At 59.9% G+C, this 114110-nt stretch carries 111 protein-coding genes, 2 tRNA genes, 4 pseudogenes and 1 riboswitch (2 of these 118 running past the window's edge); of the genes and pseudogenes, 54 read left to right on the top strand and 63 right to left on the bottom strand.

What is annotated here, in order from left to right; translation table 11 throughout:
* The 4 genes from KBX14_RS03330 to KBX14_RS03315 form a co-directional block, all read left to right on the top strand.
* Positions 1–204, top strand: the final stretch of a protein-coding gene (locus KBX14_RS03330; RefSeq protein ID WP_070479495.1) for a LutB/LldF family L-lactate oxidation iron-sulfur protein. The gene continues 1326 nt to the left of window position 1, outside the view; 204 of the gene's 1530 nt are visible here — the last part of the coding sequence; its start codon lies beyond the left edge, outside the window; its stop codon occupies positions 202–204.
* Between the two features lie 2 nt (positions 205–206).
* Entirely contained in the window at positions 207–851 is a 645-nt protein-coding gene (locus tag KBX14_RS03325; RefSeq protein ID WP_070479493.1) for an LUD domain-containing protein, read from the top strand.
* 78 nt (positions 852–929) lie between these two features.
* The gene (locus KBX14_RS03320) at positions 930–2507 is read left to right on the top strand and encodes an alpha/beta fold hydrolase (RefSeq protein WP_256041835.1); all 1578 of its coding nucleotides are present in this window, start codon (positions 930–932) and stop codon (positions 2505–2507) included.
* 85 nt (positions 2508–2592) lie between these two features.
* Positions 2593–2666, top strand: a tRNA-Arg gene (locus KBX14_RS03315).
* Between the two features lie 111 nt (positions 2667–2777).
* On the opposite strand, the gene KBX14_RS03310 is transcribed toward KBX14_RS03315, so the two are convergent.
* The 6 genes from KBX14_RS03310 to KBX14_RS03285 are packed head-to-tail and all read right to left on the bottom strand — an operon-like array spanning position 2778 to position 11380.
* Positions 2778–3011, bottom strand: a complete 234-nt coding sequence (locus KBX14_RS03310; protein ID WP_070362646.1) for a PspC domain-containing protein — start codon at positions 3009–3011, stop codon at positions 2778–2780.
* A 23-nt stretch (positions 3012–3034) separates the two neighbouring features.
* Entirely contained in the window at positions 3035–3508 is a 474-nt protein-coding gene (locus KBX14_RS03305; protein ID WP_070362647.1) for a MarR family winged helix-turn-helix transcriptional regulator, read from the bottom strand.
* A gap of 44 nt (positions 3509–3552) precedes the next feature.
* The gene (locus KBX14_RS03300) at positions 3553–6189 is read right to left on the bottom strand and encodes an AAA family ATPase (protein ID WP_256041834.1); all 2637 of its coding nucleotides are present in this window, start codon (positions 6187–6189) and stop codon (positions 3553–3555) included.
* Positions 6190–7395 carry an exonuclease SbcCD subunit D gene (locus KBX14_RS03295; RefSeq protein ID WP_256041833.1) on the bottom strand — a complete coding sequence of 402 codons (1206 nt, stop codon included), beginning with the start codon at positions 7393–7395 and terminating at the stop codon, positions 6190–6192.
* The gene (locus KBX14_RS03290; protein WP_256041832.1) at positions 7395–8258 is read right to left on the bottom strand and encodes a hypothetical protein; all 864 of its coding nucleotides are present in this window, start codon (positions 8256–8258) and stop codon (positions 7395–7397) included. The genes KBX14_RS03295 and KBX14_RS03290 overlap by 1 nt, the downstream gene beginning before the upstream one ends.
* Positions 8255–11380, bottom strand: a complete 3126-nt coding sequence (locus KBX14_RS03285; RefSeq protein WP_256041831.1) for a DEAD/DEAH box helicase — start codon at positions 11378–11380, stop codon at positions 8255–8257. The genes KBX14_RS03290 and KBX14_RS03285 overlap by 4 nt, the downstream gene beginning before the upstream one ends.
* A gap of 105 nt (positions 11381–11485) precedes the next feature.
* Here KBX14_RS03285 and putP point away from each other — a divergent pair, with 105 nt between their 5' ends.
* Genes putP through KBX14_RS03270 form a run of 3 tightly spaced genes read left to right on the top strand, consistent with a single transcriptional unit; the run spans position 11486 to position 14226 of the window.
* A complete protein-coding gene (putP, locus tag KBX14_RS03280) occupies positions 11486–13072 on the top strand; it encodes a sodium/proline symporter PutP (protein ID WP_256041830.1) in 1587 nt (528 codons plus the stop codon).
* 2 nt (positions 13073–13074) lie between these two features.
* Complete coding sequence (locus KBX14_RS03275) at positions 13075–13710, top strand: HNH endonuclease family protein (protein ID WP_070362652.1); 636 nt, start codon at positions 13075–13077, stop codon at positions 13708–13710.
* 30 nt (positions 13711–13740) lie between these two features.
* A complete protein-coding gene (locus KBX14_RS03270) occupies positions 13741–14226 on the top strand; it encodes a DUF2269 family protein (protein WP_070362653.1) in 486 nt (161 codons plus the stop codon).
* 3 nt (positions 14227–14229) lie between these two features.
* On the opposite strand, the gene KBX14_RS03265 is transcribed toward KBX14_RS03270, so the two are convergent.
* The 5 genes from KBX14_RS03265 to KBX14_RS03245 all read right to left on the bottom strand — a co-directional run bounded on the left by KBX14_RS03265 (position 14230) and on the right by KBX14_RS03245 (position 20034).
* Positions 14230–15132: a trypsin-like serine protease gene (locus tag KBX14_RS03265; protein WP_256041829.1), complete on the bottom strand. Its 903-nt coding sequence runs from the start codon at positions 15130–15132 to the stop codon at positions 14230–14232.
* Between the two features lie 39 nt (positions 15133–15171).
* A complete protein-coding gene (locus KBX14_RS03260; protein WP_256041828.1) occupies positions 15172–15990 on the bottom strand; it encodes a trypsin-like serine protease in 819 nt (272 codons plus the stop codon).
* A gap of 89 nt (positions 15991–16079) precedes the next feature.
* Positions 16080–18215, bottom strand: a complete 2136-nt coding sequence (locus KBX14_RS03255; protein WP_070976269.1) for a DEAD/DEAH box helicase — start codon at positions 18213–18215, stop codon at positions 16080–16082.
* Positions 18212–19354 carry a HAMP domain-containing sensor histidine kinase gene (locus tag KBX14_RS03250; RefSeq protein ID WP_256041827.1) on the bottom strand — a complete coding sequence of 381 codons (1143 nt, stop codon included), beginning with the start codon at positions 19352–19354 and terminating at the stop codon, positions 18212–18214. Before KBX14_RS03250 ends, KBX14_RS03255 begins: the two co-directional genes overlap by 4 nt.
* Positions 19351–20034, bottom strand: a complete 684-nt coding sequence (locus KBX14_RS03245; protein ID WP_070362658.1) for a response regulator transcription factor — start codon at positions 20032–20034, stop codon at positions 19351–19353. Before KBX14_RS03245 ends, KBX14_RS03250 begins: the two co-directional genes overlap by 4 nt.
* A gap of 113 nt (positions 20035–20147) precedes the next feature.
* On the opposite strand from KBX14_RS03245, the gene KBX14_RS03240 reads away from it, so the two are divergent.
* The 6 genes from KBX14_RS03240 (at position 20148) to KBX14_RS03215 (ending at position 26689) form a co-directional block, all read left to right on the top strand.
* Positions 20148–21119, top strand: a complete 972-nt coding sequence (locus tag KBX14_RS03240) for a hypothetical protein (RefSeq protein ID WP_256041826.1) — start codon at positions 20148–20150, stop codon at positions 21117–21119.
* Between the two features lie 15 nt (positions 21120–21134).
* Positions 21135–22019 carry a trypsin-like serine protease gene (locus KBX14_RS03235; protein ID WP_252931047.1) on the top strand — a complete coding sequence of 295 codons (885 nt, stop codon included), beginning with the start codon at positions 21135–21137 and terminating at the stop codon, positions 22017–22019.
* Positions 22020–22103: 84 nt separating this feature from the next.
* Positions 22104–23486: an amino acid permease gene (locus KBX14_RS03230; protein ID WP_252931048.1), complete on the top strand. Its 1383-nt coding sequence runs from the start codon at positions 22104–22106 to the stop codon at positions 23484–23486.
* Between the two features lie 88 nt (positions 23487–23574).
* A complete protein-coding gene (locus tag KBX14_RS03225; RefSeq protein ID WP_070362661.1) occupies positions 23575–24624 on the top strand; it encodes a DNA cytosine methyltransferase in 1050 nt (349 codons plus the stop codon).
* A 9-nt stretch (positions 24625–24633) separates the two neighbouring features.
* Positions 24634–25548 carry a NaeI family type II restriction endonuclease gene (locus tag KBX14_RS03220; protein ID WP_256041825.1) on the top strand — a complete coding sequence of 305 codons (915 nt, stop codon included), beginning with the start codon at positions 24634–24636 and terminating at the stop codon, positions 25546–25548.
* 142 nt (positions 25549–25690) lie between these two features.
* Complete coding sequence (locus KBX14_RS03215; protein WP_070362663.1) at positions 25691–26689, top strand: L-lactate dehydrogenase; 999 nt, start codon at positions 25691–25693, stop codon at positions 26687–26689.
* Between the two features lie 61 nt (positions 26690–26750).
* Here the strand turns inward: KBX14_RS03215 and KBX14_RS03210 are convergent, their stop codons facing one another.
* On the bottom strand, positions 26751–27563 hold the full coding sequence (locus tag KBX14_RS03210; protein WP_252931050.1) for a nucleoside hydrolase: 813 nt from the start codon (positions 27561–27563) through the stop codon (positions 26751–26753).
* A 9-nt stretch (positions 27564–27572) separates the two neighbouring features.
* The gene (locus KBX14_RS03205; RefSeq protein WP_252931051.1) at positions 27573–28781 is read right to left on the bottom strand and encodes an MFS transporter; all 1209 of its coding nucleotides are present in this window, start codon (positions 28779–28781) and stop codon (positions 27573–27575) included.
* Positions 28782–28905: 124 nt separating this feature from the next.
* Here KBX14_RS03205 and KBX14_RS03200 point away from each other — a divergent pair, with 124 nt between their 5' ends.
* Positions 28906–29367 (top strand): hypothetical protein, encoded by a 462-nt coding sequence (locus KBX14_RS03200; RefSeq protein ID WP_070362666.1) that lies wholly within the window; start codon positions 28906–28908, stop codon positions 29365–29367.
* Positions 29368–29375: 8 nt separating this feature from the next.
* Here the strand turns inward: KBX14_RS03200 and KBX14_RS03195 are convergent, their stop codons facing one another.
* A complete protein-coding gene (locus tag KBX14_RS03195) occupies positions 29376–29975 on the bottom strand; it encodes a hypothetical protein (RefSeq protein WP_256007811.1) in 600 nt (199 codons plus the stop codon).
* Positions 29976–30029: 54 nt separating this feature from the next.
* Entirely contained in the window at positions 30030–31595 is a 1566-nt protein-coding gene (locus tag KBX14_RS03190) for a carboxylesterase/lipase family protein (RefSeq protein WP_256041824.1), read from the bottom strand.
* A gap of 102 nt (positions 31596–31697) precedes the next feature.
* Here KBX14_RS03190 and KBX14_RS03185 point away from each other — a divergent pair, with 102 nt between their 5' ends.
* Together KBX14_RS03185 and KBX14_RS03180 are read left to right on the top strand one after the other, a co-directional pair.
* Complete coding sequence (locus KBX14_RS03185; protein ID WP_256041823.1) at positions 31698–32597, top strand: hypothetical protein; 900 nt, start codon at positions 31698–31700, stop codon at positions 32595–32597.
* A 560-nt stretch (positions 32598–33157) separates the two neighbouring features.
* The gene (locus tag KBX14_RS03180) at positions 33158–36871 is read left to right on the top strand and encodes a multifunctional oxoglutarate decarboxylase/oxoglutarate dehydrogenase thiamine pyrophosphate-binding subunit/dihydrolipoyllysine-residue succinyltransferase subunit (protein ID WP_256041822.1); all 3714 of its coding nucleotides are present in this window, start codon (positions 33158–33160) and stop codon (positions 36869–36871) included.
* Positions 36872–36955: 84 nt separating this feature from the next.
* Here the strand turns inward: KBX14_RS03180 and KBX14_RS03175 are convergent, their stop codons facing one another.
* Positions 36956–37696: a hypothetical protein gene (locus KBX14_RS03175; RefSeq protein ID WP_141742279.1), complete on the bottom strand. Its 741-nt coding sequence runs from the start codon at positions 37694–37696 to the stop codon at positions 36956–36958.
* 53 nt (positions 37697–37749) lie between these two features.
* Positions 37750–38301 carry a general stress protein gene (locus tag KBX14_RS03170; protein WP_070976252.1) on the bottom strand — a complete coding sequence of 184 codons (552 nt, stop codon included), beginning with the start codon at positions 38299–38301 and terminating at the stop codon, positions 37750–37752.
* Positions 38302–38361: 60 nt separating this feature from the next.
* On the opposite strand from KBX14_RS03170, the gene KBX14_RS03165 reads away from it, so the two are divergent.
* A complete protein-coding gene (locus KBX14_RS03165; RefSeq protein ID WP_256041821.1) occupies positions 38362–39510 on the top strand; it encodes an Mrp/NBP35 family ATP-binding protein in 1149 nt (382 codons plus the stop codon).
* An 11-nt stretch (positions 39511–39521) separates the two neighbouring features.
* On the opposite strand, the gene tatB is transcribed toward KBX14_RS03165, so the two are convergent.
* Genes tatB through sigE form a run of 3 tightly spaced genes read right to left on the bottom strand, consistent with a single transcriptional unit; the run spans position 39522 to position 40962 of the window.
* A complete protein-coding gene (gene tatB, locus KBX14_RS03160; RefSeq protein WP_070479449.1) occupies positions 39522–39941 on the bottom strand; it encodes a Sec-independent protein translocase protein TatB in 420 nt (139 codons plus the stop codon).
* 10 nt (positions 39942–39951) lie between these two features.
* Positions 39952–40293, bottom strand: coding sequence for a zf-HC2 domain-containing protein (locus KBX14_RS11185; RefSeq protein ID WP_070362675.1), 342 nt, complete (start codon positions 40291–40293; stop codon positions 39952–39954).
* A 45-nt stretch (positions 40294–40338) separates the two neighbouring features.
* A complete protein-coding gene (gene sigE, locus KBX14_RS03150) occupies positions 40339–40962 on the bottom strand; it encodes an RNA polymerase sigma factor SigE (protein WP_070362676.1) in 624 nt (207 codons plus the stop codon).
* A 102-nt stretch (positions 40963–41064) separates the two neighbouring features.
* Between sigE and KBX14_RS03145 the strand changes: the two genes are divergently transcribed.
* Positions 41065–41757 (top strand): O-methyltransferase, encoded by a 693-nt coding sequence (locus KBX14_RS03145; RefSeq protein WP_070363543.1) that lies wholly within the window; start codon positions 41065–41067, stop codon positions 41755–41757.
* A gap of 72 nt (positions 41758–41829) precedes the next feature.
* On the opposite strand, the gene glgC is transcribed toward KBX14_RS03145, so the two are convergent.
* A complete protein-coding gene (glgC, locus tag KBX14_RS03140) occupies positions 41830–43053 on the bottom strand; it encodes a glucose-1-phosphate adenylyltransferase (RefSeq protein WP_070479448.1) in 1224 nt (407 codons plus the stop codon).
* Between the two features lie 121 nt (positions 43054–43174).
* Between glgC and glgA the strand changes: the two genes are divergently transcribed.
* Together glgA and KBX14_RS03130 are read left to right on the top strand one after the other, a co-directional pair.
* Positions 43175–44332: a glycogen synthase gene (gene glgA, locus KBX14_RS03135; protein WP_070362678.1), complete on the top strand. Its 1158-nt coding sequence runs from the start codon at positions 43175–43177 to the stop codon at positions 44330–44332.
* A gap of 24 nt (positions 44333–44356) precedes the next feature.
* On the top strand, positions 44357–45745 hold the full coding sequence (locus KBX14_RS03130) for a GH32 C-terminal domain-containing protein (protein ID WP_256041820.1): 1389 nt from the start codon (positions 44357–44359) through the stop codon (positions 45743–45745).
* A gap of 21 nt (positions 45746–45766) precedes the next feature.
* Here KBX14_RS03130 and KBX14_RS03125 read toward each other — a convergent pair whose 3' ends face one another.
* Genes KBX14_RS03125 through KBX14_RS03100 form a run of 6 tightly spaced genes read right to left on the bottom strand, consistent with a single transcriptional unit; the run spans position 45767 to position 49584 of the window.
* Positions 45767–46630, bottom strand: a complete 864-nt coding sequence (locus tag KBX14_RS03125; protein ID WP_070362680.1) for a methyltransferase domain-containing protein — start codon at positions 46628–46630, stop codon at positions 45767–45769.
* A 32-nt stretch (positions 46631–46662) separates the two neighbouring features.
* A complete protein-coding gene (locus KBX14_RS03120; protein ID WP_070362681.1) occupies positions 46663–46830 on the bottom strand; it encodes a DUF3117 domain-containing protein in 168 nt (55 codons plus the stop codon).
* Positions 46802–47158 (bottom strand): hypothetical protein, encoded by a 357-nt coding sequence (locus KBX14_RS03115; RefSeq protein WP_070362682.1) that lies wholly within the window; start codon positions 47156–47158, stop codon positions 46802–46804. Before KBX14_RS03115 ends, KBX14_RS03120 begins: the two co-directional genes overlap by 29 nt.
* Positions 47159–47167: 9 nt before the next feature.
* Positions 47168–47941: a glucosyl-3-phosphoglycerate synthase gene (locus tag KBX14_RS03110; RefSeq protein ID WP_070479444.1), complete on the bottom strand. Its 774-nt coding sequence runs from the start codon at positions 47939–47941 to the stop codon at positions 47168–47170.
* Positions 47941–48777: a dihydropteroate synthase gene (gene folP / locus KBX14_RS03105; protein WP_256041819.1), complete on the bottom strand. Its 837-nt coding sequence runs from the start codon at positions 48775–48777 to the stop codon at positions 47941–47943. Before folP ends, KBX14_RS03110 begins: the two co-directional genes overlap by 1 nt.
* A gap of 3 nt (positions 48778–48780) precedes the next feature.
* Positions 48781–49584 (bottom strand): TIGR00730 family Rossman fold protein, encoded by an 804-nt coding sequence (locus KBX14_RS03100; protein ID WP_070362685.1) that lies wholly within the window; start codon positions 49582–49584, stop codon positions 48781–48783.
* 114 nt (positions 49585–49698) lie between these two features.
* Here KBX14_RS03100 and KBX14_RS03095 point away from each other — a divergent pair, with 114 nt between their 5' ends.
* The 3 genes from KBX14_RS03095 to KBX14_RS03085 all read left to right on the top strand — a co-directional run bounded on the left by KBX14_RS03095 (position 49699) and on the right by KBX14_RS03085 (position 53528).
* Positions 49699–50637, top strand: coding sequence for a succinyltransferase (locus KBX14_RS03095; RefSeq protein ID WP_256041818.1), 939 nt, complete (start codon positions 49699–49701; stop codon positions 50635–50637).
* A gap of 93 nt (positions 50638–50730) precedes the next feature.
* Positions 50731–52161, top strand: a complete 1431-nt coding sequence (locus KBX14_RS03090; RefSeq protein ID WP_256000418.1) for an amino acid permease — start codon at positions 50731–50733, stop codon at positions 52159–52161.
* Positions 52158–53528, top strand: coding sequence for an amino acid permease (locus tag KBX14_RS03085; RefSeq protein WP_252931067.1), 1371 nt, complete (start codon positions 52158–52160; stop codon positions 53526–53528). The genes KBX14_RS03090 and KBX14_RS03085 overlap by 4 nt, the downstream gene beginning before the upstream one ends.
* A 13-nt stretch (positions 53529–53541) precedes the next feature.
* On the opposite strand, the gene KBX14_RS03080 is transcribed toward KBX14_RS03085, so the two are convergent.
* The 7 genes from KBX14_RS03080 to typA are packed head-to-tail and all read right to left on the bottom strand — an operon-like array spanning position 53542 to position 60421.
* Positions 53542–54078 (bottom strand): GtrA family protein, encoded by a 537-nt coding sequence (locus KBX14_RS03080; RefSeq protein WP_256041853.1) that lies wholly within the window; start codon positions 54076–54078, stop codon positions 53542–53544.
* Between the two features lie 30 nt (positions 54079–54108).
* Positions 54109–55215, bottom strand: coding sequence for a succinyldiaminopimelate transaminase (gene dapC, locus KBX14_RS03075; protein WP_256041817.1), 1107 nt, complete (start codon positions 55213–55215; stop codon positions 54109–54111).
* 6 nt (positions 55216–55221) lie between these two features.
* Positions 55222–55548 carry a ferredoxin gene (gene fdxA, locus KBX14_RS03070; protein ID WP_070362691.1) on the bottom strand — a complete coding sequence of 109 codons (327 nt, stop codon included), beginning with the start codon at positions 55546–55548 and terminating at the stop codon, positions 55222–55224.
* Between the two features lie 13 nt (positions 55549–55561).
* Entirely contained in the window at positions 55562–55939 is a 378-nt protein-coding gene (locus KBX14_RS03065) for a hypothetical protein (RefSeq protein ID WP_256000416.1), read from the bottom strand.
* Positions 55936–56811, bottom strand: a complete 876-nt coding sequence (gene mshB / locus KBX14_RS03060) for an N-acetyl-1-D-myo-inositol-2-amino-2-deoxy-alpha-D-glucopyranoside deacetylase (protein WP_305083150.1) — start codon at positions 56809–56811, stop codon at positions 55936–55938. Before mshB ends, KBX14_RS03065 begins: the two co-directional genes overlap by 4 nt.
* A complete protein-coding gene (locus tag KBX14_RS03055) occupies positions 56795–58474 on the bottom strand; it encodes an ABC transporter family substrate-binding protein (RefSeq protein ID WP_070479431.1) in 1680 nt (559 codons plus the stop codon). The genes mshB and KBX14_RS03055 overlap by 17 nt, the downstream gene beginning before the upstream one ends.
* Positions 58475–58504: 30 nt before the next feature.
* Positions 58505–60421: a translational GTPase TypA gene (gene typA, locus KBX14_RS03050; protein ID WP_070362695.1), complete on the bottom strand. Its 1917-nt coding sequence runs from the start codon at positions 60419–60421 to the stop codon at positions 58505–58507.
* A gap of 181 nt (positions 60422–60602) precedes the next feature.
* Here typA and KBX14_RS03045 point away from each other — a divergent pair, with 181 nt between their 5' ends.
* Together KBX14_RS03045 and KBX14_RS03040 are read left to right on the top strand one after the other, a co-directional pair.
* Entirely contained in the window at positions 60603–61292 is a 690-nt protein-coding gene (locus KBX14_RS03045; protein WP_256041816.1) for a hypothetical protein, read from the top strand.
* A 7-nt stretch (positions 61293–61299) separates the two neighbouring features.
* Positions 61300–61836, top strand: a complete 537-nt coding sequence (locus KBX14_RS03040) for a DUF402 domain-containing protein (protein ID WP_070362697.1) — start codon at positions 61300–61302, stop codon at positions 61834–61836.
* Here the strand turns inward: KBX14_RS03040 and KBX14_RS03035 are convergent.
* From KBX14_RS03035 to KBX14_RS03000, 8 genes are all read right to left on the bottom strand, one after another.
* The gene (locus KBX14_RS03035) at positions 61833–62312 is read right to left on the bottom strand and encodes a (d)CMP kinase (RefSeq protein ID WP_256041815.1); all 480 of its coding nucleotides are present in this window, start codon (positions 62310–62312) and stop codon (positions 61833–61835) included. The two genes, KBX14_RS03040 and KBX14_RS03035, sit on opposite strands and share 4 nt — an antisense overlap.
* Positions 62313–62315: 3 nt before the next feature.
* Complete coding sequence (locus KBX14_RS03030; protein WP_070362699.1) at positions 62316–63077, bottom strand: energy-coupling factor transporter transmembrane protein EcfT; 762 nt, start codon at positions 63075–63077, stop codon at positions 62316–62318.
* Positions 63074–64432 carry an ABC transporter ATP-binding protein gene (locus KBX14_RS03025; protein WP_071573334.1) on the bottom strand — a complete coding sequence of 453 codons (1359 nt, stop codon included), beginning with the start codon at positions 64430–64432 and terminating at the stop codon, positions 63074–63076. Before KBX14_RS03025 ends, KBX14_RS03030 begins: the two co-directional genes overlap by 4 nt.
* A gap of 5 nt (positions 64433–64437) precedes the next feature.
* The gene (locus KBX14_RS03020; RefSeq protein WP_070362701.1) at positions 64438–65037 is read right to left on the bottom strand and encodes an ECF transporter S component; all 600 of its coding nucleotides are present in this window, start codon (positions 65035–65037) and stop codon (positions 64438–64440) included.
* Positions 65033–65148: riboswitch (TPP riboswitch) on the bottom strand. It overlaps the preceding gene by 5 nt.
* Positions 65149–65245: 97 nt before the next feature.
* Positions 65246–66925, bottom strand: coding sequence for an ABC transporter ATP-binding protein (locus KBX14_RS03015; RefSeq protein ID WP_256041814.1), 1680 nt, complete (start codon positions 66923–66925; stop codon positions 65246–65248).
* A complete protein-coding gene (locus tag KBX14_RS03010; protein WP_083290976.1) occupies positions 66922–67887 on the bottom strand; it encodes an ABC transporter permease in 966 nt (321 codons plus the stop codon). The genes KBX14_RS03015 and KBX14_RS03010 overlap by 4 nt, the downstream gene beginning before the upstream one ends.
* Complete coding sequence (locus KBX14_RS03005; protein WP_070362704.1) at positions 67880–68806, bottom strand: ABC transporter permease; 927 nt, start codon at positions 68804–68806, stop codon at positions 67880–67882. Before KBX14_RS03005 ends, KBX14_RS03010 begins: the two co-directional genes overlap by 8 nt.
* Before the next feature lie 118 nt (positions 68807–68924).
* Positions 68925–70532 (bottom strand): ABC transporter substrate-binding protein, encoded by a 1608-nt coding sequence (locus KBX14_RS03000; RefSeq protein ID WP_070362705.1) that lies wholly within the window; start codon positions 70530–70532, stop codon positions 68925–68927.
* Between the two features lie 268 nt (positions 70533–70800).
* On the opposite strand from KBX14_RS03000, the gene KBX14_RS02995 reads away from it, so the two are divergent.
* Genes KBX14_RS02995 through KBX14_RS02980 form a run of 4 tightly spaced genes read left to right on the top strand, consistent with a single transcriptional unit; the run spans position 70801 to position 74136 of the window.
* Positions 70801–71709 carry a DUF808 domain-containing protein gene (locus KBX14_RS02995; RefSeq protein ID WP_070362706.1) on the top strand — a complete coding sequence of 303 codons (909 nt, stop codon included), beginning with the start codon at positions 70801–70803 and terminating at the stop codon, positions 71707–71709.
* Between the two features lie 12 nt (positions 71710–71721).
* A complete protein-coding gene (locus tag KBX14_RS02990; RefSeq protein ID WP_256041813.1) occupies positions 71722–72609 on the top strand; it encodes a DMT family transporter in 888 nt (295 codons plus the stop codon).
* Positions 72610–72647: 38 nt separating this feature from the next.
* Positions 72648–73661, top strand: coding sequence for a hypothetical protein (locus KBX14_RS02985; RefSeq protein WP_256041812.1), 1014 nt, complete (start codon positions 72648–72650; stop codon positions 73659–73661).
* A gap of 49 nt (positions 73662–73710) precedes the next feature.
* On the top strand, positions 73711–74136 hold the full coding sequence (locus KBX14_RS02980; protein WP_070479414.1) for a cupin domain-containing protein: 426 nt from the start codon (positions 73711–73713) through the stop codon (positions 74134–74136).
* Between the two features lie 18 nt (positions 74137–74154).
* Here KBX14_RS02980 and selB read toward each other — a convergent pair whose 3' ends face one another.
* The 3 genes from selB to KBX14_RS02965 form a co-directional block, all read right to left on the bottom strand.
* Positions 74155–75927 carry a selenocysteine-specific translation elongation factor gene (gene selB / locus KBX14_RS02975; RefSeq protein WP_256041811.1) on the bottom strand — a complete coding sequence of 591 codons (1773 nt, stop codon included), beginning with the start codon at positions 75925–75927 and terminating at the stop codon, positions 74155–74157.
* A gap of 7 nt (positions 75928–75934) precedes the next feature.
* Complete coding sequence (selA, locus tag KBX14_RS02970; RefSeq protein ID WP_256041810.1) at positions 75935–77224, bottom strand: L-seryl-tRNA(Sec) selenium transferase; 1290 nt, start codon at positions 77222–77224, stop codon at positions 75935–75937.
* Between the two features lie 29 nt (positions 77225–77253).
* A tRNA-Sec gene (locus KBX14_RS02965) sits at positions 77254–77348 on the bottom strand.
* 24 nt (positions 77349–77372) lie between these two features.
* Here KBX14_RS02965 and selD point away from each other — a divergent pair.
* Positions 77373–78362 (top strand): selenide, water dikinase SelD, encoded by a 990-nt coding sequence (selD, locus tag KBX14_RS02960; protein ID WP_071573327.1) that lies wholly within the window; start codon positions 77373–77375, stop codon positions 78360–78362.
* A gap of 85 nt (positions 78363–78447) precedes the next feature.
* On the opposite strand, the gene nrfD is transcribed toward selD, so the two are convergent.
* Genes nrfD through fdnG form a run of 3 tightly spaced genes read right to left on the bottom strand, consistent with a single transcriptional unit; the run spans position 78448 to position 83820 of the window.
* Positions 78448–79542 carry an NrfD/PsrC family molybdoenzyme membrane anchor subunit gene (nrfD, locus tag KBX14_RS02955; protein ID WP_070362713.1) on the bottom strand — a complete coding sequence of 365 codons (1095 nt, stop codon included), beginning with the start codon at positions 79540–79542 and terminating at the stop codon, positions 78448–78450.
* The gene (locus tag KBX14_RS02950; protein ID WP_070362714.1) at positions 79543–80541 is read right to left on the bottom strand and encodes a 4Fe-4S dicluster domain-containing protein; all 999 of its coding nucleotides are present in this window, start codon (positions 80539–80541) and stop codon (positions 79543–79545) included.
* Positions 80542–80550: 9 nt separating this feature from the next.
* The gene (gene fdnG / locus KBX14_RS02945; RefSeq protein WP_256041809.1) at positions 80551–83820 is read right to left on the bottom strand and encodes a formate dehydrogenase-N subunit alpha; all 3270 of its coding nucleotides are present in this window, start codon (positions 83818–83820) and stop codon (positions 80551–80553) included.
* Between the two features lie 154 nt (positions 83821–83974).
* Between fdnG and KBX14_RS02940 the strand changes: the two genes are divergently transcribed.
* On the top strand, positions 83975–84472 hold the full coding sequence (locus KBX14_RS02940) for a ferritin (RefSeq protein ID WP_070362717.1): 498 nt from the start codon (positions 83975–83977) through the stop codon (positions 84470–84472).
* Between the two features lie 279 nt (positions 84473–84751).
* Complete coding sequence (locus KBX14_RS02935) at positions 84752–85984, top strand: DUF4185 domain-containing protein (RefSeq protein ID WP_256041808.1); 1233 nt, start codon at positions 84752–84754, stop codon at positions 85982–85984.
* Here KBX14_RS02935 and KBX14_RS02930 read toward each other — a convergent pair.
* Positions 85981–86934: a Dyp-type peroxidase gene (locus KBX14_RS02930; RefSeq protein WP_256021197.1), complete on the bottom strand. Its 954-nt coding sequence runs from the start codon at positions 86932–86934 to the stop codon at positions 85981–85983. The genes KBX14_RS02935 and KBX14_RS02930 overlap by 4 nt on opposite strands.
* Positions 86935–86996: 62 nt before the next feature.
* On the opposite strand from KBX14_RS02930, the gene KBX14_RS02925 reads away from it, so the two are divergent.
* Positions 86997–88439 carry a DHA2 family efflux MFS transporter permease subunit gene (locus tag KBX14_RS02925; protein ID WP_256041807.1) on the top strand — a complete coding sequence of 481 codons (1443 nt, stop codon included), beginning with the start codon at positions 86997–86999 and terminating at the stop codon, positions 88437–88439.
* On the opposite strand, the gene KBX14_RS02920 is transcribed toward KBX14_RS02925, so the two are convergent.
* Positions 88436–88855 (bottom strand): GNAT family N-acetyltransferase, encoded by a 420-nt coding sequence (locus KBX14_RS02920; RefSeq protein ID WP_070479400.1) that lies wholly within the window; start codon positions 88853–88855, stop codon positions 88436–88438. The genes KBX14_RS02925 and KBX14_RS02920 overlap by 4 nt on opposite strands.
* Positions 88856–88892: 37 nt before the next feature.
* Here KBX14_RS02920 and KBX14_RS02915 point away from each other — a divergent pair, with 37 nt between their 5' ends.
* Positions 88893–89690: a spermidine synthase gene (locus KBX14_RS02915; protein WP_070479398.1), complete on the top strand. Its 798-nt coding sequence runs from the start codon at positions 88893–88895 to the stop codon at positions 89688–89690.
* Positions 89691–89813: 123 nt separating this feature from the next.
* The gene (locus tag KBX14_RS02910; protein WP_256041806.1) at positions 89814–90845 is read left to right on the top strand and encodes an FUSC family protein; all 1032 of its coding nucleotides are present in this window, start codon (positions 89814–89816) and stop codon (positions 90843–90845) included.
* A 3-nt stretch (positions 90846–90848) separates the two neighbouring features.
* Here KBX14_RS02910 and KBX14_RS02905 read toward each other — a convergent pair.
* Positions 90849–91346: pseudogene (locus KBX14_RS02905) on the bottom strand (2'-5' RNA ligase family protein).
* A 6-nt stretch (positions 91347–91352) separates the two neighbouring features.
* On the bottom strand, positions 91353–91694 hold the full coding sequence (locus KBX14_RS02900) for a hypothetical protein (protein ID WP_143110584.1): 342 nt from the start codon (positions 91692–91694) through the stop codon (positions 91353–91355).
* A gap of 146 nt (positions 91695–91840) precedes the next feature.
* Between KBX14_RS02900 and KBX14_RS02895 the strand changes: the two genes are divergently transcribed.
* The 4 genes from KBX14_RS02895 to KBX14_RS02880 all read left to right on the top strand — a co-directional run bounded on the left by KBX14_RS02895 (position 91841) and on the right by KBX14_RS02880 (position 96326).
* Complete coding sequence (locus tag KBX14_RS02895) at positions 91841–93331, top strand: HNH endonuclease signature motif containing protein (RefSeq protein WP_256041805.1); 1491 nt, start codon at positions 91841–91843, stop codon at positions 93329–93331.
* 10 nt (positions 93332–93341) lie between these two features.
* A complete protein-coding gene (locus tag KBX14_RS02890; RefSeq protein ID WP_256041804.1) occupies positions 93342–93890 on the top strand; it encodes a DUF488 family protein in 549 nt (182 codons plus the stop codon).
* Between the two features lie 187 nt (positions 93891–94077).
* Entirely contained in the window at positions 94078–94437 is a 360-nt protein-coding gene (locus KBX14_RS02885; protein WP_046646453.1) for a helix-turn-helix transcriptional regulator, read from the top strand.
* A complete protein-coding gene (locus KBX14_RS02880) occupies positions 94434–96326 on the top strand; it encodes a cation-translocating P-type ATPase (protein ID WP_256041803.1) in 1893 nt (630 codons plus the stop codon). The genes KBX14_RS02885 and KBX14_RS02880 overlap by 4 nt, the downstream gene beginning before the upstream one ends.
* Before the next feature lie 78 nt (positions 96327–96404).
* Here the strand turns inward: KBX14_RS02880 and KBX14_RS02875 are convergent, their stop codons facing one another.
* Positions 96405–97385, bottom strand: a complete 981-nt coding sequence (locus KBX14_RS02875) for an NAD(P)-binding domain-containing protein (protein ID WP_256041802.1) — start codon at positions 97383–97385, stop codon at positions 96405–96407.
* A 409-nt stretch (positions 97386–97794) separates the two neighbouring features.
* On the opposite strand from KBX14_RS02875, the gene KBX14_RS02870 reads away from it, so the two are divergent.
* On the top strand, positions 97795–98055 hold the full coding sequence (locus KBX14_RS02870) for a putative glycolipid-binding domain-containing protein (protein ID WP_370687052.1): 261 nt from the start codon (positions 97795–97797) through the stop codon (positions 98053–98055).
* A gap of 70 nt (positions 98056–98125) precedes the next feature.
* Positions 98126–98569 carry an alternative ribosome rescue aminoacyl-tRNA hydrolase ArfB gene (arfB, locus tag KBX14_RS02865; protein ID WP_070829487.1) on the top strand — a complete coding sequence of 148 codons (444 nt, stop codon included), beginning with the start codon at positions 98126–98128 and terminating at the stop codon, positions 98567–98569.
* A gap of 54 nt (positions 98570–98623) precedes the next feature.
* Here the strand turns inward: arfB and KBX14_RS02860 are convergent, their stop codons facing one another.
* Positions 98624–98884 (bottom strand): HigA family addiction module antitoxin, encoded by a 261-nt coding sequence (locus tag KBX14_RS02860; protein WP_070976454.1) that lies wholly within the window; start codon positions 98882–98884, stop codon positions 98624–98626.
* Between the two features lie 34 nt (positions 98885–98918).
* Positions 98919–99200, bottom strand: coding sequence for a type II toxin-antitoxin system RelE/ParE family toxin (locus KBX14_RS02855; RefSeq protein WP_256041800.1), 282 nt, complete (start codon positions 99198–99200; stop codon positions 98919–98921).
* A gap of 121 nt (positions 99201–99321) precedes the next feature.
* Here KBX14_RS02855 and KBX14_RS11180 point away from each other — a divergent pair.
* Positions 99322–99567, top strand: a pseudogene (locus KBX14_RS11180) (alkane 1-monooxygenase); the annotation flags it as partial.
* Positions 99568–99613: 46 nt separating this feature from the next.
* Here KBX14_RS11180 and KBX14_RS02845 read toward each other — a convergent pair.
* Positions 99614–100003 (bottom strand): heavy metal-responsive transcriptional regulator, encoded by a 390-nt coding sequence (locus tag KBX14_RS02845; protein ID WP_005290994.1) that lies wholly within the window; start codon positions 100001–100003, stop codon positions 99614–99616.
* A 98-nt stretch (positions 100004–100101) separates the two neighbouring features.
* Between KBX14_RS02845 and merA the strand changes: the two genes are divergently transcribed.
* The 4 genes and pseudogenes from merA to KBX14_RS02825 all read left to right on the top strand — a co-directional run bounded on the left by merA (position 100102) and on the right by KBX14_RS02825 (position 102938).
* Positions 100102–101523: a mercury(II) reductase gene (merA, locus tag KBX14_RS02840; protein ID WP_070452615.1), complete on the top strand. Its 1422-nt coding sequence runs from the start codon at positions 100102–100104 to the stop codon at positions 101521–101523.
* Positions 101520–101870 carry a hypothetical protein gene (locus tag KBX14_RS02835; protein ID WP_005293255.1) on the top strand — a complete coding sequence of 117 codons (351 nt, stop codon included), beginning with the start codon at positions 101520–101522 and terminating at the stop codon, positions 101868–101870. The genes merA and KBX14_RS02835 overlap by 4 nt, the downstream gene beginning before the upstream one ends.
* A gap of 192 nt (positions 101871–102062) precedes the next feature.
* A pseudogene (locus KBX14_RS02830) lies at positions 102063–102452 on the top strand (peptide chain release factor I).
* A 168-nt stretch (positions 102453–102620) separates the two neighbouring features.
* The gene (locus tag KBX14_RS02825) at positions 102621–102938 is read left to right on the top strand and encodes a hypothetical protein (protein ID WP_070484391.1); all 318 of its coding nucleotides are present in this window, start codon (positions 102621–102623) and stop codon (positions 102936–102938) included.
* On the opposite strand, the gene KBX14_RS02820 is transcribed toward KBX14_RS02825, so the two are convergent.
* Positions 102935–104581, bottom strand: coding sequence for a cytochrome c biogenesis protein CcdA (locus KBX14_RS02820; protein ID WP_070484384.1), 1647 nt, complete (start codon positions 104579–104581; stop codon positions 102935–102937). The genes KBX14_RS02825 and KBX14_RS02820 overlap by 4 nt on opposite strands.
* A gap of 158 nt (positions 104582–104739) precedes the next feature.
* On the opposite strand from KBX14_RS02820, the gene KBX14_RS02815 reads away from it, so the two are divergent.
* The 3 genes from KBX14_RS02815 to KBX14_RS02805 are packed head-to-tail and all read left to right on the top strand — an operon-like array spanning position 104740 to position 106091.
* The gene (locus KBX14_RS02815) at positions 104740–104922 is read left to right on the top strand and encodes a hypothetical protein (protein ID WP_070484380.1); all 183 of its coding nucleotides are present in this window, start codon (positions 104740–104742) and stop codon (positions 104920–104922) included.
* Between the two features lie 30 nt (positions 104923–104952).
* A complete protein-coding gene (locus KBX14_RS02810) occupies positions 104953–105501 on the top strand; it encodes a sigma-70 family RNA polymerase sigma factor (protein ID WP_070484377.1) in 549 nt (182 codons plus the stop codon).
* The gene (locus KBX14_RS02805) at positions 105501–106091 is read left to right on the top strand and encodes an anti-sigma factor (protein ID WP_256041798.1); all 591 of its coding nucleotides are present in this window, start codon (positions 105501–105503) and stop codon (positions 106089–106091) included. The genes KBX14_RS02810 and KBX14_RS02805 overlap by 1 nt, the downstream gene beginning before the upstream one ends.
* 55 nt (positions 106092–106146) lie before the next feature.
* On the opposite strand, the gene KBX14_RS11280 is transcribed toward KBX14_RS02805, so the two are convergent.
* From KBX14_RS11280 to ychF, 4 genes and pseudogenes are all read right to left on the bottom strand, one after another.
* Positions 106147–106317 carry a hypothetical protein gene (locus KBX14_RS11280; RefSeq protein WP_218079174.1) on the bottom strand — a complete coding sequence of 57 codons (171 nt, stop codon included), beginning with the start codon at positions 106315–106317 and terminating at the stop codon, positions 106147–106149.
* Positions 106318–106498: 181 nt separating this feature from the next.
* Positions 106499–106657: pseudogene (locus tag KBX14_RS11275) on the bottom strand (recombinase family protein); the annotation flags it as partial.
* Positions 106658–106756: 99 nt separating this feature from the next.
* Entirely contained in the window at positions 106757–106897 is a 141-nt protein-coding gene (locus tag KBX14_RS11270; RefSeq protein ID WP_257000612.1) for a recombinase family protein, read from the bottom strand.
* 20 nt (positions 106898–106917) lie between these two features.
* Positions 106918–108006: a redox-regulated ATPase YchF gene (gene ychF, locus KBX14_RS02790; RefSeq protein ID WP_256041797.1), complete on the bottom strand. Its 1089-nt coding sequence runs from the start codon at positions 108004–108006 to the stop codon at positions 106918–106920.
* Positions 108007–108107: 101 nt separating this feature from the next.
* On the opposite strand from ychF, the gene KBX14_RS02785 reads away from it, so the two are divergent.
* Genes KBX14_RS02785 through KBX14_RS02775 form a run of 3 tightly spaced genes read left to right on the top strand, consistent with a single transcriptional unit; the run spans position 108108 to position 111259 of the window.
* Entirely contained in the window at positions 108108–109457 is a 1350-nt protein-coding gene (locus KBX14_RS02785; protein ID WP_256041796.1) for an AI-2E family transporter, read from the top strand.
* A 32-nt stretch (positions 109458–109489) separates the two neighbouring features.
* Positions 109490–110542, top strand: a complete 1053-nt coding sequence (locus KBX14_RS02780; RefSeq protein ID WP_070976198.1) for a DNA recombination protein RmuC — start codon at positions 109490–109492, stop codon at positions 110540–110542.
* Positions 110543–110599: 57 nt separating this feature from the next.
* Positions 110600–111259 (top strand): DUF6542 domain-containing protein, encoded by a 660-nt coding sequence (locus KBX14_RS02775; RefSeq protein ID WP_252931093.1) that lies wholly within the window; start codon positions 110600–110602, stop codon positions 111257–111259.
* An 18-nt stretch (positions 111260–111277) separates the two neighbouring features.
* Here the strand turns inward: KBX14_RS02775 and KBX14_RS02770 are convergent, their stop codons facing one another.
* Entirely contained in the window at positions 111278–112237 is a 960-nt protein-coding gene (locus KBX14_RS02770; protein ID WP_252931094.1) for a 4-hydroxy-3-methylbut-2-enyl diphosphate reductase, read from the bottom strand.
* A gap of 112 nt (positions 112238–112349) precedes the next feature.
* Here KBX14_RS02770 and xseA point away from each other — a divergent pair, with 112 nt between their 5' ends.
* On the top strand, positions 112350–113612 hold the full coding sequence (gene xseA / locus KBX14_RS02765; protein ID WP_256041795.1) for an exodeoxyribonuclease VII large subunit: 1263 nt from the start codon (positions 112350–112352) through the stop codon (positions 113610–113612).
* 46 nt (positions 113613–113658) lie between these two features.
* The gene (locus KBX14_RS02760; RefSeq protein WP_070362751.1) at positions 113659–113931 is read left to right on the top strand and encodes an exodeoxyribonuclease VII small subunit; all 273 of its coding nucleotides are present in this window, start codon (positions 113659–113661) and stop codon (positions 113929–113931) included.
* Between the two features lie 16 nt (positions 113932–113947).
* On the opposite strand, the gene KBX14_RS02755 is transcribed toward KBX14_RS02760, so the two are convergent.
* On the bottom strand, positions 113948–114110 hold the end of the coding sequence (locus tag KBX14_RS02755; protein ID WP_070362752.1) for a DUF4245 domain-containing protein. Its footprint extends 410 nt past the window's final position; only the last 163 of its 573 coding nucleotides appear in the window; its start codon lies off the right edge, out of view; it ends in the stop codon at positions 113948–113950.

The raw sequence follows: 114110 nt of genomic DNA, 5'->3' as shown, positions 1-114110 counted from the left end.
GTAGCGCTGGGTCGCGTACTTGGCGGTTTCAAGGGCGAGATTTCCTCGATGCCCGGTTTCGTTGCTGGCTGGACCGACTACCGCGACGTAGCAGTTCCGCCGAAGAAGTCGTTCCGCCAGTGGTGGAATACGGACGAGGCGAAGGACCTCCTCGCTGAGGCCCGTCGCGAAGGCATCCCAGCTAATGTCAGGAAGGATGGCTAACAATGTCAAGCACCCGAAATGAAAGCGCGAAGCGCGAGATTCTTGACCGCATCCGCACTGCACAGAAGCTCTCCCATACCCCAGAGCACGTCGAACCTGTGCGCGAGTACCGCACCACCAGCGACCACACTCCCGAGCAGCTGCGCGAGATTCTCATCGATCGTCTCCTGGACTACAAGGCCACAGTTGTAGAGACAACGGAGGAGACCCTTGCCGCAGACATCGCCGATATTCTGGCGAAGCGCGAGGCAACCGAGATTGTTTACGCCCCGGGTCTCGACACCGCGCTGTTCGAAGAGTTTGCTGGCAGCGCCCGCCCAGACGACCCATCGAGCGATCCGCGTGAGCTCGGCACTATCGGTGCCGCAGTAACGGATTCCCACGTCACTTCAGCACAGACCGGTTCGATCGTGCTCGAAGCTGGCGAGCTGTGCGGCCGCCGTGCACTGTCACTGGTCCCCGATCGCCATGTGGTCATCGTCCGTCCAGAGTCAGTGGTCTACGGCGTGCCGGAAATGATCGCTCGCATCGATCCGGAAAAACCCGCTACCATGATTTCTGGTGGTTCAGCGACCTCAGATATCGAGCTTGTTCGTGTCGAGGGCGTCCACGGGCCCCGCGACCTGATCGTGATGGTTGTGAAGTAGAAACACACCGTCGACATTCCCTACCGATCAGCGCATCGGTAGGGATTTGTCTTTTCGCACCCCAACGGAAGGAATGCAATGCGCACCACAGCTTCAGTAATTGCGGCGCTCGGACTGCTTGGCATGGCCGTCGTAACGCCTGCTACTGCGCAGCCAGCACCGGCTGTGCAGTGGACCAAATGCCCGAAAGAAGTCAAAGATTCAACAGCGCAGTGCGGACACATCGACGTCCCCATGCGCTACAACCAGCCGAACGGCAAAAAGATTCAAATTGGATTCGTACGAGTCCCAGCGAAAACCCAAGCGCGCCGAGGCGCACTGTTTACCAACCCCGGTGGCCCAGGTGGCGACGCCTACGCTTACGCAGCCGGCAACATTCTTGATTTCCCGAAAGAACTCAACAACGAGTGGGACATCATCGGTGTGCAACCCCGTGGCCTGCCCGGCTCGACTGCACTTGAGTGCGCAATTCCCGATGTGAACGATCCTGGCCAGATAGCCAAGCTCACTGCTGACAGTCTCTTCAACGCAGGAGGTTTCAACCGTTCGGCCTGCCAAGGCGACAAGCCTGGCTACCCCGAAACCATCACCACGGAGAACACCGCGCGCGATTGGGAGGAAGTTCGACGCGCGCTGGGCTACCAGCAGATTTCCATCCTCGGTGTCTCCTACGGCACGTACCTTGGTTCCGTATACGCGACGCTATTCCCCCAGCACACCGACAAGGTTGTGCTTGACTCCGCAATGGATCCAACCCGTTCCTGGAACGGCATTGCCGCCGACCAACAAGCAGCGTACGAGAAGGCGCTCAACGAATACTTCGCGTGGGTAGCACTCAACGACACCAAGTATCACATGGGCAACACTCCCCTGAAGGCGTACCAGTACTGGTCGCGCAAGGTAAGCGCGCAAGCGGGAACTAATCCCACCGTCACTCCCCCGCCTGCACGCGTTGGCGATCTGCCAGCGGGCCTGGAGTTCGCCGGGCAGGCTGGCGCGGACGCCATGACAGCAGTCGGGAAAACCCGTGTCGAAGGTGAAGGCGTCATCAGCCGCATGCTGAACCCTGGTGCTGTACAAGCTAAGTCGCCGCTCCTGCAGGAGACCCGCGCTATGCTTCCAACCCCAAAGATGTGGGACTACCTGGCACGGTCCACAAACGGCACCCTGACCGCTGAAGAATCGAAGCAGCCGTCCAAGGAAGAGATTCAGCAGGCGGTGGATCAGATGATGGCGGTCGAGCAGCTGCAGGCTGCCCAGTGGTGCAATGAGAACGTTGTCCCCGGCGACCCAACGCTGCTCCCCTCATTTGCATGGTCACAGCTCACGGGAGACCCGTTTACGTTCTTCAACGCTTCACGCGGCTCAGGGTGGTACTGCAACGGCGCCGGCGCAGTCACCGGAATCGCGCCACTCAACGGGGCGGCATTAAAGACTCGCCCATTGCAGCTGTCCGCGACCCGTGACCCCCAGACGCCGTACTCAGGCCACGGACAACTCGCCCGCAGAATGGGAACCCAGGTAGTCACGATTCACGGCCCGGGCCACGCGCACTTCGGCACCGGCAATAAAGTTGTCGACGCCACCGTCATCAACTACCTGCGCACCGGCAAGGCCGATCGCACTGATGCACCAGGCTACTGGGAGGCCCAATAGCAGCTACTTTCCGCAGTCTTAGGCCAGTTATGTGCCCAGCATATCTGGTGCTAAGATTGCGTCATTGCTTGTGAATAAGCAGTGAGTCTCCGTAGCTCAGCGGATGAGAGCATCGGTTTCCGGTACCGAAGGTCGCAGGTTCGAATCCTGTCGGGGACACAATTTTTCAACCCCCGCTACCTGGTGAAATTCCTGGTAGCGGGGGTTTGTTGGTTTTGACTGATTTTACCTGAAATCGTCTCCCCTACGCTTTCAGAACGCAATTTCGTGCTAAAACTCCGGGGGAATCACAATCCAGGCCACTATATACAGGATGAACAAAGGCACAAACGCCGTGCAGAGCCCAATCAACACCGTGCCGATTCGTACAATCGCAGGGTCGAGTCCAAAGTACTCCGCGATGCCGCCACAGACCCCGCCGATGTATTTGTCCACCATGGAACGCTGTAGCCGCTTCGGTGCCGGGTTCGGTTGGTAGTGAGGTTGGTTCGTCGGATAAGACATGGCGCCTCGCTTTCCTAGAGTCGTTACTTGTTATGCCCAGGGCCGGTTTGCGCACCGAGTACACCCTGAAAAAATCTGGTCAAAGCTGGGATGTCGGCGTCATCAAGGTGGTCGAACACCAGGCGTCGCACGCTTTCAACGTGGCCCGGGGCTGCAGCCTCGAGTCGCTGTAGACCGTCCTCGGTGAGCGCTACCAAGACGCCACGGGCGTCTCCCGGGCTCTTCTGCTTTGATACCAAACCGCGCTTCTCCATGCGGGTGACCTGGTGCGATGTTCGGGATCGGTCCCACTCCAGTGCACCGCATAAGTCACGCAAGCGCATCGTGTACCCATCCACTTCTGAAAGGCTGACCAGCACAGAGAACTCCGAAGTCGACAAGTTTGAGTCTGCCTGGAGTGTGTCGTCGAGCGCGCGCGAAATTTTGCGCGCAGTGGCAAGCATGAGCCGCCACAGGTCTTGCTCGGCGTCGCTGAGCCAGTGGGGTGCGTCAGACATGCACCCCACTGTAGTAGATCAACCAAACAGTTTCATAGCATTAATTAATTGGTTTTTAGCTGCTCAATCTCGTATCGGTTGCTACTGGCAACGCCGTCGTACCGGTTGGGGTAACACGTCAGCACAATCACTTGAGCATGCTTGCCCACCCTGTTAAACAGCGCGTTCATCAGTTGCAGCCGGTGGGGGTCCGTCGCGCCGAGTGCATCGTCTATCACCACAGGTACCGGTGCTGTTCCATCACGGGCGACAAGCTCCGCAATGGCAAAACGGGTCAGCAAGGCGAGCTGCTCCTGTGCGCCACCAGAAAGCTCCTCGATCGGCAGGGACACACCAGCAACGTTGCGGCGGGTGATTTGCAGTTGGTCGTCGAGCTCGAATTCCACATCTCTGCCAAACAGCGCCCCCGCGTAGCCCTCCAGCGCAGCAGCGAACGGCGCCGCGTAGCGCGCATTCGCCTCTTCACGGTAGCGCTGTAGCGTGTCATACAAGAGCTTGGTTGCCTCAGCACGGCGGGTGGTACGGCGGTACTCAGACTCAGCTGCGTCCAACATCGCTTCGGCTCGGTCGACCTTTTCCGCAATACCAGTCGCCATTTCAAAAAAGCTTTTCAGCTCGGCAACGCGTCTATCGGCGGCATTGTAGCGGTCCTGCAAGTTCACGACGCGGGTTTGCGCGCTTTCGAGCAGCGCCTGTGCCATGTCCACGTTGGCCTCGTTTGCCGCCGTGGTGACCTCTTCAAGTTTTGTGCGCGCAGCGCGCAGTCCAGCCTCAGCAGTTGCTTGTGCCTCGCCCAAGTCTTCCGACGTTGTATGTTCCTGTTCTGTTCGCAACTCTTCATCGGCGATACGTACTGCTTCCTCGTGCGTTGCGAGTTTGGTCTCCAGTACAAGCAGTGCCTGGCGGGCCTTTCGCTCCCGGTGCGGCTCCAGCGCAGCCACCGCCACTTCCGCGTCATGCTGGGCATTCTGTAAAGCAGCCTCTGCAGCAGCGGCCTCGTGCTCAGCAGCATCGAGTTCCTTTAAAGCTACGTCTTCCCCCAAGGCCTCAGCGTGCTCTGCGTGTAGTTTCTGCAGCTTTAGGTGACGCTCCTGCAACGCTGACAAGTCCCTGCCTGCGAGGATGTCTTCCCTGCGTCGCTTGGATTCCTCCACGCGTTGAGCAAACGTCCGATGCTCATCACGCTTCGCTCGCGCCTCCGTAACGTCAGCACAACCAAGCTCCGCGAGTAGCTCCTCAAGCGCGCGCTCCGCATCTTCCACCGCGCTGTACTGGTTCGCGCCGCTGGCGCCAGCACTGTAGGTCAGATGAAACTCACCGAATTCAAAGGTGGTGGCGTCGAAAAGCTCGATAGTGCGCTCGCCTTTGACGTGTGTGGGGGCGTCGTCGTGCACGAAGGTGGCGTCATCGGCACGCACGGTCAGTTTCGCGGTCGAGGCTGCACGGATGGTGCGCTGTACCTTTACTTCACTCGCAGCTTCTTCCACTCGAGTCACATCGGCGTCGGTGACGGGACGACTAGGGGCCTCAGCAACGAGTTTTTGATACTCGGCTTGCGCACCGTCAACCTGGTCAAGCACTGCCTGCAGATCTGAGAGTTCCTGTTGGCACAGCGAGTACTCACGCAGAGCGCTGGCACGGCGTGCCTCCTCGCGTGCATTCGTCAGTGCAGCTTGACGCCGCTCCACGGTTTCGGTGAGTGTCGCAATGGTAGCTTCCTCTTCATCACTGGCTTGCTGGGCGGCGCCCTTCTCCTGCTCGAGCGCTGCCTGCTGCTCACCCAACAGTGCGACGCGCTGCTCCAACTTCTTCCTGTTTTCCACATCCTGCGCTGCGCGCTGTGCCGTGAGCTCTGCGTATTTCACAGCTGCTTGCGCAGCCTGAAGTTTTGCGGCAACCTCTTCGGCGCGCTTCGCCTCGGCTTGACTGGACTCAAGATCTCGCTGTGCTTCCGGCAGCTCATCCTGGATCTGCTGCATTTGCTGCTGCAAGCGCTCAACTTCTACGACTTCATTGTCAAACTTCCGCTTTTCCTGCAACAGCGATTCGTACTGTTGCTGCGCTTCTTCTGCTGCTTTCCGGAGCTTGTCGTATTCGCCACGCGGGCGACCTGTGGGTGTGAAGTACGCTGTGTATTCGTCGCTGATGCGCTGCATGAGCGCAGTGTCATCGTAGGCGGCTTCCTCTGCGCTACGTCCAGCGTCCCCGTCAAGGGTCCTCACAACACTTGGGATGCCAGCTGCGCTGATCCCTGCTGCGAACTGCCCCTGGCGCAGGAAGAGCGTCGAGGCGAGCTCCTGGTCAAGGTTTTCCGCGAGGATCCGCGCAAGCTCGTCGTCAGCCTCGCGGCCGGTGTATTGGCGCAGCTGCGGTCTGGTGATGTTGAGCTCCGAGTACTTCCCCTTCCCCCACTGTTTGGCAATGGTGAAGCTGTAATCGCCAACCGTCGCCTCAAGCCGTACCGCAGGCGAAACGTCCCTCCCGATCGGGGTGAGCACGCCAATCTTCTTCCCGCCGGCAGTGTGGCGTTCGTTGAGCACTGTCGTCAGCGCGTCAAGGATGGTGGATTTGCCTGCTTCGTTATTGCCATGGATCACGATCACACCGGTATCTGGCAGGTCACGGAGCTCTAACCGCTGAATACCACGGAAGTTTTCAATGGTGATCGAATGGATGCGCATTTAGTTCACTTCCTTGGAGAATCGGAACAGAAGGTTCACAGCGTCACGTGCTGTCGCAGAGCCTTTAGCATCGTCATGCGCGGATGCCTGGGAAATCAGGTCCCGCATCGCCTCGGCCGCGTACCCGCTCAGCGGAAGGTTTTCGAGCTCTTCATCGCTGGGCGCCAGGTGCAGGCTCATGAGCCGTTCACGCTCATACAACGCAGCGAACACCGGCTCAAGCCGCCCGATCGCCTGCTCAAAGGTCGCCATCGCCGCAAGGCCAAGCGTGCCGCGGACGGAATACTTCACCACAGTGCGGTCCTTGTGCTCGTAGCGTTCAAGCTGCTCCACTATCCTTTCGACGTCACCTTCGTCACTGACCTCCCAGTCCAATGCCTCAAATGTCCACGCTCCCGTCTCAACCGGCTCGACGTTTACAACGCAATCTTCCGTGGAGGACTTCGTAATCTCGACGACGAGCGTGTTACCGGAATCAACCTCGCCGCCGCCACCAGGGCCACCGATAGCAAAGTCGTGGAAATCAGTGGTTTCCGGGCTGCCCGAGAACCACACGCGCCCACTCGTGCCGAGTGACTGCGTAGAGTGCGTATCCCCCAACGCGACGTAATCGATCACCCCCGAGGCCAGCTTCTCCTCCAGCAAATCCAGATCGATGAGCGCTTCCGCCTGTTCTTTGCCGTAGCCATCCACTTGGCCGTGGCCGACAAGCACGCGAATTCTATCCGTTGGTTCCAAATCGCGCGCGGCGCGAGCGCATAAGTCCTCAGAGGCGTATCGGGCTTTGAGAGGCGCGCCGACAAGCTCAACGCCCGGGACGACCTCTACGGGATCGAAGGAATCGAGCACGTGCACATTCTCAAGGTCATCGGTGGCGTAGAAAATGGAGTCCGCCACCAGCGGGTCATGATTACCCGGGAGCAAGTACACCGGCACTGGCAGGCGCTTCAGCACCTCGAGCGCTCGTCCAAGCGTCTCCCGCTCGAGCGCGTTGTGCTCAAACACATCGCCGGCGATCACAATACAGTCTGCATCATGCTCCGTGGCTACTTGGCCGAGGCGTTCAACGGCGCGCAAGCGGGCGTCGTCAAACCTCGATTGGGCTTCGGAGCGCAGAAACTTCCGAGTCATGCCAAGCTGCAGGTCAGAGGAGTGGATAAATCGAAACGTGTTCACATACTCACTACTACCAAACGGCTCGGACATTAGTCTTCAGTTTCAGTCAGAGCATAGAACAGATCTTCGATATCGGAGACCGCTCGTAGCTGGTCGATGTTGGTAAAGGAAATCGTCTGCATCGCCTTGTGCAACATCGTGATGTCAGAATCTTCGATCATCGGAGCGACTTTCGGGGTAGGCAAATCAGGTAGCGCGCCGCCTTCCCAAAAGTCCGGCTGCGGGCGCGGTGCAGACACCGTGACTTCGCCCGGCGCGTCAGGCTGCGCTGCCTCGTGCTGCACAGTCGGTGGCGCCATGCCGGTCAGTCGCGCAATCGAACTATCCCGGAGTTGGAGAATGAATTCGTGGTGTTCGCTCATGCGCTGTGCTGCCTGATACCCCACTGCGACGATGTGTTTGCAGGCTACGGCGGGGTCGGGGCAGCTACAGTGCAGCCGAAACTCCTCAGGACCGTTGGCAATCAAGGTGTCCAACGCCTCATCGGTGTAGACGCCATTGCGCGCTTTCATCAATGCGGCGGAGTCGTGCGCAATGTCGGACAGCAGCCCGCCTATGTCAGCGGCAGTGCGACGTGGCAGTTCGATCACAGTGTGGAACGGTTCGATTTGTGACCCCGTCACAACCGCATCAATCCCGCCCAACCGGGGATAGAGCTCGGCAACGTGGCCGCCGTTGGCGTACGCAATGCCCCGCTTGATGCGACCAGCATCGCTGTATCGCACGACTGCTTCCCAGATCCTGCGGCCTGCGGCATTCCACGTCGCAGGCACATCTTTGTACCGCGATCGAGTCTCAGAAGCTTGCTTCGCCTGCTTCTGTTCCGGGGAGCGCCGACGTGCGCCGAAGTTTGCATAAATAACGTTGTCTTCGCGTGGTCGCTGGGTGCTCATAGGTTGCGCTCGCCTCCGTTTCCTCGGTAGCTCATCAGCTGTGCCAGATCGTCAGCGTCGAGTTCCGTAATCCAGCCTTCGCCCTCGCCAATCACCGCACCTGCCAGGTGCATCTTGCCATCCAAGATGTCTTGGATCGATTCCTCCATGGTTCCGCGCGTAATCATCTTGTACACCGTGACGTCTTTCTTCTGGCCAATGCGGAACGCGCGGTCCGTCGCCTGGTTTTCCACGGCGGGATTCCACCAACGGTCAAGGTGGATCACCATCGATGCAGCAGTCAGGTTGAGTCCGGTACCACCTGCTTTAAGACTCAGCAGCATCGCGCGCGGCCCGTCCGGCTCCTGGAAGTGCGCAACCATAGCATCGCGCGCGCTCTTTCCTACCCCACCGTGGAGAAACGGGATGAGCTCACCGAGGTAGTCGCTCAGGTAGGGCCGCAGGATGTCACCAAACGCTTTGTACTGGGTAAAGATCAACACTCGTTGGTCGGTTCGCACTGCCTCATTGAGCAGCTCCACAAGGCGGGCGACCTTACCGGACCTGTGGTGGCCGTCGGCAAGTACTGGTGATCCATCGCCCAGGAAGTGAGCCGGGTGGTTGCAGATCTGCTTGATGCGAGTGATCGTGGCAAGCACGAGACCTTTACGCGCCATACCCTTGCGTTCCTGCAGTTCGCGCTGCATGCGGTCAACGAGTGCCGTGTAGAGCGCCGCTTGCTCCGCAGTCATGTCCACTGTCAGTACATGCTCAGCCTTGTCCGGCAGGTCATCGATGATCGCGGTGTCCGTCTTCAGCCTGCGCAGGATAAACGGCGCGGTGAGGCGCTGCAGGCGCTCCCCCATCTCGTCGGCGAGGCCCTCGTCCCGGCGCGACTCAATTGCCCGTGCGAAGTGGTTGCGGAAGAAGGACTGCGAGCCGAGGATGCCGGGGTTCACAAAGTCGAGGAGACTGCGCAGCTCGGAGAGCTTGTTTTCAATCGGGGTGCCTGTCAGCGCGATACGGTGGCGAGCTGGCAGCGCTCGCACGCTTTTCGACGCCCTCGTCCCCGCATTCTTAATCACCTGAGCTTCGTCGAGCACCACATGGTCCCATTCGATCAAAGACAAGTCGATCACATCGCGCGATGCGATCCCATAGGAGGTGATGGTGACGTCATGCTTCTTGAGAGCCTCACGCAGTTCCTCTCCTTTGTACCGGGCACTGCCGTGGTGGACATATATAGAAAGGTGCGGCACGAACTTCGCGGCTTCGCGTGCCCAGTTGCCCACCACGGAGGTCGGCGCAACAACGAGGGTTGGTCCGGTGCGCTGCCCGCGTTCCTCTTCGACGGCAAGCAGGGTGAGCAGCTGGAGCGTCTTACCGAGCCCCATGTCATCGGCAAGCACGGCACCTAGGTGGTTGCGGGACATGTAGTAGAGCCAATCCACGCCACGACGCTGGTACTCGCGGAGCTCAGCATGCACAGTTCTTGGGATGTCGACGCGCTCCGGCGCCGGGCGGTCCATTCCGCCGACCAGAGACGTAAACCAACGGGAACCAGTGAACTCAAGCGGCGAGTCTGGCCCACTCTCCAGCGCAAGCTGACGCAGCTCCTCCGCGGTTACCGCACCGTGTTCCTCTGACGCTTCGAGTTTCTGGTACTCCTCCTCGAGCTGGTCGGCGCGGGCAGCGAGCGCTTCGGCGTCATCTGCTCCCGCATCAGCTGCGAGCTGCGCAGTCGTCCGGGCTTCTTCTGCTTCACGCTTGGCCCGCGCAAGCGCCGTCCCGTGGAGTTTCTCCATGTACCGCTTCGTGCGCTCGAGGTGCCGTGTATCGGCGAGCACCCACTCGCCACGCAACTTGATCAGCCCAGACTTCGACTCGACGAGCCGCTGCATTTCGTCATCCGTCAGTTCAGTGCCGCCGATGCTGACGCGCCAGTCGTAATTGACCAGCTGGCCGAAGCCAAGCCGGGTCACCGCTGTTGCGTCGTACGGGTTCTTCGCTTCCGAAAGGTGCAGCTTCGATGTTGTCTCTGCAGTTGTCCAGGCGCGTGGCAGCATCACCGCGTAGTTCGCAAGCCGAAGCTTGCTCACCTCAGTCTCCACGAATTGCACAATCTCTTCCGCGGACAGGTACACGTCCCAGTCGCCATCGAGCGCAGAGCCCGGCGTTGTCGCGGCACGCCGGTGCGTCGATGGATCAATCAGGTCGGAGACCCTGATGGCGTCGCGAAGCACGGAGTGGAGCTGCTGCACCGTATAGGCGTCATACTCCGACAGCCGGATGGGCCGCGGCGACTCGTCCCCGGAGCGCACGTTCACCCGAATCGGCCACTGCGTGAGCGCCTCATCGCCCCCATCTTCTGCGTCTGCGGGCTGCTCCACGATGAACACCAGTTGGAAATTCGTCGCAGTGATTGAGCCGTTCCACTGGCTCATCTGTCGCGAAAACGCGCTAGAGCCTCGCCGTAGCGGCGTCCCGTTAAGCAGCGACTGTACAAAATCGTGCCACGGAAACGGGCGCTCACCACGCAGCATAGGGGAGTTACGCAGCTGGGCAGACGCGATCCAGTGCACAAATGTGCGCGAGCAGTCTTCGTCGAGCCGTCGGTTGTTCTCCGTAAGTACTCCCGGCGCAGCCGCAATCATATCCGCGAGCCAACCGCGTTCCTCCACCCCGGTGCCGAGCTGCCACTGCGCGAACCACTGAAAGTCCTGAGACGGCACGTGAATCGATACCCTGCCAGCCTGTACAAACCGCTCAAGCCCGAGAAACATCTGGATGAGCCACAAAAGATCCGGGGCTACCGACGCCCGCTGTTGCTCCGTGAGCCCTTCCGGTGCCGGAACGTCTGGGTCCAGGAGGAAGGACATTGCTCGTAGAAACTGTACTGCCTCATCGGGGGCGAATGCTGCCGTCGGCACCCGGAGCCGCAATAGTTTGCCTTTCGGCGTGCGCAACATGACCTTGCCGCGGTGGCGGAACTTGACCCCTTCGAGCAGTGTGTGGACTGGTTCGGGGAAGGTCCCCTTCGGCACTTCGTCGAGTGTGATGATTTTATGGCCAGCCACCTGCTCGACCCAGACCTGCAAGCCAGAATCTGGCAGCCACAGCCCGTGAAGAAGGAATTTTGGCAAGCCCACCCTTATACCATCCTTGATTTCGCTACATCGACTACGGTTCTAACGGTAATCTTTAAAACTCTACTCGCTTATTTTTTCTATTGCTTTAGGGAGGCAAACATGGCCGATAGCTTCTGGCTTGTCCTTGCCATTGTGTTGTATTTCGGTGTCATGGTTGCCATCGGGTTTTATTCGTGGATCCAGACGAGCAAGTATGACGACTACGTTCTTGGCGACCGTGGACTGCACCCATTCGTAGCAGGCCTATCCGCGGGCGCATCAGATATGTCGGGCTGGCTGCTGATGGGGCTGCCGGGCGCATTGTTCGTTTCCGGCATGAGCGAGCTGTGGATCGTTATTGGACTCTTGGTCGGGTCGTGGGCGAACTGGAAGTTTGTCGCACCACGCCTCCGCGCTTATACGGAAGTGTCAAATAACTCGATTACCTTGCCGTCCTTCTTCGAGAACCGCACCCGCGACTCCTCACACGTCCTGCGGTTTGTCGCGGCCGTGATCATTATTTTCTTCTTCACGTTCTACGTTTCGTCAGGCATGGTCTCGGGTGGCCGTTACTTCGAATCCACTTTCCACGGTGACTACCTCACAGGCGTACTCATCGTCGGTTCGATTACTGTGCTGTACACGTTCATCGGCGGCTTCCTCGCTGTGAGCTATACCGACGTTGTCCAAGGGGTCTTGATGTTCTTGGCGCTGGTCACGGTGCCACTGATGGCACTGATCTCGCTCGATACCCCCTCTGATATCTTCTCGTTCGCTTCCCACAACGCCTACGGCCCGTGGGAGGCCGGCAACCCGGACTACTTCAACATGATCGCCGGTGTCTCGTTGGCAACCATCATCGGCAACTTGGCGTGGGGCTTCGGCTACCTGGGACAGCCACATATTGTTACCCGCTTCATGGCGCTGCGCTCCCCGGCTGAGGCAGCCAGCGCACGCCGGACCGGAATCAGCTGGGTCACCATCTGCTTTGCAGGTGCGGTGTTCACCGCGCTCGTATCGACGGTCTTCTTCGCCGAAACACCGCACAGTGTCACTGACCAAAGCGGCTTCGAAACCATCTTCTTGGACCTGGCCCGCATCCTCTTCCACCCACTCATTGCAGGTATCGTCCTTACAGCGGTGCTCGCGGCGATTATGTCCACAATGTCCTCCCAACTATTGATCACCTCCTCCGCGCTTATTGAGGACATCTATCGGGCCGTGGCGAAGCAGCGTCCGAGCCAGACGGCGCTGCTGGTGCTCTCGCGCACGATGGTGGTCTTGGTTGCAGCGGTCGCGATGGTACTGGCAATCAACCCATCGGACACGATCCTGGGCCTGGTCGCGTTCGCGTGGGCAGGCTTCGGCGCAAGCTTCGGTCCCGTTGTAATTGCATCGTTGTACTGGCGTCGTCTCACTGCCCCGGGCGCCATCGCTGGCATGATCGTCGGTGCAATCACGGTATTCGTGTGGGGCTCCTCCGACACGCTGTCCGGCATCATCTACGAAATCGTTCCGGGTATCGCATTCGCGACGATCGCGCTTGTCGCTGTCTCCTTGCTGACCAAGCCGAAGCAGGGCGTCGAAGACGAGTTTGACCATGCTCTTGCAGTGACAAACTTTGCGCTCACCACTCCGGACGCAACGTTCGCTGACGCGCTCAAGGCGACTGCGGGAACCGAAGGGGCCTCCCACGCGTCTAACTAGACGTGCGTGTTTACCTCACTCTGTTACTTATCCTGACCATCGCGTACGCCCCGTTTCCAACGGGGTTTTCGCGTATCGACGCCCCCACGACCCGCCAACGCGTTACTATCATCGGCTACGAGCGGGACAACTTCGGACCAGGCTGGCAGCGCCATGCCACCGGATGTACGACTCGCGAGCATGCCATGGCGTACGCGTTTGAGCAGCCTAATTGCAACGTTCCCCACCGGCAGTGGGAGCCGGTTGACGCTATCGATCCGTACACCCGCGAACGCATCAGACCTAAGGATGTGGAGCTCGACCACCTCTTCCCCCTCTCCGCAGCATGGGACATGGGTGCTTTCGCCTGGAGCGACGAGCAGCGACTCCGGTTCGCGAATGACCCCCACAACCTCATCGTGACCTCGAGCAAGGCGAACCAACAAAAGTCAGACATGCTTCCGAGCGAGTGGATGCCTCCATCGATCCCGCAGCAATGCGCATACGCACGGCAGCTGGCACGCGTTGCAAACATGTACGACCTGCGCGTAACCACCAATGACCTTCGCACAATGCGCCGTGCATGCAAGGGATGGCGAGGCGTCGCCGCCCACCTCATTGGAATTGGTATGTTCCCTACCACCAATTCGCCTAGGTGATGGTGGACGTATCAAGTACAGTGGTTGCCTATGACTACTCTGTTAACTTTCCTTCACGTCGCAGCCGCCATCTTGCTGCTGGGCCCGATCGTCGTATCCACCTCGATGTTCCCGCGCCAGGCCGCCGAAGCACAGGCGGGCGATGCGGCCGCTGCCGGTCGCGCGTCGATCCTGTACCGCATCTCGCGCACTTACGGCATCGCGTCATCACTCGTTCCGCTGCTCGGTGTCGCCATCCTCTTCGGCGACTGGGCTGCGTACAAGACGAACTACTTCCTGCACACCTCTATCGTGTTGGCAGTCATCGCCTGGGCACTGCTGCTTTTCGTGGTCATCCCGACCCAGCGCAAGATGGTCGGTACACTCGGTGAGCTGGAGCCAGCCGAGGCCGACCCAGCCGATGTCACCGCGAACTTTGAAAAGTCGAAAGCTAAGGCTTCCGCGTTCGCTGGTGTCTTTAACCTTTTGTGGTTCATCGTGTTGGTGCTGATGTTCTTGCCAGCACCAACTATGTAGTCACTAAAACTTTATCGACGACGCCAGGCTAAGCAACGCCAACACGATCGGAACAACGATCGCGGCAATCTCACCCGGTGTCATATCGCTGGAGCTTTCGGATTTCGACGAGGAGTCCCGCTCCGAGCTCTTGTCGGAGGACAGCAGCCGGTCGTAGAGACCGGCTTCATTTATGCCAGCAGCTCCAAAAACCAGGTCCGACGCCTCGGACTGACTCACCCTCTTCCCCTCAACAATCGGGGCGGCCCACAGCCAATCCTTTCCGTTAATCTTGATGCCATTTATGCTGGCGAAACCTGCGTTGCCGAATGCTGGGCCGGCTGACAAGACCCCTGCAAACTTCTTTGTCCCGTCCTGTTCCTCGACCCAAATCGGTCCACCGGAGTCGCCTGACTGGGGTGAGCCCACCGTCGCAGAAAATCCTCCCCCACCACGCGCAGCGCGATGGAACTTCCCACAGGTAACGTCGTTCGTGCCCGTGTGGGATGTTTCCCCGTGGAAGCACGTCTTCACGCCCCGCTTGATCGAAGTGATGTCGGCCTTTGCGTCACCGGAGTAGATGTTTTCGCCCATCGTGACGCCCCGGTCCCACTCGATCCAGGCAAAGTCATTCGAAAATGAATGATCGTATCCAGGTGAGAGATGCAGCGTCCCGATGCTCTCCGTAGTGGGACGATCAGTTTTCCTGTCGTATAACGCGATACGAGCCCCATCGTGTCCACAGTGCGCAGCGGTGTAACTGACACCAGCTTCATGATCGTTAAATCCCAGCGTGCACAGACCACTACCGGTATAGATAGCATCGCCCTGGGTCGGCTGGATTGGTGCCGCGGTAGCGCTTGGCACGAGGACTGCAGTCGAGCATGCTGCGACGGCCAGCGAAGATATGAATTTCCTTGTCAACATACTTCTATACTGGCACAGTTCTGCAGGAATGCTAATGAGCTAGCTGTAATTCACTACGCCTGGTAGGAACCCTGCGAGTGCACTGAACCCGTCAGTCACAGCGCCACGAACCGCATCAGCAGCCGGGCCAACGGCCGAGCCCGAAGCCGGCATCATGAGGTTCTGCGCATACAGGCCCAACAAGCGTGACTCAGCGACGCGAGGCCCATCAGTAGCGTGCACGCCAACGACCAGGTCGCGCGAGCCCAGCAGCGGTACCTTTTGTGCAACCCACTGCGAAGAAACAACGCCAACAAATCCGCGGCCCGGAATCCACAGCGGGCCACCGGAGTCGCCGGGACGGGTCATCGGCGCTTCGACGAAGAACGTATTTCCTTCTGCTCCGCCGAAGCGACCACACGTGGGGGCGCCCGTCGGCCGGTTCGATGTTTGCCCGAAGTAGCACACGCGCTCACCGACGGCGATAGTGTTTGGGTTTACCCACGCGTCACCGGAGAACCGGTTGCCGCCGATCTGCACCGGCGCGTCCCACTGGATAGCGGCCCAGTCATTGCCAAGGCGGCCATCGTACGCCTTCGAACGATACAGGGTGCCGAGCTGTGGCGAAGCAACCCTCGCGTTGTGGTCGACGATGCGCACACGCGCACCGTCCGGTCCACAGTGCGCCGCAACCAGGCTTCGCCTGCGAGACGGTTCATTGAATCCGACGGTGCAGTAACCGCCGCCTTCAACCATCACGGCTCCGCCCTGCTCTACTCGCTGCAGGTTCTGTGCCTGCGCAGTCGGCAAGTTCGTTACGACGCCCGCTCCGAGTACAAGCGCCCATCCCAGCGTGAGCAAACGGCGATTCAACTTCATGCCTGTGCAGTCTACTGCACAACCAAGCTATGAAAAACGCACCCGCCGAGTAGTCATTACTCAGCAGGTGCGCTCAGGTTCAAGGGCGCTTAGTCCCAGTTGCGGTCATGCCCGCGGCCACCGCGGCGATCGTCGCGGTCGTAACCGCCACGTCCCCGCCCGCGGCCACCGCGGCGATCATCGCGGTCGTAACCGCCACGCCCGCGCCCGCGGCCACCGCGGCGATCATCGCGGTCGTATCCACCGCGCCCGCGCCCGCCGCGTCCGCGCGGAGGTGCACCGTGATCACGCTGAATATTGATCAGCTGACCGGAAATACGGGTATCCGTCAAACGATCAAGGACCGCGCTGTCCAGGTTCTTCGGCAGCTCAACCAGGGTGAAGTCCCCACCGATAGTGATGCGACCAAAGTCCTTGGAGCTCAAGCCCCCCTCGTTGGCGAGCGCACCAACGATTGCACCCGGGCGAACATGCTGGCGCTTGCCAACATCCAGGCGGTAGGTGTCGAAGTTCTCCGAATCGTGGTCGAAGCGGCTGCGGCCTCCACGACGGTCATCACGGTCACGCCCGCGGCCACGGCGGTCGTCGCGATCCCACCGATCACGGTCCCGCCGATCGCGGCGGTCCTTCGGCGGCTCCTTCATCAGGAACTCGTCACCCGCCAAAGCCTGCGTTGCCAAAGCGGCGGCGATGTCGTCCATCGGCACGTTGTTGGCAGCGGAGTATTCGCGGACCATGGACCTAAACACCTGCACCTCGCTCGCCTCGAGCGACTCGGTGATGGAGTCCATAAACTTCGTCTTGCGGCTCTCGTTGACCTCGTCGACCGTCGGCAGATCCATCTCTTCGATGGTCGCGTTGGTTACGCGCTCAATGGAGCGCAGCATGCGACGCTCACGCGGAGTGACAAAGAGGATCGCCTCACCTGTACGGCCTGCACGCCCGGTGCGACCAATGCGGTGCACGTATGACTCGGTGTCATTCGGGATGTCGTAGTTCAGCACGTGGCTGATGCGCTCAACGTCCAGGCCACGAGCAGCGACATCGGTAGCGACCAGGATGTCAAGGCGGCCGTCGCGAAGCTGATCAACGGTACGCTCACGCTGCTGCTGAGCGATGTCGCCGTTGATCGCAGCTGCGGAGAACCCGCGGGCACGCAACTTCTCAGCCAGCTCCTCAGTCTCCTGCTTCGTACGCACGAAGACAATCATTGCCTCAAACTCAGTGACTTCAAGGATTCGGGTGATCGCATCGAGCTTGTTGCGGTGCGCCGTGAACAGGTAACGCTGGGTGATGTTCGTATTGGTGCGCGTCTTCGACTTCACCGTGACTTCAGTCGGGTTGTCGAGGTACTGCTTCGAGATACGGCGAATAGCGTTCGGCATCGTCGCAGAGAACAGCGCAACCTGCTTCTCTTCCGGTGTGTCCTCCAAGATGCGTTCCACGTCTTCCTGGAAGCCCATGTTCAGCATCTCGTCTGCTTCATCGAGGACAAGGAAGCGCAGGTTGGAAATGTCCAACGAGCCCTTCTCCAAGTGATCGATGACGCGGCCCGGAGTACCCACGATAATCTGGGCACCGCGGCGCAGACCGGACAACTGGATACCGTATGCCTGGCCACCGTAAATCGGAAGCACGGAGATCCCGCCAAGGTGGTCTGCAAACGACTGGAAAGAGTCTGATACCTGCAGCGCAAGCTCACGTGTTGGCGCGAGGATCAGTGCCTGCGGGTAGCGCTCCTTGCGGTTGATCCGCGAAAGGATCGGCAGCGCGAACGCGGCCGTCTTACCGGTACCCGTTTGCGCAAGGCCGACAACGTCGCGGCCTTCCATCAACAGTGGAATGGTTTCAGCCTGAATCGCGGATGGCTGCTCAAAGCCAACCTTCTTCACGGCATCCACGACTTCTTCAGGCAGATTCAGGTTCTCGAACCCGTTCACTGGCTCTTCAGCGGTCTCGTCTGCCTCTGTGGCCTCGTCCGCCTCGCTCCCAGCGAGGTCCGCCACGTCGCCACCGACGACGTCGGCAAGGCTCAAAATCTGCTCAGTCTCATTAGTTTCGGCATTGGCTGCGTCTTGCGCAGCGCCGGTTTCCTCAGAAACTCCCGCATCCCTGGTGTCCTCACGTGCAGCATCTGCTGCGACATCCTGCGGGTTTTCCTGATTTTCCGACACATTCATATCCGGCTCTTTCTCGCCGCCGGTGGCGTTTTCGGAAGTGATCATTGTTTCCCCACAGTACGCCACCCTGCAGTGATTTTCCTATTCGCCACTGGCAATGTCATCCGCGCCACGAGTCCGCCACCAACTTCAGCGCTTCGCGCCTCGAGCTCCAACTCCCCGTGGTGCGCACGCGCAATCGTATCAACCAGCGCTAGCCCTAGTCCGTGCCCCGGACGCGCCCCAGCAACGCGCGCATTCGCCCTGCTAAATGGCTCTACGAGCTGGCTGACTGTGGCAGGGTCCAACACGTCCCCATCATTGACGACGCCCACTTCGACCCCATCGCCGGATCCAGTCCGGCAAACACGCACCTGCACAGTCCCGTCCGCGCCGTGGATACGAGCATTCTCGATGAGGTTTTGGATCGCGTGGCGCAATAGCACGACGTCGCCGAGGACGTGAATGTCTGGCTCGATGGTGGCGTCGATACCTTCGGCGCTCGAGGCGACAGTGGTAATGAGCTCTGAGATGTCAATGTCGCGCGCCTCGAGTACTTTGGCCTCGGCCTGGCTGAAGTTCAGCAGCGACGTGACCATCTCCGCAGACGACGCATTCACGGTGCGGATGTCGCGGATGGCGTCGCGTAGCTCCTCTGCAGGTGCATTCGGGTCTAGTAGCGCGACATCTGCGATGGTCTGAATGGTAGCGATCGGGGTTTTCAGCTCATGGGACGCGTTTGATGCAAAGCGTTGCCGTGCCGCGATGGAGTGCGCGAGGGACTCCAGCATCGAGTCGAGTGCGTGCGCGAGGTCAGCGACATCGTCAGCGGGGCCTTCGTAGTCGAACCGCTGATCAAGATCGCCAGCAGAGACCAGACGTGCAGTCGCCGCGATGGTACGTACGGGTTTGAGCAACACACCCGCGACGAACCAACCGATGGCGCCGGCGAGCGCCGTCAGCACGCACAGCGCGACGAGCGAGGCGCCGAGCATCACGTTGAGCACCTCGTGTGAGATGGGCACGGAGCCATCAATAAATGCTCCGTCACTGCCGGGAACGCCCCCGACGCCCTCGATGACAGCTTGCACAGGTACCGGAGTCAGGCGCAGGTAGAGGTACACCACCGCAGTCAAACTCAGCCCTGCGGTAAAAACCGTTGCCACGAACAACCACGACGTACGCGCGCGAAGTGAAAGCCTCATTGGTACGGCTCCTCCGCAACGTAGTAGCCAGCGCCGGGCATTGTTTGCACAATCCAAGGCTGCCCCAGCTTGCGCCGCAAGTGCGAGATAGTGACGCGAATCGAATTGGAGAACGGGTCCGCGTTCGCGTCCCATGCCTCTTCTAAGAGCTGCTCCGCGGAAATAACGTGCCCCTGTGCTCGCATCAGCGTTTCAAGCACCGCGAACTCTTTCGGCGACAACGCAATCGACGCGCCGCTTCGGTGGACTTGGTGAGTGCCTCTGTCGAGGATGACGTCGCCGCACGTGAGCGTCGAGGTTGTTTCAGGTGCGGCTCGTCGCAACAAGGCTTTGACGCGAGCCAGCAACTCGGGCAGCTCGAACGGCTTGGTCAGATAGTCGTCCGCCCCAATCTCGAAGCCTTGGAGACGATCCTCGAGCGTTGCGGACGCCGTGAGCATCAGCACCCGCGTGTTTGGGTACAGCTCACGGACGGTTGCACAGACGTCGTCGCCGTGAACCTCGGGGATATCTCGGTCGAGCACGATCACATCTATCGGTTGTGATTCCAGGCGGTCGAGCGCGGAGCGGCCGTCGTAACGCACATCAACGAGCATGTCCTCACGGCGCAGTGCTTTGCCTAACGCATCGGCGAGCAGCGTCTCGTCCTCAACGATCAAAATCTTCGGCGGTGCAGCCACAACAGCCCCTTCCACGTTGGAGTTCTTGTATTCTGCTGTGATTCTAATTGGGGCTTCTTACGGGGTCGCAATGTTAACGCTCTCGCAACATCGCCCTGCATAGCGTGAGGAGCATGTCAAAGACTTCCACACCGGATCTGCGAGTTCACGGTATTGATTACGCGCGAGCCGTAGCACTCGCAGCCATGATCTTCGCGCACCTCACCCATCCTGCTGGCGTCACGGGTCAGTTGCTCTACGGCTTCCCCGCAGCAACGTTCGCGTTCCTGGCTGGCATCTCGATGGAGCTGATGGCCCGGCGCGCCCAAGCGGTAGGCGGCGAGGCTGTCGCGCGCTGTCGCCATGGCTTTTATGTTCGTGGGACGCTACTGATTGTGCTGCATGTGCTCCTCGTGCCGTTCGCTGGCGACATCGAGGTTGTGCTCCTTGTCTTTGGCATCTGCTACCTCTGCTTAGCGACGCTTCCCCACTGGCCAACTGCGCGTTTGGGCTTACTGCTTGCGGGGTTGCTCTTTGCTTCGGCTGCAACGACGGCGCTCGGGACAGTTGTTGCACTACCGGCCGCAGTCTTCGGTGCCCCCTACCCTGTCTTTTCGTGGGCGGCACTCATGGTTGCGGGCATGGTGTCGTGGCGTGTCATCCTCCACCACCCATGGCGTCGTTGGGTCGCAGTCATTGTCGCGGCGGCGGTGCTGCCTGCGGTGATTGCGGCTCGGCTGCACCTCAACACGGCAGGTGCTGGCCTATTCATCGCCGCGATCGATCCGAATGGGCACACCGGGGGACTCATTTCAGTGATCAGCGAGTGCGCCGTCGCGACTGGTATCACTGCGCTGTGTCTCATCCTCGCACAGTTTGTTCCGTTTGGTTGTGACATGGGCCGGATGCCTCTGACGGTGTACTGCGCACACGTTGTCACGGCCAACGGCCACAGCGGGGTGGTATACGCAGTACTCACGCTGGCAGTTGCTTTCGCCTTCGCTGTGCTGTGGCGCAGCTTCTACGCCCGTGGACCACTCGAGGCCGCGATGCGCATGATCGTGGCTCGCGCAACCCGGACCGATCTTCCTCCGCTCCAACACTAAAGAAAAGGAAAACTCATGAAACTGCACACTTCCACTCGTATTCTTAGCTCCTGCGTCGCTGCCGCGCTCGTAGCACTCCCGGCAGCACCTGCATTGGCAATGCAGTCCGATACGTTCGCTGAGCCTTCGGCAGAGTCCAACGCAGTAGTCTCCGTCCGCACCGCGGACGATGACCCAGACACCGGCGTGTGCACAGGTACCGCCATTGCGTCCCACTGGGTTATTACTGCGCGCCATTGTATGGACCACCTGCCACAAGCTGGCGGGTCCGTGCGTACTGGCCAGGGTGATAACCAGAAGTTTTATGACGTCGATAAGTGGATGACAACCCCGAAAGGCGATATCGCGCTGCTGCACACCTCTGAGGACCTCGGACTCGATGCTTATCCTGAGCTTGCTAGCGATATCCCAGCTGCAGGCAGCGACGCTACTTTCTACGGCTGGTCCTCTGATGGCTCTGGTGCCGGACGCACCCTTCCGTACGCAGACGCTACCGTCGACGGCCCAACTCCGATGATTCTGTTTGACGGCACCGACGGCGTCGAAGCCACCATGAAAGGTGGGGCAGCAACCCAGCCCGGTGATTCCGGCGGCGCGCTCTTCAGCGAAGGCAAAGTCGCAGCCATCGCGTCTGCATCACTATTCATGGATCCAGACAACCCGGACTCCGCTGAGGAAGGAGTGAGCCCGAAGGTCGCGTTTGCGCCAGTTGCTTCGCAGGCGGACTGGATCCGTGAGCAAATCTCCGCCAAGGAAGACTCGGCCGAAACGACCGCCACAGAAAATGACGGTGGTATGCCGACGTGGATGCTCATCACTGCCGGTGCCGCCGTCGTTATCGCACTGGCAGTTGCCGCAGTTGCACGCTCGCGGAAGCGCGATGCTGATACTGCGCAGTAGCGCTGCCTGAAAACGCGACCGAACTCACAGAATTACCTGTGAATAATTTACAGGGCAGCGTAATTAAACGTTATGATGTCTGCCATGACTTCCCGCTCGTCGAAGCCCAAGGGGCTTACACACCGCCATATTCACTTCATCGCCCTCGGCTCGGCGATCGGCACCGGGCTCTTCTACGGCTCCGCCGGCGCGATTCAGGCCGCCGGCCCCTCGGTGCTCCTCGTGTACCTGCTCGGAGGGGCCGTCGTCTACTTTATGTTGCGCGCCCTGGGTGAGATGAGTGTGCAGCACCCGGTTCGTGGGTCGTTCGCGGTGTACACCAGGGAGCACCTTGGTGGCCTGGGCGGGTACATTACCGGGTGGATGTTCGCATTCGAGATGATGATCGTCTGCCTTGCGGACTTGACTGCCATCGGCATTTATATGAAGTTCTGGTTCCCCGACACCCCAGCATGGGTATGGATTACCACTACTCTGTTGGTCATTGGTGCGGCGAACCTCGCATCCGTGCGCTGGTTCGGCGAGCTGGAGTTCGCATTCACGCTCATTAAGGTCGTCGCCGTAATGGCGATGATCGTCGGCGGTGCTGCCATCCTCGCATTTGGTTTGGGTACCGACCCAGAGACGACCGGAATCTCTAACCTCTGGAACGACGGTGGCTTCTTCCCGAACGGCATCGAAGGCATGATCGCAGCGTTCATCCTCGTACTCTTCGCCTTCGGCGGAACTGAGATCATCGGCGTCGCCGGCACCGAAGCAGACGATCCGGACCGCTCGATCCCGAAGGCCGTCAACACCGTACCGCTGCGCATCCTTCTGTTCTATGTCCTCGCCATCCTGGTTATCTTGATGCTCAACCCGTGGCGTGCAATGACTGGTGAAGAAAGCCCCTTCGTTCAGATCTTTGACACACTTGGCGTGAACTGGGCCGCTGCACTGCTCAACTTGGTGGTCATCACTGCTGCCCTTTCTGCAATTAATGCAGACCTGTTCGGCACTGGGCGCGTTCTTACTGGCCTGGCGAAGGAAGGCCTAGCCCCGAAGATCATGAAGCGCACCATCCGCGACATCCCAGTAATGACGACCATTACCCTGTTGCTCGTACTCATCATCGGCGTGGTGCTCAACGCGCTCTATCCGAACGTCTTCGAGACCATCGCAGCGCTGGCCACCTTCGCAACCGTGTTTGTGTGGCTGATGATCCTGCTGGCACACGTCGCATCTCGTCGCAACATGTCCGCGGCAGAGCGCGAGACCTTGAGCTTCCCTGTACCGTTCTGGCCCTACGGGCAGTGGTTCGCGATCATTTTCATCTTGTTCACATTCGGCATCATGGTGTGGCTGCCGCAGTATCACATGGCGCTCGCCGTAGGCGTTGCGTTCGTGGTAATCATGACTGTGCTCTACTTTGTCACCGGGCGCCCAAAGGCAGTTGCGGCAGCGCACGTCACTTACGAGATGAAGTAGCACATAATTTCGAATAAAAGTATCCATTGTCTGCTGTGCACGCTATCCTATGCCTACATATTCCAAGTTTTAGCCAGAAGGAGACGCGATGCGCCTGTCTACGGTTACTTCCGAGCCCACGTTGACCTCTATCGAGATCTGCGCTGGCGCTGGAGGCCAAGCACTTGGGCTCGAGCAAGCAGGTTTCCAGCATCTAGCCGTGGTGGAAATCGACAACTGGGCAGCAGAGACACTGCGAGCCAATCGCGGCTGCGACCATCCCCATCCGTGGCCAGTACACGAAATGGATGTACATGACTTCGACGGCACCGTATGGCGCGATCAGGTCGATCTCTTTGCAGGTGGCGTTCCGTGTCCGCCCTTTTCCATCGCGGGAAAACAGCTCGGCGCAGACGACGAGCGTGATCTGTTCCCGCAAGCCCTACGACTGGTAGGAGAAATCAATCCAAAAGCCGTCATGCTGGAGAACGTCCGAGGCCTTGGCCAAAAGCGGTTTGATTCCTACCGCAATGAAATTGTCAGTGAGCTCGATCGGATGGGTTACACCACCTACTGGTCACTGTTTCAATCGGCAGACTTCGGTGTCCCCCAACTGCGCCCACGGTTTATTTTGGTAGCCCTGAAACACGAGTTTGCCGAGTACTTCGAATGGCCGACCCCGAATATGCATCACACATCCGTTGGTAGCGCACTTCGCCACCTAATGGGAGAAAATGGCTGGCCGGGAGCGGACGCATGGGCAGATCGAGCCGATACGGTAGCACCGACGCTCGTTGGCGGATCAAAGAAGCACGGCGGACCAGACGTTGGCCCGACTCGAGCAAAGGCAGCATGGAAGAAGCTCGGCGTCCGAGGAACTTCGATCGCAGACAGCGCACCAGGCCCCGACTTCCCTGTCGATGACCCGGACAACCTTCCCCGCCTTACCGTGCGGATGGGCGGCGTTATCCAAGGGTTCCCTGAAGATTGGGATTGGCAAGGTGGCAAGACCGCCCAATGGCGCCAAGTCGGCAATGCATTTCCGCCACCGGTTGCGGCTGCAATCGGAACCGCAATCAAGGACGCACTACTTTCCTGCAATGCCGTAACGAAAGCCCCCGAGGTGGCCCCACAACTGGCGCTTCAAACGCACGCATAGGATCTGCCCATGACACACAACCTTGATGGCGATTTTTCCCATGAACTCGCCGAGCTCTTCCGTAACGAGTTTCCCGACGGCGAAGCAATGGGAAGAATATTTCGACAAACTTTCGACCAGGCCTATGACGGCCAGCACACGGGCCGGTTCGACCCAGCGCAGCTGAGCAAGACAGAACTTGCCCACATTGGATCGTTGGTTGAAATTAACATTCGCCGAGGGTTTGACGGCACTATCACGGACGGCGACAAGATGGATTTCAAGATCCTCGGCCATGAAGTTGACTGTAAATACTCCAAAAACCCCTACGGCTGGATGATCCCGATGGAAGCAGTTGGCCACCACGCCATGCTCTGCCACGCAAATGAGGTTACTTCCACTTTCCGAGTAGGCTTCGTCAAAATCACCGACGACATCCTCACCGCAGGTGGAAACCGTGACCGCAAGCGAACCATCATGGCAGCAGCACGCAACAAAATTGCGTGGGCCTGGTTCGATCACCCGTACCCGAATAACGTGCTCCTCCATGCGGATGAGGAAACTGTCGCCAAAATTATGGAATTGCCTTCTGGGCAACAGCGCCTCGACATGTTGTTTCGCTCAATCCAGCAGGTGCTCATTCCGCGCGGCATCATTTACACTGTCGCTCAGCAGAAAGACCCAATGAAGCGCATTCGATACAACGGCGGATCAAGGTCACGCCTCCAGGAGGAAGGCATCTTGATCCTTGGGGACTACCGGCGCCACCAAGCTATCGCAGAGGCCCTCTGCCTTCCGATTTGCAAGAATGGCGATAGCCTCGCCGTACGAGTAACTCCAGCTGAACCGCATTTTGTTGGTCCTGCAGTAGATATCGAAGGTCAAACTTGGCGAATCGCCACGGGCGCCGACCCACTCCATCGTGCGCCACGCCTCCCCTTTTAATACCCCAAAGCCATCAATGCCCGGTTGTGCCCGCCTATTTCCGTTATCTTGGTTACATATTTCGATTGGTATTCCCATTGTGGCGGAAAATCTGCAATGATGGGTAGCGGAACATAGTTTTACTGGATTCAGGAGAGATCACATGACTATCACCAATCCGTCTACCCCGTCGAACAACATCACACCAGGCAACAAGATTGTCCTGATCGGTGCTGGTGATGTCGGCGTCGCGTTCGCATACGCCATTCTCAACCAGGGCATTTGCGACCACCTCGCCATTATCGACCTGAACGAGAAGAAGACGTGGGGTGAGGTCGAGGACCTCAACCACGCAATGCCGTACTCAGGCCACAACACCAAGATCACGGTCGGCACCTACGAGGACTGCCGCGACGCAGCGCTCATCGTCAACTGTGCAGGTGTTGCACAGCGCGACGGCGAAACCCGCCTTGAGCTCGTGGGCCGCAATGTGAAGATCTTCGAGTCCATCAACAAGGAAGTGATGGCCAACGGCTTCAACGGCATCTACCTGGTTGCAACCAACCCTGTCGATGTCCTGACCTACGCCACCTGGAAGCAGACCGGTCTTTCCTCCGCACAGGTCGTGGGTTCCGGCACCATCCTGGACACCGCACGCTGGCGCTGCAACCTCGGCAAGTACTTCGGTGTTTCCGCAAGCTCTGTCCACTCCTACATCATCGGTGAGCACGGCGACACCGAGCTGCCTGTCGTGGCATCCGGCTCCGTCGCTGGCGTTTCGCTACGTCGTCGTCTGGAGAAGGAAGCAGAAACCGATCCGAAGATCTACGAGCGCATCGACGAGATGTTCGTCGCAACCCGCGATGCCGCCTACAAGATCATCGAAGCCAAGGGCTCCACGTCCTTCGGTATCGGTGCTGGCCTTGCCCGCATCACCCGCGCAATCCTGATGAACGAGGACGTCGTACTGCCAGTCTCTGCTCTCCTTGAAGGCCAGTACGGTCAGGAAGACATCTACATCGGCACCCCTGCGGTCATCAACCGCAACGGTGTCCGCGAGGTTGTCGAGCTGCACCTTGAAGATAGCGAGAAGGAAAAGTTCGATCACTCCGCCAACACCCTTCGTGGCGTGATGGTCGAAGCTGGCCTCACCGAGGCATAAGCCTTTCCCATACCCTTCGATTGCGCCCGCCGGACACACCCCGGCGGGCGTTTTGTCTGCGTTAGTCCTCCGCCCGGAGGTGCCTCGTTACGTCCAGAGCATCATCGCCGCGTGCAAGAGCGTCAAACGTGGCGCAGCAGGCGTCGAAAAGCTTGACGACGTCCTCTTCGTCTACATCCGCGGTGTCGAGCACCAGCGCGTTCGGGTCATCATCTTCCTCGGCAGGCGCGAGCGTCACACACTGCCCACCAGTCTGGATATCACCTAACGCGACCTGGGCCGCGAGAAGCGAAACGCCAGTAACCGCGGTGGCCCCGACTTCTGCCAGCGGTGCGCACCGTTGCACATCTACCTGCCCCAACGTTTCCGGTGCTGCACAGACGGTGATCGCCACCGGGGTGTCCTGCAACACCACATCGGAGGCTTCTCGGTCGAGTAGAAGGCTGGATTCAGACACAACGATGTGCTCAAGTGCGTCGAAGTACTCGGGGTAGCGCCGTGAAAACTCGGCGAGGTTTGTCAACGGGCCCGTGCAAATCAAGCACAGGTCCCGTGTACCTCGCGCGCACGCGTCGGCCCACAACAGGTCCCAGTCATTCGCAACGTACCGCTCTGGGACTTGGGCGTCGCCCAGACCAGCATCGCGCGTCGGTTGATGTTTTGGCGCGTCACAACCTGCTGCGACCGCAACAGCGGGCAGGCCACAGCGTGCCAACACCCACGCAGCATGCTGGGCACACTGTGCAGCTGAGACGCTACCGCTTGAGGTTGTCACGCACTCCAATTCAGCTCGCCCGCGATGGTGCGCAGCCACGACATATGCCAACGCAAGCGTGTCTTCGACCCCCGGGGCGCAGTCAATAATAATTCGCACCGTGCTCCTTTACGCAGTGGACCTGTGCAGAGATTCCTTACCGTACATTGCCCAGAGCAATAGAGCGACCAGAGCAACTACTCCGCAGGCGCCAAACGCGATAGCAAAGCCGAACACCTCCGCCAGAAAGCCGATCGCAATCGGTGCCGCAATCTGGCCGGAGTCCTGCACCATCTGATAGGTAGAAATTACCTTGCCACCCGAGCGGTCATTGCCGATGATGTCAGCTAACGTCGCCTGCGAGGCAGGACTCATCAGCCCACCGCCAACACCCGCGCACACTGAGACCAGCAACAGCACCCACACTGTCGTGGCGAGTCCGAGTGTGCCCGTGAATATTGCCGAGACCGCAAGACCTGCGAGAATGCAAGGACGACGTCCGATTCGGTCAGCCAGCCGACCAGAAAACTGCAGCGTGACGCCCGTGCCCAGCGCGAACGCAGTCAACGCAAGTCCGGATGCCGCGCCACCATTTGCAAATATCGCCGCAGCGAACAGCGGAAGGACCGAAACGCGCGCACCGAAGTTCACAAAACCATTTGTAAAGGCGACGGCGAGCAACGCACGGTACGTGGGTTGCTTCCAGGCTCGGCGCAGTGGCATTGGCGGCCGCTGTATTTTCGGCGCCTCTGGCTTGTGTTGCCGAGACGTAGCAACCCACACGATAGTTGCCGCAAGAGCGACACCAACACCGTAGACTGCGAACGGAATTCGGTATCCAAGGAAACTGAGGCCAGCGCCGATGATTGGCCCGAAGATGTTGCCAAGCAAGAATGACGATGCATAAAGTGCATTCGCTCGCCCACGAATGCCGGGAGGAATCACGCGAACGATGAAGGCCTGTGCGGAGAGCGTAAACATCGTGGATCCGAAGCCGGCGATAAAGCGCAACGCCAAAATATGCCAGTACGCCTGAGCAAACGCCACGGCAAAGGTTGCAGTCGCAACAATGCTTAGCCCGGTGAGGTACACCGGCCGTGATCCGAGCTTATCCACCAGCGCGCCCGCGCCTGGCGCGCCCAGCAAGCGAGCTGCTGCGAACGCGGAGATCACCGCTGCAGCGGCCGCCATGGACACGTTGAAGCTGGCGGCGAACTGTGGCAACACCGGGGCGATGAACCCGTAGCCGAGCGCAATGATAAACGCTGCGGTGCACAGCACCCATATCACTGATGGCAGCTTTGGTGACGCGCCGCCCTTATATGTTTGTTCCGTCATACCAGCGACAACACTAGTCTTTCTTCGCGTTCGCGTCCCATTACGCAATAACATTAGCACGGTTGTTCGAATACATGGCCAATTTCGCTACTCCATGTCTAGCTGCTCTCGTACGCTTCGAAGCATGTTCTACGAATCAACGATTGCTCAAGAAATTATTCATCGCTTTGACGACACCGTCCAAGCCCTCAGTGCCACAGTCAAGCACCCTCGCTCTCTTGCACGACCAACTGGCTCGTGGCGCCCGCCGGTCATCGCATTGCCGCGAGTCATAGACAAGCAACACATCAACCTTGCGCTTACGCGGCGGAGAGTCGGCCCGCGGGCTCAGGCGATGGTGCAAGGTTACGGAGCGTCTGCACGTCCCGCGTACATCATCGAAGCACGATTCACCGCCCAGTCGGGTGCGCCGGTCAACCCCGCGGTAGCTGAGGGTTGGATGCGCGCGCTCTACCCCGACGCGACGGAGGACATGCTTCATCTACTGCCACATCCATACGCGGCAACGTATGTCTGGCTAGTCGACGGCCACTTCGACCCCGTCCGCTCTCCTTCATCCCTGTTCGCCGGACTGAACGTAGCGTAACCGGCTGGCTACTGCCCTGGTTCGTCGTCAAGCGGAAGCATCTGACCCTCCCAGTCTTCAGCCTGGTCAGCAACCAGATTCAAGACATCAAAAAGCCTGTCGATGTCGGTGAAGCTACCCAAGTTAAGTTCTTCGGGATCTGCTTCCTCATCGTCTCCAGGAACCACAAACTGCACGTGGGCAGTGGCTGTGGCGTCGATAACTTCGACCTCCACGTGGACTTCAGCCTCTGTACCAACTTCTGCGAAGACGAGTTGATGGTTTTCGGCGTCCGGAAAGAATTCAAGCCCGGCGATACGTTCATCTGCAGCCTCGAGCAGGCTGCGGAACACGGTAACCACCTCGTCAGTGGCTATATGCTCAGCGACAGCGGACACAGCATCTTCGGCAGAAAATATAACTGCGACCAATGCTGCTTCAAAGTCCTCATCGTCTTCATCAACGTCAGCAGCCGCGATATACACGTTCGCCGCTGGCAGTTGCTCGTCGATAACAACGAACTGGATCTCAATCTCGGGGGTGATAGGAACAAACATCGTGTCATCGTGCACACGAGACTCAATACCTTCACGGTCTAGAGCCGCGGCAATGTCTTCTAAAAAGCTCACGAAGAATCCTCTACTCTTCCTCATCGTGGTTGTCACCGGCGGACGATGCCAAGCCTACTGTTCTGACCCCATGATGCGCATCCACGCTTCGCGGCCCTGCCAGCTACGCATGTCAAAAGCCTCCCATGCCCGGCGTTTGTGACGTTTTGGGTCGTACACGATTGACGGATGTTCGTTGATGATTGCGGTCGCGCGCCCGGGGTGGTCGTCGCCACGAAAATCGTAGCGGGGCCAGTTCGGCCCTGGTTCGCCGGTATGAAAGAACGACCCCCAGTTGCGCTGCATCACTTCAACTACTGCTTCAAACGCAACGGTGGAGCCAAACCGGTCGATCTTCGATGAGCGTGTACCTTCCCTATCGCCAAACACCGCCATCAGGTCGGCTGTGTGCATTGCTCCCAACCCGAGCCGCCGCATCGTCGCCGATGCGTATTCAAAGCGGTACATCCAAGTCGGAGCCACCTTACGGTGCTCCCCTGCAGCGATCACCGACGGTCCCCAAAACACGGCGTCAGCGAGAAACTCGGCGAAGTCCGTTCGCTGGCTCACGTCGCTATACGCCTGGATGACCGCTGTCGCGTTCTTCGCATCATATGCCTCGAGCAAGCGGCGTGCTGCACGCTGACGGGCTTTCGTCCGCTGATACAGAGCCTTTGCAAAGCTGGCCTCATCCGCATTGGTCCCGATGATCAACGGCACCGACGCCTGTTGCCCGGCGCGGAACATGTCCAGCGGGTGAGCTGGCAGCGTGGTGCCATCGACCGTCGGCATGAAGCTCAAATTCAGTTCGCGCAGCTCGCGGCCAGTAAACAGCATGGACTGCCCCACTCTAACCAGTTCCTCGGCCGGTACCTCCCGGAGGTGCTCGAGGGTAGATAGTCGCGATAGCCCCATGCCGTCAAGAAGTGTCGACGTCCACATCGCGGCTTGTGCCTTCGTATGAACGGAAGAAAGCGGAGTCGACTGGGCGATTGCCCGGTGGAACAACCCCCGAGCTGCCGGAGCGCACATCATATGGATTACTGAAGCTGCCCCGGCTGACTCACCCATGATGGTTACGTTATTCGGATCCCCTCCGAAGGCCGCGATGTTTTCGTGCACCCACTGCAGCGCGAGGATCTGGTCCAAAATGGCGGGGTTGGCAGCGCAGTCCTCGCCGATACTGCGCAGATCCAAGTACCCAAGCACCCCGAGGCGAAAGTTTAAGGAGACATAGACGATATCGGTGGCATTAGCCAGAAAGTGCCCCTGGAGTACTTTCTCATGACTCGATCCGCTTACGAACGATCCACCGTGAAAATAGATGACGACGGGGAGTACGTCGTCCGTATCAGGCCGAACGATGTCTGCGTGTAGGCAGTCCTCGGTGCCGATTACTGTGTCTTTCCACCCGAAATTCGTCTGCATCGCAGGTGGCCGATAGTTGGTTGTGGTGCGCACACCTGACCACGAAGGCGCAGGCTGTGGGGCCCGAAATCGGTTCTCACCGCCCATATCTGCACCGTAGGGTACCCCGCGCCAAGTGCGAACCCCGGTTTGTGGATCAATAGTGCCAGCAACGATTCCCGAGGTGGTCTGCACCTGGAGGTGCTCCTGCGGATTGTTGCTGTTGAGATGCATGCCTTTTAGCCTAGCCCGGAATTCTGTCTATTCTCGTGGAGTTTCTAAGGCGGGTACGATGAACGCTCGTACCAATAATTAATAAGGAGAAAAACACACAGCATGTTAGAAAAGTTCCGCAAAGACAAGCACGAAGACGACGAAACTGTAGTCGAAATTATTGAAGACGCCCGTGCTGAAGACTTAAGCTCCCTCGAGGAGGAAGCAGGCCCAGCAGGCCGAGCGTTTATCGCAGCAGTAGATAAGGCTGTCCATCTTCAGTCCGGTGCCATTCGGGCTTACGTGAACTGGCTTCGCCGTCAACACCCGGAGCAAAGTCCTGCGGAAATCCAGCACACGATGGACAAGCATTTTAAAAACGTAGTCTCCGCAACAGGTGCAGGCGTGGGCGCAGCAGCCGCGGTTCCTGGCGTAGGGCTCGTCACCGGCGCAGCAGCCGTTGCTGGCGAATCGGTGGTCTTCTTAGACCTCGCCGCGTTTTACACCCTCTCTTCCATGTACTTGCGCGACGTCAATATCGAAGACAAAGAGCGCCGACGCACCGGCGTGCTCACTGTGATGATGGGCGCCCAGGGCGTTGCAATAGTAGACACGTTGCTTGGTGCCGACCGGGCGCGACCGAAGGACCTGGCGTCGAAAAATGTGCTGACACGTTTCGCCGGTCCTGGGCTCGCCGAAGCCAATGGAATCCTTTCAAGCGTGGCGATGAAGTCGTTTACAAAGCGGTTCCGCCGTGCCTGGATTGGCAAGATGCTGCCACTCGGGCTTGGAGCGATCGCTGGCACCGCAGCGAATCGGAAGCTTGCGGACCGCCTCATGGACAATATCGCCGTCGCACTCGGCACTCCTCCCTCCCAATTCTTGAGCCCTCTTCCGGAAAAGCCTGACCAGGAGGAGGCTGGCCTCAGTGCGAATCCAAAGAACCTTCTGCGCTGGGTACTCCGACTCTTTGGTGACGACGACAAAGTACGCGACACCAATCAGCAAGAAATTACCAAATAGCTTCGGCTCCGAAGTTCATTCCCGCCTCCCCCAAAACTGAGGCGGGAATCACGCACTTCCATCTTTCGCCTACCCCCGGTAGCACCTCTGCTTTAGTTGGAGATCCACACCCTGCACCGCCGCCGAAACACAGCGCCCCCTCAAATACGCGAGCCTGCTTTGGCCCCACCTTCTTGGTCCCCCCGAGACTGCACACGAGCGCTTCTCGACAGCTGCCACCGTGAATACTGCTCGACGCCCACTCTGCACTTCCCCACGCACCAGGCCAAAGTCGACGTGCCCGCCCCACCTCTTCAAGAGTTCGAAATCAATCAATCACGAGCAAGCAACCGTTCAAATACTTGTTGTCGAATGAGGACGTATCATTGATAACGGTTCTCATGAGACCCTTCTCACTCAAAACGGAAGATATGCCCATTTGTGGTGTATCAACCGCTAAAGGGGGTAGATCTCACAAGTACGAGGGCTTTTCGGGAATGTAAGGTAGCACTACCTAATCCCAGACAATTAAAGTCGTTGAAAAGTTACATACAACCCAAGAAGAGAGGCGAGCACCTGCCGTGAGCAGCGAAGATACGTTCGGCCAGAACGACTGGCTGGTTGAGGAGATGTTCCAGCAGTACAAACAGGATCCCAACTCCGTTGACGCGGAGTGGCGCGATCTTTTCAAGAAGAAGGGCACCCCGCCGACGGTGACAAACACCCCGGCGCCAAAAGGTTCCTCGAAGACTGCGACGAGCGTCACCAGCTCCACGAGCGCTCCTACCCAGGACGGCCGTCAAACCCAGGTAGACCGCGCAGCCGCCGAAGCAGCTCCAAAGCGCACCAAGAAGCCGACCGCTTCCCCGTTGGACAAGCTCGATAGTGTCAAGGTCACTCCAGGCGAGGAACAACTCAAGGGTGCGTTCCGCGCTATCGCGAAGAACATGAACGAATCGCTCGAGGTGCCAACCGCCACCACCGTGCGCGATATGCCGGTCAAGCTCATGTTTGAAAACCGCACGTTGATCAATGAGCACCTCAAGCGCACTCGCGGCGGCAAGGTTTCGTTCACGCATATCCTTGGCTACGCAATCATTCAGTCCACCAAGCTCCACCCGGACATGAATAAGAACTACAAGGAGGACGGCAAGAAGTCCTTCGCAGTTCAGCCTGAGCACATCAACCTGGGTCTAGCAATCGACCTGCCGCAGAAAGACGGGTCCCGCTCCCTGGTCGTCGCTGCGATTAAGGAGTGCGAGAACAAGTCGTTTGCGGAGTTCGTCGAAAGCTACGAAGACATTGTGCGTCGCGCGCGCGACGGCAAGCTCACGATGGACGACTTCTCTGGCGTAACCATTCAGCTGACCAACCCAGGTGGCATCGGTACCCGCCACTCGATTCCGCGTCTGACAAAGGGCCAGGGCACCATCGTTGGTGTCGGCGCAATGGACTACCCTGCAGAGTTTGCAGGTGCCAGCGAGGACCGTTTGGCGGAGCTGGGCGTCGGCAAGCTTGTGACACTGACCTCCACCTATGACCACCGCGTCATCCAGGGTGCAGAGTCTGGCGAGTTCCTGCGCGATATTTCGCAGCTCCTCGTCGACGATAAGTTCTGGGATTCCATCTTCGAGTCCCTCGAGATCCCGTTCCTCCCGATGCGCTGGGCGAAGGACCTGCCGAATTCCGGCGTGAACAAGGACACCCGTGTCATGCAGCTCATCGAGGCGTACCGCTCCCGCGGCCACCTCATTGCTGACACGAACCCGCTTCGTTGGCGCCAGCCGGGCCTGCAGCAACCGGACTCCCGTGACCTGCTGATGGAAACCCACGGCCTGACGCTGTGGGACCTCGACCGCACGTTCCACGTCGGTGGTTTCGGGGGCAAGGAAACAATGACGTTGCGCGAGGTGCTTAGTCGCCTACGTGCGGCCTACACCCTGCACGTCGGTGCTGAATACACCCATATTCTCGACCGCGATGAGCGTGAGTGGCTGCTCGAGCGCATCGAGGCTGGCATGCCGAAGCCGACGAATGCTGAGCAAAAGTACATCCTGCAGAAGCTCAATGCTGCTGAAGCATTTGAGAACTTCCTCCAGACGAAGTACCTCGGCCAGAAGCGCTTCTCCCTCGAGGGTGCGGAAACACTCATCCCATTGATGGACGCGGTGATTGATACCGCCGCTGGCCAAGGCCTCGACGAAGCTGTCATCGGCATGCCACACCGTGGTCGCCTGAACGTGCTGTTTAACATCGTGGGCAAGCCTGTCGCTACGATCTTCAACGAGTTCGAGGGCAACATGCAGTCCGCACAGCAGGGTGGCTCTGGCGACGTGAAGTACCACCTCGGCTTCGAGGGCAAGCACATCCAGATGTTCGGCGACGGCGAGATCAAGGTCTCGCTGGCCGCGAACCCGTCACACCTCGAGGCTGTTGACCCAGTGCTCGTCGGTATTGCCCGCGCAAAGGCGGACACGCTGCGTGAAAACGGTGTTCGCGACGACAATCCAGTAGTTCCGATTATGCTGCACGGCGACGCCGCATTCGCTGGCCTCGGCATCGTACAGGAGACGCTGAACCTGTCTCGCCTCCCTGGCTACTCCGTTGGTGGCACCGTCCACATCGTTGTGAACAACCAGATTGGTTTCACCACTACCCCTGACTCTGGCCGCTCCTCCTACTACGCTACCGACCTGGCCAAGGGCTTCAACTGCCCAGTGTTCCACGTCAACGGCGACGACCCGGAGGCAGCCGCCTGGGTTGCTCACCTGGCAACCGAATACCGCCGCGCCTTCGGCAAGGACGTCTTCATCGACCTCATCTGCTACCGTCTGCGCGGCCACAACGAGGCAGACGACCCGACCGTGACGCAGCCAGTGATGTACGACCGCATCCACTCCCACGACTCGGTGCGTACCCGCTACACCAAGGACCTCATCGGCCGTGGCGACCTCACGCAGGAAGAAGCCAAGATCGCGGCACAGGACTTCCACGATCAGCTTGACGCAGTCTTCTCTGACGTCAAGTCCGCTGAGGGCAAGCCAAGCGAGCAGACCGGCATCACGGACTCGCAGAAGCTCACTCGTGGCCTGGACACCTCGATCAGCGAGGATACGTTCAAGCGCCTTGCGGATTCGTACGGCAAGCTGCCTGAGGAATTCGAGCCGAACAAGCGCCTGAACAACGTGCTCAAGAAGCGCGGTGGTTCCTTCGAAAACGGCGACATCGACTGGGGCTGGGGCGAGCTGCTCGCTTTCGGTTCCCTTGCAGAGCAGGGCAAGTTTGTCCGCCTTGCAGGTGAGGACTCACAGCGCGGTACGTTCACGCAGCGCCACGCGGTGCTCTACGACCCGAATAACGGCACTCCGTACAACCCACTCGACGCAAACGCGGAAGAACAAGACAACGGCGGACGCTTCGAGGTGTTCAACTCTGCACTGACCGAATATGCAGGTATGGGCTTCGAGTACGGCTACACCCTTGGCAACAAGGACGCTGTCGTCGCATGGGAGGCACAGTTCGGCGACTTCGCCAATGGCGCACAGACCATCATCGACGAGTACTTGTCCTCCAGCGAGACCAAGTGGGGCGAGCTTTCCAGCATGATTGCCCTCCTGCCGCACGGCTACGAAGGCCAGGGCCCGGACCACTCCTCCGCCCGTATCGAGCGCTTCCTCCAGCTGGTCGCCGAGGGCTCGATGACGATTGCCCAGCCGTCTACCCCGGCAAACCATTTCCACCTGCTGCGTCGTCAGGCGCTCGGTGAGATGAAGCGCCCGCTCGTCGTCTTCACCCCGAAGTCGATGCTGCGTAACAAGGCGGCGGTCTCGCAGCCTGCAGACTTCATCGAGGTGGACAAGTTCCAGTCAGTTATCGACGACCCCGAGTTCGTACAGCGTGGCAACGTCAAGGTTGACGGCGCAGATCACGACAAGGTCACCACGATCTTGCTGTGTTCCGGCAAGATCTACTACGAACTGGAGAAGCGTCGTAAGAAGGATAAGCGCGACGATGTCGCCATCATCCGTATCGAGATGCTGCACCCGATTCCATTCAACCGCATCCGGGATGCGTTCGAGAACTACCCGAACGCGAAGGAAATTCGCTGGGTTCAGGATGAGCCCGCTAACCAAGGCGCATGGCCGTTCTACAACGAGCACCTGCGCACACTGATTCCGGATATGCCTGAAATGGTCCGCGTCTCTCGCCGTGCGCAGTCGACCACTGCAACCGGCGTGGCGAAGGTCCACCAGGAAGAGGAGAAGACTCTGCTGGATGAGGCGTTTGCGAAGTAAGTAGCGCTTACACGCAATGGCGCCCCAACCGCTTACTGCGGTTGGGGCGCTTCCCTGTTGAGGATTCACTCATTTGGCTTGCGCCTAGGGAGTAGCTGTCGCCTCGGCTTCCCCGCCGTTGGCATCTGGGTTTTCAACGTTGATGCTGGCGTATTCACGGAGCCAATCCGCAGTAACAACGCGCGGTTCTTTGCCCTGCGCGACTTCCTCGCTCATCTCTTCCAACTGCGCTGTGCTGAGCACGCGCGTCATCGCGTTGATGCGCCTGACTTCCTTGCGAGCAAACTTTGATTTGTAGAACAGCGGGATGACGCTGTTAGGAAGGTGCTCGAGCTCCACGTGCGACGCACAGCCCTGCGCAGGGGAAGGGTCAACCGATTGGATGTTGCCGGGCAGCGCACCCGCAAGAAGAGCGAACGTCGCTTCTGACGGATCCGCACCGTCGAGACGATCGTGCGCTATATCGTTGTCGAGCTCCTTCGCTCCGTGTGCGTCTAGCGCTTGCAACAGAACACCAGAGCACGCAACGACCATATCGACGTCTTCTTCTTGCAGCAGTTCGGCTGCATTTCGGGAGTACACGTCATTGAACGGGACTACCCCGGCAGGATGTCCCATCGCTGTAATGATCTCGTAGTAGATCTCCCCCAGCACTACCTGTTCAGGTTCTGAGGTATCAATTCCGATTTTGACGATGTTGCCGCGGGATTCGCCGTTGACAAACTTCACCGGTGAAAGCGAGTCATCTGTGCAGCCAGTCAACCCGCCGACAAGGCTCGTTGCCAGTGCCGCAGCAATCAGTGTACGGAGAGGACGCAGGGACACCATAAATACCTTCTTCGTAGTGTGCTCAGACGAGCCTGGAAAACAGAGTTAGTCTAGCGCGCTGCGTTGTCTTCGGAGGCGTCGCTATCGGTGGCCGACGGCTCAGTTGGCCGTCCAGTGACGCGCTGTGGGTGCATTGCGGCGATCATGTCGCGGGCTCGACGCGCAGCGTCAGGTGCGCAAAGCACATCGTATCGGCGTGCGACGATGCTTGTCGCTGAGGCGAAGTCACGCTTTCCACCTGTAAACGCGTAAGCGATAGCTGCGAAAATTGCTCCGAACACGCCACCCATCGCGACGCACGAGGCGAAGATGCCCCACCCACCTTCTTCCGCGAACAGCGAGAAAATGATGCCGATGAACATGCCCATCCACAGGCCCGATAGTGCGCCGCCACCAAGTACCTTGCCCCACGTGAGGCGGCCCGTAATACTCTCAACCTGCATCAAGTCCACACCGACAATTGTGAGCTTCTCTACCGGAAATTCCTTGTCCGACAGCGTGTCAACTGCTTCTTGTGCCTCCTGGTAGGTATTAAAACTGCCTACCGGCCACCCTGTTGGCACTTCGCGCGCTACCAGGCGGTTGTTGTTGAGTTGGGCCATTCGTTGTCACTCCTCTGCTCGTATGAACATCCAGCTTCTCTGACTATACTGAAGCCCGTTATGGCAAACGCAGAACTCATTTCAGAATTCCAGGTCCGCGAAGCGCTTGCTCGCGTTGACGATCCCGAAATTGGAAAACCCATTACCGAACTCGGGATGGTGGAGTCCGTACGTATCGACGGCCCCAACGTCACCGTCGGCATTTACCTCACCATCGCGGGCTGCCCGATGCGTGACACCATCGAGGGCAACGTCCGCGCAGTCGTAGAGGAAATCGACGGCGTGGAGAACGTGACAGTCACGCTTCACACTATGAGCGCGGAGCAGCGTCGCGAAATGGCCTCGAAGCTGCGTGCACAGCAGCCCGGGCCCGACATCCCTTTCGCTGACCCGTCGTCGCGCACCCGGGTGTTCGCGGTAGCTTCAGGCAAAGGTGGCGTCGGCAAGTCCTCGATGACAGTGAACTTGGCCACTGCAATGGCAGCACAAGGCCTCAGCGTCGGAATTGTCGACGCCGACATTTACGGGCACTCCGTCCCTGGTCTCCTCGGCTCTTCCGACATGGGGCCGACTGTGGTCGAAGAAATGATCATGCCACCGGTCGCACACGGCGTGCGCCACATCTCTGTGGGGCAATTTGTGGAGGGCAATGCCCCTGTGGTTTGGCGTGGACCGATGCTCACCCGCGCAATCCAACAGTTCCTGTCTGATGTGTACTGGGGCGATCTTGACGTACTCTTCCTTGACCTTCCACCGGGGACCGGCGATGTGGCGATCACAGTGGCGCAGCTGATTCCAAATGCCGAACTGCTCATTGTTACCACTCCGCAAGCAGCCGCAGCTGAGGTCGCTGAGCGTGCCGGCACAATTTCTCAGCAGACTGAGCAGCGAATTGCTGGCGTCATCGAGAACATGGCCGGGATGGTCATGCCTGACGGCTCCGTCATGAATATCTTTGGTGAAGGTGGTGGCCAGCAGGTTGCGGAGCGCCTGACCGCGCTCACAGATAGTGACGTGCCGCTGCTAGGTTCCATCCCGTTGGATCCGAAGCTACGAGAAAACGGTGACACCGGAACCCCTGTCGTCACAGCAGAACCAGACTCCCCTGCCGCTGCGGCGATCCAGGAGATCGTCACCAAGCTGAAGATTCGCCGTAACTCACTTGCTGGCAAGTCCCTCAACCTTGGTGTGAAGCACACTGACGAATAGATCGGTGGGAACTAGGTAACGTCAGTCCAGGAGAATCCCCCTCCACTGGGCTGTCCCCCGTCCTCCGGCCCTTTCTTTGCCCGGGACTGTGGCTTTGATGGTTGGCGAGCCAGAGGCGCATCGTCTTCCATCATTTTGCGCGGATCAAAACTTTCGAGAAATTCCTCGTCATCTTCGAAGAAAAACTTCGCCATCGCGCGCTTTGGCCCCATCGACGCATACTGCGACACCGTATCCAGTGGCTTGCGTAGCTCCTCAAACTCCTCGAGCTCACCGTTGAGCTCCCGCTTCGCGTTGTTGATCGCCTTGCGCGCAGCGTAAATGGCTGCGCGGACATCCTCGATAACGCTTGGGAGCCGCTCCGGACCAATCACAATGAGGCCGATGATCAGGATGAAAAAGACTTCACCCCAGCCAATACTGGAAAACACGGATCACATCCTACTCTCGGTGCCGCAGCGCCCGAAGCGTGGCGTCAACGGCGGCCACAATCGGTGATCGTTCCTTGTGATGAGCATCTTCACCGCAAGGCTCGGCAGGTTGCATCTCGTGGCACAGGCCGCTGAGCTTCGCCACCAGCGAATCTGGGGCTCGCAGGTCGTCATCCTTGCAGGCCTTTACACGTGCGGACGCTCGCCGCTGCACAAGAACATCTTGGAAGCACTCTGGGCACTCCAACATATGTTTCATAGCGCGACGGCTTGCAGAGCGCGAAAGTTCACCGTCTGCGAAAGCTGCAATTGCTTCAGGGTTCAAATGCTCAGTGGAACAAAACGCTCGCATCGGTAACGCTCCTTTCGCATCCGTAGTCAACCACTATCTCGCGCCCTAGCGTAGTCGAATTAACTCTTCGGTGGCGACGTCATGCCGCGCCTGCTCCTCGAGCGATTCACGCAGCTGAGTTCTACCGCGATGGATGCGTGAACGGACGGTACCCATCTTGACTCCAAGCGTCTCAGCGATTTCTTCGTACGTCATACCGACGACATCGCAAAGCACCACGGCAACGCGGAAGTCCGGACTCAATTCATCGAGTGCGTGCTGCAGGGCAGGATCGAGGTGCGCGACGTTATACGCCTGCTCCGGAGTCATATCAGTGCCGGGAACGCGCTCATAGTCTTCCGGGAGTGCTTCCATCCGGATCTTCGCCCGGTGGCGCACCATATCAAGGAACAGATTCGTTGTAATCCGATGAAGCCAGCCACCGAACGCACCCGGTTGGTAACTCTTTAAGTTACGGAACACGCGGATGAAGGTTTCTTGCGTAAGATCTTCCGCGTCGTGCTGGTTACCTGAAAGACGGTACGCAAGGCGATACACACTGTCGGCGTGCTCTGCGACGAGCTCAGCCCACGAAGGCATCGCCCCCACCCCAGCATCAAATGCAGCCGTACCGCGCAAATCTTCGGGCGCGACGGAATCATGTTGGGCGGCAGCATCATCAGGTTGCATGCTTCATATTGTGGCAGATTGAAATCGCATTCACCAAAGGAAAATTCGTAAAGGTTACTGCATGCGCGTAGCACACACGCTGTGAGGACAGTTCTGGTTATGATGTTGGCTGTGAGTGCGACCGCTTTTGATCAGTTGACAAATTACATCCATCAGTCTTTCACTGATGCCGAGCAACAGCCGTTCCCTGCTGCTTTCCGCGAAGCGTTGAAGTACGCCAGCGTAGAAGCGCAGGAGAACGGAGTCCGTGCGCCGTCGGTCATCGTCGGCACGTTACTTTCGACGCTCGCTGCAGCCTGCCCAAGTGGTCAGTCGCAAGGCGCAGTCGCCATCACTCCGGCTGCGGGCGTCGTCGGGCTCCACCTGCTGCGTGGTCTTCCAGAGCGCGCATCGCTTACCTGCATCGAACCCGAGGTCACGCTACAAACCGGCGCAAAGGAGGCATTCCGTGCCGCCGAGTACCCAACCTCCCGCACACGTTTCCTCACCGCGCGCCCGCTTGAGGTTATGGGCAGGCTTGCGAACGACGCCTACCACCTCGTTTACGCGGATGTCTCGCCGATCGAGTTCACCGCGGTTATTGATGCCGCCTGGCCGCTCCTCAGCGAGGGCGGCACGCTGATTCTCGCCGACTCTCTGCTGGACGGTACCGTCAGCGATTCGACACGCAGGGACCGCGAAACCGAGGCAGCACGAGAGGCAGATAGGTACGTGAGCAGCCTCGCCGCCGACCACGGAGCGCTCGTAGCTCGCCTGCCTCTCGACGGTGGCCTGACCATCATTACGAAGCGCTAGCTCTACGTACGCACGAACAAGGCCCGCTCGAACTTCGCTGAGCTTCGAGCGGGCCTTGCCTATGAGTGTCAGTTATTCCTGAACCACCTGATTTTTGCCGACGACCACTACGCCGTTGTCCGAAACAGTGTAGCGTTTGCGGTCCTTTTCAAGGTCGACGCCAATAATTTCACCGTCAGCTACATAGACGTTCTTATCGAGGATGCAGTGGCGGACCACCGCCCCTTTACCGATGCGCACACCTGGCATCAGCACAGAACCTTCAACGGTCGCGCCTTCCTCAACACGCACATCCGTGGAAAGCACTGAATTGCGTACGGTAGCGCCCGAGATAATTGATCCCGACGCCACCATCGACTCCTGTGCGATACCTCCCACGACAAACTTCGCTGGTGGAAGGTTGCCGTCCTCTGTGGAGTGAATCGGCCACGTCGAGTTGTACAAGTTGAACACTGGGTACGAAGAGATGAGGTCCATGTGCGCCTCGTAGAAAGAATCAATCGTACCGACATCTCGCCAGTATCCCTTGTCGCGCTTTGTCGCGCCGGGCACTTCGTTCTGCGAGAAGTCGTACACATTTGCTTCGCCCTTGCGCACGAAGTACGGGATGATGTCGCCACCCATATCGTGATCAGAGTCCTCGTTCTGCTCGTCCTCGAGCAGCGCTTGAATCAGTGGTTCCGTAGAGAATACGTAGTTACCCATCGAAGCGAACGTCATATCCGGATCGTCCGGGGTTCCTGGTGGATCCGCGGGCTTCTCCAAAAACTCGGTGATGGTGCCGTCCTCTTCGGACTGGATGCAGCCGAACGCCGTAGCTTCTGATCGAGGCACGCGGATACCGGCCACCGTTGCAGCCTTGCCTGACTTGATGTGGTTCTCCACCATCTGCGAAGGATCCATCCGGTAGACGTGGTCTGCGCCAAAGACCAGCACGTAATCCGGCTTATCGTCGTAAATGAGGTTGAGCGACTGCACAATCGCGTCTGCAGAGCCGTTGTACCAGCGCTTGCCACGACGTTGCTGCGCCGGCACCGATGCGATGTACTGCGGAGTCGGGCCAGATACGTTCCAAGCCGTCGCCACGTGCCGGTCCAGCGAGTGCGACTTGTACTGTGTCAACACTGCGATTCGCATGTACCCAGCGTTGACCAAGTTCGACAGAACAAAATCAATTAATCGATAGTTGCCTCCAAAAGGAACGGCCGGTTTAGCTCGGTCCGCGGTCAACGGAAACAGGCGCTTCCCTTCGCCACCGGCAAGGACAATTGCAAGTACTCTAGGCTGACTTCTCACGCTTCCGAGCCTATTGAAAACTTCGTGACCTTGCAGCCTTTTGCCTCCTAAAGTGGGCAGCGCTACATTTCAGTTTTTGCTTTCCTGCACCGACGTGAATTCGTCACTATGCTCGGGCGGTATGAGAGTCGGAATGATGACCAAAGAGTATCCTCCCGAGATTTACGGGGGAGCCGGAGTCCACGTCACAGAGCTCACTCGCTTTATGCGGGAGATCGTTGACGTCGATGTTCACTGCATGGGCACTCCCCGCGACATGAAGGACGTTTACGTCCACGGGGTTGACCCTGCCCTTGAAAACGCGAACGGTGCCATCAAGACCTTATCGACGGGCCTTCGGATCGCCCACGCCGCCAACAATGTTGACGTGGCTCACTCCCATACGTGGTACGCCGGGCTCGGTGGCCACCTCACAGGCCTTCTCTACGACATTCCGCACGTTGTCACTGCGCACTCTCTCGAGCCTGACCGCCCTTGGAAGCGCGAGCAGCTCGGCGGTGGCTACAACGTTTCCTCGTGGAGCGAGAAGAACGCTTTCGAGAATGCGGACGCAGTCATTGCCGTTTCCGCGGGTATGAAAGAAGCCATCCTTCGTGCCTACCCGAGCATCCCGGCGGACAAGATTCACGTCGTACTCAACGGCATCGATCCGGCAAAGTGGTACCCCACCGAGGGAACCGTCCTGACAGACCTCGGTGTAGACCCGGCGAAGCCGATCGTCGCGTTCGTCGGTCGAATCACGCGCCAAAAGGGCGTCGCGCACCTCCTCAAGGCGGCGTCGCACTTTGAGGAAGACGTCCAGCTCGTGCTGTGCGCAGGTGCGCCTGATACACCGGAGATCGCCGCAGAGACGAAGGGGCTCGTCGAAAAGCTACAATCTGAGCGCGATGGTGTGTTCTGGGTACAGGACATGTTGCCGGCAGAAAAGATCCGCGAGGTCTACTCCGCAGCCGACGTCTTTGTGTGCCCGTCAATCTACGAGCCGCTTGGCATCGTGAACTTGGAGGCCATGGCATGCGAAACCGCTGTTGTGGCATCTCGCGTGGGTGGCATCCCGGAGGTCGTCGTGGATGGTGAGACGGGTGTGCTCGTTGACTACGACAAAACGCAGCCGGAAGCCTTCGAGCGGAATCTCGCCGAGGCAGTCAACCGGGTGGCTGGTGACAAGGATCTCTCCCGAAGGCTGGGCCAAGCTGGCCTGACGCGCGCCCGCAATGACTTCTCGTGGAAGACAATTGCGCAAGACACCGTCAAGATCTACGAACAACTCACGAAATAACGCAGGGGTGAACACCACTTAACGATGAGTACTTTCCGACCAGAACTTCACGTCACCGCAGACAGTGGCATCCTCGAGGGGCCAGCTGGTGTCATTTTCGACGGGCGCGAAGGAGAAAACAATTGGCATATTTTCTACCAATACCGCCCCACACCCGAAGCCCCGAGCCGCTGGGGCCACAACGTCAGCGACGGCGACCCGTTTAGCTGGGTCGAATGCAACGATGCCATCGTCCCCGCCGGTGGCGAATCCGCGGTTCGAGCAGGTGCCGTAATTGGTGCGCCGGAAGGCATCTACCTGTACTTCACTTCAGCAACTGCTGCTGGCAACACCATCCAGCTCGCCCACGCGCCTGAGCTGGAAGGGCTGTGCGATGAACTCCTCGAAGATACAAACGCCACACCTGGCGTGCAGCGACTTGGCGATATCGTCGAGGACACGCCTGAGTACAACAACTTCCGCTCGCCCTGCGTCGTTCCTGACTGGAAAGATGACGAGCGCGAGGAGCACGATGGCTGGCTCATGCTGGCGATCACGGGCAGCGTCGATACGCCGAAGCCAGTCGTGCTTCGCTCTATCGATGGCGTTGAGTGGCGCTTCGAAGGACCTCTCACTTTTGATGGCGACCCCGGAATCGACCTCGATGAGACGCTGGTAGCGCCACGTATTTGCAGGCTCCGCGATGAAGTTGATTCCAAGATCTACGACGTCTTCTTCTTCACGCTTGAGCGCGGTGGCAAAGACCGTTCGGCCTACATCATCGGCAAGCTGGAGAACAACACGTTCCGGGTAACCACACCTGCACAGGCGCTCGATTTCGGGCACGATTTCACTCGCCCCCGCAACACCAACTACCTCCCGGTTGCGATGGACCCGGCGCAGCGCTACCAAGGCACCTATCTCTTTGGCTTTATGACGCCCTCTGGCCGCCAAGGGTCCCCGACGAAAGAGCCGAACTGGGAAACCGAAGGCTGGGCAAATACGCTCACACTGCCACGCTATGTCACGCTCCAGGATGGTCACCTGTACCAGGTACCTGCGCCAGGGCTCCCCGAGGCGGTGAGCACGACGCGCGGCGCCCATTTGTGGACTGCGCTATGCGAGATCTCCGCAGGTGGCAGTGTCGTCGCTGAGATTGTCGACGGTAATGGTGAGGTCGCAGCTCGGGTCACCCATGCTGGCGACAAGCTCACCGTCGATCGATTCGATGGCCAAGTTGCGGAAACCGAAATCGGCGAGGACGAGGAAGATACCATCACGGTTATCGTGGACGGTTCGACGCTCGAGGTCTATGCCGACGGCGGTGCAGTAGTGATGTCCTCGCGCATCTGGCCGGAGAACGGATGCATCGGCATCCGCTCCCGCGCAAAGGGCGACGCCAGCATCTTGAACGAGTGGCGTCGTAGTCGCTAGGTGCTTCCTGAGCGGAACGGCTTACGCCTTGCGCAGGCGCACGAGCTGTGCATGCGCGGTTACGGTCATGTGATCCGGCAGGGCGTCAAGACGACGCGCCAACTCGCCCCGCTCAATGTGGCGGGCGGATGGGCTCATTCCGACCTGGGCCGCGATAGATTCGCGGTCCAAACGCATCGGGAAGACAAGTTCCTTTGGGTCTTCGGCCAGCTCCAGGTGGCCCTCTGACTGCTCGACGAGGCGGTCCAGCTTGCCGGGCTCGACGCCTAAGATACCGAGGGGTTCACGCAGCTCATCGAGGTGGCCTTGATCCGCAATGAGCGCTACAACCTGGCCGTCATCCGCAAGCACGCGAGCGAATTCTGCTGGGTTACGCGGGGCAAACACCACGGTAATCGCGTGGATGCTCCCGGTCGCAATTGGAAGCTGTTGCCACACATCGGCCACAATCGAGCCGATTCGCGGATGTGCCTTTGCAAGATACTTCGCAGCTGGAACCGAGATATCAAGTCCGACGCCGCGCGCGCCAACCACGGAGTCCAGGGTGTGCGACAGGTAGTAGCCGGTCCCCGCGCCAACCTCGAGGATCGCCGGGTGGTCTTCCTCAGGCGCGCTGAGGTCAAGCACGTGTTCTACGTGCTCCGTCATCGCTTCAACGAACGGGGCGAAGTGCCCCTGCGACAAAAATGACTCGCGGGAGAGGACCATCTCCAACGAGTCACCGACATGTTGCAGACCTTTTCCGCTCGCCAGCGTAACGTAGCCCTGCTTCGCCACATCGTACGAGTGGCCACTTTCGGAAACGAGGCGTGAAAACTCCTCTTCACCACAAAGAGGAGTAAGGTCTATAGGATCTGCCAGCACATCAATTATGTCTTTGAGCATGCTGGATATATTACCTTAAGTTTAGAGAATTCTTATCCTACGGCTTCAATCAGCAGATTTCCGAGCTCAGTTGCCTCTTCCTTGCTCATCTCGATGACCAGGCGGCCGCCCCCGTCGGACGGAATTCTCATGACAATCTTCCGGCTTTCTTCTGCGGCTTCCATTGGTCCATTACCGGTGCGCGGCTTCATTGCTGCCATCTGTCGCTTCTCCTTCAGTCAAAACGTTTGTATCCAATACTACGCTGTTTTCGGTTAGCTGACTGATAGTCGGAGCAAAGCCGTACTTTTCACCGAGTGCGGTAAGCAAGTCATCGACCTGGTCCATCCGGTAGCCACGGTGCACCACTTCAAGGTGCACGTCTCCAATGTTGCCCTCCTCAACTGCGAGCCGGTTCGCGGACTTGACGTCCTCGGTCTCCATCATGGGTGGCAGCTGTTCGCCGCGCCCAAACAGCTGGCTAAAGAGCAAGAAACCAAGCACGCAAAAAACGGCAATGGCGATAATCAGGATGATCCAAGAAAGCATGTCATCATACTAGCGTTCAGCGCTCAGAATTTCGCACCAGGGCGGCCGTTGCCTCGTCTTCTGTTCGGAACCTAGCTGTCCGGATACCAACGCCCTGTCGAGAATTGTCGACGCCACCACGTCCGCCATCGGCCCCAGCTCCTCAAGCGGGCGGTTGCGGTGTACGCGAGTTCCAAGATCCGCTTCCGCAATAGCATTGCGTCCATACCTGGCGAAGGTGTCGATGAGCAGCCCCGACTCAACGCCGTATCCCGCCACGAACGGCAGGCGCAGCGCTGTATCTCGCCGTATTGCATATTCGCCGGCCAGTGGCTGACCAATATCACTCAATGCTGGGAAAAACCGTCGTAGCAAAGGCTTTGCAGTCAGTTCCGTGACACGCCCGCCGCCAGAAGGCCGCCCGTCCAGGGATCTTTTGTAACGAGCTTTCACAAGGTGGATCTCCGGGGTCTTGAAGGGCTCGATGAGTGCATCAATCCACCACGGCTCGAGGGAGGTGACGTCGGCGTCGATAAACACGACGAACTCTCCGCGCGCGGCCTTCACACCGCGCCACAGTGCTTCGCCCTTGCCTTCCTGCGGTTCAATCGCGCTGACCTCGCGCCAGTTCACCACACGAGCCCCCGCCCTGGCGGCAAGCGTCGCGGTGTCGTCGTGTGAATCCGAGTCGATGACCAGTACTTCCCCATCGCGCCGAACTGCATCTGCAACGCAGCAGCGTCGCACAACGTGTCCGACGGTTGCGGCCTCGTTCAGCGCCGGGATGACCACACTGACGCGCACTACGCAAGCCCCCGCACGGTATTGATCGGTGGCATATGTCCCTGGATGGCGGCGGTCATTCGGATCACGTCGAGGGTTTCGGCGACTTCGTGGACGCGAAAGGCTGCGACACCGCGTGCGGCGGACCACGCTGTCGCTGCGAGCGTCCCTGCGACTCGCTCGCCAACTGCACGGTCGAGCGTCTCGCCGACGAAGTCTTTGTTGCTCAGCGCCATGAGCACTGGCCACCCTGTTGCGACGAGCTCGTCGACTCGGCGCAGCAACTCCAGTCCATGGAAGGTGTTCTTGCCGAAGTCGTGCGTTGGGTCGATCATCACGAGATCTTCGGGCACGCCGCAAGCAACGGCGCGCTCGGCGAGCGCTGTGGTTTCCCGGATGACGTCGGCGACGACATCGTCGTAGTGGACGCGGTGTGGGCGTGTGCGAGGTACCGCACCGCCGGTGTGGGAGCAGACGTACCCAACGCGATGCGCCCCGGCGACCTCGACAAGCTCGGGATCGTAGCCAGCCCAGGTGTCGTTGATTAGGTCCGCACCCGCCTCGATTGCGGTCTGTGCGACGTCGGCGCGCCAGGTGTCCACGCTGATGCGTATTGACGGGTGCCGGAGGCGGATGCCCCGGATGACAGGGACGACCCGTTCGATCTCCTCTACGGGGTCGACTTCGTCGCCGGGACCTGCTTTTACCCCGCCGACGTCGACAATCGACGCTCCCTGCGCGATCACCGTATCGGCTCGATCCAGTGCTCGCTCTATCGCGAACGTTGCTCCTTTGTCGTAAAACGAATCTGGCGTCCGGTTGATGATCGCCATTACCTCTGCGATGCGGCCAGGCATCTGTTAGACGTCCTCGTTGTGAGCATCTCGCAGGCGCGCGTCTGTCATCACCTTATGTGCGTGCACGATGTGCGCGATCGCGTCGTCGACGGAGTCGGTGACGTAGAACAGGGATTCATCGCCCGGCGAGATGAGGCCGCGGCCGAGCAGCTGCTCCTCAATCCACGCAACCAGGCCGGACCAGAACTCGGTGCCCATGAGCACTATCGGGAAGTTGGTGACCTTTTGGGTTTGCACCATCACGAGCGTTTCGAACAGCTCGTCCATGGTCCCGTACCCGCCCGGCAGCGCGATGAACGCCTGCGAGTACTTCAAGAACATTGTCTTGCGCGCGAAGAAGTAGCGGAAGTTCAGGCCCAGGTCGACCCAATCGTTAAGCGTTTGTTCGAACGGCAACTCAATTCCGAGCCCCACCGAGATGCCGTCGGCATCGTGGGCACCGCGGTTCGGCCCCTCCATCAAGCCTGGACCGCCACCAGTGATGACCGCGTATCCCGCCTCGACGAGCGCCTTGCCTACCTCGCATGACAGCGCATACTCTTCCGTGCCTTCGTTGAGGCGCGCGGAGCCAAACACAGTGACCGCCTTCGGCAAGTCGCTCAGTGCGTCGAAGCCTGCGACAAACTCAGACTGGATTCGCATCACACGCCACGGGTCCGCGTGCTTCCAGTCGTGGTCGCTGTAGCCCAAGGACTCCAGGAGGCGACGGTCGTGCGTCGTCGGCTGTTCGGTGTCCTCGCTTCGCAGCATGATTGGGCCGCGCAGTTTTCGCTCCTTGTCCGGTCGCGGTGACTTGTGAGGTGCCATGGGTCCTTCCTTCCTCAAAACACGTTGAGTTCGACTCTGCCAAAAACTTATATGCTAGGCCAACCCCTCCCCGCTTGTCGTCCGAGTCCGGCCCTTTGTGACTGTGCGTTTAAGATGACAAGCATGTTACAAGGAGCGCAGGCCACAGGTATTGCCAATATTTCGCTGGACGGTACGGTACTCGACACCTGGTACCCTTCCCCTTCACTTATCGACGACCCCTCCGGCCTCACTTCCGGGTCCCGCAGAGTCAGCGCGCACGAACTTGGGGACGCATTCCTCAGCCTGGTGGGCATGGACTCGGACCGGCTCGTCGAGCACGTGCCGGTGCGCACCACAATCGCGGACCTGTCCCAAGCCCCTGTGGGTGCCCACGACGTATATCTTCGGCTCCACCTGCTCTCCCACCGCCTGGTGCGCCCCTTCGAAGTCAACATGGAAGACTGCCTCGAACACCTCGAGCCGGTGGTATGGACGAATAAGGGTCCATGCTTGGCGGATAACTTCGAATTCGTGCGAACTCGCCTGCGTAGCAGGGGCAACATCCACGTCTACGGCATCGAGCGGCTTCCCCGCATGGTCGACTACGTGGTGCCGACTGGGGTCTCAATTTCTGAGGCGGAGCGCGTCCGCCTCGGGGCCTACTTGGCTCCGGGAACGTCCGTGATCCGTGAGGGCTACGTCTCGCACAACTCCGGCGCTCTTGGACCGGCAAAGATTGAGGGGCGACTCTCCTCCGCTGTCACGGTTGGTGAAGGTACCGAGGTGGCGTTGTCGGCGGTGCTGATGGCTGCGCGCGGCAGCGGACATAACCGGATCCCGCTACGAGTCGGACGCAATTGCACGCTTCACCCCGCATCGGGTGTAATCGGGGTGGATCTCGGGGACAACTGTGAGATCGGTGTCAATGTGATGCTGGAGCCGTCGACAATTATCTACGACACAAGAAATGAGACACATATTCCAGCAAGTGAGATTGCTGGTCAGAGTGATATCAGCATCCACCAAGAGCCGGCAAGCACCACGCCCGTACTGCGCGCGCGAAGCAGCTAACGCTCTACTTTTACGGGCCGAATTCGCAGTGCACGGGGCGACACAACTGCGAATGATAGGCATGAAAGTACATGAGTGTTTAAGGTAATTGCCATGTCTTTGAAAGCTTCACCGGTTGTTACCCCAACTCGGGCGTCGACATCGTTACAGCGCGGACTGAAGACCCGGCACCTGACCATGATGGGCCTCGGCTCAGCAATTGGCGCCGGGCTCTTCCTTGGCACTGGTGTGGGTATCGCCGCAGCAGGCCCCGCTGTCATCATTGCGTACATGATCGCTGGCGCAATCACCGTGTGCATCATGCAGATGCTCGCGGAGATGGTTGCCGCGCGCCCTTCTTCGGGCACGTTTTCTACCTACGCGGAACAGGCCTTCGGTCCGTGGGCAGGCTTTGCCATCGGCTGGCTCTACTGGTTCATGATGATCATGATCATGGCCGTCGAGATCACCGGCGCTTCCGCCATCATCGCATCATGGCTCGCGGTGTCTCCGTGGATCCCGGCGCTGACAGCGATTGTTATCTTCACGGCGATTAACTTCGCCGCAGTGCGAAACCTCGGCGAATTCGAGTTCTGGTTTGCCCTGATTAAGGTCACCGTGATTTGTCTCTTCCTCGCCCTCGGCGTGGCGTTGTGGCTGGGGCTCCTGCCGGGAACGTCGTTCGTCGGCACAACGAACATTGCCGAGTTCGGGTTCATGCCGAACGGCTGGGGTGGCGTCGCCACGGCACTGCTCGCAGTTGCGTTCGCATTCGGCGGTATTGAGCTGGTCACCATCGCGGCGGCCGAATCCGAAGACCCCGAGGTTGCCGTGCACTCCGCGATCCGCTCCATCATCTGGAGAATCGGCATCTTCTACATCGGATCCGTGTTGCTCATCGTCTTGCTGCTGCCATACGAAGACATCGGTGGGGCGAACGACGCTTCCGAGTCCCCGTTTACCGCCGTGCTGCACTTGGCAAACATTCCGGGCGCGGTAGGCATTATGGAAGCCGTCATCGTCATCGCGCTGCTCTCCGCGTGCAACACACAGATCTACGGTTCTTCCAGGTTCCTCCACAACCTGGCCCTGCGCGGCGACGCCCCCGAGGCTTTCGCACGCACCGACCACCGCGGCGTACCGATGCGCGCCGTCGTGCTCTCCGTGTTCTTCGGCTTCGTAGCTGTCGCACTGCAGTACTGGAATCCCCCTGGACTGCTCGCATTCCTGCTCAACGCGGTAGGCGGCTGCCTGATCGTGTTGTGGTTCGCCATCACATTCTCGTTCCTGCGCATTCACCCGCAGCTAGTGAAGCGCAACGAGATCACGCACGTTCGCATGTGGGCTCCAGGAGTCTTGCCGTGGGCAACGGTTGTACTGGCGGGAGCCATCGTGGTGCTCATGCTGACCAACCCTGACGGCCGCTTCCAAATGTTCGCGGTAGCAGTCGTCGTGGGCATCATTTCAATCGCTGGTGTCCTCTGGACCCGCACCGACACTTTCCAACAACGCGCTAAGGACGCCGCCGAGAGGAACATCCGATGACAACTCAACGCAACACTGAATCCGACGACGCCACGCTGGGCACCGGCCTCAAATCGCGTCACCTGACCCTGATGGGTCTGGGCATGGCGGTAGGCGCCGGTCTCTTCCTCGGAGTAGGCGTCGGCATCCGGGCCGCAGGCCCCGCCATCTTGGTCGCATACGCGATCGCAGGCCTGATTGTTATCTCGGTTATGCGCATGCTCGGCGAGATGGCTGCAGCCCGCCCGTCTTCCGGCTCGTTCGCGACGTACGGGCGTCAGGCGTTCGGCCACTGGGCAGGCTTCCTGTTGGGCTGGCTCTACTGGTTCCTCCTCATCATGGTTGGTGGCGCCGAGATCACCGGCGCAGCCGCAATTATGTCTGGCTGGTTTGGCGTCCCCCAATGGGTTCCAGCGCTGGTCACAGTGGTATTCTTCGCCGTCATCAACCTCGCGCAGGTGAAAGGCTTTGGCGAGTTTGAGTACTGGTTCGCCATGATTAAGGTCGCCGTCATTATCCTCTTCTTGGCCATCGGCGCCGCGCTCTTCCTCGGCATCCTCCCCGGCCACGACTTCGTCGGCCTGGACAACGTCCGAGAGTCGGGCTTCATGCCGAACGGCTTCGCCGGCGTCGCCGCTGGGCTGCTCGCCGTGGCGTTCGCCTTCGGCGGTATCGAGGTTGTCACCATCGCGGCGGCAGAGTCGGAGAACCCCGCGCAGGCCGTCAAGCGCGCGGTCAACTCCATTATCTGGCGCATCGCACTCTTCTACATCGGAAGCATCATCGTCATCATCTTGCTGATCCCATACGCACAGATCGACGGTGCCGACTCCGCTGCAGATTCACCATTCACCCAGGTGCTCAGCATGGCAAACATCCCAGGCGTCGTCGGGTTCATGGAGGCCGTCATCGTCCTGGCGCTGCTCTCCGCGTTCAATGCCCAGATTTACGGCACGTCTCGCCTCGCCTACCAACAGGCGCTCGAAGGCGACGCGCCGCGCTGGCTTCGCGCCACGAACAAGAACGCCGTCCCAATGAACTCCGTATTGGTGTCGATGTTCTTCGCCTTCGCCGCAGTCGGCCTGCAGTGGTGGAACCCACCAGGGCTGCTCGACTTCCTCATGAACGCCGTCGGCGGCTGCCTCATGGTCACGTGGGTAATGATCACGCTGAGCTACATCCGACTGCACCCGCAGATCAAGAACTCCGCAGTGCAGGTACGCGGAGCGACCTGGGTTCCGTGGGCAACGCTGATTGCCCTCGTGGGACTCACCGTCCTCATGCTTTTCGACGCCTCCACCAGAGGCCAAATTATCGCGGTCCTCATCGTCTCCGCGGTATTGATCGGCGCATCTTTCCTGGTGCGCCCATCCAAGGAAAGCGTCTAACGGGCAAGCAAAACTAGGAAGACGCGGACGTTTTCGGAGCTGTTTTCGGCTTCGAAAACGTCCAAATTTTATTAATGATGTAGTTCACCGGTGTCGCGATCAGCGTCGCCAGGCCCTGCGACCAGTAGGACTTCGTGCGAAGACCGGTGGAGTCGTCGAAAATACTGTCCGGCAAGCCAATTGGGGAGTTCGGGTTCATAAACAACGTCAAGAACACCAGCGAAACAACGAATGCCATCACGCCGGTGGTGAGGAACGGGAAAAACCCGCGGATCCACGAACGCCGCTGCGGGCCACGGAACGTCCACGCCCTGTTGAGTTGGAAGTTCCACGTGTTTGCCACAAGGAACGCCACGGTTGCAAGCACGTGGTACCACCGGACGTTAAAGCGGGTGCCGAAGAGGTTAAAAAAGATGTCGCCTTCGTGAAGGTCGAAGCCGGCGTCGATCGCTTTCTTAGTGAGGTAGAACACCAAAAGATTGACCAGGACGCCGGAGCCTCCCACAATGCCGAAGCGCAAAAACTCGCGCAGGCTTCGAAGCGCACGCATCCCACGATGCTCTGTTGGAGTGGTCACGTGTTACTCCGAGAGTCGCTGTGCGGCCTCAGCGATGGCCTCGTCGGAAGCCGTGAGGCCAACTCGAACATGCTGTGAGCCGCCAGGGCCGTAAAAGTCTCCTGGCGCAACGAGGATTCCACGCTGCGCGAACCAGTCGAGCGTCTGGCGGGCATCTGCGCCTTCCCTGCGTGTCCAGAGGTACAGCCCGGCCTCCGAATGGTCAACGCTGCACCCTGCCGCGAGCAGCGCGCGCAAGAGTGTCACCCGACGGTTGGCGTAGCGAAGCCGCTGGAGTGTTTCGTGTTGGTCGTCGCTCAGCGCCGCCAAAGTTGCTGCTTGGATTGGTCCTGGCACCATCATTCCGGTGTGCTTGCGCAACAGCAGAAGTTCTTGCACCAGCTTCTCGTCACCAGCGATGAAACCGACTCTGTAAGAGGCCATATTCGATGTCTTTGACAGCGAATGCAAGACCAAGAGGTTGGTGTTGTCACCACCGCTGACCGCCGGGTCAAGCAGCGATACCGGCCTGCGGTCCTCATCCCAGGCAAGGCCCATGTAACACTCGTCTGAGGCGATGATCGCGCCGGTTTCCCGCGCGTAGTCAACCCATACGCGCATCTCCTCTGCGGAGAGGACGCGACCGGTTGGGTTGCTCGGGGTGTTTAAGAATACTAGCGACGCACCATCGACTGGAACGTCAGATCGCACGACCTTGCATCCCGCTATGATCGCGGCCACCTCGTAGGTTGGGTACGCGATCTCCGGGATCACCACTATGCCACCGCGCAGGTTGAGCAGGGTTGGAAGCCACGCGACAGCCTCCTTTGTGCCGATGACGGGAAGCACAGCGTCTGTGTGCAGGCCCTGAATGTTGTATCGGCGCTCCAGCGAGTCGGCAATCGCTTGGCGTAGTTCCGCCGACCCCTGCGTCGGCGGGTAGCCAGGCGCAGCGGCATGCTCAGCCAGGGCAAGCTGGATGGAAGGGTCGACTGAATCTACCGGTGTCCCGACCGAGAGGTCAATGAGTCCGCCGGGATGGCTGGCTGCCTTCTGCTTGACATCGAGGATGGTATCCCAAGGGAACTCCGGTAGCTGCTCCTCTAAGCCGGCGCGATGGTGCGTGCTCATGCAGGTTTAACCGTCCTGGTTCTGCGGTGGTAGCGCCTCCACGAATGGGTGGTCGAAATCCTGTGGCCCAAGCTTTGTCGCCCCGCCTGGCGATCCGAGCTCGTCGAAAAAGCCGACGTTTGCGTCGTAGTACTCGGCCCATTCCTCCGGGGTGTCATCCTCGTAAAAGATGGCCTCTACCGGGCAAGCTGGCTCACATGCACCGCAGTCGACGCACTCGTCTGGGTGAATGTAGAGCATGCGCTTGCCCTCATAGATGCAGTCGACTGGGCATTCTTCGACGCAGCTGCGGTCCATTACGTCCACGCATGGTTGAGCAATCACATAAGTCATGCGTTCCAGTATGTCACTTTCGACCGAAAAGGGGCCAAACGCCCCCACCCAAACCCGCAAAAAGGAGCAGCAGCGTCAGCGGGCTCGCGGGGAGCACGACCGCTCCCCGCGCCGGGAGAGCGATAAGCAGAACAAAGAAACCTACCACCCAAACAATGAGTGGAACGAGCTTGACCAGCAGATGATCTGACCACAGCGCCGCAGTCTTCGTGAGCACCGCATTAAAGAGCGCAGCGATGACTACCGTAAACGGCACCGCGATTCCAACAATACGTGTGTCCAAGTTGACAGCTTCTAACAAAAGTGAAATGAGCGCGCCGACAGAAAGCCAGATGAGACCTGCTGCTTTCTCGCCGCGGGCAATGTCCGCCTTGAAACGGGTTTCAGTCATCGCTCAAGTCCGCTGAGCACATCCGACGTGTCGACGACCGCTTCGCCACCGCCCAGTTGGAAATGCTCCCACGGCTGAATCGGCTGCACAATCAAGTTGGACAGCGCGTAGTACATGACTGGCCCCTTGCCCAGCACCGCGTGCGGGTTCGTCGCGCTGGTCCGCCCGTCCGCAACCCAGATTTGTGTCGCATGCGCCGCCATCGCAGCGATTTTGGCGCTGTACGCCTCAACGTCCAGGCGCACCGAAACATCGACGCTGTCCACGCCGTCGAGCTCGCCAGGCTTTGGCAAGCGCCAGCCTTCAGGCGCGACCTCAGGCAAAAGTGCGTCGGTTTCCTCCCTCCTGCGCACTGCCCACAGGATGCGCGGGATATCAAACTCCTCAGCGGCCTCGTGCACGATCTCGTGCGCACGAATATGATCCGGGTGCCCGTACCCACCGTCGGGGCCGTAGGTCAAAACGAGGTGTGGACGCTCCCGGCGCAGTACTTCCAGCAGCGCGTCGACTGCGCGACGCCCGCTATTGACAAATGCACGTGGGTTCTTGCTGGCCTCCGATCCCGCCATCCCACTGTCACGGAAGCAACCAGCGCCACCAAGGAACTCACCGCGGACGCCGATCGCCTGGAGCGCGCCGTGCAGCTCCGCAATGCGGAACCCGCCTAGCTGATCACCATGGTCATTCGTCAGCAGTTGATATGGCTCTCCAATGACCTCGCCTTCCTCCCCTAACGTGCAGGTCACCACTAATACGTCTGCGCCGCGTCGCGCGAGGTCAAACAGCGTTCCGGCCATGGTGATGGACTCGTCGTCGGGGTGCGCGTGCACGGCGAGCACCCGGTAGCCCTGTAGGTCACGGGAGTTGTGCATGATTAATCCGATCTCCTTCGTTTCGTTTCGGTTGCAGGCGCCACGAAGCGGCCGTCGATAAGCCTGCTTTCCAGTTATTCAAATCTGCATCCGGCCCGATGATGCCCTCCCCGAGGGCGATAATACGACGCTCGCGCGCAATCGGCATCCATAGTGCCTCTTGCTCGAGCACCTCATTGACCGCCTCGGTGGCCTGCTTAAGCCCGTACGAACCGGCCAAGATTTCTTTCGCAAGCCCCACCGACTGAGGTTCACAAAAACCGGCGAGGTTGCCTGCACGAGGGGCGCCAGCGACGCAGTCCAAGCGACTCGCAGCATCCGGCAAATTTTCCGGATCGTGTTGCCACGCCACCAAAACATCAACGGTATTTTCCTCGAGACCTGAGCGAATCAGCGAACCGAAATCCGTCGCGACAACTCGTGCCGACACTCCACGATCGTGCAGCATGTCCGCCATCGATCGAGCCGCTGCTACCGCTGCAGGATCTGCAAGATCGGCACCAATGCGTATCGCACCGTGAGCCGCAACGTGTTGATACACCGCGTGCGGCTCATGCGTGCTCACTTGACCGTGCTTTGCAACCGAAACATCAGCCGTGCGGTCCAACGCAATGCTTGCAAGCAGCGGAACGTCGATCAGCGAACGAAGCTCCGAACGAACCTCAGGCGACATCCCAGACGTCGCAGAAAGCACAGCGCCTAGCACCCGTGGCGTATCGAGCATCCGCGTCTGCACACCCGGTACCAGGCTGAGCACGCGCCCGGTCGTCTCGCTAGGAACCCGATCCACAAACACCAGCTGGCCGGTGCGCAGCTGATCTGCAATCTGGGTGGTCCCGCGTACCGCGTGCAGCGTCAAAATATCTATCTTGGCAGGATTCGCCGCCCAAAACCGATCATTGCGGTTCAGCGTAATCGTTCCACGACCACGGTCTACCCCGCGCACCATGTACCGGCCAGCAGAAACCGGAATCGTGTCGCGCAGCGCCACCCCGAAATCAGAGCCGTCGGCTGCAAACACATGCGCCGGCAGCAAGTGGTCGAAAAGGCCACGCCAATCCGCAACCGGCTCAGCGAAGTCAACGTCGACGACCTTGCCCGTCGCGCCACTGACACGCACGGCATCGATCGCGCGATACCCGGCCGGATTTCGCACTCCTGGCGTGTCCCGCATCCCCCGCCACAGGTACACAAAGTCCGCACCGGTCACCGGCGTGCCATCAGACCATTGCGCGGTCTCGCGAATGATGTAGCGCACCGTCATTGCACGCGGCGATTCTGAGAGCACCGTCGCCCCATTGAGCAGTGCGGAATTTCTCACCCCATCATGAAATGCGCTGGGAAGCACCAGATTCGCCACACTCTTCACAACCGCAGATTCATCAGCGATAAGGTGCGGGTTCAGCCCGTTTCGGAGCGAATCCACACCAACCTCCACCTGGGAGCGCACGCGAGTCTTGCCCTCCGGTCGAGCGGAAGTAGTCGTGGAATCCTCTTGCTCGTACATCTCACGAGCAGCAACATCGTTCGGATCAACGAGAGGCGGCGGGCCAGGCGACGCGGCACATGCAGAAAGCGCAACCACGCCAGAGCACGCAAACAGCGCCACGCCGACTCGCAGTGATCGCGAGCGACGTGGCGCTGAAAAGATGTGCGGATTCATCGCAGTAGATACTACCGCACCAGTGCGTAACTACTTATTGCGCTGCTTTGCACGTGAACGGGCACGGCCACGCTCCGTGGAGTCGAGGATGATCTTGCGCACGCGCATCGCCTCCGGAGCGACCTCAACGCACTCATCCTCGTCGCAGAACTCAATTGCCTCATCCAAGGACAGCGTACGGGCCTTCGCCAACGTGACGGTCGCGTCGGCGGTTGCGGAGCGCATGTTCGTCAGCTTCTTTTCCTTCGTGATGTTGATGTCCATATCCTCATCACGGTTGTTCGCACCAACGACCATGCCCTCGTAGGTCTCTGCACCAGGCTCCACGAAGAAATCGCCACGGTCCGCGAGTTGCGTCAGCGCGTACGCGGTGACCTGGCCAGAGCGGTCAGCGACCAGCGAACCGGTCGGACGGCCCTTGATCTCGCCCGCCCATGGGCGGTGCTCAATCGAGTAGGAGTTCGCAATGCCAGCGCCACGGGTCTCGGTCAGAAACGTCGTACGGAAGCCAATCAGGCCACGAGCCGGAACATCGAACTCCATGCGAACCCAATCGCCGGAGCCCGTGTTGCCCATTGCCGTCATCTGGCCCTTGCGGGCCGCCATCAGCTGGGTAACAGCACCCTGGTGTTCGGAGGGGACGTCGATAACCATGTGATCGTACGGCTCGTACACCTTGCCGTCGATCTCCTTGGTCACGACCTGTGGCTTACCAACGGTCAGCTCAAAGCCTTCACGACGCATCGTCTCGATCAACACGGTCAGGGCCATCTCACCGCGTCCTTGCACCTCCCAGGTATCCGGACGCTCGGTCGGCAACACCTTGATGGAGACGTTACCGATAAGCTCCTGGTCAAGGCGCGCCTTGACCATGCGGGCGGTCAGCTTATCGCCACCGTTGCGACCAGCCATCGGCGAGGTGTTCACGCCGATGGTCATCGAAATTGCAGGGTCATCGATCTTGATACGCTCCAGCGGCTCAATGTGGTCGACATCGCACAGCGTGTCACCAATCATGATTTCGTCGATGCCGGAAACAGCGGCAATATCGCCAGCAACTACGCCGTCCTTCGCCGGAACTCGGTCGAGCCCCTCGGTGACCAGCAGCTCGGCAATCTTCACGTTCTTCACGTGCTGCTCACCCTCGGCGTCATAGTGCACCCAAGCAACAGTGTCGCCCTTCTTGACGGTGCCCTTGTACACGCGAATCAGCGCGATACGGCCCAGGAACGAAGAGGAGTCAAGGTTCGTGACCTGCGCCTGCAGCGGTGCATCGATCTCAGCGGAAGGCTCCGGCAGCACGTCGTAGATGACGTTGAACAACGGGAGCAGATCATCATTGTCAGGCAGATTACCGTTGCCTGGGTTCTCGAGCGAAGCCCGGCCAGCGCGACCCGACGTGTACAGCACAGGGAGCTCGAGCAGGTTCTCCGCGGCCTCTGCTGCCTCCGGATCCTCCAGCCCCGCACCAAGCTCGAGCAGCAGGTCCTGGGCCTCTTCAACGACTTCGTCAATGCGGGCATCCGGGCGGTCGGTCTTGTTTACACAGATGATGACCGGCTTCTTCGCTTCCAACGCCTTGCCCAGCACGAAACGAGTCTGCGGCAGCGGGCCTTCGGAGGCGTCGATAAGCAAGACAACGCCGTCAACCATGGACAGGCCACGCTCGACCTCACCACCGAAGTCGGCGTGACCCGGCGTATCGATCACATTAATAACAAGGTCTGTACCGTTCTTGCCCTTCCCCTTGCGGCGGATAGCGGTATTCTTCGCCAAAATGGTGATGCCACGCTCGGACTCGAGCTCGCCGGAATCCATCACGCGGTCACCGTGTTCGCCGTGGTCAGAGAATACGCCGGACTGCTCCAGCATTGCATTGACCAATGTAGTCTTGCCGTGGTCGACGTGAGCGACAATCGCTACGTTTCGAAATTCAGGATGCGACACTGAAACCGGTGCTCCTTCGCATAGGTGGAAATAACGGTTAAATGCTACTCGCAAAGCACAAAACATGCACCTTGTAGCCCGCTCCCCACTTGACGCTGTTACAAAAGTGACTATTGTGTCTAGGGTTATGGCTTTTCGACGGCCACCCTACCTGTCATGCGAAGGAAAGTTAGGTCACCACGTGCGCCCCTCCCACTTCACGCGTCGCGCCGCGATCCGCCTTACTACGCTCTGCGCTGCGTGCGCCCTCGTTACTGCACCACTCGCGAGCGCTCAGCAGCCCAGCATTCCGTCATCTCTCTCATCCGCGGTTGATGGACTCGGACGCCCTACGAACAACACCGTTGCTCGCGTCAACCAGTTCGCAGATCAACCCTTCGTACCGCCACAGGTAGCTAACGCACTGCGCACCGCCGTAAACTTCTTCGCCGGTACAGGCGAGGTTGGCGGCCCGCCACTGCCAAAAGACGCACCGGCGTTTACGCAGTTCTACTGGCCGACGGTCTCTAGTAACTGCATCGGTCCAGGCCTGCACTCCACGGCCTCCGCGCTCGTTGTACCTGGACCCGCACCCGCACCAGTCCCAGGCGCCAAAGCTGGGGAAGCCACATTCGTGTTTACCGCCCTCGGTACTCCACCGGCGGCAGAGCGTCAAGGCCTCATGAACGCGTACTGGATCAACCTCAACTCCGGCAAGACCGGTGTAACGCCGCTTGCGAATAATCAGATAAACCCAACAGGACCAACCACCCTGTCCGCAACCGCAAAAACAGGGCCCGGCAAAGTCCTCGCAGTGATCAATGGTGCCGCGCGCACCGAAAACAATGTCTGTCACTTCGCCCCAACAGCAGCACAGTTCAACGTAAGGTAATCGGCCTATGACCGTCGATCTTCATCCAGTGAAGCAGGAAACCTTCGACATCTCCGCGAAGGTCAACACCGATCCGAAGGGGTTCCTGCGCCAGGTGGATGTCTTCACGACGACCAACTTCGGCCTCTACATGGCCCGAGGCGCAAACCACCCACGGTTTGGATACTTGGAAAGCTGGCTGCTTCCATCGCTTGGTCTCCGCGCAAACATCTTCCACTTCCGCCAAGGCATCGATGTACAACAAGATTTCTACTTCGACGTCGCAGATATCACCGAAACAGATGGCGTCTGGCAGACGCGCGACCTCTACGTCGACCTAGTGTCCCTGACCGGACGTCCGATCGAAGTCCTTGACATCGACGAGCTTGCCGCGGCGACGTCCGCAGGGCTTATCACTGCAGAAGAAGCTGAACGCGCCATGGAAGTGACCCTCAACGCCGTCGAGGGAATTACCCGCCACGGCGACGACGCGATGCGGTGGCTCTCCAGCCTCGGCATCGACCTCACTTGGGCAGAGCGCGTCACGCTCACCCCGGCTGACTAACGCCGCTCAATAGTCACGTCGAAGTAAACGACACCTCGCCTAGCTCTGTGCTCCTGCTCCTGGGCCGCCCACATATCCCAAAACGGCGCATACCCTGGGTCACGCTGCAACGCCCGCGAACGACGCAGCGACTCTGCCGCCTCTACCCACAGCGTGTTCACACAGCCACGCGCCCGCGCCGCCGCGATCGACGCCTCGGTCACTGCACCAACGCCCTCAATAATAAGGTCGCCTTCTGGGTCAAGGCTGACCCACTCCCCGCGGCGTTGACGCTCCCAGTCCCAACGCCAGTATCCCGGCTCATTGAGCGAAAGTACATCCCGCTCCACAATTCTGGATCCTTCTTCAAGCCCGCTCCAGCCAGGATAAAACTCATCGCAATGCACCACTCGAACGCTGAGCGCAGCACCAATTTGTTCAGCCAATGTGGTTTTGCCGGCGCCGGAGGGGCCGTCGATAAGCAGTGTGTAAGCCATGAGCTACGAGACGCTCCACACTGGCCGGAAGTACCCAGTGGCAACTGAAAGCCCCAGCGCGACGCACGCGACAGCGATGCATACAACCATGACAACCCAATCGCGCCTGGTAAGCCGCGACTCTCGAGCCCACGTACGCTTTTGCGGGCCGCCGAATGCGCGAGCCTCCATCGCGGTAGCAAGCTTGCCTGCCCTGCGCAGAGACATCACCAGCAAGCCGAAGGCCAACGAAAACCAATACTTCACGCGTCCCGTATCAGCAATGCCACGGGCACGGCGCGCCATTCGCATCGCCTCAACATCCTCACGAAGCAGCGTCAACATACGAAACGCAGCGACTGATCCCAGAACGAAGCGCTCTGGCAGCTTCAACACCTGGGACAGCCCATCGCCAAGATCCGTTGGATCCACGTGCGCAGACAACACAATGACGGGCAGCGCAATGGCAAACACGCGAAGCACCATTGATAATGCGAGCGAAATGGACAGCTCCGTCACATGGATGAGACCCCACTCAAGGTAGGTTTCCCCACCTGACTGGCCGTATAGCGCCATCGGGATACCCGCGAGCGGGGCAACAACAAGAATTGGTAACGCGCGTTTGAAAAACGTCCTAAATGACAGCCCGCACAGCGGCACGACTGCCAGCGTAAACGCAATGGCGACAACTGCAGAAACCCAATCGATCGTCACCATAAGCGGTGTAGTCAGCAACGCCAATCCCAGAATCCGTGTTACCGGATTCACCCCATTGAGCACGTTCATTCCCGCACCCCGCCTTCCGCATTCGTCTCGTTGCGCAGCTCCTCCATATGGTCGCCCAACGAACTGACGAAGGCCTCATCGTGAGTAATTGAGATGATGGTTTTCCCCTCGTCGGCCAACTCGCGTATCAATGAAACTATCTCTACAAAGGTTTTGTCATCCTGCCCAAAGGTCGGCTCATCAAGAATGAGGAGCTCAGGGGCATTCACTAGCGCAGTCGCTACCGAAAGCCTGCGCTTCTCTCCTCCTGAAAGTGTAAAGGGATTTGCTGCTACTACGTGTTCAAGCTTCAGTCGTTGCAACAGCTCATCGACGCGGTGTGCCGACGCACCCGACAACGCAACTTCATCGCGCACATTCGCGGTCACGAACTGATGCTCCGGTTCCTGGAACACATAACCAATCCGTTGGGCCAAGTCCTTCGACTTCCAGCGGTGCGACGGTGTAGTCAGCCCGCTTCGAATCCGCGGCGAGTACTCCAAAGTGCCACTGAGTGGCGCGACGAGCCCAGCGAGCGCTTGCACTAGCGTCGTCTTTCCAACACCGTTCTTGCCTGTAATCACGGTAGAAAAGCCCTCTGGTACCGCGATGTTGCGGGGTGAACCGAATGCAACCCGGAGATTCTCAGTACGCAGCGCGCTTACCGCGCTGGCAGGGACCTTCAACGCTGGCGGCAACTGCGGTGGCATTGGGAGCTGATCCGGGCCGCTGCGCTGTAGCCCATCCGCGGTGAGGTGGTAGAACGTGTCCACGAAGCCTACCCAGTGTGCAGGTCGGTGCTCCACCACAATCAAGGTCGCCCCTGTGCGGCGACACACGGCATCGACTGCCCGCACAACATCGTCGCGCCCTTCCGGGTCAAGGTTTGCCGTCGGCTCATCCAGCAGAATGATGTCAGCGCCCATGGCCAATACTCCCGCCAATGTGAGTCGCTGCTTCTGCCCACCAGAAAGGTGCGCGGTGTTGTGGTCCAACGGCACATCCAGGCCCACTGCATCCAGCGCAGCGCGCACACGGGGCCAGATTTCCTCTGGCGGAATCCCCATATTCTCGGCACCAAACGCAACGTCGTCGCCAACGCGAGTCAAAATCGTTTGTGCCTCTGGGTCCTGCATCACCATGCCAACCGTGCCGTTGACACTCACGGAGCCAAGAACTTGGCCTTCCTCACCATCTGCCGCCAACCCAGCTAAAACGGCAAGCAGCGTTGACTTGCCAGCGCCAGAGTCTCCCGTGAGCAGCACGCGCTCCCCACGAGAGACGGTCAAGTCCACCCCGGTAAACGCAGGCTTCGGGCGAGTCGCGTGTTTATAGCCCAGGCCCTGTGCCTGGATGACCTGGTCCCCCGTAGCCACCGAGGCTACACCTCCTGTTGGAACCGCTCGCGTCCTGCACCGAAGCGGTCAAGCGCACCAGTCTTAGCCAGAGCATCAACCAAGAGTTTTGCAACAATACCAGCAAGCAACGCGCCCGATACCAGCATGCAGCTGAGGTAAATCACGTTGAACGCCAGGCCCATCGCGAAGTTGGCAGACAGGAACAGCTCAAGCACGAACGCGCCCACTGCGCTGCCCATACCGGCAAGCACCGCCACAGTCGTCGAAAACTTCTTGTAGGCGAAGATCAGGAACACGATCTCTGCACCGAGACCCTGTGCCAATCCTGAATACAGCGTCTCGATCCCCCACTGGCTTCCGATGACCGCGGACACAGACGCCGCCAGCACTTCCACGAACACCGCAGCGCCAGGCTTGCGAATTACCAACCCACCAAGCGTGCCACCGAGGAACCAGATACCGGTGAACAGGCCACCAAGCCCCGGGGTGAGCGCATCAAAGGCCTTAAATCCTGCGTACCCGACGCTGTTCCACATCCAAAAAATGAGCCCGCATGCCACCCCCAAAACGGCTGCAGTAACAATATCAATGACACGCCACGAATGGCTTCCACGCGTATTCATACGCTTACATTCCTCCCTAAACGCCGGCATTACCCGGATCAGGTTCAACGGTTCGCTTGTGCATCTCAGCCTTCGCTTTTCTCTCCAACGAAGACACCCGTGTATGAAGTTGTGACAATACTGTACATTCCCTAAACGCTACGCCACAATCGCAGTATTCATCGCTGCGATTGTGGCGTAACGCACGTAACAAATCAGCAGGTGGGACCTACTCTCCTACTCCCAATTCAATGTTGAGACCAGGCACCGAATTAATCAGGTTCTGTGTATACGGATCCTGAGGGTTATCGAAGATGTCATCGGCCCGGCCCTGCTCCACTGCCTTACCCTGCCGCATCACCACGATGTCATCAGCAGTCTGGCGAACCACCGCCAGGTCGTGAGTGATGAACAGGTATGAAAGGCGCATCTCCTCCTGCAGCTGAGTCAGCAACTGGAGAATCTGGTTTTGAACGAGCACGTCCAACGCCGAAACAGCCTCGTCGAGGACAATCACTTCCGGACCCAATGCTATCGCGCGTGCAATTGCGATGCGCTGGCGCTGGCCACCGGATAGCTCATTCGGGTATCGACGCATCGCCGATCGCGGCATCTGCACCAGATCAAGCAGCTCGGCGACTCGCGCCTCGCGCTCCTTTCGGTTACCGACCTTGTGCAGCGTCAACGGTTCCTCAATGCAGCGGTAAATGGAATACATCGGGTCCAGCGAACCATATGGATTCTGGAACACCACCTGCATTTTGCGGCGCATTTCAAACAACTCGCGCCCTTTAAGCTTCGCGATATCTTGTCCTTCAAACAAGACACGGCCACTCGTTGGCTCCAAGAGGCGAAGCGCCATGTTCGCCACCGTGGACTTACCGGAGCCGGACTCACCGACGAGCGCAAGCGTTGTGCCGCGGCGAACATCGAACGTGACGTCGTCTACAGCACGAAGCACCTTCTGCTTGCCCTTCTGCCCACGGACGTCGAACTCTTTCACCAAGTTCTGCACGCTCAGCACCACTTCTTCGGAGTCGTGGTGTCCCGAGGCGAGCTCCTCGCTGGACTCAATGCCCTGAGCTTTCGCGCTCTGGATACGAGCGGATGCCAAGGAAGGTGCGGCAGTAACGAGGCGCTTCGTGTACGGGTGCTGCGGGTTGCGCAGAATCTGCAGGCTCGGACCTTTTTCAACGATGCGTCCGCGGTGCATGACTAGCAGGTGATCTGCGCGCTCGGCGGCCAGTCCCAAGTCGTGCGTGATGAACAGCAGCGCTGTGCCGAGTTCCTCCGTCAGCGTCTCCAGGTGGTCGAGAATCTTCTTCTGCACCGTCACATCCAACGCGGATGTTGGCTCGTCGGCAATCAACAACTCTGGGCGTGCCGCGAGACCGATAGCGATGAGCGCACGCTGTCGCATACCACCCGAAAACTCGTGCGGGTACTGTTTGGCGCGGCGTTCGGCCTCTGGAAGTCCCGCTTCCTCGAGCAGTTGGACGACGCGTGCGTGACGTTCAGAGCCCTCCACAACATGGTTTGCGCGGAGGGACTCCTCTACCTGTGTGCCAATCCTCCACACTGGATTGAGGTTGCTCATCGGGTCCTGTGGCACCAGACCAATCTTGTTACCCCGGACCTTCTGCCACCCCTTCTCATCAAGCTCGGTGAGCTCTTCACCGTTGAGTTTGATGGAACCATTGGTGACCTTGCCTGTTCCGGGCAACAATCCCAGGATGGACATCGCTGCAGTGGACTTTCCCGACCCGGACTCGCCCACGATAGCGATCGACTGGCCTGGATACACCGTCAGGTCGAAGTCACGCACCGCTTCGACAACACCGGTAGTTGACTCGAATGTAACTTTCAGGTCCGCTATCTCGAGTAGCGGTTGATCTTGTAACTCGCTCATCGTTTCCTCGATTTAGGGTCAAGGGCGTCGCGTACGGCGTCACCCATCATGATGAAGCTCAGCACTGTCAGTGCCAAAGCAATTGCAGGGTAGAACAGCACCATGGGCTGGGTCCTCAGGGATGCCTGTGCGGCAGAAATGTCGCCGCCCCACGAGACGACTGTCGTCGGCAAACCGATGCCGAGGAACGACAGCGTTGCCTCTGCGACGATGAACGTACCCAGCGCGACGGTAGCGTACACAATGATCGGTGCTGCCGCGTTGGGCAGGATGTGCGAGAAGATAATCCGCACGTCACTCGCTCCGAGCGCGCGTGCCGCGGTGACGAACTCGTCGTTTTTCACGCCCATCACCGCGCCGCGCGCGATTCTCGCGATCTGCGTCCAACCGAACATAGAGAGCGCGAACACCACCATCCAGATGGAGCGCTGGTTCTGGAACATGGACATCACCACGATCGCTGCCAGCACGAGTGGTACAGCGAAGAAGATATCCGTCAAGCGAGACAGCAAGGTGTCCCAGATACCGCCGTAGAAACCGGCGATCGCGCCGATCAGTGAACCTAGGACCGTCACGACGATCGTAGTAAGCACACCGACTGTGACCGATGCACGCGCACCATAAATTGTGCGAGCGTAAATGTCGCAGCCTTGACGGTCAAAGCCAAACGGGTGACCGGACTCCGGCGCGCCAAGTGAGCGAGACAACATGCACTCACGCGGGTCCACGCTAGTAAACAGGCCCGGCACCAGGGCAAGCAAAATGGCGAACAAAATCAGGAGTGCGGATACCCAAAACAGAGGACGGCGTCGCAACGCGCGCCAGGCCTCTCCCCACTGACTTGTGGGAGCGGACTCGTCCTGTACTGCGTCAACAGCACCGAGTCCGGTTTCGTCCGTTTCCGCGATGAAATACTCCTGCCCAGCGCGGGCAGCTGCTGTGAGATCTTGAGAGTTATGCATAGCGGATCCTTGGGTCAAGTACTGCGTAGAGCAGGTCAACTATCAGGTTGGCAACGATGTAGATGATCACCAGCACGGTGGTAAAGGACACGACTGTCGCGGGCTCACCTTTAATGATGGCCTGGTAGATCGTGCCACCGACACCGTTGATGCCGAAGATGCCTTCTGTCACAATCGCACCGCCCATGAGCGCGCCGAGGTCAGCGCCCAAGAACGTCACCACTGGAATGAGGGAGTTTCGCAGCACGTGGCGGGACATCACTGTGCCCTTAGACAGACCCTTAGCACGTGCGGTGCGCACATAGTCCGCGCGGAGGTTATCGCTGATGGATTGTCTGGTCAATCGAATCACGTACGCGCACGATAAGGCACCCAACACGACGGCAGGCATCAACAAGGCAATGAAAGACTCATTCCTGCCCACTGTTACGGGGAGCAAGCCCCACCGCACGCCCACGAGGTACTGCAGCACGAAGCCGATGACAAAGGACGGCACTGCGATTACGAACAGGGACACAACCAGCACGGTCGAATCAAAAATTCCACCGCGGCGGATTCCTGCGAAGAATCCGAAGAGAATGCCGAAGAACGCCTCAAACGCGAGTGCCATCAGGCCGAGCTTGATGGTTACCGGAAACGCATTTGCCATCACAGAGGCGACGGGCTGGCCAGAGAAAGTCTTTCCGAAGTCGCCAACCATAATGCCCTTCAGATAGAGCAGGTACTGGACGATGAAAGGTTTATCGAGGTTGTATTCGGCTTCAATGCGCGCTCTCGCGGCCTCGGTCAAGCCACGATCGCCGCCGAGGGCCTGGACAGGATCACCGGGCATGAGGAACACCAGCGCATAGAGCAGCAGCGTGGCCCCAAAGAACACGGGAATCATCTGAAGGAGCCGTCGCCCGATATATCGCAACATGGTTGCAGGCTCTCCTTAATTCTTCGTTTTGAACATGAGCTTATGGACGCACCCAAACCCAACACCCCGCATGCTTGTACGCAGGCGGGGTGGGATGGGTCAGAGCGTAGGGGTTTTGTTACTTCTTGGTGATTTGCGTGTACACCGGAACGGACTTCCAGTTGAACGCGACGTTCTCAACGTTCTCCGAGGAGCCACCGTTGACGTTCGCGTACCACAGTGGAACTGCCGGCAAGTCCTTCAGGAGCTGCTCCTGCACCTTGTTGTAGATAGGTGTAGCGGCTTCGACGTCGCCTGCAGCAGCGGCTTCCTTCAGCAGGTTGTCCACCTCAGGGTTAGCGTAGTCACCGTCGTTGGAACCACCATTGGAGGCGTACAGCGGGCTCAGGAAGTTACCCAGCGATGGGTAGTCTGCCTGCCAGCCGGTACGGAATGCGCCCTTGATGGTCCTATTCGTGACGTCATCACGCAGGGACTTGAAGTCTGGGTATGCGTTGCCAACTGCATCGATGCCAAGGGTGTTGCGGATGGAGTTTGCAACTGCATCGACCCATGCCTGGTGGCCGCCATCAGCGTTGTAGGACAAGGAGAACTCGCCGGTGAATGGTTTGATCTTGTCTGCTTCAGCCCACAGGCGCTTTGCTTCCTCTGGGTTGTACTCGAGTACCTCTGCCCCGTTGAGCGAATCAGAGTGGCCAGGGATGACTGGCGAGGTGAAGTCGGTCGCCGGGGTGCGGGTGCCCTGGAAGATCGTCTTCGTGATTTCATCACGGTCGATCGCCATCGAGATAGCTTGACGACGCAGCTGTCCTTCCTCACCGTTGAAGTGCTCCAGGTTCTCCGGAATGGTGAAGGACTGGAAGATTGCCGAAGGCTGGTTTACTGCGCGGTCACCCAATTCCGTTTCGTAGCTTGCGAATGCGGAATCTGGAATAGCGTCGAGAACGTCCAGGTTGCCCGCGAGCAGGTCAGCATATGCAGCATCCTGCTGTGCGTAGAAGACGAAAGTCACGCCATCGTTCTGCGGCTTCTTGTCGCCAGCGTACTCCTCATTCGGAACGATGGTTGCGTCCTGGTTGTGGTTCCACTCCGCCAGCTTGTATGGGCCGTTGGAGATCGGGTTCTCACCGTAGGCGTCGATGTCTTCGAACGCCGAAGGGTGCATTGGGAAGAACGCGGAGTAGCCAAGGCGGGTTGGGAAATCCGCCTCAGGCTGGCTCAGCTCGATGGTAAAGGTCTTATCGTCGATGACGTTGAGGCCCTCAAGGGTTGGCACGCCTTCTGGGTCGTAGCCCTTGATGGATTCAAAGAAGCTCTCGCCGAGCAGCGAATTCGCAACGATGTAGTTCCATGCGTCAACAAAGTCGTTCGCCGTAACTGGAGTTCCGTCCTGCCACTTCACGCCGTCTTTCAGCGTGACTTTGTAGAGGGTGTCGCCCTCAAGGTCGATGGACTCTGCAAGGTCGTTGTGGATCTTGCCCTCGGTGTCGTAGTAGACGAGGCCCGAGAAGATCTCATCAATAATGCGTCCGCCACCAGTCTCGTTCGTGTTGCCCGGAATCAGTGGGTTCTGTGGCTCGGTGCCGTATGCCAGTACATAGTTGTCGCCGCCGGTCGACTCAGTCTGACCGCTCGCAGCCTCATCGTTGCCGGATCCACCACACGCAGCCAATCCGAGTGTGAGGGTTCCTACCGCCAAGATCGCTGCAGCTTTTACTGTCCGCACAGCGCCTCCTTCAGATTGTTGTTAGCTAGCTTCAATTACCTTCATTCAAGTGGACTACATCACACCCGATGAGATGCATTCTATTCCACCACATAAGATTGCGACAATGGTAAATAATTCAGGTTTCTGACATGGTTCTACACTTTTGGGGGTGCTTACTGACAGCCTTTTCACAGTTCCTTCGCCCTTGAGCGCACAAAGGTATCTAGAGAGCGCCGTGTAGACTTTCGGTCGCCCACCGCAACGATTCCTAGGAAGGGAAATACACATGGCCGGAGGTCTCCTCGCCCTCTTTGACGACGTCGCCCTCATCGCCAGAACCGCAGCTTCTTCTGCAGACGATGTGGCTTCCCTCACGGCGAAAACGTCTGCCAAAGCCGCAGGTGTCGTCATCGACGACGCCGCCGTCACGCCCCAATACGTTTCCGGCGTCACCCCGGCGCGCGAACTTCCAATGATCTGGAAGATCACGAAAGGTTCGCTACGGAACAAGTTGCTCATCATTTTGCCGATCGCGTTGGCGCTCAACGCGTTTGCGCCGTGGGCAATGGTGCCAATTTTGATGATTGGTGGCACATATTTATGTTTCGAGGGCGCCGAGAAGATCGTGCACAAATTGACCAGTGATGTTGAGGCTGACGAAGATGCGGCCGTACACCGTACTGCTCAGGACGAAGATGCACTCGTGAAAAGCGCAATTCGAACAGACCTCATCTTGAGCGCGGAGATCATGATCATCTCCCTTGACGAGGTGGCGGATCAATCCATTTGGATGGAAGCTGCCGTGCTCATTGCGGTGGGCATTTTCATCACCCTTGCGGTCTACGGCGCTGTGGCGCTGTTAGTCAAGATCGATGACATCGGCCGAGCGATGATCCAACGCGATCGCGCAGCGGGGCTGGGGCGCGCAATGGTGAAGTCAATGCCCGTTGTGCTTTCGGCGATCGGTGTGATCGGCACCGTTGCGATGCTGTGGGTTGGCGGGCACCTCATCCTTCGTGGCCTCGACGAGGTCTTTGGACTGCATGTGATTCATGAGGTGATCGAACGCGCTGTGAACACCGTGCATAACGGTGTCCTTGGTTGGTTCGTGGAGACTGGGATTTCTCTGACCGCGGGCCTGGTAGTTGGCCTGATCGTGGTCGGTGTGGTGTCCGCGATTCGGCGCGTCCGGTAAGGGGGAGGTTCCATGGCAGCGCGCTCGACCCGTACGTTGGTTCGCCCCATTGGCCTTATCTTCGTTGGGTCCCTGGGCAATCAGGTCTCCGCGTTGCTAGCTGCTTCCCTGTTCGTCGTCGCTAGTACCGTCAGCATTTCAACACTGCGCTTCTTGCTGGGCGCCGTTATTCTTCTCGTACTTTTTCGGCCGAACCCTGGTGAGATGTCGAAAGAGCAGTGGAAGCAGGCATTCATCTTCGGCGCGTCGATCGCGCTGATGAATCAGTTTTTGTACGCAGCTATCGCGCGTATCCCCCTGGGTGCTGCAATCACTATCGATTTCTTGGGCCCGTGCTGCGTGACATTTTTTGGTATTCGGCAATGGTGGATTCGGCTGTGGGCGCTGGTTGCCCTCGCCGGGGTTGCATTGATTGCCGGGCCTTCGTCGGGGCTCAATCCCCTGGGAGTGGTGTTCGCGTTGTGCGGCGCCGCGTTCTGTGCGCTCTACACAATCTTCGCGGAAAAGGTGGGCAAGTCCTCGGGTGGAATGGGAGAGCTTGCAATCGCAATCACGATCGCAGCTTTGCTCACGCTGCCTTTTTCAATTCATGATGCAGTCAAGCTCGATGCGCATAGCTGGATGCTCCTGACGTTGGCGGGCTTCGTTGGCGTCGTCATCCCCTATATGGCGGACACGCTGGCTGCGCGGTTTACATCGGCGCAGATTGTCGGCACGTTGTTCGCGATGGAGCCGGTGCTGGGCACGGTTCTCGGCGTGGTGTTTCGCGGTGACGTGCTCACTCCCCATCTGGTGTTAGGTATCTTGTGTGTCACGGTCGCGGGTGTTGTAATCGCATGGTTTGGCGCTGCTCCCCCGCCGCCTGTTGAACAGGCCCCGCGGCGCTGGCCGCAGCAATGAGGTTGTGACTTTTTGGATGCAGATAGGAGTATGACGCTGTGGAACTCTCTCTCCCCGTGTACCCGCTTGCGCCATCGACGTGGGGCGCCGGCGAGGAGGTGACCGTCATTGACGTCGTGCAGTCGCCTTTGTTTGCTGAATTCGGCGGCACGCGCCACACGTCATACGTGCCGGTAGTGCTCGAGCCAAACGCGGTCGAGGAAAACTGGCGGGTACGGAGGCTCGGCGCCGGTGTTCTTGGAGAGATTGCTCAATTCGACCGAGCCCGTTACGTCGACATGGAGCGAATCCATCAGTCGCAGCTGCTACCGATGACGTTGGCTGCGGTGAAGTTCGATGCTGAGCACGGCAAGTTCGCCGTCGATGTGATTTTGCCACCGCCTCAGCTCGCTGTCCCCCGCAACAATGCGGGTCCTGATTGCCTTGTGCTGCCAAGCGGTGACATGGCGATCATCAATACGGAGCGAGGCGAGTTCAGCGCGGAGCAACTCGCAAGCCTGGCGCCAGGCCAATGGTTTGTTGGACTACAAACCGCGGGCGACACCGACGTCGTAGTTACGCTGGGCGAGCGCGTGCTCGGCTGCGTCTCGGCAGCTGACCTTGACGATGTTCGTGCCATGCTTCTCGACGCCCCTTCGCCCGACAACGGATGTATAGTCGCCCGCGCATTTTTCTTGGATGGCATGGCGGCCCTCGACATTGCTGATTATTCAGACGCAGCAGACCCGATGTGGCTGCACGTGCCTGACCTCACGCACTCTGGCCCGGACGGTGGGAAACAATTCGAGACGGTTCAGTTCCCCGACGGCTCGTGGGCTGTCACCGTTGACCGTTCCCGTGCCGCAGTTCCTACCCGGCCGAGAACGAACACTCAGGGTGCTGAGCCTGCACCGCTGGTGGACATGGACGTCGTGGAGGACGAAGGGGCGTCGATACTTGCTGAGCCAGCTATGGCTGAGCCCCTTAGCAGCGACGACGGCGATTACCTGACCGAGGTTCAAAAAGCACGGCGGCGCCGCAGCCAAGACGCAGGCCGGCACCGCAAGCCCTAAAGCGCGCTATGCTGTGGAGTGAAACCGAACCTATTTGCGAGGAGGAATCATGTCCAAGATTTTGCGCACTGACCACGGGCCGAACCCAGTTACGTTCGACATTGAGCAGGCAACGCTTGATAACGATGCATTTCGTGACACTCTGTGGACCGGAAAGCACCTTCAGCTGACGGTGATGAGCATCCCAGCAGGTGGCGAGATTGGCGCAGAGATTCACGACGATCACGACCAGTTCATTCGCGTCGAATCCGGCGAGCTGCGCGCGATGATCGGCCCATCCGAAGACAATCTGACTGTTGACAAGGTCATCGGCGACGATGACGCAGCGTTCGTTCCTGCTGGCCAGTGGCACAACTTCGTGAACGAGTCCGACGCCCCGGCGAAGGTGTACTCAATCTACGCCGCTCCAGAGCATAAGCCTGGCACTGTCCACGAGACGAAGGCCGACGCGGACGCAGACGAGCACGAACACTAGAACAGCCGAACGAGGCTGCTACGTCAGCACTCGAACACCCGCCTCTATCTGGCGGGTGATTCCGCGTGCGTCTAGAAGCTCGAGCAGCGGGATGGCAACGCGGCGGGTCGTCTCGAGCGCCTGGCGCGCGTCCGTCGTGCGGAAAGGCTGAGGCAAGTCCCGCAGCCTCGCGGTTGCAAGCGTGATCGCATCTGCGGCAACGACTACGCCGCCGCCGAGTCGTAGAATCCTTCCGGCCCGCTCCGCTGCCGCAAGCTCTTTCGCCCCCAGGCCGAGCTGTTCGAGATCGCGCGCCTCGGGCGCCTTAAATGGATGGGCAAGAAGCTGCGCCTCGAGTTTCTGGACCCCTGGCTCTGCCTCCCCGAGATCGACCTCGGAGGTGTTGCAGACGTACCCGTCGCGAGTGTTGAGTTTCGCAGCGGCGACAGCAAGCGGCAACAGCTTCGCGTCTGGCAGATGCAGAGCTTCCACGGCCGCGCCAGTAGCTAACCCAGCCGACAGTGGATGCGCCGCAAGGTGTGCTTGCAATGCCTGCAGCAACGTGTCTTTCCACTCCATTACCTGCTGCGCGCGGATCCAGTACCCGGCAAACGCCACGGTACCTTGCGGAGGCTTATCGCCGACCTCAAATCCAAGGCTTGCCAACAGTTCTGGCCGCACGGCCACCCGTCTGGCGATCTCCACGTTGATATCCGGCAGCTCCTCAAGCTGCGCCGAGCGCCTCCGCCCGTCGCCGCGCCGAGGAAGGGCGGGCGGGTCGACGTCGATAGCCTCTACCCCGCCGAGAATTTGCTGCGCACCGGAGCCTCGCAGCACCAACCGGTCCCCGATGCTCAGCACCAGGTCGTGCTCGAGGATGAGCCTGGCGTGCTTTGCACCGAACGGTCGCACCTTCGCGCTGACTCCTGCAGTACCGACGTGCACCACAACCTCCTGCGGCACGTCGTTCAGTGCAGCCCCGTGGGTATGGCGCACATCCACCACAGAGGTCGTGTGCCACTTCCCTGGCGTGCACAGCGCCGCGCCACGCGAAACTTCGTCGACGCTCACTCCGCGAAGGTTGAGCGCGACGCGCATCGTCGGCTTGGCTTCTTCAACTGCGGTGTCCTCCGACTGGATACCACGCACGGTGACTTCGCGTTGACCTGCATCGGTCTGCAGCGTCAGCGTCTGCCCAGGTTGAATTGTTCCGTTGGTGAGCGTCCCCGTAACAACGGTCCCGGCGCCTTTGATGTGAAACGCCCGGTCGACCCACATCCTGATCCGCCCGGCGGGGTCCGCCGTCGGCTGTTGCCGCAGCATCGCCACGAGCGCACTCCTGAGTTCTTCAATCCCCTCGCCCGTCTTGGCAGAAACTTCGACGACGGGCCAACGCTCCATACTGGTACCAGCGACATTCCGTCGAGTTTCTTCAGCCACAGCTTGTCGACGCCCAGCATCCGCCTTATCCACCCGTGTCATCGCGATAACACCATGCTGGACGCCGAACGCGTCGATAGCGTCCCGGTGATCCAATGTTTGCTGCATCCAGCCCTCGTCCGCAGCGACGACAAACAAGACATCCGTGACTGGCCCAACACCTGCGAGCATGTTCGCGATGAAGCGCTCGTGCCCGGGGACGTCCACGAACGCGATGTCTTCGCCATCGACGTTGGTCCACACGAACCCGAGGTCGATCGTGAGCCCCCGGTCTTTCTCTTCATCCCAGCGGTCCGGTTCCATTCCGGTAAGCGCTTTGACCAGGGTGGACTTTCCATGGTCGACGTGGCCAGCTGTCGCAACTACAAACACGTAACACTCAGTCCTTTCCTTGGGCCGCTCGAATCGCGGCTGCGATCTCGTGGTCGCGCTCGGGTTGCACGCAGCGCAGGTCAATCAACAACTCATTCTCGTGGACACGTCCGAGCACAACCGGGGTACCTGCCCGTAGCGGGGCTGCCAACGACTGATCAAGCGCAACAGCCCAACCGGGCAGTGGGAAGCCCGGCGCGCCGCCTCCTCCAACGCGGCCGTCGTGCGGAACCACACTGCCTCCAACCTCCGCTGCAATCGCTACTGCGCGGGCTTTGAGCTGGTCGGAGTTTGCGTGTAGGTAGTCGTGGACTGGTGTGCTGGCGATGTTCAGGCTTGCCTCCAGCGCCGCGAGGCGCAGCTTGTCGATGCGCACTGCGCGCGCCAGCGGGTGCCGCTTCAGCTTCGCAATGGCGTTCTTCGTTCCGACCATAACGCCTGCCTGCGGCCCACCAAGTAGTTTGTCGCCGGAAAACAGCACCACGTCCGCGCCATCGCGCAAAGCTGTGGTGGCATCTGGCTCGTCCGGCAGCAGCGGATCAGGGTGAAGCAGGCCCGAGCCGATGTCAGCGATCAGGGCGCAGCCGCGGGGCCGGACAAGCTCGCGAAGCTGCGCGATAGTGGTCTCCGCGGTAAACCCGTGCACCCTGTAGTTCGAGGGATGCACCTTCAGCACCGCTCCCGCGTTGTCGAGCGCCCGCTCATAGTCGAAAGGATGCGTACGGTTTGTCGCGCCAACTTCAACCAAAGACACTCGTGCGCTCTCAATGAGCTCAGGCAGGCGGAACCCCGCCCCAATCTCGATAAGTTCGCCGCGGGAGATAACGACGTCACGCCCCTCGGCGAACGTAGCCACGGCAAGGAGTAACGCCGCTGCGCCATTATTTACTACCAGCGCGTCCTCCGCCGCTGGACATGCAGCCAGGATTGCATCCGTGGCGGCCCTGCCTCTATCGCGGGATCGAACGCCTGCTGCGAGGTCCATCTCTACATCCACATATTGCGCGGCATCCACCATCGCGTCTATTGCCTGCGGGGCAAGCGGTGCTCTGCCGATGTTGGTGTGCACAACCACGCCTGTTGCGTTGAGGACTGGCGTCAGGGACCCGGGGTGGCGTCGACAAGCGTGGAGAAACTCCGGGGTGACCTCTTCAGGGGTGATCTCGCCGTCGCGGGCGCGCTGCTGCAACTTCCCTGCGAGCGCCTTAAGCGCGTGTGGCGCCAACGCGGTGTGCTCCTGCGCTGCAAGCGTAAGCAGTGCGTCTGTGCGAGGGATTCGACGGCGAGGATCATTCATGTGCTTCCCCTTACAACAACACAACGTTTTGGCGGAGACGGACAGGAATCGAACCTGCCAGGCCGAGATGCTCGACCTCACCAGTTTTGAAGACTGGGGTGGCCACCAGGACACGTACGCCTCCGAAAAGCAACGCTACCATGTGGGTATGACTGCTGATAATTCTAAGATTCGTTTGACACAGTACGCATCCGGTGGCGGGTGTGCGTGTAAGATTCCACCCGGTGAGCTCGAAGAAGCCGTCCAGGGACTGGTCGGCTTCGCTGACCCGAACGTGATCGTTGGCCTCGACGACGGCGACGACGCCTCCGCGATTCACGTCCGCGACGACCTCGCCGTCATCTCCACAGCCGACTTCTTCACCCCGGTCTGCGATGACGCCTACACCTGGGGCAAGATCGCGGCCGTCAACGCGCTCTCAGACGTCTACGCGATGGGCGGCACCCCAATCACCGCCATCAACCTGCTCGCCTGGCCACGGGATGTCCTCCCCTCAGAGCTCATCCGCGACGTACTGCACGGTGGCATGGACGCCGCCACCGCAGCCGGCATCAGCGTGACCGGCGGGCACTCGATCACCGCACCCGAGCCGATCTACGGCATGGCTGCCACCGGCATCGTGGACCCGGCCAAGCTCATGCGCAACGACGCCGCAGAGGCCGGCCTGCCCATCACCTTGACCAAGCCGATCGGCTCTGGCCTACTGAACAACCGCCACAAGGCAACCGGCGATGTCTTCCCGCAGGCCATCGAAGTAATGACCACGCTGAACAAGGAAGCCTCCGAAAAGGCAGTCGCCGCCGGTGTGAAAGCCGCTACCGACGTCACTGGTTTCGGCCTCCTCGGCCACTTGTTCAAGATGGCACGCGCTTCCGGGATCGACGCCGTCATCGACCACACGAAGGTCCCATTTATCGACGGCGCCCGTGAAACGCTCGAGGCCGGCTACATCCCTGGCGGCTCGAAGCGCAACCTTGACTGGGTACGCCCCAACGTCGACTCCGATCTGGACGGCGACGAGTTGCTGCTCCTTGCGGACGCCCAGACTTCCGGCGGGCTGCTCGTCATCGGCGAGATCCCCGGCTACCCCGTCATCGGCGAAACTGTCGCAGGCACCGGCCGCGTTCAGGTGAAGTAGCCGAAATACCAAACTAGAAATACAACACTGCCCCTCCAACACGGTGTGTGAGAGGGGCAGTGTTGTGTGTTAGCTCCAGTCGCAGCTAGGCGGTAGTGATGCCGTCATCAACCTTGCCCGCTTCACGGCGCTTGCGCAGGCGCTCCCGCTGCGGTTCAACGACGTACTTCGGGTCCTCGGTGGACTGCTTACCGGCCTCGAGCACCGCGAAACGAGTCAGGCAGGAACCCGCCATCAACGCGACACCCGAAATACCTGCGAGTACTCGACTCTTTTTACTGAACAGCGCGCCAACGCCACCAACCGCGAGGCAAACCTCGGAAGCCTTGAAAAGCTTGCCTGCCTTGCCCGTGGAAAACGCTTCCTTAGAGACGTCGTCCAGTTGGCTCGTCATGTAGGACGTCGCTGCGACATCGGCGGCTGCGCCCACGACACCGAGTGCTCGCGGCACAGCAGCATTCTCCGTCGAAGTGGTGAGCAAGCCCATGCCACCCGTCGCTGCGGTCGCAGATGATACGAACACGAACGGTAGGTTCTTGCCCGCCTCCTGCCATGCAGGCACCGACGTGTTGCCGATCAGCACCGCGGTGTACGCCGCGAGCGGCGAGGCAAGCACACCGCCAGCAATACCAGCCGGGGTCGCTGCGAACTCAATAAACGAGCGCAGCGGGCTTGGCAGCGGCAGCTTCTTGCCAGTCAGCTCGTCGAGTTCCGGAAGCATAGCAAGCCCCTGCAACGCGGAGAACGAGCCCAGCAGCCACGAACCGACACTCATCGGAGATGACAACTTGAACACGCGGAACATGTTCAGCAAGCGCTCCGGGCGACCAAGGTCGAGCACCAGGCAACCGGAGCCCACCGCGGCGGCAGCCATCGAACTAATCCGCATGTTGCGACGCAGCTCCTTGTTGCCTGTCGCGTCAGCTCCCACGGCCAACAAGGAGGAACCTCCGGCGAGGCCGCCGAGGAAGAAGTAGACACCAATCGGCCACTCCCACGGCGGGAACTTCACAATCGGCTTGCCGTAGTAGGAGTCAAAGTGCTCGAAGCTTGCCTCCGGCACCATCAGCTCTTCGCCACGACGCTTCTTCGGGCCCCGTGGGCGCTCGCCTTCCGCTTGATCACGTCGCCGCGGACGACGCGGCTCCTGCGGTGGACGGTAGCTATCAAACTCAGCCATTTACTTCCTACCTCCGATCAGGACCGCGGCTGCAATAGTGCCAACCATTCCGGCTGCGGCAATGACGCCGCGCTTCGCCAGCTCCGGCAAGTTCGCCGTTGGAACCACTGGGTCTGGTGGAAGCCCGTAGACCTCTGGCGCATCCAGCAGCAGGAAGATTGATCCTGTACCGCCTACGCCGTCGTTCTGGTTTGCGCCATACAGGCGAGCTTCCGTCATACCCTGCGCGTGCAGTTCCTTCACGCGCGCCTTCGCAAGCGCGAGCATTTCATCGTAGGTGCCGTACTTGATTGACGTCGTCGGGCAGGTCTTGGCACACGCCGGCTGCTCGCCCACCTGAAGGCGGTCGAAGCACATGGTGCACTTCTGAGCCACCCCGATGTTCTTAATCGGCGCGCTCTCACCAGGTGTGAAGTCCTCACCCTTGCCGGAACGCTCGTTGCGCTTGCGAACGCCACCATCGCTACGACGCTCAATGACGCCGAACGGGCAGCCAGCAACGCAGGTACCGCAGCCATTGCAGACGTCATCCTGTACGACGACGGTGCCGTGCTCGGTGCGGAACAACGCACCCGTCGGGCACACGTCCAAGCAACCAGCGTTCGTGCAGTGCTTGCACACGTCGGAGGACATCAGCCAGCGGAAATCCGGAGTATCCGGCAATACCGCGCGGGTGGAAGCCTCTTCGGCAGGCTTGACGCTCGGCATTCCAAGCCCGACGAGCTTTGCACCCTCTTCACGAGCCTGCAGAATCCGGTCCTCGCCCTGCTCAATGAACGCCACGTGGCGCCACGTGTCCGCGTTCAGCGAACCGGTGTTGTCGTAGGAGTTACCAGACAACTTGTAGCCGTCCTGCGGGTTTCGGTTCCATTCTTTACATGCAACCTCACACGCCTTGCAGCCAATACAAATCGACGTATCCGTGAAGAAAGCCTTGCGAGCCTCCTTCTCGTACCCGATGTTGGCTGGGGATTCGGTGATCTGATTCTTCGTTTTCATCGTCAAAACCTATCCTTCCCCGTTCGCCATATTCTTCTTCGTCGAGTCGTACTTCGCCGCCTCGGTGTCACCGAGCTGCTCACCAACGATGACGTCTTTCGACTCGTCGGTCAGCTTGGTACCGGTGTCCTCCGTCAGGCGCGCACGGCGCTGGTACTCACGCACCAGCTTCATGCGGTCCTCGCCGCGCGGGCGTCGGCCCGGCCGGATATCAACCGCGGAAACCTTCGACGCCTGGATGTTGACGTTCGGGTCCAGCATGATGCCCAAAAGGTCGTTCGGTCCATCGCCTTCGACCTCGGCGTAAGAACCTGCGCCGAAGTGGTACGGCATACCAATCTGCTGGAACTCGTGACCGTCAATGACCAGAGTCTTCATGCGCTCCGTGACCAGCACTCGCGCCTCGATGGCGTTGCGCGGCGAGATGATCGTCGCCCAGTCACCATTCTTGAGACCGACCGCTTCGGCCAGCTTATGCGAGACCTCACAGAACAGCTCCGGCTGCAACTCCGCCAAGAACGGCAAGCTTCTCGTCATCGAACCAGAGGTGTACGCCTCCGTCAGACGGTAGGTGTTCAGCATGTACGGGTACACGCCAACACCCGGCTCGCCAAAGTTCGGCGCCGAGAGGTTGTCCTCCCCACGCATCACAATTCGCGACGGCGACTGCTGCTGCTTGTACAGCGGGTTCGCAAACGGGGACTCCTGCGGTTCGTAGTGCGTCGGCATCGGGCCGTCAACCATTCCGGTTGGCGCGAACAGCCAAGCCTTGCCGCCAGGCTGCATGATGAACGCATCATCACCGGCAAGCGCCGCAGGACCAACCGCGTCGCGCTCTGGCTTAAACCCAGGTGCGCGGTTGACCGGGAAGTCCACAACATCGTCGGACTCCCACAGCTCCTTGTCCTCGTTCCACCAGACCAGCTTCTTGCGCTCCGACCATGGCTTGCCATCCGGATCCGCAGAAGCACGGTTGTAGAGCACGCGGCGGTTCATTGGCCATGCCCAGCCCCACTCCAACGCCATCGCGTTCTGCTCCTGGCCTGGGCGCTTGTTCGCCGAACGGTTGACGTCATCAGCGTACACACCACAGTAAATCCAGCAGCCGGAGGAGGTTGAGCCGTCAGCCTTGAGATCCGCAAACTTGTCTACAAGCTGTCCCTTGCGAGGACCGTCGAGGTAGTAGCCGTTGATCTCCTTCAGCACCGACTCCGGCAGAATCTCACCGTGCTCATCGCACTCGTAGTCCCAGGTGATCTTCTGCAACGGCACGTCGCGCGGGTCGGTCGAATCCTTGACGCGCTCCTTCAAGCGAAGTCCCAAGTCGTAGAAGAACTCGAGGTCACTCTCGGCATCGCCCGGCGCATCCTTGGCCTTGTAGCGCCACTGCAGCACACGCGAGGTCTGGGTAAAGGTACCAGCCTTCTCGACGTGGTTCGCTGCTGGGAAGAGGAACACCTCAGTGTCGATCTCCTCCGGCGAAATCTCACCGGACTGCACCTCTGGAGAGTCCTTCCAGAACGTTGCCGTTTCGATTTCAGAGAAATCACGTACGACGAGCCACTTCAGCTTGGTCAGCGCCATGCGCTGAATGCGACCGTTCGACTGCGCAACCGCAGGGTTCTGGCCGAAGACGAAGTAGCCGTCGACAAGCCCCTGGTTCATCAGCTGCAGCGTGTGGTACGTCGAGTGCGCACCAGTCAACCTTGGCATGAGGTCCATGCCCCAGTTGTTCTCCTCGGTTGCGGCGTCACCCCAGTAGGCCTTCATCAACGACACAGCGAAGGTGTCGCCGGTCTGCCAGAAGCCCTTCTGATCACGCTTCGACACTGCTGCCAAGTACTCGTCCCACGTCTGGTGCGTGGACTGCGGCATCGGCAGGTAGCCAGGCAGGATGTGGAACAGCGTCGGCACGTCCGTGGAGCCCTGAATCGATGCGTGGCCACGCAGCGCCATGATGCCCGAACCCGGACGGCCGATGTTGCCCATCAGCGTCTGCAGGATCGCACACGTACGGATGAACTGTGCGCCCAACGTGTGCTGAGTCCAGCCAAGCGCGTACGCGAAGCAGGTAGTGCGATCGCGGCCAGAGTTCTCCGCAATCGAGTTCGCGAGGAAGTAGAAGTCCTCCTCGGAAATACCACACGACTCAGCAACAACCTGCGGGGTGTAGCGGGAGTAGTGGCGCTTCAAAATCTGGAAGACTGTTCGCGGATCCTGAAGGGTTTCATCCTTCTCAACGTCCCACGAAGTCTGCGCATCCCATTTCTTGCGCGCCTGCCACGACTCGTTGGAGTAGCCGCCCGTTTCAGGGTCGTATCCAGAGAACAGACCTTCGAGGTCCTCGGTGTCCTGGAACTCCTCACTGATCAACGTCGAAGCGTTGGTGAATGCCTTGACGTACTCCTCGAAGTACAGGTTGTTTTCCAGCACGTAGTTGATGACAGCACCCAACAGAATAATGTCGGTACCACCACGAATCGGGATGTGCTTATGCGCCATCGCCGACGTACGCGTGAATCGAGGGTCAACGTGGATGATTCGTGCACCACGCGCCTTCGCCTCCATGACCCACTGGAACCCAACTGGGTGCGCTTCGGCCATGTTAGACCCTTGGATGACAATGCAGTCCGCATTCGCCATGTCCTGCAGTGGCTGGGTCGCTCCACCGCGTCCAAACGAGGATCCCAAACTGGGAACCGTGGACGAGTGTCATATACGAGCTTGGTTTTCTACCTGCACCGCGCCCGCTGCAGTCCACAGCTTCTTGATCAGGTAGTTTTCCTCGTTATCCATCGCGGCGCCGCCCAGGCCTGCGATGCCCATGGTTCGACGCACAGGGCGCCCCTTGTCGTCGAAGTCCTGCCAGCCGTTTTCACGGGCTTCGAGGAACCTGTCGACGACCATTTCCATGGCGGTTTCGCGGTCAAGCTTGACCCATTCCTTGGAGCGCGGTGCTCGGTACAGAATGTCGGTCACGCGGTTTTCCGCGTTGACGAGCTGCTCGGAAGCTGCACCCTTCGGGCACAGGCGTCCGCGTGAGTGCGGAGAATCCGGGTCGCCTTCAATTTGAATGACCTTATTGTCTTTTACATATACGCGCTGGCCACAGCCAACAGCGCAGTACGGACACACGCTCTTGACAACGCGGTCCGCTTCTACAATGCGGCCTTCCATTTCTTGGCTGCGCGCAGATTCGGTGTTTTCGCCTCGGGCGAAGGCGTCACCACCGCGTATCTGGCGCACAACCGGCCAATTTAAGGGACTAAAACGAGACATACCGGCAAGGATAGCCCATTTTGCGAAGGTTCCCCATCGACATACCCCCAGGTCATTGATTAGGATACCCTTACTTTTGATGCATTTTTGCCTCGCAGGCGTAAAATAGCGCCGTAACATCAGTTTTCAACTACACCTTCAAAGGAGCTTGACTATGGACAAGAAATTGCAAGATGCAATGAACGAGCAGGTCACTGCGGAATACCAGGCGGCACTGCTGTACCGCCAGCTCGCCTACACCATGGAGGCACAGTCTTTCCCGGGCTTCGCATCCTGGTTTGCTGAGCAGGCGCAGGAAGAGTGCGACCACGCAGAGAAGTTCGCAACGCACCTCATCGACCGGGGTCACGACGTCACCTTGCACACCGTCGCACTCGACGCTCCATCGATCGATTCCCCGCTCGCAGCGTTCAAAGCAGCGCTGGAGCACGAGCGCAAGGTCTCTGCGATGATTCGCAACATCGCCGGCATCGCCGATGAGGTCAAGGACTTTGACTCGCGCTCACTTATCACCTGGTTCCTCGACGAGCAGATCAGCGAAGAGGCAACGGTTTCCGAGATTGTTGACCAGCTGACACTTGTCGGCAATGATGGTTCTGGACTGCTGCGCCTGGACTCGGGTCTTGGTCAGCGCAACGATTCTTCGAACTAACCCAATATTCGCCCAATAATTATCGACGTCCACTTCCCCACAGCCTGCTGCGGTGAAAGGGGACGTCGAATATTTTGCCTCACGACGTTTCATCCCAGGAGCCCCATGCCTTTGCCGCCTTTGACCCGAATTATCGCCTGTGCCACTACTCTTGCTCTTGCTGCGACGGGGATTTCGGTTCCCTGCGCGCAGGCGCAAACCAACTCGATTTTGCCCGCGTGGCCTACTGTTCGTCCTAATGGACCCGAAGACCTTCCATCGAAGCCAAAGCAAAAACCGATGAAGATGCCAGATGGCACCGTCGTCCAAATCATGGGTGATGTGCTCGGCCCGTGGGCCGCGCACGTCGGTATCGGGGCTGGCGATCTAGGTACGATGACCCCGCTCAACGGTGATGAGTTCGCGATGATCTTCGGTGATTCGTTCCGCGGTAAGAAGTTCGGCGAGGGTGATTGGATCAGCCCTGTTGGCGTAGTTGCGCGAATGAACAACGGGCAGATTGAAATCCTTCGCCCGCTCAAGGGGCACCGTGACGCATACGGCCTGATCAACTACTACCGGAAAGAAGGCGACAACCTGACCCTCATCCCGTCCGATGTGATCAACATCAACGGAACGCTGTACATGCAGGGCATGTGGAACCGTGGCATCGGCAATGTGCTCGAGACACAGACATGGAAGTCCACAGACGAGGGGAAAACCTGGAAGAGCATCGGGCGCACCCCTAACTACTACCTCAATGGCCTTGGCCAGCTCATCTCTTGGGAAAAAGGGCCAGACGGCTACATCTACGCAGTGATGTCCGGCTTCCAGCGCGAGCACCCGGTGTACCTGGCTCGGTTCACCGAGGACCAGATCGGCGACCAGCCAAGTTGGGAACTGTTTAATCCGAACACCGGCGAGTGGGGCAACGAAGCTGGCGCGATCCTGCACGGTAACAAGATCAAGGCCGGCGAGATGAACCTGCGATACATCGACAACCACTGGGTGTTCGTGATGTTCAACGAGGCCACGCTCGCCGTCGAGGTCCGCATTTCGGATACGCTGCCACAAAGCTGGAACGACGTGCCTGTCGCGACAATCGCCAAGAATGGCTACTGGGACTTTCAGCAGACGCCGATGAATTTCTCCCAACCTTACGGTGGGTACATCGTACCGGGTTCCACGATCGCGAACCTCGACGTCGTCATTTCGCAGTGGAACACGAACACCAACGAACGCTACATGTCGACGCAGTTCAACGTCAAGGGCCTGGACACGTTCTTCGGTATTGACCCTGAAGCGATGCGCCCGCACGACCAAAACGATGTCGACGTCAACGTCACACCAAACCCACCGCAGACCGATGACATGGACGCCGAAGATAACCTGATGTCCTCGGAGGGCAGTTCCAAGACGAAGGCGGCGCTCATCACGGTTGGTGTGCTCGCCGGGCTGGGCTTAATCGCTGCGGTGACGTGGCCCACCATCCGCCAGTACCTGCCACCGCAGCTGCAGCAACTCGTGGGCTAGCGCAGCTCGTCCCTCACGTAATCCTCGACGTTTTCCATGAATGCCTTCGGCGGGGCAAAGAAGTTGCACCCGGTGAGTGCCGTGGAAAAGTCGAGGATTCTGTCATAGTTGCCAACTGGCTCTCCGATGAACATGCGGCGCAGCATCCGCTCGGTGATGGCGACGTCCTTCGCGTAGCTCATAAAGAATGTGCCCTGCTGGCCGGCTGCGTCACCGAAGGTGAGGTTGTTGCGGACGATCTCCAACGATTCGCCGTCTTCATCTTCGATCGAGTTCACAGCAACGTGACTGTTGGCCGGTTTCGCGTCGTCGTCGAACTCGATGTCTTCGTGCTTCGTTCGGCCGATGACACGCTCCTGCTCCTCGACGGGTAAATCGTCCCAGGCTTTCAGATCGTGGACGTACTTTTGCAGCACGATGTGGCTGCCACCCGCCCACTTTCCTTCGCGGATAATCGCCGTTGCGATGCCGTCTTGGCCACGCGGGGACTCGGTGCCGTCGACAAACCCGAGTGGGTCGCGGAAGTCCTGGTACTGGAAGGCGTGCGTCTCATCGAAGTCTTCGATGGCGTCGCCGAGCTGTTTCGTGATGCGGCGCGCAAGTTCGAAGGCGACGTCGTATTCGTCGGCACGAATGTGGAAGAACAGGTCGCCCGGTGTCGACGGCGCGTGGTGCTTCTCTCCTTGCAGTTCAACGAACTCGTGGAGGCCTTCGGGCTTTTCCACGGTGAAGAGGCGATCCCACATCTTGGCACCGATGCCGAGCACTGCGCTCAAGTGAGCCTCGGGCCAGCGGAAGCCGACGCCGTTGACGAGCCCCGCGAGGCCACCGATGATGTCCACCACCTCCCCCTCATGACCCGGCGCGATGGTCAACGTCAAAAAGATTGCGTCTTTTGACTGCGGCAGGATGACGTTCTGGGAGACTTCTGTCGAATGTATGTCGCTCATAGGTGCCATCATATGCCCCTATGCTCTTTCGCCACTGGCGACCACCCGGTAGAGTCAGTGCGATGGAGACTTCCCGCAGCACAGGGCCCTGGGCAGCGTTGTGGTCGATGATGGTCGGGTTTTTCGTGATTCTGGTGGACTCGACGATCGTTGCCGTCGCTATTCCTGCGATTTCCACCGCGTTTAACGCCACCTACAGCCAGATTATCTGGGTGAACAGTTCGTACTTGCTGGCGTACGCGGTGCCGCTGCTGATTACGGGGCGGCTCGGTGACAGGGTGGGACCACGAACTGTCTACCTGTGTGGCTTGAGCCTGTTCACGGTCGCCTCGCTGGCGTGCGGCTTGGCAACCTCGATCGAGGCACTGATTCTTGCCCGGGCTGTGCAGGGCTTTGGCGGTGCCCTAGTGACACCGCAGACGATGTCGGTGATGCTGCGCACGTTCGCACCGCAGCAGCGGGGTGGCGCCATGGGCGTCTGGGGCGCAACGGCAGGGGTAGCGACAATCGTTGGGCCGCTGCTCGGCGGTCTCCTCGTGGACGCCTGGGGCTGGGCGTGGATCTTCATCATCAACGTCCCGGTGGGCATTGTTGGCATCGCATTGGCGTGGGCCTTCGTGCCGAAGCTCGAGCAGAATGCACGGACGTTTGACTGGGTTGGCGTCGCTCTGTCGGCTTCGGGCATGTTCTGCCTGGTGTTCGGCATCCAGGAAGGACAGACATTTTCGTGGAGCTTCGCCATCGTTGCACTCATTTGCGCCGGCGCCGTGTTGCTGTCGCTCTTCGTATGGTGGCAAGCGAAAACCACCCGGGATCCATTGGTGCCGTTGGAGCTGTTTTCTGACCGAAACTTTTCCCTCGCCTGCGTAGCAATTTCTACGGTTGGGTTTGCAATCTCCACCTACGTCATTCCGTGGATGATCTACGTGCAAAACGTGCAACACTACTCGCCAACCCAAGCAGCGTTGCTCCTGCTTCCCGCGGGATTGATTTCTGGATGCTTCTCGCCTTGGGTCGGCAAGCTCACCAACACGCATCAGCCCAAGCCGTTCGCGATCGCAGGGCTCTCGCTCGTCGCGGTCGCGATTGGTGCCGCGGCCTTCATTACCGACCCGAGTGTCTCCCCAATGTGGTTACTCGTGGTCTCCGTGATCAACGGGTTTGGCAACTCCATGGTGTGGGGGCCATTGTCCATGATCGCGACACGAAACCTCGATCCCCGCCTGGCCGGGGCGGGTTCCAGCGTGTATAACACCGTGCGACAGCTCGGCGCGGTCATTGGCTCGGCGGGGATCGCGGCAATGATGTCGCAGCAGCTCACGCGCCAGCTCGGGCCAGCAGCTGCCGACTTTTCCGGCGGCGGGAGCGCCCAAGCGCTCCCCGACGTGCTTCACCAACCATTCGCGCAGGCGATGTCCACGTCTATGCTTCTGCCGTTGAGCGTCGTCATCGTTGGCGTACTTGTTTCCACCAGGTTTGTGCGCACCCAGTCTTGGAACGATTAATCTTCCAGGGAAATCATGTACACAGGCGGCTCAATCTTGAAGTAGCCGAGGTGCTCCCAGAAGGCACGTCCTGCGTCGTTGCCTTCTGCCACCATCAGGTGCACTGCTGGGGCTTTACGTTCGCGCAGCCATTCCACGCAGCCGTCGGAAAGCAAGCGCCCCACGCCGCCTCCCCGGGCGCTAGGTCGCACTCCTGTCATGTGAATCCACCCGCGGTGGCCGTCGAAACCTACGATGGTCGCGCCGTCAACGACGCCCTCTGGAGACTCAGCGACAAGCACTGTGCTACCGGGGCTTTCCATCGCGAGATCGAAATCGGTTGGCGGGTCATTCCATTCCTGGGTAATACCAGATTCATCCCAAACATCGACGACCGCCTGGCGGTCGTCAGGGCGGGCTTCACGCAATGTGTACATAACAGGTAAGAATAAACGCTGAAAGGTAGAGCATGAAATGCGACGCAAACCCCGCACCCAAAAGAAATCCATCACGGGAGCATTCCCCGTAGACACCGGTACGGCAACCATCATCGCCGACGACCTTCGCGACGGCGGCTACACCCTCGAGCTCAACCGCGTACCAAGCTCCTACGTTGTGCTTGGCGCGCCGGAGGTGCTGACGTTCGACTACATGCAGTGGATCACGGGATTCATCAGCCCCGGCGACACCGTGCCCTCGGATTTCCGCGCGGTCCACCTCGGCGGGGCTGCGTGCACGCTGCCTGCATATTTCGCACACCGCTACCCCCAAAGCCACCAGACGGCGGTGGAAATCGATCGGAAACTCGCGCAGCTCGTACGCTGGGCATTTCATGAGAACCTCGAACCTGTCACAATCCGCTGCGCCGAAGCACGCGCGTTCACGCATGCCTGCCAGCGACGCAGCCTTGACCTCATCGTTCGCGACGTCTTCAGTGGTCCCTCCACCCCTCGCCCGCTGACCACCGTCGAGTTCTTCCGCGCTTGCGCTGCCGCCCTTCGTCCGGGTGGCATCTACATTGCGAACATCGGCGACAGGCAGCAACTTCCAAACACTCGCGCGGAGATAGCCGGGCTCCTCGAAGTGTTCTCTTACGCGGTGGCCGTCGCGCCGCCAGCAATGCTCGACGGCCACGAGTACGGCAATGTCATCGTCGCAGCGAGCAACACCCCCTTAGTTTTCGACGCCACCACCGCCCCTTCCCTTGCCGTCAAGGATGGCACGACGCTGCTCGACGGCGCTTCCACTCGCCGCCTTGCCCGGCGCGACTAACGTTTGCAACCGCAACGGACAGAATGAGCGTTTTTGGGGCTCGCAGTAGAGGACTAAGGTAACAATTTTGTCACGTCTGGGAGAAAGGGCTGATCTTTGAACCATTTTCGCGCAATGTTTACGATGGCACCCGCACGACGGGACCACATCCCCGCATTTCGTACAGCCGCCGGAGTAGCCATCCCACTACTGTTTTTGCTGTGTATCGGCCGTTTCGACCTCGCCATCTACGCCAACTTCGGCGCGTTCACAGGCGTCTACGGGCGCCATGAAACCCGATCAGAGAGGGCACGCCATCAGCTCCTTGCAGGTACCGCCATCGTGATCGCGATCGCCATCGGCGCGACAATGTCCTGGACACACACCAATCAGTGGCTCATCATGCTCATCTCTGCCATCGCATCCTCGGTGTGGGCGACCATCGCGCTGTGGTCAGGTACACGCCCAACCGGGTCCGTCTTCGTACTCTTCGCAATCGCCGCGGTGGGGTCCCTTGCCCACCCCGCACACCCGCTGATCGCGACAGCGGTAGCTGCGGCGACTGCGGGACTGTGTTTTGCACTCGGGAAGGTATCGCACCTCATTGGCGAAGGCCCCAACGTGCGTGAACCGCGAGGGGAGGAAGTGGGCGTCGATAAGCAGGCGCTGAAGCGAGAGGCAGCGCGATTCTTCCTCGCTCCCCTGCTCGCTGGAACGATCGGCATCATCTCCGTCGCTCTCATTGACCCGCTGTCGCACTTCTACTGGGCGATGGTCGCTGCGGTAGTGCCGCTGGTCAACAACCGCTACCGCGTGCAGTACTTTCGTGCCTTGCAACGTATGCTCGGCACCCTTTCCGGCATTCTCGTCGCCGGGTTCCTCCTCTCGCACCACATGCAGGAATGGCAGTTCGTGATATGGATCATCATCCTGCAGTTCTTGACCGAAACCTATGTCACCCGCAACTACACGCTGGCAGCGAGCTTCATCACCCCGACCGCCCTGCTGATGATCCAAGCCGTCGAACCTGCCCCCGTCGCGCCAATGCTCCTTGCGCGCAGTGCGGAAACCATCCTCGGTGCTGCCTCAGCGCTCGTAATTATCGCCATCGGATATACCAGAACCAACCCGCACTTGGTACGCCAACGCCTCAAGGCTGCCACCCCTAAAGCCTAAGGCCTAAACCTCAAACCGATACTCGGAGCCATACCGCGGCTGGTACAGCGCCGCATACTCCACATCCACAGCCCTGAAGTGTGGCGATGTCACTTCAGCAAGTGCCTGGATATAGTCCCCTACGATCGCCTTCGGCAGGCGCAGCCCCATCGTTAGGTGCGGAATCCACCGAGCACCACGGCCATCGGGATTGAGCTCGTTGAGCTCCCGCGCTGCTCGCTCAAGCTCGTCCGGGCCCTGCAGCAGCCACGCCACCGTCTGCTTCGACTTCGTCCCGAACACCACCGTGCCTACCCTGTCCAGACGCGCAGGCAATAACTGGGGCAGGAGTTCCCCTGCTCGGGCGATCACCTTTCGAGCCATCTGAGGAGCGAACGTCACTGACACGTGCGGGCGCTGCTACTGAACGGGAAATCCGCGCTGCGCCAGCTCCTCATAAATCTTGCGAATCTCCTGCTCCTGCGTCTTCGGCAAGCGCAGCAAAATGTTCTCCGGGGACATACGACCTCACTCGTTGATGTCTTTCAGGTCCACGATAACGTCGGGGTTGCCGAACGCCTTGCGGACACGCTCGAGGGCATCGGGAAGGCTCAGCCCGTCGGCGGCAGCGCTTAAGATCACGTCTTGTAGGTCGCCTCCTCGGCCCCAATCTTTGTAGTCATCAAACCCATATCCAGTGCCGGTGAGCACTTTGTCATCGTTGAACTTCAGCGCCATGACACCGTTTCCAACCCGCCACATCCACCCCGTCCCTGGGCAAGGCTCACTGGTTTTCGCTTTGCAACATGGCGTCGGAATCATCTCGAGACCCATGTACCGGTAGCGATCATCACTGTCATTGCTTGCCATGTTCGTCGAGCGCCTCCACCCTCAAGTGATTGTCTGCCACGTCTCAACGTACCAAACCGCCAGAAAGTTCGTTCATTTGTTCGAATCGTGCCGATCTGTGTCGGCGGGGGTTGATAGGGTGAGAGCAACTCACGAAAGGAGGGGGCATGACCAGCACAATCACCCGATGCGTCAACGATATTTCGGCAGCGCTGCGCACGTTAAGTGAGCTTTTCGCCGACCCCTCCGCCCTCACATTCAGTGATATCCGGCACGAAATGGAACGCCTCGAGGAGCAATTCAAAAAGAAGGCAACTATCGACGCCGCGTTCGCCTTCATCGCCGAGCGCGAAGAAGCTGGCCGAATTGTCGGCGCTAACTACCCCAACGCGTACCTCCAGCAGTGCCTCGACCTGTCAAAGGGCGAAGCCTACAACCGTCTTGAACGCGGCCGACTCCTCTTCGGCCAGCCGCCAGCACCTAGCACTCCCCCGGCCAGCGAGGAAAGCACCGAGGAGCTTTTCGCTCGCACCCATGAAGTGGAGCAGCAGCAGGCAACTGCCAGAAGAACGTCTTCCCAGGTTAGTGCAGAGAAGCAAAACATCATCCGGCGCGAACTCGACAAGTTGCTCAAAGCTGGCGTGGACGAACGCACCCGCATCTACTCCGCAGCCATGACCGAGGGCTTACGTCGCAACCCCGAAGACCTCCGGCAGTTCGTTCGCCGCGCAGTCAGCGACGTCAACCGGAAACACGCCCCACATACCAACCCTAATGCCGGGTATGAAAATCGTGGCATGTCCATTGGTCGTCGCAAATCGGATGGCACTGTAGACATCTACATCAACGCTACGGCTGGAGATGCCGCCCTGATCAAAGCGCACACAGACAAGGGCCTCGCGCCAAACTCCAACCTTCCAGCAGCGATGCACGACGAAGTGGACTCCCGCACCCGGCAGCAACGTCGGTTCGACCAGTTCTTCGCCATTTTCAAACAACACGAGCAATCGCACCAGAAGGCGAACGGCGGCGCTGCCTCGGTGGTCATTGCACTTACTCTCGACGACCTCGCCGACGGCGATGCTTCCATGCTTTACGGCACCAACACCGGCATCGAAGTCGACTGTTTCGATCTTGTACGCCTCGGCATGGACGGAACTACAGACTTCCTCCTCCAAGTGGACGGCGTCACCTCAGTACCACTGTGGATGGGGAGAACCACCCGGCTCGCATCGGTCGAACAGCGAATCGCAATGTTCGCCATCCAAGGAGTATGCTCCTGGCTCGGCTGCACCACCCCTATGTCAGAATGTGAGGCACATCATATCCTCGCCTGGATAAAGGGCGGACACACCGATATCGAAAACCTCACTGGTCTTTGCCGCGAGCACCACAGATGCAACAACGACAACAGAGACGGCTCCTTTAACAAGGGCTACATGGATTTCGACCCGCAAACAGGCAAAGCGGGATACCGAAAGCACCCGTCCGATCCAATGAAATTCAACCAATCGGTGCCTGCGAAACACTCGGCAGTCAGCAGAATCTACGCCGCAAAAGGCAGGTGCAACTGCGTACGGACCGGAGAGCGTGACCCCGCCTTGTATCCGCCAGGCCTCTCACCTCCCGTTACGGCTCCACTATCTCAAAGCGCCTAGGGTCGGAGGCATGAAGATCTTTACCGTCGGCCATTCAAACCTCGAGTTTGACCAATTCGTGGGCATGCTCGAGGCTTCCGGCGTGCGTGCAGTCGTGGACGTGCGCAAGCTTCCCGGCTCCAGGAAGTACCCCTGGTTCAACGACGATCAACTTGCCCAACACTTACCTGGGCACGGCATCGAATACTCCCGAAACGAAGGGCTCACCGGACGGCGCAACGTGTCCAAAACCGTCCCTTTCGAGGTAAACGGTAACTGGCGCAACCGAAGCTTCCACAACTACGCGGACCATGCGCTTGGCGACGAATTCGCACAGTCACTCCAAGCGCTCAGGGAACAAGCCAGGACACGCCCAACAGTAATCATGTGCTCAGAGGCAGTCTGGTGGCGTTGCCACCGACGTATCATCGCCGACCACCTCCTGGCCCACGGCGACAACGTACAGCACATCATGGGAATGACACAGCACGGCCCCACCCTAAGTGCAGCGAAGTTCAACGACGGAGCTGTCGTCGGCGAGGATAAGAAAGTGCGCTACCCGGAGCAAGAGACCAAGTAGCACGTTTCAACTACCCACCGCTGCCCCTGTTCCCATTTCCGCAGTACGCGCCCATTTTTAGCTAGAGGGGCGCTAACCTCTCAAAAAGCCTCTAAAAACGCATTGATTGAACAGGTAGCAAACTCTTCGCTTCAATGTCAGTTCAGCGCGTTTGAAATAGTTCAGTATTGACTGTATAGTTCAGCGCATGCTGACTATTGCTTCGCGCCTCGATGTCATGAACCGGCTCGGCCGGGCCATGGCGGATCCGACGCGCTCCAGAATCCTGATGACCCTACTCGACGGCCCGAGCTACCCGGCTGTGCTTTCGCGCGACCTGGACTTGACCCGCTCGAACGTCTCGAACCACCTGACCTGCTTGCGTGACTGCGGCATCGTCGTCGCCGAGCCGGAGGGCCGCAAGACACGCTACGAAATCGCCGATCCGCACCTCGCGACAGCGCTCAACGCGCTAGTGAACGCGACGTTGGCTGTCGACGAGAATGCCCCGTGCATCGACCCTGAGTGCTCGGTGCCCGGCTGCGACGGAAAAGGAGTGGACGCATGACTTCAGCATGTGGATGCGAACACGAACCAGCCACGGAAATCGAAGATCTCGATCGGCCATGGTGGAAGGACCCCGAGTTGCTACTGCCGATCTTCTCCGGCGTAGCCCTCTGCATAGGTCTGGCGCTGGGCTGGTCCGGGCTAGAGGCACCCGCGACAGTACTGTTCTGGGTCGGCCTACTGTTGGGGGCGTATACGTTCGCGCCCGGCGCTACCCGGAACCTTGTCACGAAGCGCAAGCTCGGCATTGGCTTGCTGATGACAATCAGTGCGGTCGGCGCGGTAATCCTCGGTTACGTCGGAGAGGCCGCGGCGCTAGCGTTCCTGTACTCGATCGCCGAGGCGCTGGAGGACAAGGCGATGGACCGGGCCCAGAGTGGACTGCGAGCACTGTTGAAATTGGTACCACAGACCGCGACGGTGCAGCGCGACGGTACGGCGGTCGAGGTCGCAGCGAAGGACCTCGTAGTTGGCGAGCTGATGCTTGTACGCCCCGGGGAGCGGATCGCCACAGACGGCATCATTCGGTCCGGACGCTCCAGCCTTGACACCTCAGCGATCACCGGAGAATCCATTCCGGAGGAGGTCGCACCCGGCGACGAGGTGCCCGCGGGAGCGATCAACTCCGCTGGTGTGCTGGAGGTCGAGACGACCGCAGCTGGAACTGACAACTCGCTGACCACACTCGTGGACCTGGTCGAGCAGGCACAGGCGGAAAAGGGCGACCGCGCCCGGATCGCCGACCGGATTGCCCGACCCCTAGTACCCGGGGTGATGATCCTGGCGGTGCTAGTGGGCGTGATCGGCTCGCTGCTCGGCGACCCCGAGACGTGGATCACCCGTGCGTTGGTGGTTCTGGTCGCAGCGTCGCCGTGCGCGTTGGCAATCTCCGTGCCGCTGACGGTCGTGGCCGCGATCGGCGCGGCCAGCCAGTTCGGCGTGGTCATCAAGTCCGGCGCGGCGTTCGAGCGGCTCGGCGGCATCCGTCACCTGGCGGTGGACAAGACCGGAACCCTCACCCGCAACCAGCCCGAGGTTACCGGGGTGGTCCCGGCAGACGGATTCGATCGGGCCCAGGTGCTTTCCTTCGCAGCGGCAGTTGAGCAGCAATCGACGCACCCCCTCGCCGCGGCGATCGCGGCAGCGGCGCCCGAAGCACCCGCCGCCTCGGACATCAGCGAGGAAGCCGGTCATGGCATCGGCGGCACCGTCGAAGGTCGACGGGTGCTGGTGGGCAGCCCCCGGTGGATCGACGCCGGGCCACTGAAGGCAGACGTTGAGCGCATGGAGTCCGAAGGTCAGACCTGCGTCCTGGTCACCGTCGATGACACCCTCGCCGGAGCGATCGGGGTCCGCGACGAGCTGCGTCCCGAGGTTCCCGAAGCTGTGCAGACCCTGCACGCTAACGACGTGAAGGTGAGCATGCTCACCGGCGACAACACTCGCACCGCCCGGGCGCTGGCTGAGATCGCCGGGATCGACGATGTGCGCGCCGAGCTACGCCCAGAGGACAAGGCAAGCATCGTCGCCGAACTCTCCTCCAAGACACCGACGGCCATGATCGGCGACGGCATCAACGATGCTCCGGCACTGGCGGGCGCAACGGTGGGTATAGCGATGGGAGCGACCGGCTCTGACGCCGCGATCGAGTCCGCTGACGTCGCCTTCACCGGCCACGACCTCCGGCTGATCCCTCAGGCACTGCAACACGCCCGCCGAGGCAGCAGGATCATCAACCAGAACATCGTGCTGTCTCTGGCTATCATCATCGTGTTGATGCCGCTGGCGATCAGCGGCGTGCTGGGCTTGGCCGCCGTCGTGTTGGTTCACGAGGTCGCCGAAGTCATCGTGATCTTGAACGGCCTGCGGGCTGCACAAACGAAGCGCTGAGTCACACTTTCGTCCAGCGCGCTGGCTCTCCGACGCGGATCTTGGAAGGATCGATCTGCTCAGGGACCAACCGTCATCTCAAAACTTTCGATGTCGAGCTCCATCGACACGGCCCGCGACAACCTGGGCAGTGTGTTTGGCAAAGGGCCCCACACCCATCAGCGTTGCCGACCCGTCGCCGGTCCAGTTGCCATACCCGACTAGATGCAGATTCTTCACCGCGGTTTCGCGGCCGCACATGAGGTGACGGAATGGGCCGAGGGCCGGGCGGAAACCAGTGCACCAGATCAGGTGGTCGTGGTCGAGCTCGCTCAAGCTATCGAAGATGGGGGTAGCGGTGAGCTGACCGGAGTTGCGGAGCTCACGTAAATGAGGCAGTGCGACAATGTCCCCGAGGTTCGGACCGGCATCGCCACCGAGAATTCGGCGGCGGCTGCGGAGAAAGAGATCGCGGCCATCGACATCATCAGGCATCCAGCGCGGCTGCTCAAGCGTGAACCATGTGACGTCCGACGTCCCGATGAGGTCCGCGGCGATCTGTGCACCTGAGTTCGCCCCACCGACCACCGCGACCTTCGCACCGCGGAATGGTTCGGGACCGGGGTAGGTCGACGAGTGCCACTGGCGTCCGCCGAAGGTGCCGGGATAGTAGGGCACGAAGGGCGCGGACCACGTGCCTGTGGCTGCGACAACGTGTTCCGCCGTGAATTGACCGGCGGTCGTACTGAGGTAGAACATCCCTTCCTCATGGGACACGCTGTGGACATGCACTGGGCGCCTGACCGGAAGGTCGTAGCGTTTTTCGTAGCTTTCCAGATAGTCGATGACATGACTTGCAGGCGGGTACCCCGGGTAGTGCGGCATGGGCCAGCCGGGCAGGTTGGAGAACTCCGCGGCGGAGAAAAGCGTCAATGACGGCCACGTATGCAACCACGCTCCGCCGGGTTCCTCTTGGTTGTCTAGAACCAAGAAGTCCACTTCGAAGCGCCGCAGGTAGTACGACGTGGCTAGGCCGGACTGGCCACCACCGACGACGATTGCCGTGTGGTGCTCAGACAATTGATCATCCCTCCAGAATCTCCCGGAAGCGCCACTCAGTGTCGTTTCTCATCGGGCACATGCCCGCCCAGGTGTGTCTCCGCGAGCTCACCAACGGGGGAGCTTGTCAATGGTAATCAACGATCTCCACCTTAATGCCCCGCGTTACACGTTGAACTTGAACTCGACCGAGTTTCAGTCGAAAGCTACCTGCCTTTTCGCACCATCAAGCGTAGTAAAATCCTCACCACGGAGCGCACGTATAAGTGGGAGCTGCGCGCCGCGGAGAACTGCGTGACCGAACGTGTGTCGGTGAACGTTGAAGGCGACGGATGGGGCGAAGCCTCGAGCTGTTTAGGTCCGAGCAAGGCGTGTGGTCGGCGGAAACCAATGAAGAGGGCGCCCAGCCTGAAGATCTGCCCTCCCCGGTATCGTCCAGTCCGCCGACCTGAAAGCCGTACTCGATTGCGATCTCGGTCTGTGCCCTCTCACCAACACAATGCCTATTCGTCGCTTGACGCTGCTTGAGACTCAGGTTCCGAAAACGCAGCTGATCATGGCTTGGATTGATATACCGTCCCTCCAGGTGATCGCATCAGACCAGTACTACAGCTCCGTCGATGCTGAAACTGTCCGATACGAAAGCGGAACACGGGGAGTCGACGTCGAGTTGGAGGTCGACGGTGACTGAGTGGTCGTACATTACCCCGATCTCGCACGTCGTATCTGATCCGGAAACAACTCTAACTACGCTGGGCGGTATGAACGATCTGACCATCGCGCCTGGCCCGGGGATCCCCGGTGGCCTCGTCGTCGCCGCGGCGGACCTGTCGGAGCGGTTCGCGAAGGCATCGGGCCCGGGCGGCCAAGGCGTCAACACCACCGACAGTAAGGTGCAGCTGTCCATCGACATCGCGGAATGCGCATCGCTTTCCGACGCCCAGCGTCGCCGCGCCCTCCACAACCTCGAACACCGCCTGGACGGCACGGTACTCACCGTGAGCGCATCGACGCAGCGGTCGCAGGTCCGCAACCGTGCCGAGGCGCGGGAACGCATGGCCATCTTGTTGCGCGAGGCTCTCGCCCCACCGCCTCCCCCGCGGCGGAAAACGAAGCCGACGCGCGGCTCGGTGCGGCGCCGTCTCGAAGCGAAAAAGCGGCGCTCGGAACTCAAGTCCACGCGTCGGCGGCCCCAAATTCCCTAGTTCGAACCATCCGCGTGCATATCCTCACGCTGACGGACCTGGTTCGGGTAACTGCTACGCCGAGACAGCGTGAACCGGCAGAATCCTCTCGATCTCGGCGAGGATTTTGTCTTCTGCCACATCCAGGTCGTACTGGGTCTGTAACCCCAGCCAGAACTGGGGGCTCATTCCGAAGAACTTAGCCAAGCGAAGAGCAGTGTCCGCGGTTACAGCGCGCTTACCGTGAACAATTTCGTTGATCCGGCGGGGCGGAACGCCGATGGAGACTGCGAGCTTGTGCTGGGTGATCCCCATTTCCTTGAGAAAGTCCTCCATGAGGATCTCACCGGGGTGAATCGGAGGGAGCTTGTCAGTGGTAGTCAACGATCTCAACCTCCTCTGGCCCCGCGGCAGACCACCGAAAACAGATCCGCCACTGGTCGTTGATTCGAATGCTGAACTGACCCCGCCGATCACCTTTCAACGCCTCAAGCCGGTTCCACGGGGGAATCCGTAACTCATCAAGAGTCTGCGCGTACCCAAGCTGGCGAAACTTGCGCAGCGCTACTGAGTGAATGCGGGAATCGATCGAGCGAACCCGCTCTCGATTCCACAAACGCTCAGTGTCCTTGTCAGCGAACGACTGGATCATGCTTCACCCTATCCCCCATAACGCGAAGCGTCAATAACGCTACACGTTAAATTTGAACTCGACGGTATGTCGTTGCAAAGTTACCCCCTCTCGTTAACACCATCAAAAGGAGTGTTATCCAATGAAAGCGTTCGGCTTCTTAAGCTTCGGGCATTACGCCTTCGGCAGCTAGTGCGGGCCATCTGCGGAAAAGATCGCCAAGACTCGTCTGGAGATCACCCAGGCTGCGGACGCAATCGGCGTGAACAACGCGTCCTTCCGAGTCCACCACTTCGCACTGCAGGCCTCCGCCCCGATGCCGCTGCTGTGTGCTATCGCGGCCACCACCAAAATCATCGAGGTGGGCACCGGCGGCATCGACATGCGCTAGCGCATACCGGGGTTGTAGCGTTTGAGTCATTGACTCCCGCCGTCTACAAGTATCTACACACTTGATCGGTGCTGCACGTTTCAGGATCCGGGTGCGCGGCGTCCTGGCTAAGGTCCGCGATAGTGTCGCGCAGCACGGAGAGCTGCGCGATCTGCTGCTCGATCTCAGCGAGGCGCACGTCAAGCAGGTCGCGCACGTGCTCGCAGGGCGCATGGCCGCCGTCGCGGATGTCGAGGATCTGGCGGATCTGGGCGAGAGTGAGACCCGCGGCCTGGCCGCGGTGGATGAAGTCGATCCGAGCGACCGTCTCGGGCGCGTAGTCGCGGTATCCGGACGGCGTGCGCTCGGTCGGGGGCAGAAGGCCCTGTTCCTCGTAGAAGCGAAGGGTCTTCGCGGTAGTGCCCGCCCTCTCGGCGAGTTCTCCGATCCACATTGCTGTCTCCCTCCGTGGCCGCGCTTGACCTTCCCCTGCACTGGAAGGTCCAGTATGGCTGAGACAGAGCAGAAAGCCAAGAGTTGACAGGAGTAGCGATGCCTACGAAGTACGATCTCGCCATCATCGGATCGGGAGGCGGCGCGTTCGCCGCTGCGATCCGCGCCAGCACGCTCGGGAAGTCGGTGGTGATGATCGAGCGCGGGACGCTCGGCGGCACCTGCGTGAACACGGGCTGCGTCCCGTCGAAGGCGCTCATTGCCGCGGCCGGCGCGCGGCACGTCGCGGTCGATGCCGCAACCCGGTTCCCCGGGATCGCGACGACGGCGGATCCCGTCGACATGCCCGCGCTGATCGCTGGGAAGCAAGCGTTGGTGGAGTCGCTGCGCGGCGAGAAGTACGCCGACGTCGCCGACTCCTACGGCTGGCAGGTCCTCCGCGGCGACGCCTCGTTCGTGGGCACCCCTGATGCGCCGGTTCTCGATGTTGCCGGATCCGACGGAAGCGTCGAGACCATCGAGGCCCACCACTACCTGGTCGCGACTGGTTCTCGCCCGTGGGCACCGCCGATCGACGGCCTGAAGGAGACCGGATACCTGACCTCGACCACGGCGATGGAGCTGACGGAGGTCCCCGAGTCGCTGCTGGTGCTCGGCGGCGGCTACGTCGCCCTGGAGCAGGCGCAGCTGTTCGCCCGCCTCGGCTCGCAGGTCACGCTGCTCGTGCGGTCCCGGCTCGCCTCGAAGGAGGAGCCGGAGGTGTCGAAGGCGCTCCAGGAGGTGTTCGCCGACGGGGGCATCCGCGTCGTCAGCCGCGCAGTGCCCACCCGGGTCTCCCGCGGCACGGGAGGCGAGGCCGTCGTGACCGCCGCCTTGTCCGGCGGCTCGCAGGAGTTCCGCGCCGACCAGGTCCTGGTCGCCCTCGGACGCCGTCCCGTCACCGATGGCCTGAACCTCGATGCGGTCGGGGTGAATACCGGAGACTCCGGCGAGGTGGTCGTCTCCGACCGGCTGCAGTCCTCGAACCCGCGGGTCTGGGCCGCGGGCGACGTGACCGGGCACCCCGAGTTCGTCTACGTCGCCGCCCACCACGGCACCCTCGTCGCCGAGAACGCGTTCGCCGACGCCGACCGGTCCGTCGACTACGCCCGCCTGCCGCGGGTGACGTTCACCGGGCCCGCGATCGGCGCGGTCGGGATGACCGAGAAGGACGTCCTCGCCGCGGGGATCCACTGCGACTGCCGCGTCCTGCCCCTGCACCACGTGCCCCGCGCCTTGGTCAACCGCGACACCCGCGGGTTCATCAAGATCGTCGTGAACGCCGAGACGAAAGAGATCCTCGGCCTGACCGCCGTCGCCAAGGACGCCGGGGAGCTCGCCGCCGCAGGCGTCCACGTGCTCGGCAGGACCGTCGCCGAGGTCGCCAACGCCTGGGCCCCCTACCTGACCATGGCCGAGGGCATCCGGATCGCCGCGAAGGCCTTCACCACCGACCCGTCGCTGCTGTCGTGCTGCGCATGAACGGCAACGCAGGCAATCGGGGAGATCTCATCCTGAAGCAGACGATGAGCGCCGATCAGGACCGCGACGAATGGCGCGCCGGTCCCGTCGTCGCTGCAGTGACCGGGCTGCTCTTGCTGGCATGCTGCGCGCTTCCGTCGCTGCTCTGCTGCGGCCTGCCGTTCATCGCGGCGGGCGGAGCACTCGCAGGCGTCGGTGGGCTCCTCGGTAATCCCTGGATCATCGGTGCCGGGACCGCCGTCGTGATGGCCGTCATGGCGGGGATGCTCGTCAGGCTACGGCGGCGGCACCGGCGCCGCAGGTCCGGCTGCTGCGAAAATCCTTCGACCGCTGATCGGAACCGATAGTTCGAGCGGATCCAGCGATCACTGCCACCTGCGGAGGCCGCTGAAATCGAAGCCCGACGGGAGAAGGAGGAGCCAAAAGCGTTCGAATCAACCGGTGACGAGGATAATACTGAGGCTGGATCCCGGCCGTCGCGACGCGGTCTCCGCTTCCGCCGAGACGAGAAAGGGTTGTGGGCACCTAGGCTGGGCGGCATGAACGACATGACCATAGCACCCGGCCCGGGGATCCCCGACGGTGCGGTCATCGCCGCCGATCTCGCGGAGCGTTTCGCGAAATCGTCGACTCCGGGCGGCCAGGGCGTCAACACGACGGACGGCAAAGTCCAGCTTTCCATCGATGTCGCGGAATGCGCATCGCTTACCGACGCCCAGCGTCACCGTATCTCGCGCAACCTCGAGCACCGCCTAGACGGCTCCGTCTTTACCGTGACTGCGTCGACTCAGCGGTCTGTGTTTCGCTAGTGGTCCTCTCGCCTGCACCTGCGACACAGCCTCGTGCCCCCGGGCCGTAGCGTTCGGGGGAGCACAATAGCCCCAGTCCTCATCACGTCCCGGGATCAAAGAGTTCATCGCAGAGGTTAAGCACTACACGTTGAACTTGAACTCGACGGCGTGTCGGCGCAAAGAAACCTTCCCGCTAAAGACAGCAAGTAAATCCAGAGAAGTACCGCAGGATGCGGTCATGGCGCTATCGCTCCCGGAACATCTAGCAACTCGGGAAGCAGTAGGGCACGGGAAGATGCGCGTCAAATGTACACCGCCCGCCAGGTCGAGTTGGGCACCAAGGTGCGCAAGCTGCTGGCGGACAAAGGCTACGTCTCCGTCGCCGCCCCCGGCTTCGAGGCCACCTCCATCGTGGTCATGTACGCCACCGCCCCGGAGCAGGCCAACGGATCCGCGTTCAAGCAGGCCGGCGTCCAGATCGCCAGCGGTGTTCCGCTGCAGGTCGGCGAGCCGGAGGGCTTTTCCGCCTTCCGCATCTGTCTGTTCGGCTTGGACAAGTGGGGCGATGTCGACGGCACCGTCGCGCGGTTCGCCGAGACGCTGGACAAGGTTGTCTCTGCCTAGCCGAAGGTCAACGAATACAGTTTCACGCCTGCCGTGGGCCGGATGTGCAGCACTCCCTCGGTGGGCGTGTCGCTTTTCGCAAGGTCGAGGGTTCCATCTGTGACCGGGAACGACTTTGTCGCACCGTCCGGATACTCGACCTCGATCTCGCCTTCACCCGAAACCACGAGCTGGACCCACTTGGCGAAGACGTTGATGTCCAGGTGTCCTCCACTGGTGGTCTGCACTGATTCCTCCTCGAGAATCCACGTCCCGTTCAAAGTGAACATGCCGCGCTCCGGAGCGGCCGGTTCACCGAAGTCGTGCTCGCCGTCGGTGTAACCGGGCTGCTTGGTGTACTCGGCGCGCGCAGTGCCGAGATAAGTTTCCGGGTTGCGGCCCTTCGTACCGCCTGCTGCTTCGCCGCTTTCGACCGGTTCGGGGAGGTCGACGTCGGGGTTGGCGTCGATGAGCAATTCACGCACGAGCTTTTCTGTTTCGGCGTAGCTTCCCTCCCCTTCCACGATCTGCCGGACGTTGCCGTGCTTGTCCACCAGGTAGCGGGCTGGCCAGTAGCGGTTGTTGAAATTCCTCCATGTAGCGAAGTCATTGTCCTGCGCCACCGGGTAGTGGATACCTTCCTTTTCTACGGCGTTGCGGACATTGCCCAGGTCGTGCTCGAAAGCGTACTCAGGGGAATGGACGCCGACGACGGTGAGGCCGGAATCGCGATAAGTGTCGTAAAGCTTGGTGATGTGCTCCCCCGCACGCTGACAGTTGATGCAGGCGTACGCCCAGAAATCAACGAGCATGACACCACCGTCCTGCGGGCTCGGCGGCTGGTCGGTGTTGATCCAGTTCGTCAGCCCCGCGAATTCCGGTGCCGGGCCACAATCCTGCAGCTGCGCGGGGTCGGCACGGCGGCACGACTGCAGTGAACCGCTCCCAGTTGGGCCGACCTTGCTGAGAGCGTCATTGGCCAAGTCCGAATTCTCAAAACGGTTCGACAGCGACGACGTCCAATTCGGCAGGGCACGCTGGATCGCCGCCGGCGCGTCGAGAGCTAACGCCACAGTGAAGACCAGGATGAGCACGCCGATGGCCTTACGGTGGCGCTGCACCGCGTCTACCTTGTCACCGATCTTGTTGCCCGCCAGGGCGAACACGAACAGCGGCAGCGCGGACCCAATCGCGAACGCGACAGTGAGCACCACCGTGTTCCAGCCGATCTGCCCAGTCGAGCCCGCCACCGTCACCGCTGCAAGCACCGGGCCCGCGCACGGAACGTACACCGCGCCAAGGGCCAGACCGATGAGAAAACCTCCCTTGCCGCGCGTTTTCTCCTGCAATGCCGTGGGGCGCGGAAGCGCGTCAAAGGGCTTCTGCAACACCTCCCCCACTGGCGGGAAAATCATTCCCAGCCCCACCCATGCCAGCAACACCACTCCCGCCCAGCGCAATACCGACTGTGGCAAATGCAGCGCACTAAGCAGAATCGTACCCAGCAGCGCGATCGCGGCGAAGCTCACGACCAAACCTGTCACCACGTGCGACGGTTTACGCCCGACGCTGACCCCCAGCACCACCGGCAACACTGGCAAAATGCACGGCGACAATGCCGTGATCACACCCCCGATGAATCCAACAAGAATCACGCTGATCATGAGTTTCCTCTACTTTCCGGTTACCTTTCCTACACCCAGCAATACGGAGTGAGCGCCCGCATCGGATTGGTCCAATCCGCATCAGCCCCCGGCTCCGTAGTACTCAGTGACGGGCCAGAAACACTGCGCCTGCGAACCGAAAAAGTGAAGGAGACACTATGTCTATCAACCGCGCAATCGCCAGTGCCAGCGCCATCGTCATCGCCGCCGTCGGCCTCGTTGCATGCAACGACTCCGGGGAGAAGATGGAGGACAAGATGGACGGCTCCATGACCCCGTCTTCCGCGGCGATGATGGAGGACAAGATGAGCGAAGAGAAAATGACGGAAGAATCCAAGTAGCACATAACCCAGGTATTAGAGTTAGAACCTGTGGATCTTGACCACCTCTTAGAAAGCGTGCGCGCGGGCGATAAAGTCGCCTTCGCCGAGCTTTACGACGTTCTGGCCCCACAGGTTCTAGGTCTCACCACCCACATCTTGCGCGACCGGGCCCAAGCGGAAGAGGTCACCCAAGAAGTCTTCGTGGAGGTATGGCTAAGCGCCCACACCTTCGACCCACACCGCGGCAGCGCCAAGTCACGGGTACTGCGGCTCGCCAAATCGCGAGCCATCGATCGGCTGCGGAGCTGGCGCAGCTCCCAAGCCCGCGACACCGACGATTTCAACAGTCAACTGACCACGTGGGTCGCTGCCGCTGAGGACGAAGCTCAACAGCGACTAGAGTCTGAGGAACTGCAAGAACTCATTGATTCAATCGGAGAGCCCCATCGAAGTGCGCTCATGCTCGCGTATTTCGGGGAACTCACCCACCAAGAAATCGCCGATGCCACTGGCGTCGCTCTCGGAACAGCCAAAACCCGGGTACGCGACGGGTTGCAAAAGCTTCGCAAGGCCGTGTCGTTGAAAGGAGGCCTGTGATGGATAAAGATATCGAGGACCTCTTCAATTCCGCAGCCACGCCGGTCACTCCGCCACCGGAGCTCAAACGCTCAATCATGGAGCGTATCGACGCCACCGACCAGGTCGCTGACTTCGACACCGCGCGGAAGAACCGCTCCGGGCGACGTCTCGCAACCGCCGCAGCAGCCGCCGTTGTGCTCATCGCCGGTGGCGGGTTCGCGGTCACCCAATTCACTGTCGACGAGTCACGCGAATCCGTGACAGCCCAGGGCGTCGACGAAATGCACGCAATTATGGAGGCCGACGACGCGCGTCAAGGTCAGGCCGACGCGATGGGCGCGAGCCTCGACATCGTGATCAGCTCTGACATGGGCAAGGGCGGCGCCATGGTCAACGGCCAGCCAGCTCTCGACGACGGCATGGGGGCACAAGTGTGGGCAGTCATGGATGACGGCGCCATGGAATCGGCTGGAGTCATCGGCCAAGAACCCCACGACGACGTGTGGATGCCGCTGCCCGGTGGAACTGCTTCAGTCCTCGTCACCGAGGAAGTCGCCGCCGGCGCGGCGCAACCCACCGGTGCGGTGCTGGCCAACGTGACGCTCTAGTCCCGGTTCCCTCCCTTGGCGCGCTTCAGCGCCGAGCACCGGACGAGAGCGAAGTTCACAGCACAATCCAGCCGACCAGGGCCGCGCCGATGACGACCGCCCAGGGCGGGACCTTCCACGAGGTGGGCGCGGCGTAGCAGACCACGGTGATGGACAGAGTGATCACGCCGGAAACCCCGGCGGTGAACACCGGGGTGTACAGCGCTGCACCGAGAATGCCGACCACCGCGGCATTCGCTCCAGCCAGGGCCGCACCTGCGCGTGGTGTCTGGCACCGAGGAAGGACGCGAACGTGAACAGCGGGCCTGGCATCGCCTGCGTTGCGCCGTAGCCGGCGAGGACGGTGTCTGCCCTCGCTCTCCACGCTGCTGTTGGGCGCGTGACTGCCTAGCCCCTTTACGCTCGACTTCACCGCGTGCTACGGCCGCCTTGATGCGCGCGAACATCCGGCCTCCGTCAGTACTGAGGTCCGCATCACCATTCGCGGTAAAAAGCTTCAACCCGTGCTGTTCCGCTCTGTCGATCCACCCTTCGAGCTGCGCGGGCTGCCGCGTTAGACGATCCAAGTCCCAGCAGATAATCGCGTCTAGCTCGCCTCACTGAAGACTAGCCACCATCGCGTCGTAATCGGGACGTTCCACGTCTTTCTTAGAGGCCGAGATCGACTAATCCACATAGGTGTACACGACCATCCAGCCACGCTGCTTTGCAATGGCTTCACAGTCTTCGCGCTGACGCTCGATGGCAAGACCGTCCATTGCAGCATCGAGCGAGATGCGAAGGTAAATGGCAGCACGTGTTGTCATACGACTAACACTGGCGCGCCTTAAGTTACATTGAACTTGAACTCGACCACGTCTCCGTCTTCCATGACATAGTCCTTGCCTTCTTGACGCACCTTGCCGTTGGCGCGGGCCTCCGCCATGGAGCCGAACTTGTCGAGGTCTTCGAAGCTGACAATTTCAGCCTTGATGAAACCTTTCTCGAAGTCGGTGTGGATGACTCCCGCGGCCTTCGGCGCAGTGTCACCCTGGTGGATCGTCCAGGCGCGAGCTTCCTTCGGGCCTGCAGTGAGGTACGTCTGCAGGCCGAGGGTTGCGAAACCTGCTTTCGCAAGGGTCTCCAGTCCGGGCTCGTCCTGCCCCACAGATGCGAGGAGCTCCGATGCGTCCTCTTCATCAAGTTCGAGTAGCTCGGTCTCGGTTTGCGCGTCCAAGAAGACGGCCTCAGCAGGCGCGACAAGTTCGCGCAGTTCCTGCTTGCGGGCTTCGTCGGTGAGCACGGCTTCGTCGGAGTTGAAGACGTACAGGAATGGTTTCGCCGTCATGAGGTGCAGGTGGTGCAGCAAATCGAGGTCGATGTCCCCTGACTTTGCCGCGGCGAAGAGGGTGCGGTCGTCCTCAAGCACTGCCTGCGCTTTTTTGGCTTCTTCAGCTTCTGCGGCGACGTCCTTGCTCTTACGGCCTTCTTTTTCTAGGCGTGGCAATGCTTTCTCAATTGTCTGTAGGTCAGCGAGGATCAGCTCGGTGTTGATGACGGAGATGTCGGACGCCGGGTCTACCTTGCCGTCAACGTGAATGACGTTGTCGTCGGCGAACGCGCGCACCACCTGGCAAATCGCGTCGGCTTCTCGGATGTTTGCAAGGAAGGCGTTGCCCATGCCTTCGCCTTCAGAAGCACCCTTGACGATGCCGGCGATGTCAACGAACGACACAGTGGCAGGCAGAATGCGCTCAGATTCAAAGATCTCAGCCAACCGCTTCAGGCGTGGGTCTGGCAGCTCTACCAGCCCCACGTTCGGCTCGATGGTTGCGAACGGGTAGTTCGCAGCGAGCACATCATTCCGCGTCAACGCGTTAAATAGGGTTGACTTTCCGACATTGGGCAAACCGACGATTCCAAGTGTAAGACTCACGCTGGCCAATCCTAGCCCACCGATCACGTTGCCGTCGAAAAGTTTGCAGCTCGCGGTCGGGTTACGTTTCTTTCCCCCTCGGATGGGGCACAATAGGTCGGGTGAGCACTCAAAAACCTCTCGACTACGACGCCAATCCGATCGATCGTGGCATTGTCTACCGCGCGTGGATCAAGTCCGCCGCAACGTTGACGCTGCGAGTCCTCATTGTCGCGGTGTTTTTGGCCGCGCTTGGCAAAGTAATTGGCATGTTTTGGGCGGGCATCCTCCCCGTTGTGCTTGCGCTCATCATCTGCACTGTGCTCGCTCCCGTCGCAGGTTGGCTTCGTAGCCATGGCCTCCCAGCTGGATTTGCGGCACTCTTGACGTTGCTTGGCTTCTTTGGGTTTCTCGGCTTTCTCGTCTCGTTGATTGCCCCGGACATTGCGGCGCACTCGAGATTGCTCTATCTGCAAGCGCTCGAAGGTGTGCAGCGGTTGCAGCTCTGGCTGCAGGGTCCACCGCTCAATGTCAACCCCGATGATCTTGATGAGGGCGTGAACGAGATTGCGCAGTGGCTCCAGAAGCAGGCCGGGGCAATCGCTGGTGGCGTATTCACAGGTATTGGCACTGCCGCAGGCCTGATTGTCACACTGTTTGTGGTGCTTGTCTTGACGTTCTTCTTTTTGAAGGATGGCCACAAGTTTTTGCCTTGGCTTCGCAGTGCTACCGGGGGTCGCGCAGGCCTTCATTTCACTGAGCTCTTCACTCGAGCGTGGGACACGCTTGGTGGTTTTATTCGCGCCCAGGCAGTGGTCTCACTTGTCGACGCCATCTTTATCGGCCTCGGCATCTACTTCGTAGGCGTCCCGATGGCTTTTACGCTCGCCGTCTTAACGTTCATCGCGGGGTTCATCCCGATTGTGGGTGCGGTTGTGGCAGGCGCGCTTGCCATTTTGGTCGCGTTGGTGTCGCTTGGCGTAACCCAAGCGTTGATCGTGTTTGCCATCGTCATTGTTGTCCAACAGCTGGAAGGCAATGTGCTCTCCCCGATGCTGCAGTCCCGTGCAATGAACTTGCATCCAGTGATCGTGCTGGTCTCCGTGACCGTAGGTGGTGGACTCTTCAACCTGATTGGTGCCTTCTTGGCAGTCCCCGTAGCTGCAATGATCGCGGTTTGCTACCGCTACGCGCTCGATATTGTGCGCATCCACTCAGGGGAAGTACGCCCGGAAGATCTTTCTTTCATCACCGAGGAAGGTCGCGCGATTGCTGAGCTGGAAAGCATCGAAAGCCAGCACAAGCGCGATGCGCTGCGCGAGGAAGATGAATGGGCAGCCACTGTCCCCTCGGAGGCTGCACAGGGAGAGTCCGCGGAGGAGGATCTTGATCAACCCGATCGCCGCTTCCGTCCGCGGTACAAGCCCGACAAGTTAAAACAGGTGTTCGATCGACTGCGTCCTAACGCCTAGTTTTGTCCCGCTCATGTGCTCTACTAATGCACATGGACGCATCGACCGCACTGCTATTGATCTTTACGGGCCTCCTCGTTGGGGCCATCCTGGGCTTTTTTGGCGGCACGTTTTGGATGCAGCGTACCAACCCCCAACAGCACCCGCCTACTGATCTACGCCCGCTGGCACAGGCACTTCGTGACCTACAGGTTCGTCTCGAAGACATCGATAAAGAGCAAGCAGTAGCGCAGTCTGCCTTGGCAGGCCAAGTACAAGCAATTGCGCGCACCTCATCCAGGCTCGGGGACCGGACTGATCAGCTCATCACTGCACTGCGCTCACCGCAGGTCCGAGGCAGATGGGGCGAGGTGCAGCTGCAGCGCGTGGTAGAGCTGGGTGGGATGGTAGAGCACGTCGACTTTGACGCTCAGGCGTACATGCGTTTCGACGGCGCCTCGCTACGCCCGGACATGGTTATCCGGCTCACCCAGGATCGAAACATAATCGTCGACGCCAAGGTTCCGTTTTCTTCATACCTCGATGCGCTCAACACGGAAGACCCGGAAGAAAAGCAAGGCTACCTGCGTAGACACGCGCACCTGCTGCGAAGCCACGTCGATACGCTGTCCTCAAAGTCATACATAAAGGCATTTCAGCCCAGCCCGGAATTCGTCGTGATGTTTGTCCCAGCTGACCCATTCTTGGACGCCGGTCTCGCTATCGACCCGGAGCTGCTCGACTACGCTTTTGCCCGCAACGTCGTCATCGCGACCCCCACGACGCTGTTCGCACTGCTGCGCACGGTTGAACTTGGGTGGAGGCAAGATTCCATGAATCGGGAGGCGCAGACCATCCAGCGTCTTGGCGAAGAGCTGTACCGGCGTCTCGGCACGCTGACAGAGCACTACAACCGCGTCGGGAGCAGTCTTGAGAAGGCGGTCGAGTCGTACAACGCAACACTGGCGTCGCTCGACAGTCGGGTGATGGTCACCGCTCGTAAGCTCGAGGAACTAGGTGCAGCTGGGCACTCGTCGAGCGCGCCGGAGCTTCACCCTATCGATGCGCGACCGAGACTCCGCGACTCAGATTCGTCGAATTGTTAGCCCCTGGAGCGGGTCAAACTGGCAAGACTCGGGGGTAGGCCGGGTAGAATGCCCAGCGTGTCTCAAAACTCTCTCCGATCCCCGCGCCCTGGTACCGCCACCTTCCACGGTTTGCCTACCGTTTCCAGCATCGGCATTATCTTTGCTGCGCTGCTGACCGGCGTCGTCATCGCAACGTCGGCGGGATACATCGGATGGCCTCTGCTCGTACTGTTCAGCGTCGCGGTCATCGCCGTGACAACGCTGGTAGACCCGCGGGGTTTGTTCCTTACCGTCGCGGCTACCCCGCTTTTGTTCGTCATTGCGCTGCTTGGGTTTGGATTGATTTCAGCACGCAATCAGCTCGGGGCCGCTGGTGCAGGCGGGAAAACCGCTATCCTTATGGTGCTTTACCCAGTAATCGAGCACTTCCCTATTCTCTTCACGGTGACTGCTGGTGCCCTGGTGATCGCCATCGTGCGCTACTGGCTGATCCAACGCCATAACGATGAAGTCCTGCGCCGGGAGCGAGCGCAGCGCCGCCGCATGAGCCAGTCGAACCGCAGGACCAATAGCGAAGGCCGTCGGGCCCGTGAACGCAGCCAGGGTGGCATCACGGTCGATGAGCTGTTGAAGCGAACGAAGGCAGAACGCAGTCAGGCCCGCCCCCGTGGGGAGCGGGCCCGGCGAGTTGCCTCACGCCTTGGCGAGGACCTGTACAAAAACGAAGATCGCTAGGCGAAGGCTAGACGAGCACTAGCTGCTACGGCGCGGCTGACGCAGATCCCGCGGCAGCGCGAACGTGATCGTCTCTACCGTAGTGGTGACTTCCTCTACATCGGTGTAACCGCGCTTCGCCAGCTCCGCGAGCAGCTCCTGAACCAGAATTTCCGGCACCGAAGCTCCCGATGTTACGCCAACGGTGTTGACGCCCTCGAACCATTCGTCTTGTACTTGGTGGGCGTAGTCGATGAGGTATGCGTTGTTGGCACCAGCGTCGAGCGCTACTTCCACCAGGCGCTTCGAATTGGAAGAATTTTGCGAGCCGACCACAATAACGAGTTCCGTCTGCGGTGCGATCTTCTTCACTGCTACCTGACGGTTTTGCGTTGCGTAGCAGATGTCGTCGCTAGGCGGGTTTTCTAGATCTGGGTAGCGCTCGCGCAGCTTTTCAACGATCAGCATCGTTTCATCAACAGACAGGGTGGTCTGGGATAGCCACACTAGCTTCGTCCCCTCTGGGAAGTCGGGAAGGGCGTCGACACCCTCGACCCCGTCAACGAGGTGGGTGACCTCCGGGGCCTCACCTGCGGTACCTTCGACTTCCTCGTGGCCCTCGTGGCCGACAAGCAAGATCTGGTATCCGTGCTTGGCAAACCGCTTCACCTCGTTGTGCACCTTGGTCACGAGCGGGCACGAGGCGTCGAGCGCCAGCAAGTTGCGCCCGTCCGCTGCTTCGCGGACCGCGGGGGAAACTCCGTGCGCGGAAAAAACAAGGTGCGAGCCTTCGGGGACCTCGTCGGTTTCGTCAACGAATATGACGCCGCGCTTCTCTAGTGTTTCCACTACGTACTTGTTGTGGACGATCTCTTTTCGCACATAAATTGGGGCTCCGTATTTTTCCAGCGCCTTTTCTACAGTGACAACTGCACGATCCACACCTGCGCAGTAACCGCGAGGTGCTGCCAGAAGAACTTTTTTACCCTGATTTGTCATGGAACCGACCCTACCGAATCAACGTCTAAAACAGTAGGTACACATTCTTGTGGTGATCTATCTATGAAACAATGACAGCGTATTCCATCGACACGCTGGGAAAGGAGCGGTGTTGACACAAGCACAAGGTGAGCGTTCAGCCTCACCAAGTAGCCCTGAGCAGCCATGGCCAGTGGCAAAATTGAATAAGTCGGTCAAGGGGTGGATTAACCGTCTGGGCCACTTGTGGGTCGAAGGCCAGCTCACGCAGGTGAACTACAAGCCGAGCTGGAAATTCTCCTATCTCACGCTCCGCGATACACAGCAGGAAACGAGCGTGCAGCTTACGGTTTCCTCGGACTACTTAAGGAGCTTGCCGACGCCACCAAAGGACGGTGACCGCGTCGTCATCTACGGCAAGCCGGCCTTCTACGAGGGCCGCGGCTCCTTTTCGATGTGGACAACACAGATTCGCCACGTCGGTATCGGTGAATTGCTCGCGAAGATTGAGCAGCTTCGGAAACAGCTTGCAAGTGAGGGTCTCTTTGACCGCGCGCGCAAACGGCCGATTCCCCTACTCCCGAACACGATTGGCCTCATTACTGGTCGCGGCTCAGCCGCCGAGCGCGACGTGCTTTCCGTGGCGCAGAGCCGTTGGCCCGCGGTCCAATTCCGCGTGATCAACACCGCGGTACAGGGACCGAACGCGGTACCCGAGGTCATTCAGGCCCTGCAGACGCTTGACGCGGACCCCAATGTTGAGGTCATCATCATTGCCCGCGGCGGTGGCTCGGTCGAGGACCTCCTTCCGTTTTCCGAGGAGGCACTGCAGCGCGCCGTGGCTGCGGCGGGGACGCCGGTAGTGTCTGCCATTGGCCACGAGCCAGATAACCCGGTGCTCGACAACGTCGCTGACTTACGCGCGGCCACTCCAACCGACGCCGCTAAACGCGTCGTCATCGATGCCACCCAGGAGCTTGCATTTCTGTCTGAGGCGCGCGCACGCAGCGCGCAGGCGCTGCGCACCTGGGTTTCCACCAAATCGGAAGAGATCCAGTACTGGCGCTCGCGTCCGGTGATGCAGAACCCGTTACTGGCAATTGAGCGTCGAAGCGAAGAGGTCTCACAGCAGGTTGCTTCGATGCGACGAGAGATCAGCCACCTGTTGGCACGAGAAACGCAGCAGGTCGCTGCGCTCCGCTCACAAGTTTCGGCGTTAGGGCCAGCAGCAACTCTGGCGCGCGGATATTCCGTAGTACAAGTCCTCCCCCGCGACCATGCCGATCCTGAGGTTGTCACCAGCATCGAACAATCACCACCCGGATCGCAGCTGCGCATCCGCGTCGCGGACGGTTCCATCACCGCAGCAGCAATGGGGACCACCCCCGCCGATTAAATCCACACAGCAATTTCACTAGCATCTAGCATCAAGGAGACAATCCATGTCCGAAAACACGTATGGCAATGGCCAACCCACCGACGCCGCATTCCCCGACCCCGCAACGCTTTCGTTCGAACAAGCTAGGCAGCAACTCGTAGAAACAGTGAGGGTCCTCGAGCTCGGGCAAATGAGCCTTGACGAATCACTGAAGTATTGGGAGTACGGCGAGGGGCTCGCGAAGCGCTGCGAGCAGCTACTCGAGGGAGCATCAAAACGTGTCGAGGCCGCTATTCAGCAGCGCGACGCGACTGAGCAAACACCACAGTCGGAATAGCCTGCTGCCACGGCATCTACTGCGCTGACAGCGGCTCGGTCGCGAGCGCAGTACGTATCAGTTCCTCAAACTCGGCGTCTGTTCCGGCACCTGTGACGGCGAATCGTGCGTCGCCAGCATCGATAACCCACAGTGGGCGAGTTTTCGCCTCGGTACCCTTAAATATCTCAATGCTGTGG

The organism is Corynebacterium sp. CCUG 61414 (assembly GCF_024453945.1).
Taxonomy (GTDB): Bacteria; Actinomycetota; Actinomycetes; order Mycobacteriales; family Mycobacteriaceae; genus Corynebacterium; species Corynebacterium pseudogenitalium.
The sequence above is the reverse complement of the archived record's forward strand: the minus strand, read 5'-3'. Positions and strand labels throughout refer to the sequence as shown.

Excerpts from the sequence above, each read along its gene's own strand:
- KBX14_RS03325 (WP_070479493.1), top strand. The coding sequence starts at position 207 with ATGTCAAGCACCCGAAATGAAAGCGCGAAGCGCGAGATTCTTGACCGC.
- KBX14_RS03320 (WP_256041835.1), top strand. The coding sequence starts at position 930 with ATGCGCACCACAGCTTCAGTAATTGCGGCGCTCGGACTGCTTGGCATG.
- KBX14_RS03310 (WP_070362646.1), bottom strand. The coding sequence starts at position 3,011 with ATGTCTTATCCGACGAACCAACCTCACTACCAACCGAACCCGGCACCG.
- KBX14_RS03305 (WP_070362647.1), bottom strand. The coding sequence starts at position 3,508 with ATGTCTGACGCACCCCACTGGCTCAGCGACGCCGAGCAAGACCTGTGG.
- KBX14_RS03300 (WP_256041834.1), bottom strand. The coding sequence starts at position 6,189 with ATGCGCATCCATTCGATCACCATTGAAAACTTCCGTGGTATTCAGCGG.
- KBX14_RS03295 (WP_256041833.1), bottom strand. The coding sequence starts at position 7,395 with ATGTCCGAGCCGTTTGGTAGTAGTGAGTATGTGAACACGTTTCGATTT.
- KBX14_RS03290 (WP_256041832.1), bottom strand. The coding sequence starts at position 8,258 with ATGAGCACCCAGCGACCACGCGAAGACAACGTTATTTATGCAAACTTC.
- putP (WP_256041830.1), top strand. The coding sequence starts at position 11,486 with ATGGCCGATAGCTTCTGGCTTGTCCTTGCCATTGTGTTGTATTTCGGT.
- KBX14_RS03270 (WP_070362653.1), top strand. The coding sequence starts at position 13,741 with ATGACTACTCTGTTAACTTTCCTTCACGTCGCAGCCGCCATCTTGCTG.
- KBX14_RS03265 (WP_256041829.1), bottom strand. The coding sequence starts at position 15,132 with ATGTTGACAAGGAAATTCATATCTTCGCTGGCCGTCGCAGCATGCTCG.
- KBX14_RS03260 (WP_256041828.1), bottom strand. The coding sequence starts at position 15,990 with ATGAAGTTGAATCGCCGTTTGCTCACGCTGGGATGGGCGCTTGTACTC.
- KBX14_RS03255 (WP_070976269.1), bottom strand. The coding sequence starts at position 18,215 with ATGATCACTTCCGAAAACGCCACCGGCGGCGAGAAAGAGCCGGATATG.
- KBX14_RS03250 (WP_256041827.1), bottom strand. The coding sequence starts at position 19,354 with ATGAGGCTTTCACTTCGCGCGCGTACGTCGTGGTTGTTCGTGGCAACG.
- KBX14_RS03240 (WP_256041826.1), top strand. The coding sequence starts at position 20,148 with ATGTCAAAGACTTCCACACCGGATCTGCGAGTTCACGGTATTGATTAC.
- KBX14_RS03235 (WP_252931047.1), top strand. The coding sequence starts at position 21,135 with ATGAAACTGCACACTTCCACTCGTATTCTTAGCTCCTGCGTCGCTGCC.
- KBX14_RS03230 (WP_252931048.1), top strand. The coding sequence starts at position 22,104 with ATGACTTCCCGCTCGTCGAAGCCCAAGGGGCTTACACACCGCCATATT.
- KBX14_RS03225 (WP_070362661.1), top strand. The coding sequence starts at position 23,575 with ATGCGCCTGTCTACGGTTACTTCCGAGCCCACGTTGACCTCTATCGAG.
- KBX14_RS03220 (WP_256041825.1), top strand. The coding sequence starts at position 24,634 with ATGACACACAACCTTGATGGCGATTTTTCCCATGAACTCGCCGAGCTC.
- KBX14_RS03215 (WP_070362663.1), top strand. The coding sequence starts at position 25,691 with ATGACTATCACCAATCCGTCTACCCCGTCGAACAACATCACACCAGGC.
- KBX14_RS03205 (WP_252931051.1), bottom strand. The coding sequence starts at position 28,781 with ATGACGGAACAAACATATAAGGGCGGCGCGTCACCAAAGCTGCCATCA.
- KBX14_RS03200 (WP_070362666.1), top strand. The coding sequence starts at position 28,906 with ATGTTCTACGAATCAACGATTGCTCAAGAAATTATTCATCGCTTTGAC.
- KBX14_RS03190 (WP_256041824.1), bottom strand. The coding sequence starts at position 31,595 with ATGCATCTCAACAGCAACAATCCGCAGGAGCACCTCCAGGTGCAGACC.
- KBX14_RS03185 (WP_256041823.1), top strand. The coding sequence starts at position 31,698 with ATGTTAGAAAAGTTCCGCAAAGACAAGCACGAAGACGACGAAACTGTA.
- KBX14_RS03170 (WP_070976252.1), bottom strand. The coding sequence starts at position 38,301 with ATGGCCCAACTCAACAACAACCGCCTGGTAGCGCGCGAAGTGCCAACA.
- KBX14_RS03165 (WP_256041821.1), top strand. The coding sequence starts at position 38,362 with ATGGCAAACGCAGAACTCATTTCAGAATTCCAGGTCCGCGAAGCGCTT.
- KBX14_RS11185 (WP_070362675.1), bottom strand. The coding sequence starts at position 40,293 with ATGCGAGCGTTTTGTTCCACTGAGCATTTGAACCCTGAAGCAATTGCA.
- sigE (WP_070362676.1), bottom strand. The coding sequence starts at position 40,962 with ATGCAACCTGATGATGCTGCCGCCCAACATGATTCCGTCGCGCCCGAA.
- KBX14_RS03145 (WP_070363543.1), top strand. The coding sequence starts at position 41,065 with ATGTTGGCTGTGAGTGCGACCGCTTTTGATCAGTTGACAAATTACATC.
- glgA (WP_070362678.1), top strand. The coding sequence starts at position 43,175 with ATGAGAGTCGGAATGATGACCAAAGAGTATCCTCCCGAGATTTACGGG.
- KBX14_RS03130 (WP_256041820.1), top strand. The coding sequence starts at position 44,357 with ATGAGTACTTTCCGACCAGAACTTCACGTCACCGCAGACAGTGGCATC.
- KBX14_RS03125 (WP_070362680.1), bottom strand. The coding sequence starts at position 46,630 with ATGCTCAAAGACATAATTGATGTGCTGGCAGATCCTATAGACCTTACT.
- KBX14_RS03120 (WP_070362681.1), bottom strand. The coding sequence starts at position 46,830 with ATGGCAGCAATGAAGCCGCGCACCGGTAATGGACCAATGGAAGCCGCA.
- KBX14_RS03115 (WP_070362682.1), bottom strand. The coding sequence starts at position 47,158 with ATGCTTTCTTGGATCATCCTGATTATCGCCATTGCCGTTTTTTGCGTG.
- folP (WP_256041819.1), bottom strand. The coding sequence starts at position 48,777 with ATGCCTGGCCGCATCGCAGAGGTAATGGCGATCATCAACCGGACGCCA.
- KBX14_RS03100 (WP_070362685.1), bottom strand. The coding sequence starts at position 49,584 with ATGGCACCTCACAAGTCACCGCGACCGGACAAGGAGCGAAAACTGCGC.
- KBX14_RS03095 (WP_256041818.1), top strand. The coding sequence starts at position 49,699 with ATGACAAGCATGTTACAAGGAGCGCAGGCCACAGGTATTGCCAATATT.
- KBX14_RS03090 (WP_256000418.1), top strand. The coding sequence starts at position 50,731 with ATGTCTTTGAAAGCTTCACCGGTTGTTACCCCAACTCGGGCGTCGACA.
- KBX14_RS03085 (WP_252931067.1), top strand. The coding sequence starts at position 52,158 with ATGACAACTCAACGCAACACTGAATCCGACGACGCCACGCTGGGCACC.
- KBX14_RS03080 (WP_256041853.1), bottom strand. The coding sequence starts at position 54,078 with ATGCGTGCGCTTCGAAGCCTGCGCGAGTTTTTGCGCTTCGGCATTGTG.
- dapC (WP_256041817.1), bottom strand. The coding sequence starts at position 55,215 with ATGAGCACGCACCATCGCGCCGGCTTAGAGGAGCAGCTACCGGAGTTC.
- fdxA (WP_070362691.1), bottom strand. The coding sequence starts at position 55,548 with ATGACTTATGTGATTGCTCAACCATGCGTGGACGTAATGGACCGCAGC.
- KBX14_RS03065 (WP_256000416.1), bottom strand. The coding sequence starts at position 55,939 with ATGACTGAAACCCGTTTCAAGGCGGACATTGCCCGCGGCGAGAAAGCA.
- mshB (WP_305083150.1), bottom strand. The coding sequence starts at position 56,811 with ATGCACAACTCCCGTGACCTACAGGGCTACCGGGTGCTCGCCGTGCAC.
- KBX14_RS03055 (WP_070479431.1), bottom strand. The coding sequence starts at position 58,474 with ATGAATCCGCACATCTTTTCAGCGCCACGTCGCTCGCGATCACTGCGA.
- KBX14_RS03040 (WP_070362697.1), top strand. The coding sequence starts at position 61,300 with ATGACCGTCGATCTTCATCCAGTGAAGCAGGAAACCTTCGACATCTCC.
- KBX14_RS03035 (WP_256041815.1), bottom strand. The coding sequence starts at position 62,312 with ATGGCTTACACACTGCTTATCGACGGCCCCTCCGGCGCCGGCAAAACC.
- KBX14_RS03030 (WP_070362699.1), bottom strand. The coding sequence starts at position 63,077 with ATGAACGTGCTCAATGGGGTGAATCCGGTAACACGGATTCTGGGATTG.
- KBX14_RS03020 (WP_070362701.1), bottom strand. The coding sequence starts at position 65,037 with ATGAATACGCGTGGAAGCCATTCGTGGCGTGTCATTGATATTGTTACT.
- KBX14_RS03015 (WP_256041814.1), bottom strand. The coding sequence starts at position 66,925 with ATGAGCGAGTTACAAGATCAACCGCTACTCGAGATAGCGGACCTGAAA.
- KBX14_RS03010 (WP_083290976.1), bottom strand. The coding sequence starts at position 67,887 with ATGCATAACTCTCAAGATCTCACAGCAGCTGCCCGCGCTGGGCAGGAG.
- KBX14_RS03005 (WP_070362704.1), bottom strand. The coding sequence starts at position 68,806 with ATGTTGCGATATATCGGGCGACGGCTCCTTCAGATGATTCCCGTGTTC.
- KBX14_RS02995 (WP_070362706.1), top strand. The coding sequence starts at position 70,801 with ATGGCCGGAGGTCTCCTCGCCCTCTTTGACGACGTCGCCCTCATCGCC.
- KBX14_RS02990 (WP_256041813.1), top strand. The coding sequence starts at position 71,722 with ATGGCAGCGCGCTCGACCCGTACGTTGGTTCGCCCCATTGGCCTTATC.
- KBX14_RS02980 (WP_070479414.1), top strand. The coding sequence starts at position 73,711 with ATGTCCAAGATTTTGCGCACTGACCACGGGCCGAACCCAGTTACGTTC.
- selA (WP_256041810.1), bottom strand. The coding sequence starts at position 77,224 with ATGAATGATCCTCGCCGTCGAATCCCTCGCACAGACGCACTGCTTACG.
- selD (WP_071573327.1), top strand. The coding sequence starts at position 77,373 with ATGACTGCTGATAATTCTAAGATTCGTTTGACACAGTACGCATCCGGT.
- nrfD (WP_070362713.1), bottom strand. The coding sequence starts at position 79,542 with ATGGCTGAGTTTGATAGCTACCGTCCACCGCAGGAGCCGCGTCGTCCG.
- KBX14_RS02950 (WP_070362714.1), bottom strand. The coding sequence starts at position 80,541 with ATGAAAACGAAGAATCAGATCACCGAATCCCCAGCCAACATCGGGTAC.
- KBX14_RS02940 (WP_070362717.1), top strand. The coding sequence starts at position 83,975 with ATGGACAAGAAATTGCAAGATGCAATGAACGAGCAGGTCACTGCGGAA.
- KBX14_RS02935 (WP_256041808.1), top strand. The coding sequence starts at position 84,752 with ATGAAGATGCCAGATGGCACCGTCGTCCAAATCATGGGTGATGTGCTC.
- KBX14_RS02930 (WP_256021197.1), bottom strand. The coding sequence starts at position 86,934 with ATGAGCGACATACATTCGACAGAAGTCTCCCAGAACGTCATCCTGCCG.
- KBX14_RS02925 (WP_256041807.1), top strand. The coding sequence starts at position 86,997 with ATGGAGACTTCCCGCAGCACAGGGCCCTGGGCAGCGTTGTGGTCGATG.
- KBX14_RS02920 (WP_070479400.1), bottom strand. The coding sequence starts at position 88,855 with ATGTACACATTGCGTGAAGCCCGCCCTGACGACCGCCAGGCGGTCGTC.
- KBX14_RS02915 (WP_070479398.1), top strand. The coding sequence starts at position 88,893 with ATGCGACGCAAACCCCGCACCCAAAAGAAATCCATCACGGGAGCATTC.
- KBX14_RS02910 (WP_256041806.1), top strand. The coding sequence starts at position 89,814 with ATGGCACCCGCACGACGGGACCACATCCCCGCATTTCGTACAGCCGCC.
- KBX14_RS02900 (WP_143110584.1), bottom strand. The coding sequence starts at position 91,694 with ATGGCAAGCAATGACAGTGATGATCGCTACCGGTACATGGGTCTCGAG.
- KBX14_RS02895 (WP_256041805.1), top strand. The coding sequence starts at position 91,841 with ATGACCAGCACAATCACCCGATGCGTCAACGATATTTCGGCAGCGCTG.
- KBX14_RS02890 (WP_256041804.1), top strand. The coding sequence starts at position 93,342 with ATGAAGATCTTTACCGTCGGCCATTCAAACCTCGAGTTTGACCAATTC.
- KBX14_RS02885 (WP_046646453.1), top strand. The coding sequence starts at position 94,078 with ATGCTGACTATTGCTTCGCGCCTCGATGTCATGAACCGGCTCGGCCGG.
- KBX14_RS02880 (WP_256041803.1), top strand. The coding sequence starts at position 94,434 with ATGACTTCAGCATGTGGATGCGAACACGAACCAGCCACGGAAATCGAA.
- arfB (WP_070829487.1), top strand. The coding sequence starts at position 98,126 with ATGAACGATCTGACCATCGCGCCTGGCCCGGGGATCCCCGGTGGCCTC.
- KBX14_RS02860 (WP_070976454.1), bottom strand. The coding sequence starts at position 98,884 with ATGGAGGACTTTCTCAAGGAAATGGGGATCACCCAGCACAAGCTCGCA.
- KBX14_RS02855 (WP_256041800.1), bottom strand. The coding sequence starts at position 99,200 with ATGATCCAGTCGTTCGCTGACAAGGACACTGAGCGTTTGTGGAATCGA.
- KBX14_RS02845 (WP_005290994.1), bottom strand. The coding sequence starts at position 100,003 with ATGTGGATCGGAGAACTCGCCGAGAGGGCGGGCACTACCGCGAAGACC.
- merA (WP_070452615.1), top strand. The coding sequence starts at position 100,102 with ATGCCTACGAAGTACGATCTCGCCATCATCGGATCGGGAGGCGGCGCG.
- KBX14_RS02835 (WP_005293255.1), top strand. The coding sequence starts at position 101,520 with ATGAACGGCAACGCAGGCAATCGGGGAGATCTCATCCTGAAGCAGACG.
- KBX14_RS02825 (WP_070484391.1), top strand. The coding sequence starts at position 102,621 with ATGTACACCGCCCGCCAGGTCGAGTTGGGCACCAAGGTGCGCAAGCTG.
- KBX14_RS02820 (WP_070484384.1), bottom strand. The coding sequence starts at position 104,581 with ATGATCAGCGTGATTCTTGTTGGATTCATCGGGGGTGTGATCACGGCA.
- KBX14_RS02815 (WP_070484380.1), top strand. The coding sequence starts at position 104,740 with ATGTCTATCAACCGCGCAATCGCCAGTGCCAGCGCCATCGTCATCGCC.
- KBX14_RS02805 (WP_256041798.1), top strand. The coding sequence starts at position 105,501 with ATGGATAAAGATATCGAGGACCTCTTCAATTCCGCAGCCACGCCGGTC.
- KBX14_RS11270 (WP_257000612.1), bottom strand. The coding sequence starts at position 106,897 with ATGACAACACGTGCTGCCATTTACCTTCGCATCTCGCTCGATGCTGCA.
- KBX14_RS02780 (WP_070976198.1), top strand. The coding sequence starts at position 109,490 with ATGGACGCATCGACCGCACTGCTATTGATCTTTACGGGCCTCCTCGTT.
- KBX14_RS02770 (WP_252931094.1), bottom strand. The coding sequence starts at position 112,237 with ATGACAAATCAGGGTAAAAAAGTTCTTCTGGCAGCACCTCGCGGTTAC.
- KBX14_RS02760 (WP_070362751.1), top strand. The coding sequence starts at position 113,659 with ATGTCCGAAAACACGTATGGCAATGGCCAACCCACCGACGCCGCATTC.